The organism is Paraburkholderia sp. MM5477-R1 (assembly GCF_050436385.1).
Lineage (GTDB): Bacteria > Pseudomonadota > Gammaproteobacteria > Burkholderiales > Burkholderiaceae > Paraburkholderia > Paraburkholderia tuberum.
In genome coordinates this window covers 1-115343 of the sequence record NZ_JBNDMC010000006.1, presented here as the reverse complement: position 1 = coordinate 115343, position 115343 = coordinate 1, and the positions used below count along the sequence as shown (strand labels likewise).

Sequence of the window (115343 nt, the reverse complement as noted above, 5' to 3'; positions counted from 1 at the left end):
CATCGCTGCGCGGCGCGAATCAGCTGATCAACACGTCGGCGGCGCTGGCCGGGCTCGAAGCTTTGCGCGACCGTCTGCCGGTGTCCGCGCAGGACATCCGGCTCGGCATCGCCAACGTGGATCTTCCGGGCCGTTTCCAGGTACTGCCGGGCAAGCCGTCCATCGTGCTCGACGTCGGCCACAATCCGCATGCCGCCGCGGTGCTCGGGCAGAACCTCGGCAACATGGGCTTTTTCCCGTACACGTACGCGGTGTTCGGCGCGATGCGCGACAAGGACATCGCCGGCGTGCTAAGTCATCTGAAAGGCGAGATCGATCACTGGTGCGTGACCGATCTGCCGACCCCGCGCGCCGCGTCCGCGCAAGAGCTGGAAACCGTGTTGCGCGAGCTGGGCGTGGAAGACGGCGCCGACAGCAGCGTCATGCGTTATGCGACGCCGGCGCAGGCTTTCCAGGACGCGCTAAAACGTGCGTCAGAGAATGATAGAATCGTCGTTTTCGGCAGTTTCTATACGGTAGCGGGTGTGATGGCCTACCGGAAATCGCAGCAACACTGAGCGGGCACCAGGCTCGAACCAAGCGATTCATGGGAATTTTCTCGTTCGGCAAGAAAGACGACGCGCCCAGCCGGCGCGGCGCAAACACCAGTTCCAATCGGGCCACCCGGGGTGAACGCGTCGAGCGGCGCACCCGCCGCACCGAGCGCACCGTCGATGCAGATGCAATGCTGCTCGACCCCACGCTGCCGGAAAAGCAGCGCGCGCGCCGCCGGCTCGTCGGCGCAATCGCACTGGTTGTCGCGGCGGTGATCATCCTGCCGATGGTGTTGGACTCGCACCCCAAGCCCGTCACCGACGACATCTCGATCGACATTCCGAACCGGCCCGCGCCGAAGCTCTCCAGATCCACCGCCAACGAAGACGTGCAGGCCGGCGTCGCGCCGGACAGTCCGCCGGCCGCCGACACGGGCGTGGCTGCGTCCGGCCTCGCGCCGGCAACGAGCGCGGCGACCACGGCGGCCGCCTCGGCCTCCGCCGCCAAATCGACGCAATCGACCGCAGCGAAACAAGGCGCGACCCCCTCCGCCGCAACTGGCGCTGTTACCGCCGCGACGCCGAAGCCCGCCGCGAAGCCGCAAACGCAATCGCTCGCAGCCAACACCGCGCCTGCTGTCCCCGCCAAACAGACGAAGGCACCCGCCACCACACCGTCGGCGTCGACCGACGACGAAGCGAACACGGCCACCGCCAGCGCCAGCGCCGACGCGAACTCCGGCACGCCGGCCTCGCCGCCGGGCAACCGTTTCGCGGTGCAGCTCGGCGCCTTCTCGAACGAAGCGAACGCGCGCAATTGGGCCGCGAAGTTGAAAGCAGCAGGCGTGCCCACATATACGGAACATAGGAAGCAAGCCGACGGCTCGACGCTGACATTGCTGCGTGCAGGCCCGTTCGCCGACCGCGCCGCGGCCACCGCCGCTGTCGCGAAGGTCCGCGAGGCGGGCCTCGTGTCGGGCTCGACCGGCGGCAGAGCACAGTAAGCGAGCGATGTTCACTGCCTTCGACTACGCTGTAATGGCGGTGATCGGTTTGTCGGCGCTGCGAGGCGCCTGGCGCGGTTTGCTGTCGGAAGTGTTTGGTTTGATCGGCTGGGTCGCGGCGTTTTTCATCGCTTGCGAGTTCGTGGGCTACGTGGTCCCGTATATCCCGTCTACCTGGCCGGGCGGCGCGTTGACGCAGTGGCTGCTGGCTTTTTCGCTCGTGGTGATCGGCGTAGTGCTGGTCACGAGCGTGGTGAGCGCGCTGCTCAGCCGCCTCGTGCAGGTCACGGGACTGGGTGGTGCGGACCGCTCGCTCGGTTTGATGTTCGGCCTCGTGCGTGGGGTCGTTCTGGTGCTGATTCTGGTCGCCCTCGCAGGCTTGACTAAACTGCCCAAAGAGGAATTCTGGCGCAACGCGCTGCTTCGTCCGTATGCGGTTGCGGGCGTACGCGCAATGAAACCGCTGCTCCCCGAGGCGCTCGCCGCTTACGTCCATGTGGACGATTCGGGCGCCCCGAGCAATGCGCAACAGGACTCCGGCGCATACCGGCTGCCTTGACGTCGTAGCGCGTGCCGTCGCATGAAAGCGCGGGCGCGGTCGCAGGCACCGGTCGCCATCACGAATTTCGTACCTTTGAAGGACATGCCATGTGCGGCATCGTAGGCGTAGTTTCCCATTCCCCGGTCAACCAGCTGATCTATGACAGCCTGCTGCTTCTGCAGCATCGCGGTCAGGACGCCGCCGGCATCGCAACGGCGAACGGCAGCAATTTCCACATGCACAAGGCCAACGGCATGGTGCGCGACGTGTTCCGCACGCGCAACATGCGCAGCCTGCCGGGCACGACGGGCATCGGCCAGGTCCGTTACCCGACCGCCGGTTCGGCGTCGAGCGAAGAAGAAGCGCAGCCGTTCTACGTGAACGCGCCGTTCGGCATCATCCTCGCGCATAACGGCAACCTCACCAACTGGCAGCAGCTGAAAGATGAGATGTTCCGCATCGATCGCCGCCACGTGAACACCAATTCCGATACCGAAGTGCTGCTCAACGTGCTCGCGCACGAGTTGCAACTGTCGAGCTCGGGTCTGCAGCTCGATCCGGCCGCACTGTTCAAGGCGGTGTCGGGTGTGCATCGGCGGGTGCGCGGCTCGTATGCGATCGTCGCGTTGATCGCTGGCTACGGCCTGCTTGGTCTCCGCGACCCGTTCGGCATCCGTCCGCTGTGCCTCGGCAAACGGGAAACGGCTGACGGCGTCGAGTGGATGCTGGCGTCGGAATCGGTGGCGATCGAAGGCGTCGGTTTCGAATTCGTGCGCGACGTGCAGCCGGGCGAGGCGATTTTCATCGACGCCGAAGGCCAGCTGCATTCGCAGCAATGCGCGACGACCACGAGCCTGAACCCCTGCATCTTCGAACTCGTGTATCTGGCGCGTCCGGATTCGGTGCTCGACGGCGTGCCGGTCTACAACGTGCGTTTGCGCATGGGCGACTACCTCGCCGAGAAGATCAGGCGCGAGCTGCCCGACGTCGCAATCGACGTGGTGATGCCGATTCCCGATTCGTCGCGCCCGGCCGCGATGCAGGTCGCGAAGAAGCTCGGCGTCGAGTATCGCGAGGGCTTCTTCAAGAACCGCTATGTAGGCCGTACCTTCATCATGCCGGGGCAGGCGGTGCGCAAGAAGTCGGTGCGCCAGAAGCTGAACGCGATGAACATCGAGTTCAAGGGCAAGAACGTGCTGATCGTCGACGACTCGATCGTGCGCGGCACGACGTCGCATGAAATCGTGCAGATGGCGCGCGATGCGGGCGCGAACAAGGTGATTTTCGCGTCGGCGGCGCCGCCGGTGAAATTCCCGAACGTCTACGGCATCGATATGCCGACGCGCGGCGAACTGGTCGCGCACGGCCGCTCGGACGAGGAAGTTGCGCGCATGATCGGCGCGGATCACCTCGTGTATCAGGACGTCGATGCGCTGAAGCAGGCGGTGCGCGATATCAATCCGGCGCTGAAGGAGTTCGAGGCTTCGTGCTTCGACGGCAACTACGTGACCGGCGACATCACGACCGAATACCTCGACCGCATCGAAAGCGCGCGTCTCGCGCCGTCGTCGCAATCGGATCGCGATGCCGCGAGCGAAGCGATCGACGGTGGCGGCCCGGCGCGTTCGCAGCTGCATCTGCAACTGTCGGTGGGTTGAGCGTACACACCGCGCCCCGAGCGCATTAACATGTTGGCTTGCGTCGATTTGATCTCAGCTTGCGGGCGCGGGGCGACCCGAAACAGCTAAAGCGAAGGGCGGAACGCCACGGTCGTCCGCCCTGGCTCCAGCCTCTCCCCGTACATGAAGCCCGCTTATGCCGACGCAAAAGCGGGCTTTTTCTTTTTTGTTGCTGCCTCATTTAGGCACGGAAGCAGCCACGGAAACCTGGAGACCAGAACCAACATGGACGACTTCCACGACTTTGACTTCGACACGCTGGCCGTTCGCTCGGGCACCGTGCGCAGCGATTTCAACGAGCACTCGGAAGCGATCTTCCTGACCTCGAGCTTCGTGTTCGCGAGCGCCGCGGACGCCGCCGAACGCTTCAGAAACTCCGAGGACTATTTCACGTACTCGCGCTTCTCGAACCCGACCGTGTCGATGTTCCAGGACCGTCTGGCCGCGCTCGAAGGCGGCGAGGCCTGCATCGCGACGGCTTCGGGCATGGCGGCGATCATGTCGGTCGTGATGTCGACGTTGCAGGCGGGCGATCACCTCGTCAGCTCGCGGGCGCTGTTCGGCTCGACGCTCGGCATGTTCTCGCAGATCTTCAGCAAGTTCGGCATTACGACTACATTCGTCGATCCGACTGATTTGAACGCGTGGAACGAAGCGGTGCGTCCCGAAACGAAGATGTTCTTCCTCGAAACGCCTTCCAACCCGCTGACGGAAGTGTCGGATATCGAAGCGATCGGCAAGATCGCGAAGGCCGCGAATGCGCTGTTCGTCGTCGATAACTGCTTCTGCAGCCCGGCGTTGCAGCAGCCGCTGAAGCTCGGCGCGGACGTCGTCATGCATTCGGCGACCAAGTTCCTCGACGGCCAGGGCCGTGTGCTCGGCGGCGCGCTGGTCGGTTCGAAGAAAATCATCATGGAAAAGGTGTTTCCGTTCGTACGCAGCGCCGGGCCGACGCTGTCCGCGTTCAACGCGTGGGTACTGTTGAAAGGCATGGAAACGTTGTCGCTACGCGTCGAGAAGCAGTCGGCGAATGCGCTCGCAATCGCGCGCTGGCTCGACTCGCATCCGGCCGTCAATCGCGTGTTCTATCCGGGGCTCGAATCGCATCCTCAGCACGCGCTCGCGATGCGTCAGCAGAAGTTGGGCGGCGCGATCGTGTCGTTCGAATTGAAGGGCGACACGCCCGAGCAGATGCGTACGAACGCATGGCGCGTGATCGACGGCACGAAAGTTTGCTCGATCACGGGCAACCTGGGCGACACGCGTACGACGATCACGCATCCGGCGACGACCACGCACGGCCGCATTACGCCCGAAGCGCGCGCGGCGGCGGGCATCAGCGAAGGTCTGATCCGGCTTGCGGTGGGGCTTGAAAACGCGGGTGATATCCGTGCGGATCTGCAATGTGGGCTCGAAAGCTGACAGTCAGGGCAAAACCTGTGCGCGGCATACAGGCTTCAAATGGCCTCAAGGGTCTCAAAGCCCTCCGCGCCACCTCCGCCACGCTCAGTGCCGCAACGCGCGCCACTGCCCGGGCGCCAGCCCGAAACGCCGCGTGAACGCGTGCGTGTAAGCGCTCTGATCGCCGAAGCCGATCTCGAGCGCGATATCGGTCAACGAAAGACGCGCTTCCGCAAGCAGCGTGATCGACGTGTCGAGCCGCAGCCGCTGCAAATAGCGATGCGGCGTCTCGCCGAACACATCGATAAACAGTTGATGAAAACGCCGCATGCCGAAGCCGCAGTGCGCGGCGAGGTCCGCGATCTTCAGCGGCTCGGACAGATGCGCGCGCAGCCAGCGGTCGATGCGCGCGAAATCGAGACGAACGCCTTCGCTCTGCACACCGGCAAGCGCCCCGGAATCGGCGACAAGCGCGGCGCCCAGGCGTGCCGCAGCATCCCAATGAAAGCGACGGTGACCGAAGGCATTATCTTGCGCTTCGCCCACGCCGTCCGCAGCATGCGCGGCAATCGCGTGCACGAGTTGTGCGAGCGATGGGTCGACGGCCACGGCGCGCGCGCGCTCGAACAACCGCTCGGGCACCGCCAGCGACGCCGCAGGCAAATCGAGCACGAGCTGCCGGTTCGTGCCGACACCCGCATAATCGTGCCGCGCGCCGGCCGGGATCAGCCATGCGGAGCCGGCGTCGATCTGCTCGGCGACGCCGTCAACCGCCATCACCATTGCGCCGTCGAGCCCCAGCACGACCTGGTGGAAGTCGTGCACGTCCGACGCTTCGATCGCGCCATAGCAGCGCAGCGAAACGTTGGGGGCGGTGACGGCGGCGTGGCTCACGACAATACTCAGACGTGACTCAGACTTCGAGCAGTTCGACTTCGAACACGAGCGTCGCGTTCGGCGGAATCACCCCGCCCGCGCCGCGCACGCCGTAGCCGAGTTGCGGCGGAATGGTCAGCTTGCGCTTGCCGCCGACCTTCATGCCTTGCACGCCTTCGTCCCAGCCCTTGATGACCATGCCGCCGTCCAGCACGAACGCGAACGGGTCATTGCGGTCCTTGCTCGAATCGAACTTCTGGCCGTCGGTCAGCCAGCCCGTGTAATGCACGGTCACGGTCTTGCCGGCCACGGCTTCGGCGCCGGTGCCTTCCACGAGATCTTCGTACTTCAGGCCGGATTCGGTCGTCACAGTCGACATGCGTTGCTCCTCAGATCAAAACGTAAAACCGACATTGTAGGCGCGTTGACGTCGATCGCCGAGTCTGGTCCGGTTCCGCGCATGGCATGCGGATTGCGTCCCGCGTCGCGATTCGGCCTTGACTGGTCGGTCCGAACGGGATGCCTATAATGAGGCTTCCCCCCATCATCCAGCATTGCCTGAGAGGACTCGATCGTGACTACGTCACCCAACGGGACTGCTGGCGCCCAGCCGGCGTCGGCCGGCTTTGTCATCACCGAACGCAGCGCGCTGCTGCGCGCGGAAACCGCGTTGTTCATGCGCGATCACGTGCTGTCGCTGGTGTCGCACGACCTGCGCGGTCCGTTGAATGCGATTCATAGCTGGGCGTACGTGCTCGAGCGCAAGCTCGACGCGAACGATCCCAATTCGCAGCGCGCGATCACCGGCATTCGCAGCGGCGTCGATCAGCAGGTGAAGCTGCTCGAGACGATCGTCGATGCGACGCGCGCCGAAACGAAATCGCTCGCGCTCACGTATGAACCCTTTCCGCTGCATCCGCTGCTCGACGAAACCGTCGAGGAAGTCCGCGCCGGCCTCGCCCGCGCGCGCGGCGTCGAAGTGCGGCTCGACTCGCAGATCGCCACCGAGCAACTGAACGGCGACCGCGCTCGGCTCGCCGCCGCGGCGTGGCTGATGCTGACGTTCGCCGTCGAAGCGAGCGCGCGGGGCACCGAGGTCGCACTGGCCGCGCGCGCGGACAACGGCACATGGCATGCGAGCGTCACGTACGAGCCGAACGAGGCCGCGTTGAACGACGCCGCGCTGCCGCATGTGCTCGAAGCGTTCGCGCGCAAGCAGGCGGGCGAACCGCGCGAGGCGAAGCGCATCGCGTGGGTGTTCGCGTTGTGCAAACGCGTCGCGGAGGCGCACGGCGGAAGCTTCGAGCAAAGCGATACGACGGAAGCGGACGGCGTCACCGCGACCCCCGCCACGCTCGTGCTGCGCGTGCCGTTCAGCGCGGCGGCGCCGAAATGAGCGTCGCGCGCGAATGCGTTGGCGCACAATCAAGAATTCATCGAGCTTTCAGCGCCTATACTGACAACTTTTGTTGCCGGAGCCCGTCGCTTTGATCCAGGTTGTCGCTCTTATCGGTGCAATGTTTCTGGTTGCACTCAACGGCTTTTTCGTCGCCGCCGAATTCGGTCTGGTCAAACTGCGGCAGACCCGCGTGCAAAGCCTTGCCACCCAGCATGGCATGCGCGGACGTCTGCTCGCGAAGGTGCACGGACAGCTCGACGCGTATCTGTCGGCGTGTCAGCTCGGCATCACGCTCGCGTCGCTCGGCCTCGGCTGGATCGGCGAACCAGCGTTCGCGCAACTGCTGATGCCGCTTTTCACCGTGATCGGCGTCGAGTCCGAGAAGCTGATGCATGGCATTTCACTGTTCTTCGCGTTTTCGTGTATTTCGTTCCTGCATATCGTGGTCGGCGAACTCGCGCCGAAGTCGCTCGCGATTCGCGAGGCGGAGAAAATTTCGCTGTGGACCGCGACGCCGCTGTACGGTTTCTACTGGGCCATGTACCCGGCCATCTGGCTGCTCAACACGAGCGCGAACGCGGTGCTGAAGGCCGCGGGGCTCGATACCGACCAGGGTCACGACTCGCATTACTCGACCGAGGAACTCAAGCTGATCCTGCGCGGCCGCCGCGCGAACGTCGCGAGCGAACTCGGTGCGTCGACCGGCGCGTACAGCCAGGACGAATGGAACACGATCGCGCACTCGCTCGACTTCTCGCGAATGACCGTATCGGACCTGATGCGGCCGTCGCATGAAATGGTGTGCCTGCGGCGCGATCTACCGTTGCGCGACAACATGCAGGTGGTCGCGCGGCACCGCTTCAGCCGCTATCCGCTGTTCGAGGATGCATCCGGCGAACGCGTGGCCGGCATGATCCATCTGAAGGACCTGCTGCTCGCGCGCCAGGCGGGCAGCACGCTCGACGACCTGTCGCGCTACGTCCGCCCCGTGCAGTACGTGAAGCCGGACATGCCGGCTCTCGATCTGTTCCGGCGCTTTCGCAAGGGCGCGCCGCACTTCGCGCTGGTCGGCCACAAGAACGCGAAACCGATCGGCTTCCTGACGCTCGACAACCTGCTCGGCGCGCTGGTCGGGCAGATCCACGATGAATTCCGCCAGGGCGACGCCGACTGGACCCGCATGGACGACGGCACGCTGATGGGCAAGGGCAGCTTGCCGGTGGTGTCGCTCGAACGTGCTCTGGGTATCGACATCGATGAAGGCAAGGCCGAATCGGTGGGCGGGCTCGTGATCCAGGCGCTCAACGATCTGCCGAGCGAAGGGCAGCGCGTCGAGTTCGAAGACTTCGACGTCGTGGTCAAGAAGATGAAGGGACCGCGCATCGTGCTCGTGCGCGTGTATCCGAAGCTGTTCGACGACGAAGGCGGTTGAGGCCCGAGCCAACCCGAAGCCTCAACCCTCTTTGACCGCCTCAGCTTCGAGGCACCCCATCCTCCACCAACACCGCGACCGGCATCGCGGCGAGCGCGTCGCGCAGATACAGCAGCCCGTGATCGTCGACTTTCGGCGCGGCGGGGCTCAGCCAATCGAACAGCGCACGCGCCGACAGATCGGGCGGCATTTCGATGGCCGTATCCGCCCATTGCGCCGGCTCGACGAGCGGCAGACCAGCATCATCGCCAAGCAGTCGCGCGGCCAACCGGCTGGCAATCACCACGGCCCACGCATTGCCATGCCGCCGCGCGAACGCGATCACACTCGACGCATGCGCGCCGCGCACCGTGAGCGGCAGATACGCGCCCTGACTCAGTAGCTCCGGCAGATGCGCGCGCAACGCCAGCACGCGCTGGATCACCGCGAGCTTTACGCGCCCGTCGCGCCAGTCCGCCAGAAATTCCGACGGCGGCGTTTGCGTCTGCGGCAGCCACGCCTCGCGTTTCGCGAAATCGACGGGCCGCCGATTGTCCGGATCGACGAGGCTGAAGTCCCACAGCTCGGTGCCTTGATAAAGATCAGGGATCCCAGGCGACGCCACGCGCAACACCGTCTGCTGCAGGCTGTTGAGCGCGCCCGCGCGACCAATGCGCTCGACGAACGCTGACAGCTCCTTCAGAAAGGCGTCGCGCCGCTGCGGCGCAAGGATGCCGAACAGGAATTCGCGGCAGCCGGCTTCGTAGGCTTCGTCGGGCGCAAGCCAGCTGGTTTGCAGCTTCGCCTCGCGCAGCGCCTTCAACTGCCATTGCGCGACCCGCTCGGCCAGCTCCTTGACGCCGGCTTCGTCGTCGGCGCGCAGCGGCGGCGGCCAGCAGCCCACCAGCGTTTGATACAGCATCGCCTCGGCGGCGGGGCCGGGAGCCCATGCGTCGCTCTTGTCCTGGCTCACGCTGTTGATCGGCGTGCCGTCGAGCGCTCGACGCTGCGGCGCGTTCAACGTCGACCATGCACGCAACGTCGCGCCCCATTCGTCGGCGATCTCGCTGAGCACCGCGAGCCGCGCGCGCACATCTTCACCGCGCTTGTGATCGTGCGTGGCGGTCGCAAGCATCGCATGAGGAAAACGTTGCGCGCGCTCGAGATTGCCCGCATGAAACTGCTCCACCGACAGCGCGAACTCGCCCGGGTCCGAGCCGACTTCGTTGCGCGACAGCAGACGGCCGTAGCGATAGCACGCGGTGTCCTCGATCGCCTTGGCGGCGAGCGGCGCGGTCAGCTGCGAAAACAGCGTTTGCGCGCTGCGCCGGGACGAGCCCGCATGCGGCGGCGCTCCGCCGCCTTGCGCCTGCTGCTGCGACTGCGCGCCGGGCCGCGCGGGCGGGGCCTCTTCGGCGCTGCCGCCGAGCCACGCATTCACGCGCTCGAGCGCCGCATGGTCCGAGCGCGGCAGCGAAGCGCGCGCGCCCGCGAGCGCCTCCTCGAAATAGACGTTGTCGGCGGCGCTGCGCAGTCCGCCCAGCGGATACATGCGGTACACGGGGAAATGCACGACCAGTTCGGTCAGCACGCGGCGCAGCGCCGGGTACGTGAAGTCGCGCGTGCTCAGCGAATCGCGTGCGATCCGATGCAGCGCGCGCGCCGCGCGGTCCAGTTCCGCGGAGAAGTTTTCCGCGAGAATCTTGCGCCGCGCCGCGTGCGCTTCATCGGCGAAGCGCGCGCTGCGGCCGGTGAGCTCGGCCCACGTACCGGCGAGCGGGTCCGCGCCGGCCGGATCGTGCAGCAGCGCGCCGACGTCGTTCATGAAGTCGTAGCCGGTCGTGCCGTCGACGGGCCAGTCGTCGCGCAACGGCTCGCCACGGCCGAGAATCTTCTCCACCACCACATACGGCGCGGTGTCGCGCAACTCGCTGAGCCGTTGGCGCAAACGCTGGCAGTATTCGCGCGGCTCGGCGAGCCCGTCGATGTGATCGATCCGCAAGCCGTGGACGAGCCCTTCGCGATAGAGGCGAAAGATCAGCGCGTGCACCGCCTCGAACACCTCGGGCCGCTCGACGCGCACGCCGGCGAGCGTCGAGATGTCGAAGAAGCGCCGCCAGTTCACTTCGTCGGAGGCGGTGCGCCACCACGCGAGCCGGAAATGCTGCCGCTCGATCAGCCGATGCAGCCGGTCGCGCGTGACCGGATCCTCAGGCGCGTAAGTCTCCAGCACGAACTCGATCGCCGACTCGCCTTCGCGCGCGACGAACTCGCGCAGCGCGTCACGCGCCTCGGCGGCGCGCGGCTGATCGGCGGGCTGCGTGGTGAGCCCCTGAAAGCGATTCGCGAGCGCGCTCAGATCGGCGCGGTCGGCGCCTTGCAGGATGGCCGCGTAATCGACCGGGCAGATCGGGAACACGTGCGGACCGTAGCCGATATGAAAGCGTCCGCTGTCGGCCGCGAAATGCAGCCCGATGCGGCCCGCCGCCAGTTCTTCGCCGTACGACGCGCCGAGCGTCGGCAGCAGCACCTTGCCGCGCAGCGCGGGATCGGGCGAATGCCAGTCGACGTCGAAATGACGCGCATACGCGCTGTGGCGGCCCCATTCGAGGATGTCGAGCCACCACGCGTTGCTCGATCCGCCGACGCCCATATGATTCGGCACCATGTCGACGATGAGCCCCATGTCGTGCGCGCGCAGCTTGTCGACGAGGTGCTTCAGGCCCGCCTCGCCGCCGTATTCGGCACTGACCTCGGTGTAATCGACGGTGTCGTAGCCGTGCATCGAGCCGGGCTCGGCCGTCGTGATCGGCGACGCGTACAGGTGGCTGATGCCGAGCGCGGCGAAGTAGTCGATGTGCCGCGCGGCGTCGTCGAACGTGAAGCCTCGATGGAACTGGAGGCGCAGTGTGGAGCGTGGAACGGTCATGGCGTGTCAGGCTCCGCGGAAGTGTTAGATGAACGCGCGGCGGCGCGGCGCGCGCCGTCGACGGCCAGCAGGCGGTCGGTGAACACGGGGTCGTCGAACATCGCGTCGACGGGCAGCGTCATGCGGCGCCGCCAGTTCGGATGTTCGTCGATCGAGCCCGGCAGGTTCGGCTGCTCGTCGAGCGCGAGCAGGTCTTCGAGCGGAAACGTGACGAGCGGCCCGGGTGTCGCGGCGACGAATGCGAGCGCTTCGTCGACCGGCGCGTTGTCGGCGTCCGGCGGCGCGACCTCGGGCGCGGCCACGCCCGCTTGCTGGAACGCGCGCCACAAGTCGGCGCGCTGCTGCGCGCGCTCTTCGAGCGCCGCTTCCTCGGGATCGCGCCCGTCGGCGCGCGCCATCGTCTGGCCGATGCGGTTGCGCCACATGATGTCGCTGCCGCGCCACCAGCCGGCGACGGTCGGCAGATCGTGCGTGGTCGTCGTGCCGACCGCGTAGCGGTCCCAATCGGCCGGCGCCTTGAAGCCGTTGCCGTCGGGGGCGCCTTCGAACCACAGCACGCGAATCCCCTCGATGCCGTGCTCGTCGAGCCGCTCCCGAAACCCGGACGGCACGGTGCCGAGGTCCTCGCCGATCACGATCGAGCGATGCCGCCACGATTCGAGCGCGATCAGCCGCAGCAGGTCTTCGAACGGATAGCGCAGATATGCGCCATTGCGCGCGCTTTCGCCTTCGGGCACGAGCCACAGACGCCGCAAGCCGAGGATGTGATCGATGCGGATGCCGCCGGCATGCGCGAACGCCGCGCGCAGCATGTCGATGAACGCGGCGAAGCCTTGTGTGCGCATCGCGCGCGGCGAAAAGGTCGTGAGTCCCCACGACTGGCCGGCCTGGTTGAAGAGATCGGGCGGCGCGCCGACCGACACGCCCTGCAGCATGTCGTCGGGATAGGACCACGCATGACTGCCGGCGCTGTCGCAACCCACCGCGAGATCGGCGATCAGGCCGACCGCCATGCCGGCTTCGCGCGCGGTGTGCTGAGCGTGCAACAGCCCGCGCGATGCCAGCCACTGCAGGAACAGATGAAAGTCGACCTCGTCGCGATGCGCGGCGGCGAACGCCTCGACTTCGGGGCTGCGTGGGTCGCGCAACGCATCGGGCCAGTTGCGCCAATGGCCGTCGCCGCCTTGCGCGAGCTGCGCGGCCTGCAGCGCTTCGAAGCGCGCATGATCTTCGAGCGCGCGCCCCGCGCGTTCGCAGAAGCCGTCAAATTCGAGCGCGCGCGGCGAGTGCTGCGGGCGCTCGTTGGCGCTGAACTGCTCGTACAGCGCGCGCAAAACCGTGAGCTTCAGCGGGGTCGCGTGCGGCCAATCGATCAGCGGCAGCTCTTCGTATTTGGACCACGCGTTGCCGGCCTGCGCCGATGCGCACGCGGACGCATCCGCGCCGAACACCGCGGCCGGATCGATATGCGTGACGTTGAGCCATAAACGGGACGACGGCGCGTACGGGCTGAAGCGCTCGGGCTGCGCGCTGAACATCGCGTGGGTCGGACTGACGGCGAGCGCGTGCGCGCCGCGCTGCGCGCCGTGCCGCGCAAGCTGCGCGAGCGCCGTGTAGTCGCCGATGCCGCCGTCGCCGGTGCGGCGCAAGCCATACAGTTGCGCGGCGATGCCCCACAGCGGCGGCGCGGGCGGCGCGGCTTCGCGTTCGCCTTCTCCGTCGCCGCCGCCGCCATGCAGCGTGCGCCATGCGTCGGCGACGGTGTAGCAGCGCGGCGGCGCGACCGCGAGCGTCATGCGCTGGTCGTTGATCACGAGCGTGTGATAGCCGGTTTCGTCGATCGGCGCGAGCAGCGCTTCCTCGCCTTTCGGCGCGGTAAAGCGGCCGTCGATGATCGAGCCGCTCTCCAGCTCGATCCGGTAATGGCTGCCCGACCTGACCGCGGCCGCGGGCAGCGCGATGCCACGCCCGATCACCGCGGTCATCAGCGGCGGCAGCCTACGGCCCGATAGTTCGGCCTCCAGAGCAGCGGCGCTGTGGCGGATATCCGTGGCGTTGCCGCACGGCAGACCCATGCGTTCGAGCAGCGTGCCAAGAGTCTTCTCCGGCACGTGCTGCGTATGATGGTGCGCGTCCTGCCACTCCACCTCGAAGCCTGCGCGGGTGGCGAGCGCGGCAAGCCTGTCGTTGGGGCGTCGGGTCGTCACGCGCGCTGCTCCTCGTGCGATGCGATGCGCGCATCGTGGCGGCTCGCGAATTCGTTGATGTCGCCGGTCAGCCACGCGATGCACGCATGCGCGGGCAACACCCGCGCGTCGGCCTGTTCGCGCGCGCGCGGCGGTGTTTCGAAAATGATCTTGCCGTCGGGGATGGCGTCGAACGCGACGTTCTGCTGCGACAGATTCAGCGCGATCGACAGCGTTTCGCCATCGCCGAGTTTCCAGCGCGCGATCAGCGCGTTCGCGTCGCCGCCGCCGGCATCGCGCAGCACGGTCGCGCCGCACGCCTTCGTATGTTTCAGGCGCGGCGTGATCAGCTTCGCGCGCACCGCGAGCGCGGACTTGTAGTAATGCATCCAGTCGAGCCGATCCGGCGTCGGCTGTACATCGGGCGCGGGTGGCGACGAGGCGGCGAAGGTCTGGGCATCGTTCGGATCGGGAATCTGCGCGCGGCGTTTCTCATCGCTGAACGCGGCAAAGCGGGCGAATTCACGGCGTCGCCCTTCGCGCACGGCGTCGGCGAGATCGCCGGTGTAATCGGTGAAAAACAGGAACGGTTGCGTCGAACCATGCTCCTCGTCCATGAACAGCAGCGGAATTTGCGGCGACAGCAACAGCAACGCGGTCGCGGCGCGCAGCGCGTCATCCGAGGTCAGCTTGCGCAGACGTTCGCCGAACGCACGGTTGCCGATCTGATCGTGGTTCTGCAAAAACATCACGAACGACGTCGGCGGCAGATGCGCGCTCGCTTCGCCACGCGGCGCACCATCGTGCAGCGGCGATGGCTCGCCCTGATACGCGAAGCCTTCGGCCAGCACTCGCGCGAGCCGGCGAATCGGTTCGTTGGCATACGCGTGGTAATAGCCTTCGGTTTCGCCGGTCAGCAGCACGTGCAGCGTGTTGTGCGCGTCGTCGTTCCATTGCGCGTCGAAATGCGCGCCGAGCAGGCTCGCGCTGTTGTGCTCGTTTTCGACCACCAGATGCACGTGACGGCCCTGCTGCACGCGCGCGCGGATATGGTCCGACAGCTCGCGCAGCCACCCGGGATTGTCGATCGCATGCACCGCATCGAAGCGCAGTCCGTCGAAGCGGTACTCGTTGATCCAGTAGACGGCGTTGTCGGTGAAGAAGTCGCTGACTTCGCTGCGCTCGAAGTCGATCGCGGGGCCCCACGGCGTGTTCACGCCTGCGCGGAAAAACGGCTCCGCGTAACTATGCAGATAGTTGCCGTCCGGTCCGAAGTGGTTGTAGACGACGTCGAGAAACACCATCAGGCCCACACCATGCGCGGCGTCGATCAGCGCCTTCAGTTCGTCGGGGCGGCCGTATGCGGAGTCGGGCGCGTACGGCAACACGCCGTCGTAACCCCAGTTGCGACGACCGGGAAAGTCGTTCAACGGCATCAGTTCGATGGCGGTGACGCCGAGCGCGGCGAGCTCGGGCAGGCGCTTTTGCACGCCCGCATACCCGCCCATCGCACCGACGTGCAATTCGTACAGCACCGTTTCTTCCCAGGGCCGGCCGTGCCATTCGGTGTGTTCCCAATGGTAGGCGCGCGGATCGATGACCTCGCTCGGGCCGTGCACGTCCCGCGGCTGGAACCGCGAGGCCGGATCGGGCACCGCCTGCCCGTCGTCGAGCTGGAACCGATACAGCGTGCCCGCGCCGCTCTCCACGGTGGTCTCGAACCAGCCGTTGCCGGTCGGAGCCATGTCGTGCGTGCCTTGCGCGGGGCCGTTTTCGACCACCACCTGCACGCTGCTGCACGACGGTGCCCAAAAACGGAACCGCGTGCGCGGTCGCGTGCCGCTCGCGCCGATCAACTGCGCGCTGAACGGCAGGCAGTGCGCGTAATGATGCGTGTGAGGATCAATCGGACTTTCAGACATGTCTTCACCATTCGAATCTGCTAACGAGCCTGGACGGCAATGCGACGCAACGCAAGCAGGCATTGCGTCGCAACATTCTTGCCACCCCGGCTGCGGCGCGATTTGTCCATGCTCGAACCAGGTCGCCGCAGTGCATCGTTCATTGCGAACCAACATCGTTTGCGGTCTGCGCGCCCGGATCGGGCGGCAGCGCGGTCAACAGCCGCGGCCCGTGCTGCGCGCCAGCCACCCAGCCGGCTTGCCAATCCGCTTCACCGGTCGGTTGCGCGGCGAGTATCACGAGGCCGTGCGCGGCGACCTCGAGTTCGGCCGTCGCGAGCCGCTGCGGCGCGCGTTCCGGATCGGCCGTGTCTAACAGCACATGCCATTCCAGGTGCGGCGCGGGAGGCGCGAACTGCAGCGGTTCCTCGTGAGCGTTGAGCATCAGTAACAATACTTCGGTTTCGCCATTCAGGCCCGGACCCGCGCGACGCAACGTGAACGCGCGTCCCTCCGGGTCCTGCCACGCTTCGATCGTCAGCGGATCGCCGTGTTCGTCGAACCAGCCGACGTCGAACAGGCCGGGCAGCACTTCGCGGTCGCCGAACAGAAAGCGCGTTTCACGCAGCAGCGGATGGCGCTTGCGCAATCCGATCACGCGCGCGACGAACTCGGTCATGCGCTGACCTTCCGGCGAATCCGCGAGGTCCCAGTCGATCCAGGATAGGTCGTTATCCTGACAGTACGCATTGTTGTTGCCGCGCTGCGTGCGCAGCGCTTCGTCGCCGGCCAGCAGCATCGGCGTGCCGAGCGTGATCATCAGTGTCGCGATCAGCGAGCGCGACACGCGACGGCGGGTCGCGAGGATCGCGGGGTCGTCGGTCGCGCCTTCGAGACCCCAATTGCGGCTGCAATTCTCGTTGTGGCCGTCGTTGTTGTCTTCCAGGTTGGCTTCGTTGTGCTTCTGCTCGTACGCGGTGACATCGGCCAAGGTGAAGCCGTCATGCGACGTGACGAAGTTGATCGACGCCCACGGCTTGCGATGCCGCCGGTTGAACAGATCGGCCGAACCGGTCAGGCGCGCGGCGAGGTCGGGCCGCAGGCCGGCATCGCCACGCCAGAAACGTCGCACCGTGTCACGGAAACGGTCGTTCCATTCGCTGAATCCCGGCGGATGATTGCCGAGCTGATAGCCGCCAGGGCCGAGATCCCATGGCTCGGAAATCAGCTTGCGTTGCGATAGCACCGGGTCCTGGCGCAACGCGTCGAACAGGCCCGAGCCCGGATCGAAGCCGTGGCTTTCGCGCCCGAGCGTCACGCCGAGATCGAAACGGAAGCCGTCGATATTGAACGCGGTCGACCAGTAGCGCAGTGAATCCATCACCATCTGCAGCACGCGCGGATGCGGCAGATTGACCGTGTTGCCGCAGCCCGTGTCGTTGATATGGTGACGCTCGTCGCCGGGAATCAGCCGGTAATAGCTGGCATTGTCGAGGCCGCGCCATGAAATGGTCGGGCCCATCTCATTGCTTTCGCAAGTGTGGTTGTAGACCACGTCGAGAATCACCTCGATGCCGGCCGCGTGCAGCTGGCGCACGGCGATGCGCATTTCGTCGAGCCGGTGCGTGCTCAGATAGGTCGGCTCCGGCGCGAAGAACGCTGCCGTGTTGTAGCCCCAGTAATTGCGCAGGCCGCGCTCCACGAGGAAGCGGTCGTTCAGAAACGCGTGCACGGGCAGCAGCTCGACCGCGGTCACGCCGAGCTTCAGCAAATGCTCGATGAACTCCGGCGACGCGAGCGCCGCGAACGTGCCGCGTTCATGCTGGCGCAGATCGGAGCGCAGCATCGACGCGCCGCGCAAGTGCGTTTCGTAGATCACGGTTTCGCCCCACGGCACGTCGGGCCGCCTGTCGTGCGACGAGTCGAACGCCTCGTCGATCACGACGCACTTGGGCATCGCGGGCGCGGAATCGCGCCGGTCGATTGAAAGGTCCGCGCGATTCGAATGCACGCGATAGCCGAACAGCGCGTCGGACCAGCGAAACTGCCCGACGAGCTTGCGCGCATACGGGTCGAGCAGCAGCTTGTGCGGATTGAAACGATGCCCGAAATGCGGCTGATACGGCCCATGCGCGCGAAAGCCGTACGCGGTGCCCGGATGCGCGTTCGGCAGATAGCCGTGCCAGATCTCGTCGGTGCATTCGGGCATGGTGAAGCGGCGAATCTCCTTGCGACCGGTTGAGTCGAACAGGCATAGCTCGATTTTCTGCGCATTGGCCGAGAACACCGCGAAGTTGACACCCAGCCCATCCCAGTTCGCGCCGAGCGGATACGGCGAGCCGGGCAGCAACCGCTCGGGCAACGCATGCGACATGATTTCCCTTTCCTGTTCTGATTGTCGAGCTGGAGCTCGGGTCTGACTGGGTCTTCATGCAACGGGCGCGCGGCGGCTGCCTGTGCGCCGCGCGCCCGCGTTACGGCACGTTTTCTCAGTCCGCGCGCAATACGATCGTCGCGAGCGGGGGCAAGATCAGCGCGGCGGAATGTGGCCTGCCGTGGCTCGATACATGGTCGGAATGAATCAGCCCGCCGTTGCCCATGTTCGAGCCGCCATACACGCCTGCATCGGTATTCAGCACTTCCACCCAGCGTCCGCCGCGCGGCATGCCGAGCCGATAGCCGAGCCGCGGCACCGGCGTCATGTTGCACACCACGACGAACTCCTGGCCCGCGCCGTCGGTGCGCCGATAGGCGAACACGCTGTTGCCGCTGTCGTCGCCGATCAACCATTCGAAGCCGCCCGGTTCGCTGTCGAGCAGATGCAGCGCGGGCTCGTTGCGATACAGATGGTTCAGGTCGCGCACCAGTAATTGCACGCCGTGGTGGTTCGAATCGTCGAGAAGATGCCAATGCGGCGAGCCGTCATGGTCGAACTCCGCCATCTGGCCGAATTCGCCGCCCATGAACAGCAGCTTCTTGCCTGGGTGCGTCCACATGAAACCGAAGTACGCGCGCAGATTAGCGAAACGCTGCCAGCGGTCGCCGGGCATCTTGCCGAGCAGCGAGCCCTTGCCGTGCACCACCTCGTCGTGCGAAAGCGGCAGCACGAAGTGCTCGGAATATGCGTACACCATGCCGAACGTCATGTTGTGGTGGTGATACTGGCGATACATCGGGTCTTCGTGCATGTAGTGCAGGGTGTCGTGCATCCAGCCCATGTTCCACTTGAAGTCGAAGCCGAGGCCGCCGTCCGCGAGGCGCGCGGTCACGCCCGGCCATGCGGTCGATTCTTCGGCGACCGTCATCGCGCCGGGCGCGCCCGGCACATAGCGGACCTCGTGATTCAACCGCTTCAGGAACGCGATCGATTCGAGATTCTCGCGGCCGCCATAGATGTTCGGCACCCACTCGCCGGCCGCACGGGAGTAGTCGCGATACAGCATCGACGCGACCGCATCGACGCGCAGGCCGTCGACGTGATAGCGCTTCAACCACGCGAGCCCCGACGCGATCAGGAACGCGCTGACCTCGTTGCGGCCGAGGTTGTAGATCATCGTGTTCCAGTCCTGGTGATAGCCTTCGCGCGGATCGGCATGCTCGTAGAGCGGCGTGCCGTCGAAATCGATCAGGCCATGCGCGTCGTTCGGGAAATGCGCGGGCACCCAGTCGAGAATCACGCCGAGCCCTGCTTCGTGCGCGCGATCGACGAAACGCGCGAACTGCTCGGGCTTGCCGAAGCGCGCGGACGGCGCGAACTGCCCGAGCGGCTGATAGCCCCACGAACCGCCGAACGGATGCTCGGCGATCGGCAGAAATTCGATGTGCGTGAAGCCCATGCTCTTCGCATACGGGATCAGCCGCTCGGCGAGCTCTTCCCAGACGAGACCACGCTGGCCTTCCTCGGCGACGCGCAGCCACGACTCCGCGTGCACTTCGTAGATCGTGATCGGCGTGCGCGCGGTCTGCTTTTCGGCGCGCGACTGGATCCACTCGTGATCGCTCCATGGAAACTGCTCGATCTCGTCGACGTGTGCGACGATCGATGCGGTGCCCGGCGGCTTTTCCGTCTGCATCGCGCACGGGTCGGCCTTCAGCGGCAGCGGATGGCCGTCGCGCGACAGCAGCTCGTACTTGTAGCGCGTGCCGGCGCCGACGCGCGGCACGAACAGCTCCCACACGCCCGCCTGGTGACGCAGCCGCATCGGATGGCGGCGGCCGTCCCACGCATTGAAGTCGCCGACCACCGACACGCGCCGCGCATTCGGCGCCCACACCGCAAAGCGCACGCCCGGCACACCGTCGACGTCGACCGGCCGCGCGCCCAGACATTCGAGCACCGCGTACGGATCGCCGCGCGCGAGACGTTCGAGCGGCTCGTCGCCGAGCACCGGAGCAAACGAATAGGTATCCTCCACTTCCTGCACCACACCATGCCAGTCGATGCGCAAGCGATACGGCATCGCCGACGTGATGCGGCCCGCGAACAGGCCAGGGCGCAGTTGTTCGAGTTCGCCGAGCGTCGCGCCATCAGCGCGCGAAATCACGGTGACGTGCGCGGCGTTCGGCAGCAGCGCGCGCACGATCGGCCCCGCGTCCGTCTGATGCAGCCCGAGCTGCGAAAACGGATCGGGGTGACGCGCTTCGACGAGCGCGTCGATATCGACGGGTTGAAGGCCTGCGGCCGGATCATGCTCACTCATAGTCGCCCTCGGCCGGGTTAGGCGGCGTGGCCGCGCCAGGCGCCTGGGTTGACGGAACGCTGTGCGGCGGCGCACCGGTGTCGCCGAGCAGCCGGCTCACGAGCGCCGCGAGGCCGCGCACCGGCAAGCCGAGCCACGCCGGTCGGTTGGCCGCTTCGTAGCGGATTTCGTAGGCGGCCTTCTCGATCAGGAACAGATCGAGCAGCGCTTCCTCGGATTCGGGCGCGACGAGCGGTGTCGGCGACTGCGCGGCGGCCGCGCGGTATTCGGCGAGGAACGCGCTGGTCGCGTGCGCGCGGAAGCGTTCGAACAGCGCGCGCTTGCGATCGGCGGTCTGTTGCGGCGCGCCTTCGGTGGTCGATTGCGCGGCTGCGCTCGCATACGAGAACGAGCGCATCAGACCGGCCACGTCACGCAACGGGCTCGATTTCTGGCGACGCTCGTCGAGCGAACGCGCGGGCTCGCCCTCGAAGTCGATCAGGTACGCGTCGCCGTGCGCGACCAGTACCTGGCCGAGATGGAAGTCGCCATGGATGCGGATGCGCAACGCGCCCGCGTCGCCCGGCACCAGCTTGTCGACGGCCTCGACGAGCGCGGCGCGGCGATCGATCAGACTTTGCGCAAGCCCCTTCGTGTCCGCGTCGCTCATGTCCGCGATGCGCGGCGCGAGCAGATCGAGCGCGGCCGCGAGCATCGTCTTCGCCGCCTCGACCCATGCCTTCACCTGTTTGGCGTTGGCCGGTTCCGGCGCGAACGCGGGGTCGTCGCTCGGCGTGGCGAGCGCGACGTGCAACTCGCCGAGCCGGCGGCCGATGATGCCCGCGAGTTCGCCGTAACCGTCCAGCAGAATCGACTCGTTCGTGCGATCGGGTACTGTCTGCGTTTCGGTGTCGATCGCGATCGCGAGTTCGTCGACCGAGCGGCGCAGATAGTCGAGCGACCAGTTCCACGCATCGCCCTGATTGTCGATAAAGCCCTGCAGGATCGCCAGCGTATGCGGCACGCCCTCGGGATCGACGCGCACCACTTCGCCATACAGCGGCGCGGTGTTCGCATAGCCGAGCTGCGTCAGATAGCGGCTGATTTCCGCTTCCGGATGGATGCCGCTGACGAGCCGCCGCACCAGCTTCAGCACCGCGGCATCGGCGACGATCAGCGAGCTGTTGCTCTGTTCGGCCGCGAGCCAGCGAATCTCGGGCCGCTCCCCGAGAGCGTCGAGTTCGGCGAAGCGCTCGGTCGGCAGGAACTTGATCTCGCTCTTCTGCACGGTCGGCACGACCGCGCGCTCGCGCAGCTTGCGCAGCACGTTGTGCGCGAAGATCGGCAGCGAGAACGCGTCGGTCAGATGGCCGACGGTGCGGCCGCGCCGCACGCGCGCAAGCGCCAATTGCAGGAACAGCGGCGTGGTGGTTTCGCCGCCCCATGTGAGCGCGATCGGTACCACGTAGCGTTCGGTGTGGTTGCCGACGTCCACTTCGATTTCGGTGAACGCGAAGCCGCCGTTCGGGATCGTGGTCAGCGCGGCGAGCCGCACCGCGTGCATCTTCTGATCTTTCGACGCGAACCAGCGGCGCCGGCTCAGCCACGACGGCAGCACCTCGGATTCCAGCAGCCGCACGTTTTCGGGAGTCGGCCCGGATTGCCCTTCGCGGATCACGATCGTGACGAACTCGGGCAGCGGCACGGAATGCGCCTGCGCCCATGTCGGCCGCCCGCCGCCTTCGCACAGCATGAACCACAGGAAGCCGTAGGGCGGGAACGTCAGCAGATAGGTCAGCTGACCGATCGCGGGGAACACCGAATCGGCGGTCATCTCGATCGGCACGAAGCCGTTGAATTCTGACAGTTCGAGCTCGACCGCCTGCGGCGCGCGCGACAGATTCGCGACGCACAGGATCGGCGCCGCGCCGGGCATCTCGCGCAGATACGCGAGAATCTTGCGGTTTTCAGGCTTCAAAAAGCGGATCGTGCCGCGTCCGAAGGTCTGCTTCGCGCGCCGCGTCGCAAGCATGCGGCGGGTCCAGTTCAGCAGCGAATGCGGGTCGCGGCTCTGCGCTTCGACGTTGACCGCGTCGAAGCCGTATAGCGTACCCATCACGGGCGGCAGCACCAGTTGCTCAGGGTCGGCGCGCGAGAAGCCGCCGTTGCGATCCGACGACCACTGCATCGGCGTGCGCACGCCGTCGCGGTCGCCGAGGTGGATGTTGTCGCCCATGCCGAGTTCGTCTCCGTAGTAGATGACCGGCGTGCCGGGCATCGACAGCAGCAGCGAGTTGATCAGCTCGATGCGGCGGCGGTCGCGCTCCATCAGCGGCGCGAGACGGCGGCGAATGCCGAGATTCAAACGTGCGCGGCGATCGCTCGCATAGGTGTTCCACAAATAGTCACGCTCGGAATCGGTGACCATTTCGAGCGTCAGCTCGTCGTGATTGCGCAGGAAGATCGCCCACTGGTTCGATTCGGGGAGTTCCGGTGTCTGCTTCATGATGTCGGTGATCGGGAAGCGGTCTTCGCTCGCGATCGACATGTAGATGCGCGGCATCAGCGGGAAGTGGAACGCCATATGGCATTCGTCTTCGTTGCCGAAATACTCCTTCACGTCCTCGGGCCACTGGTTCGCCTCGGCGAGCAGCATCCGGTTCGGGTACTCGGCGTCGATGGTCGCGCGAATCCGCTTCAGGACCTCGTGCGTCTCAGGCAGGTTCTCGTTGTTGGTGCCTTCACGTTCGACGAGGTATGGCACCGCATCGAGCCGCAGCCCGTCGATGCCCATGTCGAGCCAGAAACGCATCACCTGCAGCACCTCTTTCAACACCGCCGGATTGTCGAAGTTCAGATCGGGCTGGTGCGAGTAGAAGCGGTGCCAGTAGTACGCGCCCGCAACCGGATCGTGCGTCCAGTTCGACGGCTCCGAGTCGATGAAGATGATGCGAGTCTCCGCGTACTTCTGATCGGTATCGGACCACACATAGTAGTTGCGATAGTTCGAGCCGGGCTTCGCGCGCCGCGCGCGCTGGAACCACGGGTGCTGATCCGACGTGTGGTTGATGACGAGCTCGGTGATCACGCGGATGCCGCGCGCGTGCGCTTCCTGGATGAAGCGCCGCACGTCCGCGAGCTGACCGTAGTCGGGATGCACGTTGCGGTAGTCGGCGATGTCGTAGCCGTCGTCGCGGCGTGGCGACGGATAGAACGGCAGCAGCCAGATCGCGTTGACGCCGAGCTCGGCGATGTAGTCGAGCTTGGCCATCAGACCGGGGAAATCGCCGACGCCGTCGTTGTTCCCATCGAAGAACGACTTGATGTGCACCTGATAGATGATCGCGTCCTTGTACCACAGCGGATCGTCGCTGAGGGCCGCGGGTTTGCCGCGGCGGCGCGTGCGTACCTTCGCCGCGGTGCCGACGGCCACGGCCGTTTGCGCCTCGTGCGCGGTTTGGGCTGGATCGTCGCGCTTCATGTTCCACCTTCCATCCAGGTTGGGTTGACAGCGTCTGCGTGAGGAGCGCTGTCGGGATCGTGGTCGCTGTCCTCGGGGCGATCGGCGGGCAGGCCGCCTAGCGGCGCGATTCGCCAGATCGAGAAGGGTTGGCCCGAGCCGAGCCGCACGTGTTGCCAGCGTCCGTGCCATTCGAAGCGTGCGCCGGTCATCTGGTCGATCACTTCGAGCGTGGCGTGATCGTGTAGATGCCAGCGCTGGAACGTGTCCCACGACAACTCGATGTCCGCGCCCTGTTCGTTGAACGGATCGAGATTGATCGCGACGACGATCACGTTGTCGCGCGATTCGGTCGCTTTCTCGAAGCACAGGATGTGGTCGTTGTGCGCGGCGAGGAACGTGAGACCGAGATGCGTTTGCAGCGCCGGATTCGCGCGACGGATGCGGTTCAGTGCGGTGATCTCGCCGACGATATTGCCGGGCCGGTGCCAGTCCCACGCCCGCAACTGATACTTTTCGGAGTCCAGATACTCTTCGCTGTTCGGCAGCGCGGTGGCCTCGCACAGTTCGAAGCCGCTATACACGCCCCACAGGCCGGCCAGTGTCGCGGCCAGCGCCGCGCGGATCAGAAAGCCCGTGCGTCCCTGCGATTGCAGATGGCGCGGGTTGATGTCCGGCGTATTGACGAAGAAGTTCGGCCGATAGAAATCGCGCGCGCCGGTCTGCGTGAGTTCGCCCATGTACTCGGTGAAATCGCGCTTCGACTCTCGCCACGTGAAGTACGTGTACGACTGCGAGAAGCCGATCTTGCCGAGCCGGTTCATCATGCGCGGCCGCGTGAAGGCTTCGGCGAGAAAGATCGTGTCGGGGTGGCGCGCGCGCACGTCGGCGATCATCCATTCCCAGAACGGCAGCGGCTTGGTGTGCGGATTGTCGACGCGGAAGATGCGCACGCCTGCGTCGACCCAGAACAGGATCACGTCGCGCAATGCGAGCCACAGGCCGGGCTTGGCGTCGTGCGCGTAGAAGTCCGGGTTGACGATGTCCTGATACTTCTTCGGCGGATTCTCGGCGTAGCGCAGCGTGCCGTCGGGGCGCCACGCGAACCACGTCGGATGCTCCTTCAGCCACGGGTGATCGGGCGAGCACTGGATCGCGAAGTCGAGCGCGATCTCGAGGCCATGCGCATGCGCGGCGGCGAGCATCGCCTTGAAATCGTCGAGCGTGCCGAGTTGCGGATGCACGGCGGTGTGACCGCCCTCGGCGGCGCCGATCGCATAGGGACTGCCCACATCGCCCGGCTGCGTGGTCAGCGTGTTGTTGCGGCCCTTGCGGTTCGCGAGGCCGATCGGGTGGATCGGCGGGAAGTACAGCACGTCGAAGCCCATGTCGCGGATGCGCGGCAGCTTCGCGCTCACGTCCGCGAACGTGCCGTGGCGCGACTCGTCGTCGCTCATCGAGCGCGGGAAGATCTCGTACCAGCTCGCGAAATAGGCGGCCGTGCGTTCCGCGTCGATCTTGTAGATCACGGGGTCGCGGCTCAGAAACGGGCGATGGCGCGCGGCGGTCATTGCCTTCGCTGTGGCGGGCGCGAGAATCACTGCGAGCTTCTGTTCGGCGTCGGCCTTCTGGAAGTCGCGCACGATGTGTTCGAGCGGCTCCTTGTCGGCGCCTTCGGTCGTCTCGACTTCGGCGAGCACGAGCGCGAACAGATGCGCGGCTTCGTCGAGTTCTATCTCGACGGTCTGGTTCGCCTTCAGCTTCTTCTGGATGTGCTCGACGAGCGACGCGAAGTCGTCGCGCCACGCGATCACGGTGAACTCGTAGCGGCCGATCCGCTCGAGTGGAATGCGCGCGCTCCACAAGTCGAGCCCGGCCGGCGGCGCGGGCGACATCAGTTCTTCGTGCCACGCGGTTTCGTCGGCCGCGCGCCACAGCACGGCAGCCGCGATCTTGTCGTGACCTTCGGCGAAGATCGCCGCGCGAATTTCCGCGCGCTCGCCGACGCTGCGCTTGGCCGCGAAGCGACCGTTCTCCACCGACGGCGACACGCTCTCGATCGCGACGCGCGGCGCTTCGATCGCGTCGAGCACTGTCTTGCGGCCGCTGCGCTTGCTGTTCGCCTTGTCGATCGGCGGCGCGAGGCAGATCGGCTGCTCCGCGAACGCGCGCAGCAGCCGCACCGCACCGGGCGCGAGCGCAAACGGCACGAGTGCCGCGGGTTCGGTTCGGCCGCGCGCATCGAGCGGCGCGAAGCGCGTAAAGCTGCCCGGCACGCCCGCGAGGAAGCGCGCGGGATCGACACGCACTGGCGCGCCGAGTTCGGGATTCACGACGATCAGAACGGCTTCGCTGGCGTCGCGCAGATCGGCTGCGTCGCCGCGCAGCAGAACCGCGGCCGATGCGCCGGGGCCGCTCAATGGGCGCAATTCACCGTTCGCGTGCAGTGTTGGCGTGTTGCGCGCGAAGTCGTTGGCCTGGGTGACGGCGGCGCTCAGATCGAAGCGGCGCGACTGCGCGGCGCGGGCGAACTGCGCGGCGTCGCCGCGCGTTTGCGACATCGGTTCGGCGATGCCGTATTCGAAGCCCATCGGCATCATCCAGCCGCTGCCCAATGCAACCGACGTGAACAGCGCGCGTCGATACGCCCGCTCGACGATCGCCGCATCATGCACGTCGCTCAGCTCGGCGGCGAGGCGCGTACCGTACGGCGCTTCGGGAAAGGCGATCGGCGCACCAACGCGCGCGAGCGCCGCATGCTCCTCGGCCATCCAGCTCGAACGGAAATCCCACCAGCGCACCGACGAAAACGCGCTGTCGAAGCCGGCTGCTTCGAGACCGGGCAGATCGCCGCGCGACAGGCCCGGCGTTGCCGCGAGAAAGCGCACGCGCGGATGCTTCGCTCGCACTTCATCGCCGAGGTGCCGCCATACGGCAGCCGGCACGCGATGCGGCGAATCGAAACGGAAGCCGCCGACACCCGCCTCGGCGAGCGCGAGCAGTTGCTGGGTCCACCAGACGCTCAGCGAGGCACTCGTCGCGGGGTCGTCGAAATTCGCGTAGGCAACGTTGTCTTCGCGATGCACGTGGCGCGGATCGAGCCGTGCGAGCTCGGACTCACGCGCGTGAAACCAGTCCGAATGCTCGCTGTACAGCACGCCGTCGGCGGCCATGCGGTCGATCACGAGATCGACCAGCAGCGTCAGGTTGTTGCGGCGCGCGGCGTCGGCGAGCATGCGCACGGCGTCGTGCACCGAATGCTGCGCCTCGAACACCGGATGCAGCCGAGCGTGATTGCCGACCACCTGGCCATGGCCGGCCTGGCCGGGCTCGAACAGCCCGCCCATCAACGCATGATCGAAGCCGAGCCCGGCCGCATGAGCGAACTGCGCGGGCCAGGCATCGAGGGGCCCGACGAGAAGAGAATGAAAAAAGTAAATCCGCGGCGCGTACCCGTTTGGAGATTCCATCGGTCGTTTCCAGAGTTGTCCTGCTGCGGTGTGGATGCACTTGGCATGCGATCACAGCGCTCATTGGGCTTCCCGAGCCGGATACCGCGCGATGCGTCAGCGGGGGCACGTACTGGTCAATGTAGTGCAAAGATCGTCGCGCCGCTGGCCAGTCGCGGGTGCTTTGACGCCAGACGCCGGTCTCGCGGGACTGGTCGTCACTCGTCGCGAAAAGGAGCAAACCGTGTGCCAATGCGCGGGCAGCCGGCACCGCGCTCGCGCGGAAACGGGGAGTTTACGGTGAGATGGCGGGTGCCGAAGGTGCGCGCGCGCACGGAGCGCGCGCAATAATGCGGGCATTGTTACGCACGCCGCGGGTGGCCGGCATGTAAAACGGGGTCGTGTGGGGCCGGTTTTACACGGGCGGCCCCGCGTTGCACGGAATGCGGTTCAAGCGGACGCGTGAAGCCTGGGTGCCGCTCGCGTGGCAGCCATGTGGCACGCGCGTGGCATTCGCATGAAATTCATCCGAACGCCGCGCAGCGGCCGTGTCACGAACCCAGCAGCCCCGCCGCGATGTTCACGCACAGGCCGAGCACCGCGACGTTGAAGTAGAACGACAGGACCGATTGGGCGAGCGTCGCGCGGCGAATTTCGCGTGAGCGCAACACGACATCGGAAGTCTGCGACGCGACCGCGATCGTGAACGAGTAGTACAGGAAGTCCCAGTAGTTCGGCAGCAAATGGTGATCGGGAAACTTCAACGCGGTCTCTTGCGCGTCCGTGTCGAAGTAGAGGCGCGCGTAGTGCAGCGTGAAGATCGTCGGAATCAGAAACCATGCGCCGATCAGCGTCAGACCGGTCAGCAGGTAGTGCCAGACGGTCGTTGCGCCGCCCGCGCCCTTGGCCGACGCGAGTTCGAGCACGATCGCGGCGACGCTCGCGATCGTCGCGACGCAGATGACGACCAGCACGACGCCCGCGTTTTCGTCGTCGCGCATCGCGTATTCGCGCACGCGGTGCTCGTCGGCAAAAGCCATATGCGCCCAGATCATCAGCAGGTAGCTCCAGATGGCCGCGTCCCAGCCGATCAGTGTGCGGGCGATCGGACTCGTATGACCGGGCACGAGGAACGCGACGACGATCCCGATCACGAGGCCGATCACCGTGCGGGGCCGATTGCGAAGAAGCTGGGGATAGTAGTTGATGGACATGGACTCGATGAACGACGAAGTGTAGGGCAGTCGGTGTCGCGGATTCTACGCGTGCAACGCGGACCGATTGTCGAATGGTGGGTCACAGGCTATAGTCTTTCGCGGCGGCCTTGCGCGCCGCTTTCAGTTGAAAGGCGATTGGTAGATAACGGCAGCAATCGTTGCGATCATGCATGCAACTCCACACATGCGGCGCGCGTGAATCACGCGCACGGATACGAGACCGCTGAAGCGGCGTAAGACCAGGTTTGGGGAAGAGCAAACGAAGCGGCAGGCGAACGGCATCATGCCCTCGCCGCGCTGCTCGTCGAGAACGACTCATCATCTGGAGCCCCCATGACAGATGTTCCTGAGGATAACGATGCGCATCCCCACCTGACGCATCGGCAAGGAGCGAAGTCTTATCGCAATGCCACACGTTTCACCGGCTTGCCGCCGTCGTTTTCCGCTTCGCGCAGGGCCTGGGTGCTCGGCTCGTGCGCGACGGCCGCGGCGCTCGCGTTCGCCGGCGCGAGCCGTTCGCTGTCGTGGATCGCGCCCGCCTTCGCCGATACGCGGCCAGCCGGGGGCGGACTCGATGCCTTCCTCGCGCTTTCGCAACACCTCACCGGTCGCAGCAGTTTCGATACCGTGCTTGGCCAACGTGTCTACGATGCGCTGTCGCGTGCCGATAACCAGTTCGCGCAGAACGTCGCGGCGCTCAACACGTGGCTGCAAGGCCACGGCGGCGTGCCGTCCGATACGGTCACGCAGGCGCTGCAGACCGACCAGCCCGCGCTCGCGAAAACGGTCGGCGCGATCATGCGCGCGTGGTACCTGGGCCTCGTCGGCGACATGCCGCACGTCCAGGTGATCGCGTATGAAAAGGCGCTGATGTTCGAGCCCGTGCAAGACGTGCTCACGATTCCCTCCTATTGCCGCGACGTGCCGTTCTACTGGACGCAGAAGCCGACGTCCGCGTGAGCCGCGCGAGCCCGCGAGCGGGCCACGCCAGCAGCGCAACCAGCACGCCGGACCCGCAAGCGTCGCACGAACAAAGCCCGCAACAGGCAGGGCATCGAAGAGAGAAATGATGGCAAACACACAATCCGCCGATATCGTCGTGGTCGGCTCCGGCGTCGCCGGCAGTCTGGTTGCGCATCAGCTGGCGCTGGCGGGCGCGTCGGTGATCCTGCTCGAAGCGGGGCCGCGCATTCCGCGCTGGCAGATCGTCGAGAACTTCCGCAACTCGCCGGCCAAGTCCGACTTCGCGACGCCGTATCCGTCGACGCCTTACGCGCCGCATCCCGAGTACGCGCCCGCGAACAACTACCTGATCCAGAAGGGCGATTATCCGTACAACTCACAATACGTGCGGCTGGTCGGCGGCACGACCTGGCACTGGGCGGCCGCCGCGTGGCGGCTGCTGCCGTCGGACTTCCAGTTGCGCAAGCTGTATGGCGTCGGGCGCGACTGGCCGTATCCGTACGAAACGCTCGAGCCGTGGTACGTGGCCGCCGAAGTGCAGCTCGGCGTGTCCGGTCCCGATAGTTCGATCGATCTCGGTTCGCCGCGCTCGAAGCCCTATCCGATGCAGCAGCTGCCACTGTCGTACATGGATCAGCGGTTCAGCGACGTGCTCAACGCGCAGGGCTTCAAGGTCGTGCCCGAACCGGTCGCGCGCAACAGCCGGCCGTTCGATGCGCGGCCCACCTGCTGCGGCAACAACAACTGCATGCCGATCTGCCCGATCGCCGCGATGTACAACGGCGTGATTCACGCGGAGAAGGCCGAGCAGGCCGGCGCGAAACTGATTCCCGAAGCGGTCGTGTATCGCATCGAAGCGGACGACAAAGGGCTTATCACCGCGGTCCACTACAAGGACCCGAACGGCAATAGCACACGCGTCACCGGCAAGCTGTTCGTGCTCGCGGCGAACGGCATCGAAACGCCGAAGCTGATGTTGATGTCGACCTCCGACAAATTCCCGCACGGCGTCGGCAACAGCTCCGATCAGGTGGGCCGCAACCTGATGGACCATCCCGGCACCGGCGTCACGTTTCTCGCCAACGAACCGCTGTGGCCCGGCCGTGGCCCGATGGAGATGACCTCGATCGTCAACTTCCGCGACGGCGCGTTCCGCTCCGATTACTCGTCGAAGAAGCTGCATTTGTCGAACGGCGTGCCGACGATGGGGGTCACCGCCGACCTGCTGAAAAAAGGCCTGACCGGCGCCGAGCTCGACCGGCAGATTCGCGACCGCGCGGCGCGCACGCTGAACATCAACAGCTTTCACGAACATCTGCCGGAGCCGCAGAACCGCATCGTGCCGTCGGCAGATCACAAGGACGCGCTCGGGATTCCTCAGCCCGAGATCTACTACTCGATCAACGACTACGTGAAGAAGAGCGCCGCCAATATGCACGAACTGTATGCGCAGATCGCGACGCTATTCGGCGGCACCGAGGTCTCGTTCGACGACAGCTTCGCGCCCAACAATCACATCATGGGCACGACGATCATGGGCAGCGATGCGGCGAGTTCGGTCGTCGACGCGGACTGCCGCACGCACGATCATTCGAACCTGTTCATCGCGAGTAGCGGCGTGATGCCCACCGCCGCGTCGGTGAACTGCACGCTGACGATCGCTGCACTGTCGCTGAAACTGGGCGACAAGCTGAAGCGCGAAATCTGAGCGCCGACCGGAGAGCCACAATGACGAAGAAAACCTGTCGCGCGCAGCCGAACCCTGTGCTGATGCACGTCAACCAGCGCCGCCGCTTCGGCGGCGCGGCGCTCGCGGCCGCGTTTTCGCTGCTTGCGCTGTCGATAGCGTGGCACGAGTCGCACGGCCCGGACGCAGACTCGACCGACGAAATGCCGATCACCCAGGCGCGCGCCGACGACGCGGCGCAGGCTGCGGTCGGCGGCCCGGCCATGCTCGCCGGCAAGGCCGCCAATGGCGAACTCGTGAAGCGCGGCCAATACCTGACCCGTGCTGCCGATTGCGCGGCCTGCCATACGGCGGACAAGTCGCGCCCATTCGCGGGCGGCCTGCCGATCAGCACACCGTTCGGCACGATCGTGACGCCGAACATCACGCCCGATCCCGACACCGGCATCGGCCAATGGAGCGACGCCGATTTCATGCGCGCGATGCACGAAGGCATCGGCAAAGGCGGCGAGCGGCTCTATCCGGCGTTCCCGTACACCGCCTACACACGCGTGACCGAACAGGACGTGCTCGCGATTCGCGCGTATCTGAACACGCTCGCGCCGATTCACTACACGCCGCCCTCGAACAGCCTCAAGTTCCCGTTCAATCAGCGCTGGCTAATGGTGTTCTGGAACCTGTTCAACTTCACCGAGGGGCGCTTCGTGCCGGACCCGAAACAGAGCCCCGAATGGAACCGAGGCGCGTATCTGGTCGAAGGGCTCGCGCATTGCGAGGAATGCCATACACCGCGCAATTTCATGCAGGGGCTGAAGTCGAGCGCGCGTTTCTCCGGTGCGGTGCAGGCCGGCTGGCATGCGTTCAATATCACGCCGGACAAGCTGAGCGGCGTTGGCGACTGGCGCGACGACGAACTCACGGCGTATCTGTCGACCGGCGCGGCGCCGAGCCGCGCAAACGCGGCCGGCCCGATGGGCGAAGTGGTCGCGAACAGCACGCAGTACCTGACGCCGGTGGATCTGCGCTCGATCGTCGTGTTCTTGCGCTCGGTGCCGGCCGTGAGCGGCGGCGACGCGCGTCCCCGTCATCAATGGGGCAAGCCGGCCAGCGACGTCACCGCCATGCGCGGCACCGCGATCACCGGCGTGAACGGCGCGCAGCTGTTCGTCGCCAATTGCGCGACCTGTCATGGCTGGACCGGGCAGGGCGTGGGCGCGAGCGCGCCGGGCGCGTATCCGTCGCTGATCCACAACTCGACGGTCGGCGCGAACGACGCCAACAATCTCGCGTTGGTCATTCTGCACGGCGTGAATCGCACGACCGCGCACGCGGACGTGCTGATGCCCGGGTTCGGCGGCCATCTCGACGACGAGCAGATCGCGGCGATCACCAACTACGTGACGAAACAGTTCGGCAATCCGCAGGCGACGATCGCGGCCGACCAGGTGGCGAAGCTGCGCACGCTGCAATAGCGCGCGGGACGACTCGGGCGCGCGCCAGGAGTGACTCGCGCAAACGTGCATTTCCGGTAACGCATACCGCAAATGTGGCGTTTCAGCGTCATTTTTGCGTCGTTCGATGTCTTTCTTGCTCGATGAAGCGCGCGGATACGATAGGCACCCCGCATACGCGTGCGCGTCGGCCGCATTATCATGGTGGGATGAATTCCACCCCCGCCAACTTCGTTCAGCATCACGACGCCAACGACGCCGGCCGCGATTTCGTGGTCGGCGATCTGCACGGCTGCGTCGACGCTTTGCGCTACCTGCTGCGTCAGATCACGTTCGATCCGACGTGCGACCGGCTGTTTTCGGTCGGCGATCTGGTCGATCGGGGCGAGCACTCGGAGCAGGCGCTCGCGCTGCTCGAGAAGCCGTGGTTCCATGCGGTGCTCGGCAATCACGAGGACGCGCTGTGCGCGGTCGCCGACGGCCGCCTGCGGCGGCAGTGGTGGTACGGCATCGGCGGCGCGTGGGCGGCCGACGTGCCCGACGAGCGCCTGCGCTATTACGCCGAGCATCTGCGCACGCTGCCGCTCGTGCGCGTGATCGGCAGCGGCAAGGCGCGCTTCAACGTTCTGCACGCCGAATTTTTCGGCTCCGACGCCGAGCTCGACGCGGGCAATTATTCGGCCGAAACGCGCCAGCAGTTGCTGTGGGGTCGCGAGCTCGCGCTGGGCAACGGCGATCCGCTGCGGCAGCGCGGGCTGTCGCTGACTTATTGCGGCCATACGCCGGTGCGCGACATCACGCAGATCGGCTCGCAAGTGTTCATCGATACGGGCGCGTTCGGGCCGGACGGCACGTTGACGATCGTGCAGCCGCAGGCGTTGCGTCGTTGGTCGATCTCGGTCGAGGCCGCGCGCGCGGAAGGGGCGGCGGAATTGGCCTTGCCTTGAACGGCTGAAGTCCCCGCGCTGCTTCGCCGCTCTTCTGTCACCCGACCTGATTCAACTCGAACACCATATCGACGCTCCTGCCGTTCCAGTTGTATTCGAGGTATGCCGCGTGATGGCAGTCGCGCAGCAGCATCGTGCGGAATGCCGCGAGGCATTCGCCAGCGCTGTCGCGCACCGACGGATACACGATGCCCGGCGCGCCCGCCGCGCGTACCGCGCGCCCGAGTGCCTGTCCGGGAAGGTAGTCGTCGGGCGACAGCACGGCGGGATCGAACTCGGGGTCGCGACGCAAGTCGACCACGCTGCCTTGTGCGACTACCGTGTAGAGACGCATCTGTTGACGCATCGGCGGCTCGGCGCTCGCCTGGAGAAACTGACCTGTGTGATAGCGTGTTTCGGCGATCGCCGTCGCGCGTGAACGCGCGCAATAGAACACGCCGTAGGTGCCGTCGGAAAAGCGGCTGCCGAGCGGATTCAGATGCGTGAGCGCGGCCATGATCGGCCCGTAGCCGGGCCCGAAACGGCGCTCCTCGCGCGGCACCAGATCGAGTTCGCCGATTTCGGTGCGCAGACGGTCGTTGGTCATCGCTTCGAGCGCGTACAGCGCGTCGAAATCCTCCGGCGATGCGACCCGATCGAACAGGTTGATGGCCGGAAAGCGCGTCGGAATCACGCGATACGCGGGCGACCAATCGAGCGCTGCGCTGGTCCAGCGGTCCTGCCATTGCGGTTGTGTCACGCCCAGCCGCCTCGCATTGCGTCGAGATACTGGCGCACGGCCACGAGATCGCTGATGTTGCCCGCCAGCATGCGGTCCAGCGCGCGTTTGCCGCCGAACGGCGGCGCGCTGTTGGGGCGTTTGACCCAGGTGTCGGCGGCGCTCGGCTGCGGCAGCAAAATCTGCAGCGCCTTGTAGATGCCGAGCAGCAGCGACAGTCGCTCCAGCGTGTCGTGGCTGAGGCGCGCGGTCTCGGGCGTCGCCCTCCACTTGAAGAACGTCGAGCGGCCCGGCTTGCCGAGCAGCACGATCTGCTCGTCGGCGCTCAGGTCCCAGTCGCGCGCGATGTTGAAGAACGCACGCAGACCGGCCGCGGACATCTGCGTCAGCGTGGGTTCCGAAAGCGATTGTCGCGGCGATGCCTCGGGCGAGGAAATTCGGGCAGCGTGAGTCATTGCGGGTAGGTCCCTATGTGTACTTTTTAATGATATTAGTCCAAAAGTGGATTTTTGCAAGAGAATATAATCCCGGCTCGTTTTGACAGTCGTCGATCAGGAGAAGCAGCAGATGCGGGTTCGAGCAGTAGCAGCGGCGCTGGCCGTGTGGTGTGTGTCGGAGGTGGCGTTGGCTGCCGGTTATGCGGAAGTGTGGAATCCACCGGAGGCGAGCGGGCATATCGCGAGCGGACACGTTACCCGGCAGGCGCACGCGCGGAAAAAACCCGAGGCGGTGAAAGTGAAGGCGGGCGCCAAGGGCGGAATCAAGACCAAAACTGGTGCGCATGCGCGGCAGACGGCGAGCGCCCGGCACGCGGCAACCCATGTCGCGTCGGCCGGCGCGGCCCACGGCGGCAAACTCGCGGCGCATGGGAACGGCGAGAAACATCTCGTGGCGGGCGGGAACGTGAAAGGCGGTACGAAAGTCGCGGCGTCGGGGCCGAACCGGTCGCACCCGACCGTGACCGCGCAGACCACGAAGCACGCGCAGCCACATGTGCAACTGGCGCACGCGAAGCCGGCTCGGGGCAAGGTCGTGCACGCCGATTTCGCGGCGGCTCACACCGCGCGTCCGCATGTGGACAAGGTCGCGGCGAAGCCCGCGATTTCCCGTGCGAATCTGATCAAACCGCCCGTGCGGACTTCGTCGGACGCGTCCGCAAACGTTAGCGACATCGCGCCGATGGGCTCCGTGCCCAATCCGGCGACCGCCAGCAGCGGTTCGCTGCCGCCGATCATCCACTAAGGCTGCTTCGAGCGGCGCGGCGCGGTGTGGCATCGGTCGTGGCGTCACGCCGTGGCGAGGCCGTTCGCAAGCAGCCGCAGCGTTTCCGCCGAGCGGGCCTCGCGCACGCGCGAATGCAGCGTCACACGCGATTCCGGCAGCGCCGGCAGGCTGAGCCGCGCGCCGACGTCGATCAGACCGCGCGGCGCAACCCGACGCGCGAGCGGCGACACGGCGAGCCCAGCGGCCACAGCCGCGCCCACTGCCGCGACGCCACCACCCACAAACACCTCCTGCCAGGCGATCCCCGCCGCCGTCAGCGTGCGCAACGCGACCTCACGCACGTTGCACGGCGGGCTCAATAGCGCGAGCGCTAGCGGCTCACCGACTCGCGGCAGCCATGTCGGCGTCGCGAGCCAACCGAGCGGTTCGCTGAACAGCGTCTGCGCGTCTTCGCGCGGCGGTTCGTCGGCGCCGTAGCGGACGATCGCCGCATCGAGCCGGCGTTCGTCGAACTGCGCGAGCAACGCCGCCGATGTGCCCATATGCAACTCGACCACGAGGCCCGGATCGTGTGCGTTGAGCCGGCCGAGCAGGTGCGGCAGATCGGAGCCCGCAACGTGCTCGCTGAGCCCGAGCACGAGTCGTCGCCGCTCCACCGACAGCGCGCCGAGCGCGCGCTCGTGCGCGTTCAGCAACTCGCGCGCGGCGCCGAGAAACGCGTGGCCGTCGGCGGACAGACGCACGATGCGCGGCGTGCGCTCCAGCAACTGCTTGCCCAGGTGCGCCTCCAGTCGCTTCAGCTTCAGGCTGACGGCCGATTGCGTGGTGTCGAGCGCGTCCGCGGCGCGCGTGAAGCTGCGCAGATCGGCGACCAGCACGAAGGCGCGCACCGCATCGAGATCGAGGACTTTCATTTCGGATGGAAATGGATGAAATAGACAAAGATATCTGTTTATTATGATTGAGCGCGCCTAAGCTGTGTTCAACCCAACACCGCAAACAAGGAGCTCATCATGCCGCTCACCCGGATCTCACTGCGCGCCGGCAAGCCGGCCGATTACCGCCAGGCGCTGAGCGCCGGCATCCAGCGCTCGCTGGTGGACACGTTCAACGTGCCGAAGGACGACATGTTCATGCTGATCACCGAGCACACGCCCGATAACATGATCTATGACCGGCAGTACCAGAATATCGAGCGCGGCGACGATCTCGTCGTGATCCAGCTGACCGTTAGCAACACGCGCTCGGTCGAGCAGAAGAAGGCGCTGTATCGGCGCATCGTCGATGAACTCGGGAAGTCGCCGGGCGTGCGGCCCGAGGATGTGTTCATCAATCTCGTCGAGGTCGAGAAGGAGAACTGGTCGTTTGGGAATGGGATTGCGCAGTACGCAAGCCGTCCCGACTAGCGCCATGCGTCATCAAAGAGCGAACCACCGACCAAAGTGCGACATTTCAACAAATATTGAAATATAACGGTGAAGTGGATATAGTGTCTTTATGGACACGATCAATGCCGTACGCGCGCTCGGCGCGCTCGCTCACGAATCCCGTCTCGCGATCTTTCGCCAGCTCGTCGTTGCCGGCCCCGAAGGCATGGCGGCTGGCGAAATAGCGCAGCAGTTAGGCATTTCGCCTTCCGGCCTTTCATTCCACCTGAAAGACCTGACACACGCCGGACTGGTGAGTCCGCGACAGGAAGGGCGCTTCGTCATCTACACCGCAAACTTCGACGCGATGACGTCGCTGATCGGCTTCCTCACCGAGAACTGCTGCTCCGGCGCATCGTGCGCCGCGAGCGACCTTTCCAACTGCTGCCGAGACGAAACATGAAACGCATGCACATTCACGTGGCTGTGGACAATCTTGCCGACAGCATCCGCTTCTACAGCGCGATGTTTGGCAACGTCGAGCCGACGGTCATCAAGAGCGATTACTGCAAGTGGGAGTTGAGCGACCCCGTCGTGAACTTCGCGATCTCGCAACGCGGGGCGAAACCTGGCGTCGATCACATTGGCATCCAGGTCGAAACCGATGAAGAACTGGCAGAGATGAACGCGCGCTTCGCCGCCGCTGAAGTTCCCGTGCAGCATCAGAGCGGCACGACATGCTGTTACGCGAAGTCGGACAAGGCGTGGACCGTCGATCCGCAAGGCGTGGCCTGGGAAACCTTTCTGACCCTCGAATCGGCTCCCATCTATGGGCAATCTCATACCCAGGAGGCATTGGCAGCAAACGAATCCGCGGCAGCCTGCTGCGCTCCGTCCCAGACAAGCATTTCATTTCGGAGCCGCACGTGAGCGGCAAACCGTATTCCGTACTGATTCTCTGCACCGGCAACAGCGCACGCAGCATCATGGCCGAAGCGCTGTTCAACGTGCTCGGCAAAGGACAGTTTCGCGCGTACAGCGCGGGCAGCCATCCATCCGGCGCAGTCAATGCGTTCGCGATCGAGAAATGCGCGGCACTGGGCTACGACACCGCCAGGATGCGCAGTAAGAGCTGGGACGAGTTCGCAACGCCCGACGCGCCGCAGATGGACTTCGTCATTACCGTATGCGATCAGGCCGCGGGCGAGGTCTGCCCGATCTGGCCCGGCAAGCCGATCAGCGCGCACTGGGGCTTTGAAGATCCCGCAGCCTGCCAGGGAACCGACGACGAGAAGCGCGAAGTTTTCGACAACGTCTATCGACAGATCATGAATCGCGTGAGCCAGTTCGTGAACCTGCCGCTGCACGCGCTCAACCACGACGCAATCCGGCGCGAAATGCGTGCCATTGGCGAGCGTCCGGCAGAGCAAACCAATGAGTCGCGCTGAGGCTCGTGCAGCTGCGCGCCCGGCTATCGGCTTCTTCGAGCGCTATCTGACGGTGTGGGTCGCGCTGTGCATCGTGGCAGGCGTGATACTCGGCCAGTTGTTGCCGGGCGCATTTCAGGCGCTCGGGCGCATGGAAGTCGCGCACGTCAACCTGCCCGTCGGCGTGCTGATCTGGGTGATGATCATCCCGATGCTCATCAAGATCGACTTCTCGGCGATGAAGCAGGTCGGCAGCCAATGGCGCGGCATCAGCGTGACGCTCGCGGTCAACTGGCTCGTCAAACCGTTCTCGATGGCCGTGTTGGGCTGGGTGTTCATTCGTCACGTGTTCAGGCCGTGGCTGCCCGTCGAGCAACTCGACAGCTACCTCGCAGGTCTCATCCTGCTCGCCGCCGCGCCGTGCACGGCAATGGTCTTCGTGTGGTCGCAGCTGTGCAAGGGCGACCCGTATTTCACCCTGTCGCAGGTCGCGCTGAACGACTCGATCATGGTCGTGGCGTTCGCGCCACTCGTCGCGTTGCTGCTCGGGCTGTCCGCGATTACAGTGCCTTGGGACACACTGATCGCTTCGGTTGGCCTTTACATAGTGATCCCGGTCATCCTCGCGCAACTGCTGCGCCAACGCTTTCTTCGAAAGGGCGAAGAGCATTTCCGTAGCGTCGTTGCCCGTCTCGGTCCCTGGTCCATCTGCGCCTTGCTCGTGACGCTGGTCCTGCTGTTTGCGTTTCAGGGTCAGCAGATCGTTGAGCAGCCGCTGGTGATCGCGATGCTCGCCGTGCCAATCCTCATTCAGGTGTTTCTGAACTCGGGACTGGCCTACCTGCTCAACCGCCAGTTAGGCGTCGCACATTGCGTCGCTGGCCCGTCGAGTCTGATTGGTGCAAGCAACTTCTTCGAACTCGCCGTGGCCACCGCAATCAGCCTGTTCGGCTTTCATTCGGGTGCCGCACTGGCGACGGTGGTTGGGGTTCTGATCGAGGTCCCCGTGATGCTGCTCGTCGTGGGGGTCGTGAACCGTTCGCAAGCATGGTACGAATCAGGGCAGCGGAACGCCGCGACCAACTTGGGGAGAAACGGATCGTGATGAGTGATCTGCCGAACGTCAGCCCTATTCACCTCGATATACCGGACGTGGACAAGCTGGCACCCGTGACCACTTCAACGCATCCGCCACGCATCCTGCTGCTTTACGGGTCGCTGCGAGCAACGTCGTATAGCCGGCTGCTGACGCTCGAAGCCGATCGCATCCTCCGTCATTTCGGAGCGCAAACGCGGGTATTCGACCCGCACGGCCTGCCGCTCGCCGATAGCGTCCCGGTAGATCATCCGAAGGTCGTCGAACTGCGCAAGCTGTCCGAGTGGTCGGAGGGGCAGGTTTGGTGCAGCCCGGAACGCCACGGCAATCTCACGGCCGTATTCAAGAATCAGATCGACTGGCTGCCGCTCGAAAGCGCGGGAATACGGCCGACCCAAGGGCGCACGCTGGCTGTGATGCAGGTGTGCGGAGGCTCGCAATCGTTCAATGCGGTAAACGCGCTGCGCGTGCTTGGCCGCTGGATGCGGATGGTGACCATCCCCAATCAGTCGTCGGTCGCGAAGGCATACCTGGAATTCGATTCCGATGGCCGTATGAAGCCCTCGTCCTACTATGATCGCGTGGTCGACGTGATGGAAGAACTGATCAAGTTCACGCTGCTCGTGCGGGACCGTTCGGCCTATCTGACCGATCGATACAGCGAGCGCAAGGAGGCCGCGCCCCTGCAAGCGAGCGTACTTGCAGGCTCGGCGATGCGACACGAAATCAACTCCAATGCCGACACCGACGACAGCGAAACCGAATGAACCCGACCACCTGCATGCCCGGCTAGAGACGTGGGTGCTGGCGTGGCTGAGCGGACTTGCTAGTCCTTACCCCACCGCCAGCGCGGCGGCTCGCCCTTCATCCAGCACACGACCACGAGAGCCACGGTTAATAGGGCGACCAGCAAGGCGAACGTGAGCGGATGACCCGCGGGTTGAAACCGGAAAACGACCACCCCGAGCGACACGAAATACGCGAGCAGCGTCACCCATCCTTGCCAGCGCACGGGAAGGCCCCAACCCCAGCCATAGGGTTTGGCTGGGAACCAGTATTCACGAGAGGGTGACATCGCGCGGTCTCCTGGTTCGGGCGCTTGCTCATTGTCGACGATTCACGGTCGGTAAGTGCAAGCATTGCATCTTCCGCGCCGTATCACGCGGGACTATATTTCCTGGACCGGCTTCAACCCGAGTCCATCGACAGGAAACGTTCCATGCAACCCGCAAACCAGCAAAAAACCGTGCTTCTGATCGGCGCCTCGCGCGGCCTCGGCTTCGCGATGGTCGAGGAGTATCTGAAGCGCGGCTGGCGAGTCATCGCGACCGGCAGGCAAAATTCCACGACCAGGCTCCTTCAGCTTGCGACGGCGTCACATGACGCACTCGAAGTCGAAACGGTCGACATCACGATGCCCGAACAGGTCGCCGCGTTGCGGGGCCGCCTCGAAGGACGTCCGATCGACCTGCTGTTCGTCAACGCCGGCGTCAAGAACGACGATAGTGAAACGATCGCGGATGTATCGACCGACGAATTCGTGCACGTAATGGTGACGAACGCGTTGAGTCCGATGCGGGTCGTCGAGGCCTTGCAGGATCTCGTTCGGCCGACTGGCACGATCGGCGTGATGTCGTCGGGGCAGGGCAGCGTCGCCAACAACGAGAATGGTAACTACGAGGTCTATCGCGGCAGCAAGGCCGCGCTCAACATGTTCATGCGCAGCTTTGCCGCACGTCACCGAAGCGATACCAGAACCCTGCTGCTGATGGCGCCCGGCTGGGTGCGAACCGACATGGGCGGGCCGGACGCGCGTCTGAGCATCGACGAAAGCATCCCGAACCTGGTCAGCACGATCGACGCTTACGAGGGCCGTGCCGGTTTGCATTACCTCGACTACCTCGGCAGAGTCGTGCCTTGGTGAACGGCAAGCGTAGGGGCCAGCGGTAGAAGAGCGCGTCGCTATAATGATTCGCCGCCCTACACGTACCCTTAATCACTCTCTGCCATGACCATCGACCGCCCTGATCCTCCCCGCGATGCCCTCGAACTCGGCGGCTCCGTCTGGTTTCAGGCGGGCACGCAGACGCTCGGCGGCGCGGCACGCATCGCGCTGCTTGCGGCGATTGGCGAGACCGGCTCGATCACGAGCGCGGCGAAGGCGGTCGGCATCAGCTACAAAGGCGCGTGGGATGCCATCGACACGATGAACAACCTCGCCGGCGAGCCGCTCGTCGTGCGTCTGACCGGCGGCAAGGGCGGCGGCGGCACGACGCTGACGCCGCGCGCGATGAAGCTGATCGAGACGTTTCGCGCGGTCGAGCGCGAGCATCGGCGCTTTCTCGAACGCGCGGGCGCGGCGATTGGCGAGGGCTTCGCGACGGACTGGGACCTGATCGGCCGCATCGGCGTGAAGACGAGCGCGCGCAACCAGTTCTACGGCACGGTGTCGGCGATCGAGCGCGGCACCGTCAACGACGAAGTGTCGCTCGCGCTGCCCGGCGGCCACACGATCGTCGCCGTGCTCACGCACGAGAGCACCGAAGCCCTCGGGCTCGCGGTCGGCGTGGCGGCGTTTGCGCTGATCAAGGCGTCGTGGGTCGTTTTGCTCGTACCGGGTGATGGCGATCGCGATGCGCCGTTGAACCTGTCGGCCCGCAATCAGTTGTCTGGCACCGTGCACAGCGTGAAGCGCGGCGCGGTGAACGCGGAAGTGTCGCTCGGGCTCGAAGGCGGCGCGGTGGTCACGGCGGTCGTCACCAATGGCAGCGTCGACATGCTCGGTTTGCAGGAAGGCGCGAGCGCGGTCGCGGTGTTCAAGGCGTCGAGCGTGATACTTGGCGTGAAGGATTGAGGTTGCCGGGGCGTAACGGAAGCGCAATGCCACCCGCTCAACGAGGCGACGCCTCGCTGCGCGCATATCCTGCGAACGGATGATCCTCGCGCACGCGGCCGTCGCTGACCTGCACGACCTGATCGCCGAATGCGGCGACGTCGTCCGGATCGTGCGTGATCAGCACCATCGGAATATCGAGCCGCGTTTGCAGGTCCGATAGCTCGCGTCGCATGCGCTGGCGCAACTCACTATCCAGTGCGGAAAACGGCTCGTCGAGCAACAGCAGGCGCGGCTGCGAAACCAGCGCGCGCGCGAGCGCCACACGCTGCTTCTGCCCGCCCGACAGCTGCGCCGGGTGATTGCCCGCCAAGCCCCTCAATTCGAGCGCATCGAGCCAGTAATCGACCTGCGCATGCGCGCCGCGCGCACGCGGATTGAGCCAGCCCCGCTGCAGCCCGAAGCCGATGTTCTGCCGCACATTCAGATGCGGAAACAGCGCGTAGTCCTGAAACAGATACGCGATCTTGCGCGCCTGCGGCTTCTGATCGATGCCGACCGCGCTATCGAACAAGGTGGTGCCGTGCAGCGTGATGGTCCCTTCATCGGGACGCAGCAAGCCGGCGATCGCCTGCAAGGTCAGGCTCTTGCCCGCGCCCGACGGCCCGAACAGCACGAGCCGCTGCGTGCTCGCGCTGAACGCGACGTCGAGCGTGAAGCGCCGCTCGGCGGTCTCGAAGGTCTTGCGGATGGCGACGTTGAGCGGCATGTCAGCGGGCTCTCAGAAGCGTGTGCTGCGGCACGAGACGCCCCGCGAGCAGCAGGATCGTCACGCACGCGACCGATGTCACGAGCACGAGGAAGTTGGCGGTGCTGTCGTCGCCGGCCTGCACCGCCGAATAGACCGCGACCGACAGTGTCTGCGTGCGGCCTGGCAGATTGCCCGCGATCATCAGCGTCGCGCCGAATTCGCCGAGCGCGCGCGCGAACGCGAGCAGGCCGCCCGCGAGGATGCCGCGCGCGGCGAGCGGCAGCGTCACGCGGAAAAACACCGCGGCTTCGCTGACGCCGAGCGTGCGCGCCGCGCGCTCCAACTGCGGATCGACGCCTTCAAAGGCGGCGCGCGCGGACTTCAGCACGAGCGGAAACGCGACCACCGTCGACGCGATCACCGCGCCCTGCCACGTGAAGACGAGCTGGATGTCGAAGCGGTCGAGCCACGCGCCGATCACGCCGCGTCGGCCGAGCAGCACGAGCAGGTAATAGCCGAGCACGGTGGGCGGCAGCACGAGCGGCAGCATCAGCAGCGAATCGATCACGTCGCGCGCGCCGGAGCGCCAGCGCGACAGGCCGAACGCGGCCGCGACGCCGAGCACGAGAGTGAGCGCGGTGGCCCAGCCTGCGACCTTCAGCGATAGCAGCAGCGGAACCCAGGCCTGTTGCATGAGCGTGTGCTCTCCCCGTGAATCAATGCGCCGGCCTGAAGCCGTACTTCGCGAGCACCGCCTGGCCGGCCGGCGACAGCACGAAGTCGATGAAGGCTTGCGCGTCGGCCGCGTGATGGCTGCCTTCGACCTGCGCGATCGGATAGCTGATCGGCGTTTGCGTCGGCAGGTGCAGCGCGACCTTGACCTTGTCGGGCATGATCGCGGCATCGGTGCCGAACACGAAGCCGGCGTCGACTTCGCCGCGCGCGACGTAATCAAGGCTCTGACGCACGTTCGACGCGAGCACCGCCTTCGCGCTGACCGCGTCCCACACGCCGGCGGCCTGAAGCGCGCCTTGCGTGTAGCGGCCAACCGGCACCGAGGCCGGATCGCCGAACGCGACGCGCTTGACGTTCGCGGTCGTCAGCGCGTTGAGGTTGGCGGGCGCGAAATGACTGTCGGCTGGCACGATCAGCACCAGCGAGTTGGCGGCGAAGTCGCGCCGCGTCGACGGCACGATCACCTTTTCGGCGGCGGCCTTGTCCATTGCCTTCTGATCCGCGGACGCGAATACGTCGGCGGGCGCGCCTTTGACGATCTGTTGCATCAGCACGTCGGACGCGCCGAAGTTCAACAGAACCTTGGTGCCCGGATGCTGTTGCTCGAACGCGTCGCCGACCGCCTTGAACGCATTGGTCAGGCTGGCGGCGGCCGAGACCACCAGTTCATCGGCGTGGGCATTCACGCTGACCACGACGGCGACGGCGGCTGTGACGCACAGCGCGTACTGCTTCAGATGGCAAGAGAGTGTCATGAAGGACCCGGAGTCTGACGTGAACGGCAAGCAGTGGCTTAAAAACGCTATCGTAATATATGCGCGGTTATAGCGGTGGGCGAAACGGTCGATTCGGCGCAGCGCTTCACGTATGGCGTGAAGCGAGGGAAGTGCTACGAAACTGTAAAAGGAAGCTTGAAAACGCGGCGGGAGGGCCGGCGCAGCGTGCTCAGATGTCCGACGCGCGCATCGGCTCGAGCGTATTGCGCGTTTGCGACAGCGGCGCGGCCGACGGTCGAATGTCGCGTGGGGCCAGCCATTTCGCGCGAATGAACGGCCGGTCGTGGCCGGACACCTTCAATGCGATATGCGTGACCCAGCGCTGCGTGGGCACGTGCACGCCGTGCATCAGGATTGCCAGCACCATCAGGCTGACGGTGACCGGGAGCGCCGACAGCCGGCCCGGCTCCGCATTCCACGCGATGCGCACGAACACGAGCGCGGCGAGCGCGCCGACGAGGCAGCCAGTCACGGCTTCGGACGGCGAATGCGCGCTCAGCACCACGCGCGACAAGCCCACCGCCAGGCCGGCGGCAAGCCCCCCGAGCACGCCGAGCAGCCGGACGGCGCGGCGCGCGGGCAATAGCATCAAAAACAGCGCGACCGGATAGACGGCCGTGGACAGCATGGAGTGACCGCTGACGCCGGTGAAATCGAGCTCGCGCACGCCGACGCCCCAGCCGAGGAAGGCGAGCTTGGTCACGGTCACGACGCCGATCGCCGTACCGAGCAGCGCGAGCCAGCAGGCCGCGAGCCGCCACGAGTAGCCGACCGCCAACCACAGCGCGATGGCGAGCGCGAGCGGCAGCGTCAAGCCGGCGCCGCCGAGGCTGGTGATCGAATACCACAGGTGGATCGGTAAATCGGGCATGGCGGGAGCGCGACGCGGGTCGCATGAAATCGGGTTGGTGGAAATCGGCGCGCGGCCGGCACGAAACGCCGATGCGGCCCGGATCGACAGGTCGGGAGATCAACCACCAGTATAGTCGGGTGTCGCGCGACGGTCTTGCGGCGCACAGCGCTTTTGCACGCCGAATGTGGGCTGCCGAACGGCTATCGACGTGGTTTGACGACAGGGCCCCGGCAAGGTTCGCGACGATCGAAATGGGGCACGAAGAGCGGCGCTGTGTTCAGCATCGCAGGAAAAATGATGTTATTGTGCATTGCACAACTTCATCTGATCCGCAGTTTTGGGGTCCGCATTTGTCTCTTTTGCGAGGTTATCGCCGATGGCAAAAAGCCTATCGAAAATCTGGCTGCGTGGTTTCAAGCGCCTGCTCGCGATCCAAACCGAACACGCGCAAAAAACCGCCAAGCGAGCGCAGGCGCGACCGGTTCGCGCCGCCACCACCAAACCGTCGAGCAAGGCTCATCCACTGAAGCCGGCTGCCGCGCTACGCACGCCGATGAAACGCGAAGCGCCGCGCGAGTCGCGCGTGCGTCCACGCGCGGCAGCGTGGGCGAGCGGCGCGTGGACGCGCTCGTTCCATTCCGCGCCGGCCGCGCCGGGCCGGCTGGTCAATCACCTGCAGTACGGGCTCTATATCCCGTCCGGGCACGCGCATGAGGCGATGCCGCTGGTCGTGATGCTGCATGGCTGCACGCAGTCGATCGACGAATTCGCCGAGGGTACGCGCATGAACCTGCTCGCCGACCGCCACGGCTTCGCGGTCGTGTATCCGGAGCAATCGAAGCACGCGCACTCGCACCGCTGCTGGCATTGGTACGATGCCGGCGATAACGCGGGCGGCGCGGAAGCGCGCGCGGTCGTGTCGCTGGTGGATTCGCTGGTCGAGCAGCACGGCTTTGACCGCGCGCGTGTCTACGTGGCGGGGATTTCGGCGGGCGCGGGGCTGACCGCGCTATTGGCCGTCAAGTACCCCGAGCATTTCGCCGCGGTCGCGCTGCATTCCGGCCCCGCTTTCGGCGAGGCGCGCTCCGGCATTACCGCGATGGACGTGATGCGGCGCGGCTCGCGTCGCGAGCCGGCGGAACTCGTCGACGAAACCACGAATGTCGCGCAATACCCGGGCATGCCGGCATTGATCGTCCACGGCGATGCCGACCATGTGGTGGCGCCGGTCAACGCGGACCAGTTGGCGACACAGTTCCTGCGTCTGAACCGCCTCATTGACGCAAACGGCGCGCGCAAAGCCGGCGAGACGCGCGAGGACCGCAAAAATGGCGTCGTGATGCGCGATTATCTGCGCGGCGGGCGGCGCGTGGTACGGCTTTGTCGTGTGCAGGGGCTGGGTCACGCATGGGCCGGCGGCGACGATGCGCTGCCCTTCCATTCATCCAAGGGCCCGGACGCGAGCGCCATGCTGTGGGAGTTTTTCCGGCATCAGCGTCGCACGGACGCGGGCCGCATCGCGGAAGGGTTGGCGGCATCGTCGGTCGGGCGGTGACGTCCGAGCAACACCTCGAAAATGAGCAGTGGCATGTAATCAGGGTTTTCCCTATAATACGGGTTATCCCTTAGGCGTAACCGCCTAGCTATCATTGCCGAGGTGAACCATGTATCTGATCAGCCGCCTGTTCCTGTTTCTGACCAAATCGCCGGACCAGCTCGCGAAGGAGCGCGCTGACGCCTATCTCGCTGAAGCGACCGATCTCTACGATCTCGAATTCCGCATGCGCAAGCTCGATCAAGAGACGAACGCGCGTCCGTCGTGGATGAGCCAGCACTACGGCTAAGCCGACTGCCTGTAATCGGCATCAGGCCGTCAGCAATCGGAACATCGGCGCGTGGTGAGGCGCTGATGTTTGGGGTTGGCCATCAAGGCTAGTACTCGTAACGCGCATTCCCCTTTACTCATCGCGCGGCCTTCGTGCCCGCTTGGCAGACCCCACTCAAGCAGCCGGATTCAACTGCCACAACGCGTAGTTCAAAAGCGCGGCGTACGCGACCCACACGACATACGGCACGAGCAGAATGCCCGCGAGGCGATCGCGCCGCCAGAACACATACGTCAGCATCACGATCAGTAGCAGCAGAATCAGGATGTCGATCAGCGCCGTCTCCGGCCGATGCAGGCCGAAAAACAGCCACATCCACGCGGCGTTGAACACCAGCTGCACGACCCACAGTACGATCGCCGCGGTCAGGCCGTCGCGCTTCCACACGCGCCACGCGGAAAACGCCATCAGCACGTAAAGTACGGTCCAGACCGGTGGGAAAACCCAGTTCGGCGGATTGAACACAGGCTTTTGCAGGCCCGTGTACCACGCGTCCGGCAGAGACAGACTCGCGGCCCAGCCGGCCGCCAGCGTCAGGATCAAAAACACGAGCAGCGACGGTAGACGGCGCATCTTCGCCCCCTTCAGACCTTCTTATTCAGTAATGTGAGCAGGCACTCACTTTCCGTATCAGGCCAGTGTGCGCTCGCGGGCCTGTGCCTGGTCGACGATCCGTTCGGCATAATTCCCGCCCCGTACCATGCACCGAATTCCGCGAGCCGCTCCGCGCCGGCCAGCCACCGCGCGTGAATCCATTTTGCCGGCAAGTTCGCGAGCTGCGGTAGATATCGTTTGATAAAGCGCCCGTCGGGATCGAATTTTTCGGATCGCGTGAGCGGATTGAAAATACGGGAGTAAGGTTGCGCGCCGTAGCCGGTCGAGGCGGCCCACTGCCAGCCGCCGTTGTTCGCCGAGAAATCGAAGTCGTTCAGCAAATCGGCGAAGTATCGCTCGCCGAGCCGGCAGTCGATGCCGAGATCCTTCGCGAGGAAGCTTGCCGTGGCCATCCGCAGACGGTTGTGCATATAGCCGGTCTGGTTCAACTGCAGCATCGCGGCATCGACGAGCGGATAGCCGGTGCGGCCGTCGCACCAGGCGGCGAACGCTGCAGGCGGCGGGCGCGTGTCATCGGGAGAGGCAGTCGGGCTGAAGGTGGTCGAGGACCGGCTACGCAGGATGCGTGCCGTGCGCGCGAAAACAATCAGCGCCCGGCCCTATTGTGCAGGGTGCGGGCGCTGCTCGCGACGGCGCAGGGTAATGCGCCGTGAGCGGTTCTTCTTGAGCATTGCTGATCGGCGCAACGGCCGACCTGACCTCAAGCGACGTGCAGACGAACCGCGACGTTGTTACGCGTAGCGTTCGAGTACGGGCAGACCTGGTGCGCTGCATCCACCAGTTCCCTGGCAGCGTCCGCAGCCAGACCCGGCAGAGTGATACGCAGGTCGATGTCGAGCGCGAAGCCGCCCTTGTCGTTCGGACCGATGCCGACGTCGGCGGAAACCTGCGCGTCGGCCGGCAGGGCCTGTTTGCGCTGGCCGGCGACAAACTTCATGGCGCTCAGGAAACAGGCCGAGTAGCCGGCTGCAAACAGCTGTTCGGGATTCGTGCCTGCTGCGCCATTTCCGCCGAGTTCACGCGGTGCCGCCAGCTTCACGTCCAATGCATCGTCCGACGATACGGCGCGGCCGTCGCGGCCGCCGGTGCTCGTTGCGCTTGCCTTGTAGAGGATGTTCATGGTGCGGTTCCTAGTCTGGGGTGTCAGGGTTGGCTTGTTTGCCGCTGGCTGCCGGTTCGCCGGTCTGGCGAAGCGCTAGCGAAGCGGCAGGTGACCAAGATAGTACACAAATCATTTGTGTGCAAATGAATTTTTCGATGGAACCGGAACTAGTCCTTTTCAGTTATCGCCCTACTGGTCCATGAAGTCGTTGAGCGTCGTGCGCAGGCGTGTGAGGTCGTCGCGCAGACGCAGCAGGAAGTCCGCCGTCTGCTGCGTCGCGCAGAAGATTTCGCCGGGCACGTCGCGCGCCTGACGCTTGAGCGCCTTGCCCGCGCCCATCAGGCGAATGTAGACGAGGCGCTCATCGTCGGTGCCGCGCGCGCGCTCGATGAGTCCCTGCGCTTCGAGGCGCTTGAGCAGCGGCGTGACCGTCGCCGGATCGAGATTCAGGCGCGCGGCCATGTCCTTGACGGTGACGTCGTCGGTTTCCCACAGCACGAGCATCGCCAGATACTGTGGATACGTGAGTCCGAGCTTTTCGAGCAGCGGCTTGTACGCTTTCGTCATCGCGAGCGAGGTCGAGTAGAGCGCAAAGCACAGTTGCTCGTCGAGCGTGAAGGGGAGAGCGGGGCGCTGGGTCATGATTCATCTCGGCAAAAAGAGCGTGCAAATGGATTGCACGCAAACCATTGTGCCGCAAGTCGATTCAGGATGCCGAGCGTCGGGATCAGGTGTGTCGACAGAGACGTCGGGAAGGTGTGCGCGGAACACGCGGCGCGCGCGGGCGCCAGAACGGCTCCCGCGCGGGAACGACGGATCAGGCCGCCGGCGTGGTCGGCAGATCCGGCGTTTGCGGCGTCTGCACGCCGAAGCAGCCGCGATAGGTCGCGTAGAACGAGCAGTACAGCATGGTCGTGACGATCATCGTCGCGGGCATCAGGATCGCGAACGCGAAGTCGGCCGCGCCGAGCGCCTGCATCAGCACCGACAGCCCGATCGACACGACTGTTGCGACTGCGAACCACAGCGCCGCGAATACGACGAAAGCGCCGCGATTGCGCCAGCAACTGACGACGCTGAAGAACATGGCCTTGACGGGCGGCACGTCGTGCCAGGCGGCGAGGATGGGCGAGAACCAGAACAGCATCGCGACTGGTATGTAGAACGCGAGCGCGGTGATCACCGCGAGCGGGATATTGCTGTTGGCGATCGTGTTCTCGTCCATCGACGCGTTGCCGAGCATCACCTTCAGCAGCATGCCGCCGTCGGCGAGCGCCGAGCCGGCCAGCACGAGCGCCATGGCGATGACATACAGCACGCCGAGCACGAGCAGCCGCCGCGCGACCACCGGGCCGTACGAATGAAAGCCGTCGACAAGGATGGTCGGAAACACCGGTTTGCCCGCGATCGTGTTGCGGCATGCGGCCATGAAGCCGACCGCGACACCGGGAATGAACAATAGCGGCAACACGCCGCCGACCACCGGAATCTGCGACACGAGCGTCATCACCAGCAAATAGGTGAAGAACAGCGTCAGAAAGGCGAGCGGATTCTTGCGGAACAGCCAGATACCCTGGCGGAACCACACATAGCCGGTTTTCGCGGGGACTTCGATCAGTTGCATGAGGTATGGATGCCTGGATTCGCGACGCCGTGCAGGCGCTCGCGCAGAATGCGTTCGAAATGACCGGGGTCGTGCGGCTTCAGCAGTTCGGCCGCGCGCGGCAAATGAAAATCATACAGGCGCGAGACCCAGAAACGGTATGCGCCCGCACGCAGCATGTCGCCCCAGTGATGGTTTTCCTCGACGGTGAACGGCCGCACCGTCTGATACGCGCGCAACAGCGCCTCGGTGCGCTCGGCGTCGAGCTTGCCGGTCGCGAGGTCGACGCACCAGTCGTTGACCGTCACCGCGACGTCGAACAGCCACTTGTCGCAGCCGGCGAAATAGAAATCGAAGAAACCACCGAGCCGCACTTCGTGGCCGGTGTCGGGCGCCGCGTGAGCGAACATCGCGTTGTCGCGGAACAGGTCGGCGTGGCACGGGCCCGCGGGCATTGCCGCGTAATCGGCGGAGGCGAAGAACGCTTCCTGATGCGCAAGCTCGGACGCCAGCAGATCGCGCTGCTCGCCTTCCAGATACGGCAGGATCGTCGGCACGGTTTCGCGCCACCAAGGCAGGCTGCGCAGGTTCGGCTGATAGCGCGGATAGTCGCGGCCCGCGAGGTGCAGGCGCGCGAGCATCTGGCCGACCTCGACGCAATGCTCGACGCCCGGCGAGAGTTCGGGCGCGCCTTCGAGCTTCGTCACGATGGTCGCGGGTTTGCCGAGCAGCATGCCGAACAGCGCGCCGTCGAGACGCGGCATCGGATCCGGTACCGGCACGCGATGCGCGGCAAGATGCCGCATCAGGTTCAGATAGAACGGCAGTTGTTCAGCTGTCAGCTTTTCGAAAATCGTCAGCACGTATTCGCCGCGCGTCGTCGTCAGAAAGAAGTTGCTGTTTTCAATGCCGGACGAAATGCCGCGAAACTCGACGACATCGCCGAGATCGTAGTGACTCATCCATTCTGCGAGTTGGGATTCGTTGACAGCGGTGAAGACGGCCATGCGGAAACGTCGGATCAGGTTGTTCGGGCTGGCGCGGTGCGGCCAGTGCGAGGTGAGACAAACGAATGTGGGCGGAGCGGGCGACGAATGCGGAACGGCGAAGTGCAAGCGTCACCGCATTCAGCGCGGGTTCATCGCGCAGCGGCCGCGATCGGGTTGAGCGGCGGCGCGGTCGCGCCGCGGCCGCCGTTGCCGGCGTGCCGCTTTCGTAACGATCAATAGTGGAGATTCACCGATGGCAAGCGCGTACTGGGCTTGCCGCTGTCGTGGACGGTGGGCGACGTGTCGGGCGACGCGCTCATCTGGTAGCGGGTGCCGAAATTCGAATGCACGTCGATTTCGACCGGCTTGCCCTTGTCGCGGAATTCGGTGATTTCGGTGCCGTTCGGGCTGACTTCGTGAAAGCTCGGCGTGCGCGGAACGTTGATGTCGACCTTCGAGCTGACCTCTGCGGCCGGACGATTGATCTTGTCCAGGTCCGGCAGACCGGCCCGTTCATTGCCGGACTGGGGCACGCCGGCGGCCGGCGGTTCGTCGACGGGCTGGGCAGCCATCGCGGCGTTGCCGAAGGCCAGAGCCAGCGCAACAGCGATGGGAAGGAGCAGCTTCATGGTGATTCTCCGATTGGGTGCCCGGATTCTAGCAAATCCGGCCTGACGCACGGGCGCCAAGCCTTATTTTGCGCCGCTTTCGCGCAACCTGCGCGCGTTCTCGCGGGCGCTGTTGCAAGCGTCGCCGCCGACATTTGGCAACAGCGGGTTCCGTGGTAATGTCGTCTCATCAAAAAGGGTGAACGATGATGATCAACAACGATATCAATCAGCGCACGGTGCAGACTCCCGCCAACAGCTTCCCAACCGAAGGCTTCGACGACGCGGCCGAGGCCGTCACCCGCCTCGCCGCGATCTACGAGGCGAACACGTCGTTCCTGCGCGATGCGTTCGCGCGCTATCGCCGCAACGAGCAGTTCGACCATCGCGTGCGCGCCTGTTATCCGTTCGTGCGCGTGCGTACCGAGGTCAACACGCACGTCGATTCACGCCGCTCGTACGGTTTCGTCGCGGGGCCGGGCGTGTTCGAGACGACCGTCACGCGGCCAGACCTGTTCGGCAACTACTATCGCGAGCAACTGCGGCTGCTGGCGAAGAATCATCACGTGCAGATCGAGGTCGGTGTGTCGGACCAGCCGATTCCGATTCATTTCGCGTTTGCCGAGGGCATCCACCTCGAAGGCGATCTGGACCGCGAGCGCCTGTTCCTGATGCGCGACATCTTCGATATACCGGACCTCGCGCTGCTCGACGACCGCATCGTCAACGGCACGTACGAGCCGCTGCCGGGCGAGCCGCATCCGCTCGCGTTGTTCACGGCGGCGCGCGTCGATTTTTCACTGCATCGGCTGAAGCACTACACGGCGACCTCGCCGACGCATGTGCAGAACTACGTGCTGTACACCAACTACCAGTTCTATATCGACGAATTCGTCAAGCTCGGCCGGGGCATGATGGCCCGTACCGACGACGAGGAATTGCGCGCCTATCGCAGCGAATACACGTCGTTCGTCGAGCCCGGCGACGTCATCACCTACAACGAGAATCTCGGCGAGCAGGCGCAGGAGGGCACGCTGCCGCCACGTCTGCCGCAGATGCCGGCCTATCACCTGAAACGCGCGGACGGCAGCGGCATCACGATGATCAACATTGGGGTCGGGCCGTCGAATGCGAAGACCATCACCGATCACATCGCGGTGCTGCGTCCGCATGCGTGGATCATGCTCGGCCACTGCGCGGGACTGCGCAACACGCAGCGTCTCGGCGACTACGTGCTCGCGCACGGCTATGTGCGCGAAGATCATGTGCTCGATGCCGATCTGCCGCTGTGGGTGCCGATTCCGGCGCTCGCCGAAGTGCAGGTCGCGCTCGAGCGCGCGGTCGCGCAGGTCACGCAGCTTGACGGCGTCGAGCTGAAGCGCGTGATGCGCACGGGCACGGTGGCGAGCGTCGACAATCGCAACTGGGAGCTGCGCGATCATCGCGAGCCGGTGCAGCGGCTGTCGCAAAGTCGTGCAATCGCGCTCGATATGGAAAGCGCGACGATCGCCGCGAACGGCTTCCGCTTCCGCGTGCCTTACGGCACGTTGCTGTGCGTGTCGGACAAGCCGCTGCACGGCGAGCTGAAGCTGCCGGGCATGGCCGATCAGTTCTATCGCGCGCAGGTCGATCAGCATCTGCAGATCGGCGTGAAGGCGATGGAACTGCTGCGGATGAATGGGCTGCATCGCTTGCATAGCCGCAAGCTGCGCAGTTTCGCGGAAGTCGCGTTTCAGTAACTCAGGCCGAGGCACTGATAAACAGCCCGCTTACGCTGGATGTGCCGCTTTGAAGATGGCTCGCGAGCGACGTCGGCCCGAACTTCGCAATCGACGTGACGAGCATGCCGGCCCAGCGGGCCACATGCCAGCCGATCAGCGTGACGATCATCTGGTTCGGGCCGGGCGCGGCTTGAGCGAGCGCGAACAGCGCGCTGAACTCGCTGGCCGGCATCCAATGATGCACGTCGACCACCTGCCGCTGCATCTCCGGAGGGATCGTATTGCCGCCGCCGAACGCGAGCAGCGACAGCTGACTAAAAATCGCCGCAAGGGAAACGAGCATGTCGTTCATCGCGCGCTCCTTGCAGCAAGATAAATGCTGAGCGGCGTGAGCACGAGCATCGTCGGCAGCAGCGGCAGTCGCAGCATCGACGAGTGCACGGCGCGCGAGCGGCAACGCGCCGCCGAATGAGATGAGACCGGGGCCGAGAAAACCGCTGAAGATCTCACGCAACGTCGGCGCGAGCGCGGCTTCGGGTGAGGTGAGTTCGTTCAGATTGCGAGCTTCGAGTACCAGCTGAGCACGTTAGCGCCGGACGGCAAGCGTGCAAACGATTTGTTCGCCAATCCGGTTGACAGTCAGCGCGCCGCAAACTGGCCTGCAAAACGAAAGCGGGCAGCCCGAAGGCTGCCCGCCATGTGCGCGACGATAGGCATCGTGCTACGCGCAATGCGAGGCGCGCAGCCTCTTGCCATCACAGGTAGAACATCCGGTCTTCTTCCGACTTGACCGGATGAACTTCGCCTTCCTCGCGGTCTTCGTAGAACTTGAGCACCGCTTCGAGCACCTGGTCCGGATTGTCGATCACCTGCATCAGATCGATGTCGGTCGGATTGATCAAACCCATCGGAATCAGAGCGCTCTTGAACCACGCGAGCAGACCTTCCCAGAACTCGGCGCCGACCAGAATGATCGGCACATGGCGCGACTTCTTGGTCTGGATCAGCGTGAGCACTTCGGCCAGTTCGTCGAGCGTGCCGAAGCCGCCGGGCATCACGATCACCGCGTCCGAGTTCTTCACGAACGTGACCTTGCGCGTGAAGAAATGGCGAAAGCGCAGCGAGATGTCCTGCCACTGGTTGCCCGACTGCTCGTGCGGCAACTCGATGTTCAGACCGACCGAAGGCGCCTTGCCCGCATGCGCGCCCTTGTTGGCCGCTTCCATGATGCCGGGGCCGCCGCCGGAGATCACCGCGAAGCCAGCATCCGACAATTTGCGCGCGATCTGCGTGGCGAGTTTGTAGTACGGCGAGTTCGGTTTCAGGCGCGCCGAACCGTAGATGCTGACCGCCGGGCGAATCTCCGACAGGTACTCGGTCGCCTCGATAAACTCTGCCATAATCGTGAACATCTGCCACGATGCGCGGGCTTTCTTGGCCGTTGCGCGCTCTTGATCTGCGAGCGATCGCAGACTCGGAATCACTTTTCTCTTAGTCATAATGCCTGAAGAACGAAGCCTTGAAGGTAAGACCCTGCTGTTGGTCGACGGTTCGAGTTATCTGTACCGGGCCTACCATGCGATGCCTGATCTGCGCGGTCCCGAGGGTGGCCCGACGGGTGCGCTCTACGGGATGATCAACATGCTGCGGCGCATGCGCAAGGAAGTCACAGCAGAGTATAGCGCGTGCGTGTTCGACGCCAAGGGCAAAACGTTTCGCGACGACTGGTATCCGGAATACAAGGCGAACCGTCCGTCGATGCCGGAAGATCTTGCCCGTCAGATCGAGCCGATTCACGTCGCGGTGCGTGCGCTCGGCTGGCCGCTGCTGATGATCGATCGCGTCGAAGCGGATGACGTGATCGGCACGCTGTGCACCGAAGCGGAAAAGCTCGGCATGAACGTGGTCGTGTCGACCGGCGACAAGGACCTCGCGCAGCTCGTGTCGAACCGCGTGACGCTCGTCAATACGATGACCAACGAAACCCTCGACCGCGACGGCGTGGTCGCGAAGTTCGGTGTGCCGCCGGAGCGCATCATCGATTATCTGTCGCTGATCGGCGATACCGTCGACAACGTGCCGGGCGTCGAGAAGTGCGGTCCGAAAACCGCGGTCAAATGGCTGACGCAATATGAGTCGCTAGATGGCATCGTCGGGCATGCGAGCGAGATCAAGGGCGCGGTCGGCGAGAATCTGCGCCGCGCGCTGGACTTTTTGCCGATGGCGCGCAAGCTCGTCACAGTCGAGCGTCATTGCGATCTGACCGGGCACATCGTGTCGATCGAGGAGAGTCTGCCGAGCCTTCCCGAATCGCGCGAAGAGTTGCGCGAGGTGTTCACGCGCCACGGCTTCAAGACGTGGCTGCGCGAAGTCGAAATCGCCGATGCGGTCGAAGGTCCGGAAACCGACGTGCCCCCCGCGTTGTCCGTCGATCACGAGCGCCACTACGAGACCGTGCAAACATGGGAGCAGCTCGACGCGTGGCTCGACAGGATCAATGCGGCCGAGCTGACCTCGTTCGATACCGAGACCACGTCGCTCGATCCGATGATCGCGCAGATCGTCGGCTTGTCGCTGTCGGTCGAAGCGGGCCGCGCCGCGTATGTGCCGCTCGCGCATCGCGGCCCCGACGCGCCGGTGCAGCTGCCGCGCGACGAAGTGCTCGCGAAGCTCAAGCCGTGGCTCGAAAGCGCAGGCCACAAGAAGGTCGGCCAGCATCTGAAGTACGACGAACAGGTGCTCGCGAATTACGGCATCGAAATGCGCGGCGTCGAGCATGACACGCTGCTCGAGTCGTACGTGCTCGAATCGCATCGCACGCACGACATGGACAGCCTCGCGCTGCGTCATCTCGGCGTGAAGACGATCAAGTACGAAGAGGTCGCGGGCAAGGGCGCGCAGCAGATCGGCTTCGACGAAGTCGCGCTCGACAAAGCCGCCGAATATGCGGCCGAAGACGCAGACATCACGCTGCGTCTGCATCAGGCCTTGTATCCGCAGATCGCCGCGGAGAAGTCGCTCGACCACGTGTATCGCGAGATCGAAGTGCCGACTTCGCGCGTACTGCGCAAGATGGAGCGGACCGGCGTGCTGATCGACGCGGAGAAGCTGCGTCAGCAGAGCAGTGAGATCGCCACGCGTCTGATCGAACTCGAAGGCAAGGCGTACGAACTGGCCGGCGGCGAATTCAACCTCGGCTCGCCAAAGCAGATTGGTCAGATTTTCTTCGAGAAGCTCGAACTGCCGGTCATCAAGAAGACGCCGAGCGGTGCGCCTTCCACCGACGAAGAGGTGTTGCAGAAGCTCGCCGAAGACTATCCGCTGCCGAAGATTCTGCTCGAACATCGCGGCCTGTCGAAACTGAAGTCGACCTATACCGACAAGCTGCCGCGCATGGTCAATCAGCACACCGGCCGCGTGCATACGAACTACGCGCAGGCCGTCGCGGTGACGGGGCGGCTCGCATCGAACGATCCAAACCTGCAGAACATTCCGGTGCGTACCGGCGAAGGTCGGCGCATCCGCGAGGCGTTCATCGCGCCGCCCGGGCACAAGCTCGTCTCCGCCGATTATTCGCAGATCGAATTGCGCATCATGGCCCACATCTCGGGCGACGAATCGTTGTTGCGCGCGTTTTCGCAGGGCGAGGACATTCACCGCGCCACCGCGTCGGAAATCTTCAGCGTGACGCCGCTCGAAGTGTCGAGCGATCAGCGGCGCGTCGCGAAGGTCATCAACTTTGGGCTCATCTACGGCATGAGCGCGTTCGGACTCGCGTCGAACCTCGGCATCACGCGCGATGCGGCGAAGATTTATATCGACCGCTACTTCGCGCGCTATCCCGGCGTCGCGCGCTATATGGACGAGACGCGTTTGAGCGCGAAGGCGAAGGGCTACGTCGAAACGGTGTTCGGCCGTCGTCTGTGGCTGCCCGAGATCAACGGCGGCAACGGTCCGCGCCGCCAGGCCGCCGAGCGTGCCGCGATCAACGCGCCGATGCAGGGCACCGCGGCTGACCTGATCAAGCTTTCGATGATCGCCGTGCAGAACTGGATCGAAGACTCGAAGATCGGCACGCGGATGATCATGCAGGTGCATGACGAACTGATTCTCGAAGTGCCCGACGCTGAGTTGTCCGAAGTCCGCAAGCGCCTGCCAGAACTGATGTGCGGCGTCGCCGCGCTGAAGGTGCCGCTCGTCGCCGAGGTCGGTGCGGGCCTGAACTGGGAGGAAGCGCATTGACATGCCCGTGACATGCGCACGATAACGTCGTGCGCATGTCACACATGGGTTTTGGCGACTTGTGACTTCCCAGGCGGGTCGAGGACAATCGGTTCAGGACGGCGCATTCATGCGCAGCGTCGCGACAGATAATTCATCGGCTACACGGAGAAGTGCAATGCATCGATTTATCGTCGTTGGCGGAGGTGCGGGAGGATTGGAACTGGCGACGCGTCTTGGCGATCGCTATGGGGCCGACAAGAAGGGGCGCAGCGCGCAGGCCCAGGTCACGCTGGTCGACCGCTATCCGACGCATATCTGGAAGCCGCTGCTGCACGAGGTGGCGGCGGGCAGCATGGACCCGTTCACGCAGGAGCTCCCGTACGCGGCGCAGGCGCGCTGGCATGGCTTCGCATTCCAGCAAGGCGACCTGACCGCACTCGACCGCACGAACCGACGCATTACGCTCGGCACCGTGCTGGACGACGACGGCGCTGAACTGCTGCCCGAACGCGAGCTCGAGTACGACACGCTGATCATCGCGATTGGCAGTACCACGGCCTTCTTCGGCGTCAAGGGAGCGGCCGAATTCTCCTTCGCACTGGATACGGTTAGTGAGGCAGAGCGTTTCCGCAAGCGCCTGATCGCCGCATGCGTGCGCGCCGAGCATCAGGCGCACGAACCCGTCGAGTCGAGACCGGGACCCGGCACGTGGACGTCCAGCGAGCCGCGCATTCAGGTGGCGATCGTCGGCGGCGGCGCGACGGGGGTCGAGTTGTCGGCGGAGTTGCGCAATACCGCGCAGGTGTTGTCCGCGTATGGCTTGCACAAGCTCGATCCGCGGCATGACGTCGGCATCGTGCTGATCGAGGCGGGGCCGCGCATTCTGCCCGCGTTGCAGGAGCGCGTTTCCACGGCCACCGCCGAATTGCTGACCAAGCTCGGCGTGAAGCTGATGATTGGCGAGACGGTGGCCGAGGTCGCGCCGGGCTACATCCGCACCGCGAGCGGTCACACCGTGCGGGCCGATCTGACCGTGTGGGCGGCGGGCATCAAGGCGCCGGCGGTGCTCGGTCAGCTCGACGGCTTGCCGGTCAACCGGCTCGGCCAACTGGTCGTGCGCCGTACGCTGCAAACCGGGATCGACGACAACATCTTCGCGCTCGGCGACTGCGCGGCGTGCGAGTGGCCGGGCAACGAGCGCAACGTGCCGCCGCGCGCGCAGGCCGCGCATCAGCAGGCGAGCTTTCTGATGAAAGGACTGGCGGCGCGCCTCGACAACAGGCCACAACCGGAATTCACTTATCGCGACTTCGGCTCGCTGGTCTCGCTCGGCCACTTCAGCGCGGTCGGCAATCTGATGGGCGGGGTGATTGGCGGCAATATGCTGATCGAAGGGCTGTTCGCGCGCTTCATGTACATGTCGCTGTACCGGCTGCATATCGCGGCGCTGCACGGCTATCCGCGCATGGTGCTCGACACCTTCGCGCATTGGTTGCGCCGTACCACGCTGCCGCGCGTCAAGCTGCACTGACGCGCGCGGACGATCTCCTCAGTTGAATGTGCAACGGGATGCGCGCAAGGCGTATCCTGTTGCCTCTAACAATTCTTCGAGGAGCGCCACATGCTGAAGCCTGAGGTCGACTGCCTGGTCCCGCACGTTCCCTTCGATCGGCGCACCTTCATCAAGGCGGCGCTGGGCACCGGTTTCGCGGCGGCGGTGCTGCCAGTCTCGGCGCAAACCATTCATACCGACAGCGACGGCCTCGAAGCAGGGGAGGTGGCGTTTCATTCGCTCGGTACGCTGATACCGGCCTACCGCGCGCAGCCGAAGGGCAAGACGCATCTGCCGGTGATCCTCGTCGTGCATGAGGCTTTCGGCGTGCACGAGCATATCGCGGACGTCTGCCGGCGCTTCGCGAAGCTGGGCTATCTGGCAATCGCGCCGAACCTGTTCGAGCGCGAGGGCGATCCGACCGTCTACACGAGCATCCAGCAACTGAGCGAGCAACTGCTCAGCAAGGTACCCGACGAGCAGGTGCTGGCCGACCTCGACGCAGCCGTCGCGTGGGCCGGCGAAAACGGCGGCGACCTGAACCGGCTCGGCGTGAACGGCTTCTGCTGGGGTGGGCGCATCTCGTGGCTCTATGCCGAACACAATCCGCGCGTGAAGGCGGGGGTCGCCTGGTACGGTCGCGTGACCGGCGCGAAGAATGCGATGACGCCGGCCAATCCGATCGATCTCGTCGCTGACCTTCATGCGCCGGTGCTCGGCCTGTATGGGCGCCAGGATCAAAGCAATCCGCAGGACACGCTCGAGCAGATGAAGCAGGCGATCGCGCAAGGGCCGCAAGCAGGACGCGGCTCACAGTTCGTCGTTTATGACGACGCGGGTCACGCGTTTTTCGCCGATTACCGTCCGAGCTACAGGAAGGCCGATGCCGAGGATGGCTGGCGTCGTACGCTCGTGTGGTTCAAGCAGCACGGCGTGGCTTGAAGCGCTGCTCGAATTCCTCGCGTCTGGTTACGACTTGCGGCGGCTCGCGCTCAAGGTTTCGCCCCCGTCGCCACCGGCCGTTTCGGATCGGAACTCCATTCGCTCCAGGAGCCCGCGTACAACGCTGAACCATGCAGGCCGGCAACCTCCATCGCAAGCGAATTGATGCAGGCGGTCACGCCCGAGCCGCATTGCAGCACCACGTGTTCGGGCGGCGTGTCGCCGAGCAGCGCGTGGAATTCCTCACGCAGTGTGTGCGCCGGCTTGAAGCGGCCGTCGGGGGTCAGGTTGTCCTTGAAGAAGCGGTTCAGCGCGCCCGGGATATGGCCACCGACGCGGTCGAGCGTCTCGTTTTCGCCGCGATAGCGATCGGCCGCGCGCGCATCGACGACGATTCGCTCCTTCGAACCAAGGTTGCGCTCGACCGCCTGGGTATCGATAGTCACGGCGAGCGGCGCGGCCGCCTTGAAGTCGCCGGTGTTCTGCGCGGGCACGTCCTGCGTCAGCGGTTGGCCAGCCGCTTCCCATGCCTGCAGCCCGCCGTCGAGCAGCGCGACCGCGTCGTGACCGAGCCAGCGCAACAGCCACCAGACGCGCGCCGCGTACATGCCGCCTTGTGCGTCATATGCGACGACCTGTTGACCTTGCTTCAGTCCCCGCGACTCCAGCGTTTCGACGAGCCGCGCGCGATCGGGCAGCGGATGCCGGCCGTTCGAGCCGTTCTTCGGCCCGGACAGATCGCGATCGAGATGCAGATAGTGCGCGCCCGGCAGATGGCCGGCCAGCCAGGCTTTCTCGCCCGCGTCGGTGTCGGCGAGGTCGAACCGGCAGTCGATCACGAACACGCTGCCCGGCGCGGCCGTGAGCCGCGCGGCAAGATTGGTCGCGGAGATCAGGGTGGTGTAATGAGTGTGGGGCATGAGCGTCTCCTCGATACGGGCGATGGCGGCTGCGGGCCGCGTCGTTCACGCGGCTGGCGCATGGCCGGTCTATATCGGTAGTCTAAACAAAAAAAGACGGGTCGAAGCCCGTCTTTCCTTGAGTCGATCGATGCGCCACGCGGCGCGGATCAGATCGTGCCGAGTTCGCGCCGCAGAAACTCGTGGAAGTGCTGCATACCGTCTTCCATCGGGCTCTGATACGGTCCGACCTGTGATTCGCCGCGCTCCATCAACGCGAGGCGGCCGGCGTCCATGCGCTCGGCGATCTCGTCGTCTTCGCGGGCTGTCTCCATATAGGCGGCGCGCTCGGCTTCGACGAAGTCGCGCTCGAACAGCGCGATTTCCTCGGGGTAATAGAACTCCACCACGTTGGTGGTCTTCTGCGGACCGCGCGGAATCAGCCACGACACGACCAGCACGTGCGGATACCACTCGATCATGATGCCCGGGTAGTACACCATCCAGATCGCGCCGAACTCGGGCGGATTGCCGTCGCGAAAGCGCAGCACTTCGTCGTGCCACTTGCGATACGTCGGGCTGCCCGGTTGCTCGAGCGCCTTGTGCACGCCGACCGTCTGCACGCTGTACCAGTCGCCGAACTCCCACGTCAGATCGTCGCAATTGACGAAGCTGCCGAGGCCCGGATGGAACGGTGCGACGTGATAGTCCTCCAGATAGACCTCGATGAAGGTCTTCCAGTTGTAGTTGCACTCATGGACTTCGACGTGATCGAACATGAAGCCCGAGAAATCGAAATGGCGCTTGGTGCCGAGGCGTGCGAGATCTTTCGCGACGTCCCGACCTTGGGCCTCGAACAGGAGACCCTGCCAGTTCCGCAGTGGCGTGGCGCCGAGATTCAGGCACGGGTTGTCGGCGAAATGGGGCGCGCCGAGCAGCTCGCCCTTCAGGTCGTACGTCCAGCGATGCAGCGGACAGACGATGTTCTGCGTCTGGCCGCGGCCGTTGAGCATGATGGCTTGCCGGTGGCGGCACACGTTCGACAGCAACTCGACTTGCGACTGCTGGTTACGGACGAGTACCCGCCCCTCGCGTTCGCTGGGCAAGGCAAAATAATCCCCCGCTTCGGGCACCATGAGATCGTGGCCGATGTAGCGAGGACCTTTCTTGAAAAGGGTGTCGATTTCGCGCGTAAGAAGCGCTTCGTCAAAGTAAGCCGTGACTGGCAGCTGGCTATGAACAGACCGCAACTGCAATGCATTGCTCAGATTGGACATTCCCACTCCCGATGAAGACGTGAAAGCAGTGAACAACCCAACCATCGAAGATTCGATTTAGGGAGCCCGCAATTATACCCGTTTCCCTGTGACAGGGGCACTTAAGTCCCTGATTTGGGTTAAAAATGTCAAGAAAGTTCGGCATTTTCGCCGCAGACCTCGAGCTTTTTTTCTGCGAGACTTCAGGGTCGAAGCGGGGCAAGGGTGGGCATCGGACAGGCTCGAAGCGAGACAGCACGGCGGGGCGCAGGCCGGCGGGCGGATCGAAAATGTCGCTTTTGCCGTAGAATGTCCGACTTGTTTTAATTTTGCGACTATTCATGGCGAAGACCGCATCGAACGATTCCGCCGCCGCACCAGCCGAAAGCGGCGATAGCGCGCCGCTGCCGGAGAACTACGAGGCCGCGCAGACCGAACTGGAAGAGCTCGTCGCGCGCATGGAAGGCGGCAGTCTGAGCCTCGAGGAATCGCTGGCCGCTTACCGTCGCGGGGCGGCACTTGTCGCATTCTGTCAACAGCAGCTCGAAAAGGTCGAGCAGCAGGTGCGGGTCCTCGATGGCGAGACCCTCAAGCCGCTGCCCATGAATACCGCAGGAACAGCCGCGACTGAGAGCGGGGACGACCTATGACATTCGAACAATGGACGCGCTCGGTGCTCGAACGCGTCGAAACGGCTCTGGAACACTATCTGCCGGCCGAGACGACCGAACCCGCCAGGTTGCACGAGGCGATGCGCTATGCGGTGCTCGGCGGCGGCAAGCGGGTGCGGCCGCTCCTGTGCCACGCGGCCGGCGAGCTGACCGGCGCGCGTGCCGAATGCCTCGATGCGGCGGCGGCGGCGCTGGAAATGATTCACGTGTACTCGCTCGTGCACGACGACATGCCCTGCATGGACGACGACGAACTTCGCCGCGGCAAGCCGACGGTCCACGTCAAGTATGACGAAGCGACCGCGCTGCTGGTCGGCGACGCGCTGCAGTCGCAGGCATTCATCGTGCTCACGTCCGACGTACTCGGCCGGCCGCAGCAGGCCTCACTCGTACGCGAACTCGCGCTCGCAAGCGGCTCGATCGGCATGTGCGGCGGCCAGGCCATCGATCTGGCGAGCGTCGGCCACACGCTGACCCGCCCGCAGCTGGAGACCATGCATCGCATGAAGACCGGCGCGCTGCTGCGCGCGGCCGTGCGCATGGGCGCATTGGCCGGCGAGACGCCGGACGCGCAGGGTCTGGCGTCGCTCGACGCCTACGCCGCCGCGGTCGGTCTTGCGTTTCAGGTCGTCGACGACATTCTCGACGTCACGACCGACTCCGCAACGCTCGGCAAGACCGCCGGCAAGGACGCGAAGGACGGCAAGCCGACCTACGTGTCGATTATTGGGCTCGACGCGTCGCGCGCGCTCGCGGCGCAACTGCGCAGCGACGCGCACGCCGCGCTCGCGCCGTTCGGCGCGCGCGCGCAGCGTCTTGCCGAACTGGCCGACCTGGTGGTGAACCGGGTCAGCTGAACGCGAAAGCCCGCCGCCGCGCACCCTCCATCCCCGGGGTGCATGTATGAAGTGCGGGCGCGTAAGTTTTCCTACAATGGAACGACGATGTACGACTTGCTGAAAACCATCGACGACCCGGCAGCCCTGCGCCGCCTCGATCGCCGCCAATTGCACCCGCTTGCCGACGAGTTGCGTGCCTTCGTGCTCGACAGCGTATCGCAGACGGGCGGCCATCTCTCGTCCAACCTCGGCACGGTCGAGTTGACCATCGCGCTGCACTACGTCTTCGATACGCCGCACGACCGGATCGTCTGGGACGTCGGCCATCAGACCTATCCGCACAAGATCCTGACCGGTCGTCGCGACCAGATGCACACGCTGCGTCAGTTGGGCGGCATCTCGGGCTTCCCGAAGCGCGACGAATCGGAATACGACACCTTCGGCACCGCGCACTCGAGCACGTCGATTTCGGCCGCGCTCGGCATGGCGATCGCGAGCAAGCTGCAAGGCGACAACCGCATGGGCATCGCCGTGATCGGCGACGGCGCGATGACGGCCGGCATGGCCTTCGAGGCAATGAACAACGCGGGCGTCGAAGACGACGTGCCGCTGCTCGTGATCCTCAACGACAACGACATGTCGATCTCGCCGCCGGTCGGCGCGCTGAATCGCCATCTCGCGCGTCTGATGTCCGGGCGCTTCTATGCGGCTGCGCGCGCGGGCGTCGAGCGCGTGCTGCGCGTCGCGCCGCCGGTGCTCGATCTCGCGCGCAAGCTCGAGGAGCACGCGAAGGGCATGATCGTGCCGGCGACGCTATTCGAAGAGTTCGGCTTCAACTACATCGGACCAATCGACGGTCACGATCTCGATTCGCTGATTCCGACGCTGCAAAACATCAAGGAACTGCGCGGGCCGCAATTCCTGCACGTGGTCACGAAGAAAGGCCAAGGCTACAAGCTGGCCGAGGCTGATCCGGTGCTGTACCACGGCCCGGGCAAGTTCAATCCGGCCGAGGGTATCAAACCGGCGGCGACGCCGTCGAAAAAGACCTACACGCAGGTGTTCGGCGAGTGGCTGTGCGACGCGGCCGAGCTCGACTCGCGCGTGATCGGCATTACGCCGGCAATGCGTGAAGGCTCGGGCATGGTCGAGTTCGAAAAGCGCTTCCCGGGTCGTTACTTCGACGTCGGCATCGCCGAGCAGCACGCGGTGACGTTCGCGGGCGGCCTTGCCGCGGACGGCATGAAGCCGGTCGTCGCGATCTATTCGACCTTTCTGCAACGCGCATATGACCAGCTGATTCACGACGTCGCGCTGCAAAACCTGCCGGTGGTGTTCGCAATCGATCGTGCGGGTCTCGTTGGTGCGGACGGCGCGACGCATGCGGGCGCGTACGACCTCGCGTTCATGCGTTGTATTCCGAACATGACCGTGATGGCGCCGTCTGACGAAAACGAGTGCCGCCAGATGCTGTACACCGCGTTGCAGCAGTCGCATCCGACCGCTGTGCGCTACCCGCGCGGCGCGGGTACCGGGGTCGCAACGGTCAAGCAGATGGCCGCGTTGCCGCTCGGCAAGGGCGAAGTGCGTCGCGAGACGTCGGCGCCGGCCGGCAAGCGCATCGCGATTCTCGCGTTTGGCACGATGGTCGCGCCGTCGCTCGCGGCCGCCGAGCAACTCGACGCCACCGTCGCGAACATGCGCTTCGTGAAGCCGCTCGACACCGAACTCGTGCGCAAGCTGGCCGAGACGCACGACGCGATCGTCACCGTCGAGGAAGGCTCCATCATGGGTGGCGCGGGTTCGGCGTGCGTCGAAGCCCTGCTCGCAAGTGGGGTTATGCGTCCCGTACTACAATTGGGGCTCCCCGATCGGTTCATCGATCACGGGGACCCGGCCAAGCTGCTCGCCGCGTGCGGTCTCGACGCCGCGGGTATCGCCCGGTCGATCCGCGAACGCTTCCTTGCGAGCGGCGCGGTCGGCGGTCAGTCGTCCGTGAAGCGCGTCGCGTAAAGCGCTGTCGGCTGTCGTGCCGTCGTAGGTTCGACTCATGCCGCCGTCATGCGACGGCGGCTTCGGCAATCTCTAGTTTGAACCGACGGGTGTTGTGGGCCGTCACCCAACGCCGGCGCGAGCCGGCGTTCGCCGTTGCGCGCACTGATCCGCATGGCCGTTGGGTGCCTCGCACTCGCTGCGCGATAGTCGCCGATGCAGCGAAACCTTGGTGCAGCCCGGCGCTTTCCAGAAAGGACAAAAGAATGAATCAGATGAATCCCGCTTTCGTGATGCCCGACGTGCAAAGCACCCCCGACATGCGCCAGATTCCGATCCAGCGGGTCGGCGTGAGGGGCGTGCGTCATCCATTGACGATTCGCACGCAAGGTGGCGAAGTGCAGCCGTCGGTCGGCACGTGGAATCTCGACGTGCATCTGCCGGCCGAGCAGAAGGGCACCCACATGTCGCGCTTCGTCGCGTTGCTCGAAGAGAACAAGGCGCCGCTCGAACCGGCCACCTTCCGCACGATGCTCGCGGCTATGCTCGAAAAACTCGAGGCCGAGGCGGGCCGCATCGAAGTGTCGTTCCCGTACTTCGTGAACAAGACCGCGCCGGTGTCGGGCGTGCAGAGCTTGCTCGATTATGAAGTCACGCTGACCGGTGAGACCCGCCATGGCGCGACGCGGGTGTTCCTGAAGGTGCTGGTGCCGGTCACGAGCCTGTGCCCGTGCTCGAAGAAGATCTCGCAGTACGGCGCGCACAATCAGCGTTCGCACGTGACGATCGATGCCGAGTTGAACGGCGACGTCGCTGTCGAAGAGTTGATCCGTATCGCCGAGGAAGAAGCGTCGTGTGAACTGTGGGGCCTGCTCAAGCGCCCGGACGAGAAGTTCGTCACCGAGCGCGCGTATGAAAATCCGAAGTTCGTCGAAGACCTCGTGCGCGACGTTGCCCAGCGTCTGAATGCCGACGAGCGCATCGTCGCGTATGTGCTCGAAGCGGAGAACTTCGAGTCGATTCACAATCACAGCGCGTATGCGGTGATCGAGCGGGACAAGCGCCTCGCCTGATACGTTCCTGATCGCTCCACGCCGTTTCGTTTCGAAGGCATTGAAGCAAAAAAGCCGCTTGTAAAGCGGCTTTTTGTCCTCTTGGGGCGGCGGTTCAGTGCGCGAGCGACGTCAGATCCCAACGCGGCTTCACGGTGAACGCGTAGTCGTGGCCGGCCTGTTCGGGCCAGCGTTGCAAACGCAGCGCGCCGGCCAGCGCGATCATCGCCCCGTTGTCCGTGCATAGCGACAGGTCCGGGTAGTGGACGTAGAAATTGCGCTTCTGCGCGGCGGCCGACAGCGCTTCGCGCAATTGCCGGTTCGCGCCGACGCCGCCCGCCACCACCAGCCGGTTCAGCTTCGTGCGCTTGAGCGCCGCTAGAGATTTCGCGGCCAGCACGTCGACGGCGGCATCGACGAAACCGCGCGCGAGGTCGGCCTTGGCCTGCTCGCAGATGTTCGCGCCGCCCAGCCGGTTCGCGTGCGTGTGCACGGCGGTCTTCAGGCCGCTGAAGCTGAAATCGAGGTCGCCGGAATGCAGCATCGGGCGCGGCAGCACGACTGCGCCGGGTGTACCGAACTCGGCCATGCGCGAGACTTCGGGGCCGCCCGGATAGCCGAGGCCCAGCAGCTTGGCGGTTTTGTCGAAGGCTTCGCCGGCGGCGTCGTCGAGCGTCTCGCCGAGCGTCTCGTAGAAGCCGACGTCCGTCACACGCATCAACTGCGTGTGGCCGCCCGAGACCAGCAGCGCGACGAACGGGAACGGCGGCGGCTCGTCGACGAGCAGCGGCGACAGCAGATGCCCTTCGAGATGGTGAATGCCCACGGTCGGCTTGTTCCACGCCATCGCCAGCGAATTCGCGACGCTCGCGCCGACCAGCAGCGCGCCCGCGAGCCCAGGCCCTTGCGTGTAAGCGATCGCGTCGATGTCGCCGCGCGCGACGCCGGCGCGCTCCATCACCTCTTCGAGCAGCGGCAGCGCGCGGCGGATATGGTCGCGCGATGCAAGCTCCGGCACGACGCCGCCGTACTCCCGATGCATCGCAATCTGCGAATGCAGCGCGTGCGCGAGCAGGCCGCGCTCCGTGTCGTAGAGCGCGAGACCGGTTTCGTCGCAGGAGCTTTCGATGCCGAGAACGAGCATGATGAATCGCTTGAGACGGGCGCGCGCGACGCGCGTCCGGAAGTGAAAGGTAAGCCTGAAAGTATACCAGCGCGGACAGGCGGCCGCAGGCGGCCCGCTGAGCACGGGCATGGACGCGTGGGCCCGGCAGGTACAATGCGGCCCCATGGAATCCTTCGATATCGCAGTGATCGGCGCGGGCGCGGCCGGCATGATGTGCGCGGCCGTGGCCGGTCAACTCGGCCGGCGTGTGGCGCTGATCGACCACTCGCAGCGTCTCGCGGAAAAAATCCGCATTTCCGGCGGTGGCCGGTGCAACTTCACGAATCTGTATGCGGGGCCGGCCAATTATCTGTCGGCGAATCCGCATTTTTGCCGCTCGGCGCTCGCGCGCTATACGCCGCGCGATTTCATGGCGCTGCTGAAGCAGCATCGCGTGACATGGCACGAGAAGCACAAGGGCCAGCTGTTCTGCGATCAGTCGAGCGACGCGGTCATCGACATGCTGAAGAACGAATGCGACGCCGGTGGGGTTGCATGGCGCACGCCGCTGTCGGTCGAAGAGGTGCGCCAGGACGCCGAAGGACAGTTCCTGCTCGGCACGACGGCGGGCACGATCGCCGCCCGTGCGCTCGTGATCGCGACGGGCGGTCTGTCGATCCCGAAGATCGGCGCGACCGATTTCGCGTACCGGATCGCCAGGCAGTTCGGCCACAAGTTGATCGACACGCGTCCCGCGCTGGTTCCGCTGACCTTCGCTCCGGCCGACTGGGAGCCGTTCGCGGCGCTATCGGGCGTGTCGCTTGAAGTAGAGCTGTCGACTGGCAATACGAAGACCGGCGCCGAATTCACCGAAGATCTGCTGCTCACGCACCGCGGCCTGTCGGGCCCAGGCGTGCTGCAGATCTCGAGCTACTGGCAGCCCGGCGAGCCGATTCACATCAATCTGCTGCCGGAGCGCGACGCCGCGACTGCGCTCATCGACGCGAAAAGCGGCACGAAGCGGCAGATCGCCAATCTGCTATCGGAATGGGTGCCGCAGCGGCTCGCGCATGTGTGGCTCGACACTCACCGGATGGCCGCCGAGGCCCGCGTCGCCGATCTGCCGGACAAGGCGCTGCGCGGCATCGGTGAGGCGCTGTCGCGCTGGACCCTCACGCCGAACGGCACCGAGGGTTATCGCAAGGCCGAAGTGACGCGCGGCGGGGTCGATACACGCGGTTTGTCATCGACCACGATGATGAGCGCGCGGGTGCCGGGCCTCTACTTCATCGGCGAGGCGGTCGACGTGACCGGTTGGCTCGGCGGCTACAACTTCCAGTGGGCGTGGGCGTCGGGTGTCGCGGCGGGCGAGGCGGCGGCCGAATATGCCCGGGGGGCTTGACGGCGCAATGGCTTTGTGAGAAAGCTCTGCTATACTCCTGAACCTTTACAAAGTTCCGTTATTGAAAAATGACGACCGTCCGCGTAAAAGACAATGAGCCGTTCGAAGTCGCCATGCGCCGTTTCAAGCGCACCATGGAGAAAAACGGCTTACTGACGGAACTTCGCGCTCGCGAGTTTTACGAGAAACCCACAGCCGAACGCAAGCGCAAGAAAGCGGCGGCAGTGAAGCGTCATTTCAAGCGTCTGCGTGGCCAGATGCTGCCAAGGAAGCTCTACTGATTCTGGCGTTGCCCCGCTGTACACGGCGCGGCAGCATCCAAGCCGATGGCGGCACGACAGGTGTCATCATGGCAAACCCGGCCCATCGGGCCATCCGGCAGGGTCGCATCCACTACGCAAAATTGCGCCAACCCGCTTGAGGAAGACGTCCCAAGCGGGTTTTTGTGCTGATGCGGCAGTATCGCCGCCGTCGACCGGCCGGTTTTTCAACTTTTCAACGCAATTCAGGTGAGTGATGAGTCTCAAGGACCGGATCAACGACGATATGAAAGCTGCCATGCGGGCGCGCGAGACCGAACGTCTCGGGACGATCCGCCTGCTGCTCGCCGCGATCAAGCAGCGTGAAGTCGATGAGCGGGTCACGCTCGACGATGCCGCCATAACCGCCGTCGTCGACAAGATGATCAAGCAGCGCAAGGATTCGATCAGCCAGTTCGAGGCCGCAGGACGTACGGATCTTGCGGACAAGGAAAAGGCCGAGTTGGCTATTCTTTCCGCGTACATGCCTGAGCAGATGTCCGAAGCGGAAATCGTTGCCGAGGTGCAGGCGGCGGTCGCGCAAACCGGCGCTGCCGGCCCGCAGGACATGGGCAAGGTGATGGGCGTGCTGAAGCCGAAGCTGGCCGGCCGCGCCGACATGACCGCCGTCTCCGCACAGGTCAAGGCCGCGCTCGCTAAGTAACTCTGTCGATTTGTCCGGGTCGCGCGCCTCCAGAAGGCGAGGCGCGGGACCCGGGCGCGGTGTCGAGCCCGGGCTCCGGGCTTGGATTTTGAAGCTTTCCAGGCAGCGTCATTTACTGTGATCCCACCGTCATTCCTGCAGGACCTGCTCAACCGCGTCGATATCGTCGACGTGGTCGGCCGGTATGTGCAGCTGAAAAAGGGCGGCGCGAACTTCATGGGGCTGTGTCCGTTTCACAACGAGAAGAGCCCCTCGTTTACGGTTAGTCCGACTAAACAGTTTTATCACTGCTTCGGCTGCGGTGCGCATGGTACGGCCATCGGTTTCCTGATGGAACACGTGGGCGCGTCGTTTCCCGAAGCGGTCAACGAGCTCGCGCAATCGGTGGGTCTCACCGTACCGCACGAGGCTTCTCCCGGATATGGCGGCGGCGGTGGAGGCGGAGCTGGCGGCGGCTACGCGCCGGCGGCATCGAAGGCCGTGACAACCGCGCTGTCCGATCTCATGCAGACCGCCTGCGACTACTACCGTAAGCAACTGCGCGGTGCGCCGGGCGCGATCCAATATTTGAAGAAGCGCGGCCTGACCGGCGAAGTCGCCGCGCGCTTCGGTCTCGGCTATGCGCCGGACGGGTGGCAAAACCTCGAGGCGGCGTTCCCGAACTATCGCGACGACGCCCTGGTCGAAGCGGGTCTCGTGATCGTCAGCGAAAAGTCGGACGCGCAGGGTCAGAACCGCCGCTACGACCGCTTTCGCGAGCGGATCATGTTCCCGATCCGCAATGTCAAAGGACAGGTGATCGGCTTCGGCGGCCGCGTGCTCGACGGCGGCGAGCCAAAGTATTTGAATTCACCGGAAACGCCGCTATTTAACAAGGGCAGCGAGCTGTACGGGCTGTTCGAGGCGCGTCTTGCGATTCGAGAGCAACATTACGTGCTGGTCGTCGAAGGTTATATGGACGTGGTCGCGCTGGCCCAATTGGGCTTCCAGAACGCCGTCGCGACCCTCGGCACCGCTTGCACGCCGATTCATGTGCAGAAACTGATGCGCCAGACCGATACGGTCATCTTCAGTTTCGACGGCGACGCGGCCGGCCGGCGCGCCGCGCGTCGCGCGCTCGATGCGTGCCTGCCGCACGCCGCCGACAACCGGACGATCCGTTTCCTGTTCCTGCCCAGCGAGCATGATCCCGACAGCTACGTGCGCGAGTTCGGCACCGAGGCTTTCGCCGAACAGGTCGAACGGGCGATGCCGTTGTCGCAGTTCATGCTCAACGAGGTGTTGACCGGCAAGGAGCTCGATCAGCCCGAAGGCAAGGCCCGCGCGCTGTTCGACGCGAAACCGCTGCTGCAGGCGTTGCCGGCCAATGCGCTGCGCGCGCAGATCATGCATATGTTCGCAGACCGGCTCGATGTGCCATTCAGCGAAGTCGCGGCGCTTTGCGAGGTCGACGCGCGGATCGCGGCCGCGTCGCGCAAGGCGCCGGCCCGCAAGGACCGGCGCAGCGTGACCGGCATCGAGGAAAAGACGCTGCGCAATCTGGTGATGTATCCGCGCACGGTCGCGATGCTCGACGAAGCGGCCGAAGAGGCGCTGCTCACCGTGACCCGGCACGGCGAACTGTTCGCGGAAGTGACGACGCACGCGCGAGCCCTCGGCGATTCGGCAGCGTTCCAGTTGTTGTCCGATCTCTTGCGAAATGGCGCGAACGCCCCAACTTTCGAGGAAATCTTTCGCAAAATTCTAGACTATGATGAAAACGTCCGGGATTTGCTGCTGAAAGACCCGCAGGACGCGGCCGTCATCGAGGAACGGCGCGAGCAGGAACGAATTGTCGGCGAGGAGCTGAAAGCCGCGATTTTGAAGATGCGATACGACGCTTATTGCGATCGTCTCGAACAGCTTTCGCGACAGTCGCGGCATACGCCGGAAGAGTTTGCCGAGTTTTCGGAGCTCAACCGGAAGCGGGCCGACATGAAGCGTCAACTCGGGCTGTAGCGGCGAGGCCGAAACCTCGGATGGTATAATCAAAAGTTTCTAGCGGTTTGTTTTTTCAAGGGTTTTCCTAGCAAAGGCGAAAGGCGATGCGATGGCAAAGACGACAGGCGGAAATCATGCAACGGGCTCAGGCGCTAAAGAGCGCACCGGAAAAGTTACCGAAGCCAGGCTGACTGCATCCGCCAGAAGAACGTCTGCTGTCAGCGTTGCACCGGCTGCCGGGAAGAAGTCGTCGACCACTGCGGCCGCGCAGGCCGCACCGGTTCGGGCGGCGAAAGCTGTAGCACCGCCGGCTGCCAAGCGGGCGGGTGTCAGAAGCGCAAGGGAAGCGGCTGCCGTTCAGGACGATGCGGTAGCGCGCGTGACTTCAGTATCCACGGTTCAACCGGCTGTTGTCCAACAGCCGGGGATCGAGACTACAGCCGGTACGGCGAACTCCATGACGAAAAAGCTGAATGAAGTACCCGTCGATGACGATGCAACCCAGACCGAAGAAACCGCTGCCGCCGCACCGGGCAAGCCGGAGAAGGTCAAGGCTCGCGACCGTCGTGCAAAGGAAAAAGCGCTGCTGAAGGATGCGTTCGCGTCGTCGCAGCCTGGCACGGTGGAGGAACTCGAGGAGCGTCGCTCCAAGCTGCGCGCCCTGATCAAGCTCGGCAAGGAGCGCGGCTTCCTCACGTACGCTGAAATCAACGATCACCTGCCGGACAACTTCACCGAGACCGAGGCGATCGAAGGCATCATCAGCACGTTCAACGACATGGGCGTCGCGGTCTACGAACAGGCCCCGGACGCTGAAACGCTGCTGCTCAACGACAACGCGCCCGCGGCTTCGTCAGACGACGAAGTCGAAGAGGAAGCTGAAGTCGCGCTGTCCACCGTCGACTCCGAATTTGGCCGCACCACCGATCCCGTGCGTATGTACATGCGCGAAATGGGCACGGTCGAGCTGCTTACGCGTGAAGGCGAAATCGAAATCGCGAAGCGCATCGAAGACGGCCTGAAGCACATGGTGATGGCCATCTCCGCGTGCCCGACCACGATCGCCGACATTCTCGCGATGGCCGAGCGCGTCGCCAACGACGAAGCGCGCATCGACGAACTCGTCGACGGTCTGATCGACGCCGACGCGGCAGACGCCGACGGCTTCTCCGCGCAGGCGGCGGAAGCGATCGAGAATGAAGACGAGGAAGCCGAGGAAGAGGACGAAGAGGACGAGGAAGAAGACGATGGCGCGGCGCAAGCCACCGCCAACGCCGCGCAGCTCGAAGCGCTGCGGCGCGCGTCGCTCGAAAAATTCGCGTCGATCAGCGAATGGTTCGACAAGATGCGTCGCGCGTTCGAGAAGGAAGGCTACAAGTCCAAGTCGTATCTGAAGGCGCAGGAAACCATCCAGAACGAGCTGATGACAATCCGCTTCACCGCGCGTACCGTCGAGCGGTTGTGCGACACGCTGCGCGCGCAGGTGGATGAAGTGCGTCAGGTCGAGCGTCAGATCCTGCATACGGTCGTCGACAAGTGCGGGATGCCGCGTGCGGAATTCATCGCGCGTTTCCCAGGCAGCGAGACGGACCTCGAATGGGCCGACAAGATCGTCGCCGAAGGTCACGGGTATAGCGCGATCCTCACGCGCAACATTCCGGCGATCCGCGAACAGCAGCAACGTCTGCTCGATCTGCAGGCGCGCGTGGTGCTGCCGCTGAAGGACCTGAAGGAAACCAACCGTCAGATGGCGGCCGGCGAGCTTAAGGCGCGCCAGGCGAAGCGCGAAATGACCGAGGCCAACCTGCGTCTCGTGATCTCGATCGCGAAGAAGTACACGAACCGCGGTCTGCAGTTCCTCGACCTGATTCAGGAAGGCAACATCGGCCTGATGAAGGCGGTGGACAAGTTCGAATACCGTCGTGGCTACAAGTTCTCCACGTATGCGACGTGGTGGATCCGCCAGGCCATTACGCGTTCGATCGCCGACCAGGCGCGCACGATCCGGATTCCGGTTCACATGATCGAAACGATCAACAAGATGAACCGCATCTCGCGTCAGATCCTGCAGGAAACCGGTCTCGAGCCGGATCCGGCGACGCTGGCCGAGAAGATGGAAATGCCGGAAGACAAGATCCGCAAGATCATGAAGATCGCGAAGGAGCCGATCTCGATGGAAACGCCGATCGGTGACGACGACGATTCTCATCTGGGCGACTTCATCGAAGATACGAACACGGTCGCCCCGGCGGATGCGGCGTTGCACGCGAGTATGCGCGACGTCGTGAAGGACGTGCTCGATTCGCTGACGCCGCGCGAAGCGAAGGTGTTGCGCATGCGTTTCGGTATCGAGATGAGCACGGATCACACGCTCGAAGAAGTCGGTAAGCAGTTCGACGTGACGCGTGAGCGAATTCGTCAGATCGAGGCGAAGGCGCTGCGCAAGCTGCGTCATCCGAGCCGTTCGGACAAGCTGAAGTCATTCCTCGAAGGGAATTGACGGCGACGGCCGCGGTTGGCCGCAAATGATGCGATCAAAGGGGCCTCCCGGTCGTTTCGCCGAAGCGAAGCGGTTGCGGAGGCTCCTTTTTCGTGTAGTATGTCGGCCAATCGACGAAACGGGCCCGGCCTTCACGACCGGGTCTTTTTTCTTGGGGCTGGACGCCGTGTTGGTTGCAGGCAGTGGACTCATAATCCACCTCCGAAAGGACATCGTGGGTTCGAACCCCACCCGGCCCACCAAAGTATCGAAAAAAGGGTTCCGAATTCCGGAACCCTTTTTTGTTTTTTGGGCGGCCTTCGGCTGCCTCAGCTGGGCGACCCAGTGCCGGCCTCAACCCCGGCGAGCGGCGTCCGTTGCCCCACACACCGCCCGACACCGACCCGCTCGCGCCAGGCTCCTCGCCCGCGGACGAGGAGGCGCTTAAGCGCGCTCCGCGCCAGCCATAAGCGGTGATCACGCGTAATCAGGGAAACTCCGTGTAAAAGCGGGCGCAACCCCGCCGTTAGTTGAATGCGGAAGGCTTGTTGATGCATGCCGTCCGCTTTCAGCGCGGGTCTTGTCACGCGGCGGCCGGCGTCGCAATTCACCTCCGGGCAACGTCCGTGCTGAAGGCTTTTTCGAATCGCACGCGCATCTTATAGAGACGTGACAGAGGGTGCTCGCTAAGGCGATAAATCAGAAGACCGCCGCAATGGCGGTGTCTCAATAGTGAATACTGATTCGACGCGGTGGGCTCGGACCGTTGCGCCGCCCGGGGGCGGCAGCGATTGCCTGCCTCGGTCAATAAAGATTAGGTGAATAAGCCGTCTTGGTGATTCGACGAGTTAATCGCCCCGCCGGAAACCATTAATTGGCGGTTACGCGAGGAAGACTGCATTTAACTCTATTAAGTTCCGGCGCTCCAAAAATAAATCTCAAACGACGCGGAAAACCGTCACTTCAACCATTTGATTACAAAAAATATCGGCCGGTCTTTTCGTCAATTTGCTCCGACCCGATTACGTCACGCGTATTAAAGCACTGTTGCAAACGCGCAACTTAGAATATTGACGCGTTGCAAATTCGTTTTGGGTGGAGCTGGCGATCCGGCACCTTGATCTTGCAATAAACGGTGGAAAAACAAGAAGTTATCCCCATCGGCTGCAACATTGTTGCGAATTTCGAAAAATCCTGTTGCGTGAATTGCCTGCGTCGGTACCAGGGTGTCCCCCTACACTCACGCTTCGCTTCAAGGGTGCCCGGTCGATCCCCACGGTTCGGCCAAGCGGGCGGCGGCAAATGCGATGCATCGGCTGCTGAAGCAGGTCCTGCTCCCCGTATAAATTTTTCGAATTGGAGTTCCCATGAAAAAGAGTCTCATCGTCGTTGCGGCTGCCGCATCGTTCGCTTCGGTCGCTCACGCACAAAGCAGCGTGACCCTGTACGGTCTGCTCGACGCAGGTCTGACGTACACCAGCAACGTTGCCCACAACTCCAAGTGGGCAGCAGGTAGCGGCGGCATCAACCAGAGCATGTTCGGCCTGCGTGGTTCGGAAGATCTGGGCGGCGGTCTGAAGGCAATCTTCACGTTGGAAAGCGGCTTCAACATCAACAACGGCAAGTACGCTAACAACAACGGCATGTTCAACCGTCAGGCCTTCGTCGGTCTGTCGAGCTCGCAATTCGGTACGGTCACGCTGGGTCGCCAGTACGACGCAGCGCAGGACTACCTCGCACCGCTGACCGCAACGGGCAGCTGGGGCGGCACGTACTTCGCGCACCCGTTCAACAACGACAACCTGAACACCAACGGTGGTCTGTCGGTCAACAACTCGGTCAAGTACTCGAGCGCTAACTACGCTGGCTTCACGTTCGGCGGCACGTACGGCTTCTCGAACCAGGCTGGTGGCTTCGCAAACAACCGTCAGTACAGCTTGGGCGCCGCATACCAGTGGCAAGGCCTGCACCTCGGTGCTGCCTACGCTCAGCAAAACAACCCGGCTGCTAACGCAAGCGGCGCATCGGACGGCGTTCTGGCGAACACCGCGGGCGTGCTGCAAGGCGACTTCCGTCAGCGTCAGTTCGGCGCAGGCGCTTCGTACGGCTTCGGCCCGGCGCTGGTTGGCGTGGCATGGACGCAATCGCGCGTCGACAACCTGGTTGGTGCAGCTCCTGGTCAGCGTCAAGGCCACACCAACAACTACGAAATCAACGGCAAGTACAACGTGACCCCGGCTATGGCTCTCGGCGTCGCGTACACGTTCACCGACGCGCGCGGCTACGGCATCAACGCCGACGGTAACGACATGAAGACCCGTTACCACCAGATCGGCCTGCAGGCTGACTACTCGCTGTCGCGTCGCACCGACGTCTACGCTCAGGCTGTGTACCAGCACGCAATGGGTGACGGCGGCGTGGCTTCGATCTACAGCGGCGACAACACGGTTCCGACCTCGTCGTCGAAGAACCAGACGGCTGCTACGGTCGGTCTGCGTCACCGCTTCTAAGCTTCAGCAGAAGCTGCCTGTAGTACAGAAAGGTGCCGTTCGCGGCACCTTTTTTTATGCGCGCGGCAGACCGGTGAGCCGGTTTCCGTATGCGAGGCGAAAAAAACGGGCGTCCCTGGGGACGCCCGTTCTGCCATGACGACGTGAAACGATTCAGAAAATTGTCCGCAAACCGAGCGCAACGCCGGTCTGGTTGTCGCGGCCCGGCAGTTCGACCGACGCCGCGCCCGACACCTTGTCGAAATCGACGGTGCCGTACACCTCGGTGCGCTTCGACAGCGCGTACTCGGCCAGTGCGACGAACGTGTAGCGATAGCCACTGCCGAGCTGACCAGCGCCGATCGCCGCGTTCGACATGTCCGACAGCGGACCCGCCACGTACGACAGCGTGAAGCCGTACATGTTGCCCGCGCCGAGATGGCCTGGCACCTGGCCCGAGAAGCCGCCGTCGCCGGTCGATTCCGAGTTCGTGCCGAATGAGTACATCGCGGCCACCGTCAGGCCTTTGAACGTGCCCGTGTAGCTGATCGCGTTATCGGCGTAAAGCCCCGCGCCGAGCGCGCCAGGCAGCCACGAGTTCTCGTTGTAGTTGCCGACCGTGAGCGGGTCGTAGGTGTCGCCGAGCAGGTCGAACAGCGGCGTCTTCTGGCGACCGAGCGTCAGCGTGCCGTACGGACTGCTGACGCCGACATACGCGTTGCGGTTGAAAATGCGCCGGCTATCCGAGGCCGAGCCGTCCTGCAGGTTGATGCCGCTTTCCAGATCGAAGATCGCCTTGAGACCGCCGCCGAGGTCTTCCGAGCCGCGCAGACCCTAGCGGCTGTTGGTGATCGCGCTTTGTGCCGAAGCTTGTTCGGACGTCACGGCAACGGCGCCGCCGCCGGGCGCGCCGATGATAGATCACCGTCCGTGCCGCGCCGTCGCCGCTCTCGCGCGATGACCTATTGCCATGTTTGACAATTATGATGACGGCCCGCGCCGTGGTCGTCCGCCGATCGAAATTCGCCACGTGCTCAATAGCGTGATGTGGGTGCTGCACGCGCGCGCGCCGTGGAGCGCAATGCCCGAGCACTACGTCCCGTACCAGACCGCGCATCGCTACTATCTGCGCTGGAAAAAAACGGGCGTGTTGAGCGCGATCATGCTCGCGCTGTTCAAGACCGACGACGCTCTCGAAACGCGCGCGACGCGCAAGGGCGGCGTGCGCGCCGGGTAGCGAGCGCCAGTCGCGTCGCTAGATCTGTTCCCGCCCGTACGCGGCCAGCCGCTCGAGATCGAGCACCTCGATCCGGTTATACGACAGTCGCAAAATCCGCAGCTTCTCGAGGTTCTGCAGCGCCTGATTGATGCGCTGCCGCGACACTCCCGCGAGCAGACCGACTTCTTCCTGTGAAATCGCCAGTGTGCGACCCGTGTCCGGATACAGATCCGGATTGAACAGCTGCGCGAGCGATTGCGCGACGCGTGCGTCCACGTCGAGCAGCCGGGTGTTCTGGATCGACGCGATGAATTCCCCCATCCGGTTGTTCAATTGCCGGATCACGAAGCCCGTGAACGGCAGACTCGATTCGAGCAACGCATGGAAGGTCGCGGACGGCACGAACATTACGAGCGACGGCTGGATCGCGGCCACGTCGTATTTGCGCAATTCGCGCTTGATCACGCTGCCTTCGCCGAACCAGCCGCCCGGCGGCACGCCCGACAGCGTGCAGCTGCGGCCCGAGGCGTTGTAGATAGCGAGCTTGACGAGCCCCGAGTGCACGCCGATCCAATAGTCGGACGGTTGCTGGCGGCGGGCGATCCACGCACCGCCTTCAAAGTGCTCGGCGTGTGCGCTGGCGAGCACCATCGCCTGATGATCGGCGGCGAGCGCGCGAAACCACGCGCACGCGACGAACAGTCGCGCGAGGTCGGCGGGCGCGACACGTTGGGGCGGCCGGTTGTCGGCGCGGTCAGTTAGCGGAGCGTCGGTCATCGGCGATAAGCGGTTTGGGAGCGGTGCCGGCTGAGCCAGGTCAAGGCGGGGCGTCAGTCGCGCCACTCTGTCATTTGAATGACAGACAGTTCATGACGACAATTGCTAGGCTAGACCTTGGTTCATTCATAGAACACGGTCAACAATCGGCGGCGCGGCTCGCGCCTCAGGAGACGAAGCAATGACACAGCACATGTTCGACGAAGGCCTCGGGCGGCGCGAGGCCAATTATGTCCCGTTGACGCCGATCGATTTCCTCGTGCGCGCAGCGCAAGTGTATGGCGAGCGGCTCGCGATCGTCCATGGGGAGATCCGCCGCAACTGGCGCGAGACCTATGAGCGTGCGCGGCGGCTCGCGAGCGCGCTGCACGAGGCCGGCATCGGCCGCGGCGACACGGTCGCCGCGCTGCTGCCGAACATCCCGCCGATGGTCGAGGCGCACTTCGGCGTGCCGATGGCCGGCGCCGTGTTGAATACACTGAACACGCGGCTCGACGTCGCGACGCTGCTGTTCATGCTGCGCCACGGTGAGGCGAAGGCGCTGATCGTCGACACCGAATACGGCGAGTTCGCGCATCGCGCGGCGCTAGAATTCCCGGAGCTCCGCGTGATCAGCGTGGCCGACGCGCAGCCCGCCGACGCCGCGCAGTTCATTCGCGCGACAGACTACGAGCAGTTCCTGCAAACCGGCGACCCTTCCTTCGAGTGGACTCCGCCCGCCGACGAATGGGACGCGATCGCGCTGAACTACACATCGGGCACGACCGGTGACCCGAAGGGCGTCGTCTACCATCACCGTGGCGCATATCTGAACGCGCTGAGCAACATCCTCGAATGGGACATGCCGAAGCACGCGGTCTATCTGTGGACGCTGCCGCTGTTCCACTGCAACGGCTGGTGCTTTCCGTGGACGGTGGCCGCCCGCGCGGGCGTCAACGTCTGTCTGCGCAAGTTCGACGCGAAGATCGTGTTCGAGTTGATTCGCCGCGAACACATCACGCATTACTGCGGAGCGCCGATCGTACAGAGTTCGCTCGTGAATGCGCCGGCCGAATGGCGCGGGGGCATCACGCATCGCGTGTCGACGATGGTCGCGGGCGCCGCGCCACCGCCCGCGGTGATCGCGAAGATGAAGCAGATCGGCTTCGATCTGACGCACGTGTACGGGCTCACCGAAACCTACGGGCCGGCGGCCGTCTGCGCGAAGCAGGACGAATGGGACGCGCTCGACGATCAAATCCGCGCCGACCTGACCGCGCGCCAGGGCGTGCGTTATCACCTGCAGGCGGCGGTCGCGGTGCTCGATGCGGACACGCTCGCGCCGGTGCCGGACGACGGCGAAACGATCGGCGAGATCATGTTTCGCGGCAACATCTGCATGAAGGGCTATCTGAAGAACGAGCGCGCGACCGAAGCGGCTTTCGAAGGCGGCTGGTTCCATACCGGCGATCTCGGCGTGCGCACGGCCGACGGCTATATCCGCATCCGCGACCGCAGCAAGGACATCATCATTTCGGGCGGTGAGAACATTTCGAGCATCGAGGTCGAGGACACGCTGTACCGGCATCCCGCGGTGTCGGTGGCGGCGGTGGTCGCGATGGCCGATCCGAAGTGGGGCGAGGTGCCGTGCGCGTTCATCGAGTTGAAGGAAGGCGCGCAGGTGACCGAGGAGGAAATCATCGCGCACTGCCGGCTGTTTCTGGCCGGCTACAAGTTGCCGAAGGCGGTGCGCTTTGGCGAGTTGCCCAAGACGTCGACGGGGAAGATCCAGAAGTTCGAGTTGCGCGCGCGGATCAAGGCGGAGGGGAAAGGGTAACGCACCGCGATCACCGCTGATTCAGGGCGGCGCGAGTGGCGCGCATCGAGTCACGACGGTGCGCGCCGCTTCGGGTTGCCGTCAAATTCCCACCTTGTGCGCGTTAAAAATCAGCCGCAGGCCCAGCGCGGTCACCGCGCTCGCGGCGATGCGATCGATCCACGCCTTCCAGCGCAGATAGATTTCGCGCGGCCGTTGGCTCGAAAAGCACAGTGCGACGATCGTGTACCAGCCCGCCTCGATCGCGAAGATCGCCGGCGGCAGCGCGAAATAGCACCACACCGGCGGATGCTGCGGCAGCAGCGCAGCGAAGATACTGCCGTAATAGACAGCCGTTTTCGGATTGCTGAGCTGCGTGCTCAAGCCGATCCAGAACGACTTGCGCGGATTGCCGCCGCTGCCGGTTCGCGTTTCGCTGAACGCGAGCGGCTTCGCGGCGCCGCGCCAGATTTTCGACGCCAGATAGACCAGGTAGACGCCGCCGGCCACTTTCAGCCCGACGTAGAGCCATTCGACCGTCGCGAGCAGCGTGTAGAGCCCGAGCAGCGCGATGCCGCTAAAAAACACACCGCCGATACCCATGCCGAGCGCTGTCGCGAGACCGTCGCCGCGCGACAGACCGATCGCATTGCGTGCGACGATGACGAAGCTGGGCCCCGGACTCATCGCGCCCAATAGCAGCGCGGCGAGGATCGTGAGGATGGCGGTCGAGGCGGGCATGGTCGTGTCTCCTGATGTCGGGCCGACGCCAGATGTTCTGGCGAATACGGAGTCTCGCATTGTCCGCCAATCGCGCGGCGGAAGCCACGAATACCGAAAACTCGGAAGTCGCGCAATCAGTGCAATTAGAAAAAGTTCTTTGCTGCGGCCAAAATACATCGAATGCTAGAATGACTCTCCATACGCGGAAGCTCCCTCGTCACGACGAGGCGACGCACGACGCGAAACACGGGCGCAATTCGAGCCACGCCGATTTTTCGAGTAGCCGATTCGCCTGATCCCAGCGCTTCAACTCAGGCGCTTTACTTCAGGCGCTTTAATTCAGGATCTGACAGGCATCTCTTGCAAATGCGGGTTTTCACGCATTTGCATGGATCGCGTGAATTCGTCGAATTGCTTCCATTCAAATTGAATTACGCACGACGAGCCTCGCGTTGTTATGCGAGTTGCCCGTTTGTCTAATGCCAGCAAGAGCTGCGACACCAATACGTTATGAAACAACAACAACGACTGTTCGAACGCGACGAGAACCTGCGCGAGCGCATGATCGCGTGGATCCGCCGACGCATGGACGACCACGGCATCACATTCGAAGCGCTGGCCGAATCGCTCGAAGCCGATGCGAACGCCGTGGCCGCGGTGCTGTATCGCGACGCGTTCGGTAACACGTGGGACGGTCGCGGCGATAAACCGGCGTGGCTCGCGCGCGCGATTCACGCCGGACAAAGCATCGATCATTTCCGCTGCTGAGCGCGCGCAGGCGCACCGCGAAACGCCCGCGCGAAAAAAAGCCCGCGCAAGGCGGGCTTGATCTTTACTGCTCGGAGTCTCGCGACGAATCGCGCCTCACAGGTCGAAAAACACGGTTTCCTGATCGCCCTGCATGTGGATGTCGAAGCGATACAGGTTGGCCGTACCGGCAACGCGGCGCGCGATCAGCGTATTACGGCGCTCGGCCGGCACCGACGCCAGCACGGTGTCCTGCTCGTTCGCCTGCGCTTCGTCCTCGAAATAGATGCGCGTGAACGTGTGCAGCAGCATGCCGCGCATCGTCAGGATTACGTTGATGTGCGGCGCTTCGTCGGGATTCGCGCGGCCCGGCTTCACCGTCTCGACGATGAAGCGCTTGTGCGGATCCGTGCCCGTACCGACGCGCGCAAAGCCGTGAAAGCCGGTCTTCAAAATTTCTTCGCGCGATTCCGGATAGTGGCCGTTCGAGTCGACTTGCGACATCTCGATCATCGCGTCGCCGATCACCTTGCCGTCGCCGTCGAACACCTGACCGACGATCGTGATGTGCTCGCCGGCCGCTTCCATGTCGGCCAGAACGTTCGTGAACAGGCTCTTGAAGTCGAAATCGTATTGCTGCGGGCAAAGACCGTAGGCGAAGTACGGACCAACGGTTTGCGAAGGCGTTTGCTTGAGAGTCGTCATGGCTTAGCGCTCCATCGGGGTTTCGTTCGGGCCGCGCAGCACGATGTCGAAATCGTAGCCGAGCGCGTAGGCCTCTTGCGTGGTGTCGAGCGAGAACTTCGAGACCATGCGCTCACGGGCGTGCTCGGGCGTGCCCTGGTAGATCGGGTCGAATGCGAGCAGCGGATCGCCGGGAAAGTACATCTGCGTGACGAGACGCGAGCCGAAGTGGTCGCCGAACAGCGAGAAATGGATGTGCTGCGGACGCCAGGCGTTCGGATGGTTGCCCCACGGATACGCGCCCGGCTTGATGGTCATGAAGCGGTAACGGCCTTCGTTGTCGGTGATGCAGCGGCCCGCGCCGAGGAAGTTCGGGTCGAGCGGCGCGTCGTGCTGGTCGGCCTTGTGCACATAGCGGCCGGCGGCGTTCGCTTGCCAGACTTCCACCAGCGTGTTGCGCACCGGGCGGCCGCCTTCGTCGAGCACACGGCCCGTCACGATGATGCGCTCGCCGAGCGGTTCGCCATTGCGCACCGCGTTGCGGGTCAGGTCGCTGTCGAGCGGGTCGAGGTCGTCGGTGCCGTAGACCGGTACGCGCTGGTCGCGCAGCCGTTCCTTCAGCGGAATCAGCGGACGCGACGGACCGCGTTTGACCGACGAACCGTACGGCGGATAGATGTACTCGGGATGGGACGCGAAATCTCGCGGCGAGAGAATTGAATCTTCCATGAGGTGTCTCCGTTGGAGGAATCGGGGATGCGACGTTATGACTCGCACTTTATACAAAACGTGCGGTTATGAAAAATGACGTTTTTGCCCGTTTCGTATAACCTTCCGTTATGCAACGCAGTCTCGCGGATAGCCGCGTCAAATTCCGTCATCTCCAGTGCTTTCTGGCCGTCGCGCAGTTCGGCAGCGTCCAGCGGGCGGCGGACAGTTTGTCCATCACGCAGCCGGCGGTATCGAAGACGGTCGCCGAGCTGGAGACCATTCTCGGCGTGAAGCTGTTCGAGCGCGGCCGTCACGGCGCAGTGCCGACGCGCGAGGGGCAGCTTTTCATGCCGCACGCGAGCGCCTGCGTGAGCGCGCTGCGCCAGGGCGTCGATCTGCTTGCGCGGGCCGAGGGCGCGGCCGCCGCGACGCTCGAAGTCGGTGTGCTGCCCACTGTCGCCGCGGTGCTGGTACCGCCCGTGCTGAGACAGTTCGCGACGCAGTGGCCGCGCGTGATCGTGCGCCTCGCGACCGGCGCAAATCCGGAATTGCTCGAACGCCTGAAAGCGGGGTCGATCGAATTCGCGATCGGCCGCCTCGCGGACCCGGAGCGGATGGTCGGCCTGAGTTTCGAGCAACTGTTTACCGAGCCGCTGATCGCGGTCGTGCGCGCCGGGCATCCGCTGGCGCAAGGGAAGGCCTTGCCCGCCACGTCGCTGGAGGAATTTCCGATCGTGCTGCCGCCGTTCGGCACGCTGATCCGCCAATCGGCCGAGAGCCTGCTCGGCGCGTGGGGCGTGCCGCCGTTGTCGGCGTTCGTCGAGGTGTTGTCGGTATCCACGGGGCGCGCGCTGACGCTCGAAAACGGCGCGGTGTGGTTCGTGCCGCAAAGCGCGGTCGAATACGAACTCGCGCACGGCATGCTGGTGCGCTTGCCGCTGCCGTTTGCGGGCACCGGCGAGCCGGTGGGGCTGATTCGTCGCTCGGATACGCAGCCGTCGACGGTGGGACGCGCGTTCATCGAGGCGGTGCGCGAGGTCGCGCGGGGCAGACGGTTGCGAACGCCCCGCGACCCGGTGTAAAAACACGGTGCGAAAGCCGCCGCAGCCCGTTGTTCCTGCGGCACGCCGCGTGCGCGCCACGAGCGAGCACGCACCACGCAGCCCCTCGCGAACGACCGGAACACTTCGCGCCGAACCCGGAAAGACCGGCCCCCGCGTCGAAAGACCGTACAAGGAGATTGCCATGCCCAGCGACTTGCCCACTCCAGAGGCCGCGCAGCGCGCCGTATTCGCGCCGCAGCACAATCCGCTCGGCACGGCCGGCCTCGAGTTCGTCGAGTTCGCCGCGCGCGATCCGCAGGCGCTCGGCGAGACTTTCACGCGGCTCGGCTTCAAGGCGATCGCGCGTCATATCAGCAAGGATGTGACGCTGTATCGCCAGGGCGAGATGAATTTCCTGATCAACGCGGAGCCCGATTCGTTCGCAGCGCGCTACGCGGAAGAATACGGGGTCGGCATCTGCGCGATCGGGATTCGCGTCGCCGACGCACAGCGCGCGTTCGAACGCGCGGTGGAACTCGGCGCGTGGGCGTTCGAAGGCGAACGCCTCGGTGCCGGCGAACTGCTGATTCCGGCCATTCAAGGCATCGGCGATTCGCACATCTATTTCGTCGATCGTTGGCGCGGGCGAGGCGGTCAGCGCGGCGGCCTCGGCGATATCTCGATCTTCGACATCGACTTCCGGCCCATCGAAATCGACACGGCCGCAGCCGATCTGAATCACGCGGGCAGCGGCCTGATCGCGGTCGACCATCTGACGCAAACCGTTGGCGAAGGCCGCATGCAGGAGTGGATCGACTTCTATCGCGACCTGCTGAATTTCCGCGAGATCCACGAGCTGCACGCCAACTGGCATGTGTCGGCGGAATCGCGCGTGATGGTGTCGCCGTGCGGCGCGATCCGCGTGCCGCTGTACGAGGAAGGCACGGGCCGGACCAACCTGATGCACGAGTATCTGCCCGATCATCCGGGCGAAGGCGTGCAGCACATCGCGCTCGCCACCGACGACATCTTCGCGTGCGTCGAGCGTCTGCTCGCGAACGGCGTCGAATTCGTCGAGCCGCCGCCGCGCTACTACGAGCAGCTCGATGCACGTTTGCCGGGCCACGGGCTCGATGTCGAGCGACTGCGGCGCACGCATGTGCTCGTTGATGGCGAGATCGGCGCGGACGGCGTGCCGCTGCTGTTTTTCCAGACCTTCGTGCGGCGTCGCGCCGGCGAGATTTTCTTCGAGATCGTGCAACGCCAGGGACATCATGGCTTCGGCGAAGGCAATCTCGCCGCATTGGCCCAGGCGCGCACCGGCAGCTGAACACTGCGCGTAGTCGCATGCGTGATTGGATCGCTCACGCATGCGGCTTTCGTCACCTCACACCCCCTCGGGCCGCTCCACCAACTCCGGATAAATCGCGCCGTATGCGGCGGCCTCGCGCAGCAGCCACTCGCGGAAACTCGCGAGCGGCTTGCCGTGACTCAACTCGGTCGGATAGACAAGGTAGTACGCGGCCTCGGCGAGCGCGGGTGTGTCGAACGGAATCACGAGACCGAACTGCTGCAACTGCGTGTCGACGAAAAAGCGCGGCACCAGCGCGATGCCGAGTCCGGCTGCGGCAGCGCTGATCAGCATCGTGTGCAGTTCGTAGCGCACGCCCTGCATCGTGCGGTTGTCGTCGATGCCGAGATTCGCGAACCAGCTCGCCCAGCCGTCGGGTCGCGTCGTCGAATGCAGCAGCGGATAGTTCAGTAGTTCGGCGACGTTGCGGACCGGCCGCTTCAGCAGACTCGCCGCGCAGATCGGCACCACTTCCTCGCAGAACAGAAAATCGGCCGACGTACCCGGCCAAGTCGGCTTGCCGTAGTGAATCGCCGCTTCGAAATGCGTGTCGGCGAACGGGAACGTCGCGGTACGCACGCCCATGTTCACGCGCACGTCCGGGTATTGTTCATTGAATGTGGCCATGCGCGGAATCAGCCATTGCGATGCGAACGTCGGCAAGACCGCGAGTTCCAGATAGCCGCCGCCGCTGCCGTGCGCGATGATCGACAGCGTGTCGCGATCGAGGTGTTCGAGCGAGCGTCGCACCTGCGCGCTGTAGACCTTGCCCGCGCGCGTCAGCACCACGCGTTGCTTGACGCGCACGAACAGCCGCACGCCGAGATTGCTTTCGAGCGTATTGATCTGTCGCGACACCGCGCTTTCGGTGAGGAACAGTTCGCGCGCCGCATGCGTGAAGCTCTGGTGGCGCGCGGCGGCTTCGAACGCTAGCAGCGCGCCCATGTTGGGAATCTTGAACTTTCGCACGTTAATTCCAAAAACGCATCAAGTGGCGAGTTTATCTCGCTTTACGGGGGCGCAGCGCATTTTGAATAATCTCGCCCGTTATGAGGCGCTCGTGCAGCGCTCAACGTATAGCGTGGAGAAGCCGGATGCGAAATCTGAAGAATGCGAACGTCGAACAACTGCTGGTGAAGCTGCTGGGCGCGCAGAAAGCCGCGCGCCTGTTTGCGACGCTGAATCATCCGCGTGTGTTGAACGAGTGGGAAAGTGGCAGCGTCACCCGCGCCGAACTCGCACAGGCGATGAACATGGCGCTGTTCGACGATCTGCTCGCGCGCTCGGAAAACGGCCGCCGCTATACGGAGGAAACCGTCGCCGCCGGCGGCAGTGTGTACTTCGATCATGGCGCGCTGCGCACCGTGCGCTGGCCGCACAGCGGCGCGCTGCCGCCCGGCGAGGCCGCGTTCGCGCGCATCCTGCGGCCGCTCGGCTTTCGGATCAACGGCCGTTACCCGCTCGATCGTCTCGGCATGACCGGCCGCGCGTGGGCGCATGACGACGCCGCCGACGAGATCGCGCAGTTCTTCGTCAGCGAACTGCACCCGGAGCGTTTTTCCGCGGCGTTCCAGCAGGCGGTGACGAACGTGATCGGTGCCTCGCGCGATCCGTTGACGCCGCGCGCCCATGGCCTCTTGTGGGAACTCGAACGCGATGGCGTGCTGCCGCTCGATGCGGCGCAGGAGTTGCTACCGGTGATCGTCGGTGCGTTCGCGCGTCAGCACGAGATGCCACGCGAAGCCGATTACGAAGTATTGTTGAAGGAATCGGCGGAGATGGCGTGGATCGCGACCGAAGGTAACGCGTTCAATCACGCGACCGATCGCGTCGCGGACGTCTTCAAGCTGTCGGACGAACAGAAGGCGAAGGGTCGGCCGATGAAGCCCGAAGTCGAGCATTCGCGTTCCGGGCGCGTGTTCCAGACCGCGTATCGTGCGGATGTCGTGCAGCGTGAATTTCGCGCGGCCGACGGCAGCGTCGTCACGCGCGACGTGCCGGGCTCGTTCTACGAATTCATTACGCGCAAGCGCAGTTTCGATCAGGACGCGCGCCGCTGGGAAACGGACCTGCGTTTCGACGCGGGCAACGCACAGGGCATCTTCCGGATGACCGCGAGCCAGGCGGCCTGAGCGCTGACGGCGGCGCGAGCGCCGGCATCGCAGACGAGGTGCGCAGTGGGGACGTCATTGTCATTGGATGAAGAGCGGCGGGTTGGCGCGCAGCGGGGCCCTTTGCATGAACCGCGTGTCGCCACGCCTTTCTCGGCCAGCGCGGAGCTATTGCAGGCGCTCGAAAGCGACCTGCGCCAGCACGTGCGCGGCGAGGTGCGATTCGATCCGGGTTCCAAAGCATTGTACGCAGCGGATGCGTCGAACTATCGGCAAGTCCCGCTCGGTGTCGTGGTGCCGGCCGATATCGACGATCTGCTCGCAACGCTCGCCGCATGCCGTCGCAACGACGTGCCGTTTCTCGCGCGCGGTGGCGGCACGTCGCAGAACGGCCAATGCGTGAACGTCGCGGTCGTGGCCGATGCGAGCAAGTATCTGAACCGCGTCGTCTCGATCGATCCGCTTGCGGGCGTCGCGGTCGTCGAGCCGGGCGTCGTGTGCGACTCCTTGCGCGATGCCGCCGAACAGCACGGCCTCACGTTCGCGCCCGATCCCGCCACGCATAGCCGCTGCACGCTCGGCGGCATGATCGCGAACAACTCGTGCGGCGCGCATTCGGTGATGGCCGGTAAGACCGTCGAGAACATCGAAGCGCTCGAAATCGCGACCTTCGACGGCGCGCGTTTCTGGGTCGGCCCGACCTCCGGGGAAGAACTCGAACGCATCATCGCGGCGGGTGGCCGACAAGGCGAAATCTACGCGGCGCTCAAGCAACTGCGCGACACGTACGCCGAACGGATTCGCGCGAAATTCCCGCAGATCAAGCGGCGCGTGTCGGGCTTCAATCTAGATCAACTGCTGCCGGAAAACGGCTTCAACGTCGCGCGTGCGCTCGTCGGCAGCGAAGGCACGTGCGCGGTCACGTTGCAGGCGAAAGTGAGGCTCGTGAAGAGTCCGGCCAGGCGCGTGATCGTCGTGGTCGGCTTTACCGACATCTATACGGCGGCGGACGCGGTGCCGCATTTCATGCGCTGCGGGCCGATCGCAGTCGAGGGACTCGACCGCGCGATCATTCGCGGCTTGCAGGCGCGCGGCCTGAAGAAGGACGAGATCGCACTGCTGCCCGAAGGCGATGCGTGGGTCGTGCTCGAATTCGGCGCGGATACGCAGGACGAGGTGCTGCAACAGGCACGCGACGCCGCCGCGTATTTCCAATCGGGCGCGGCCGGGCCGCAAGTCTCGACGATGCTCGTCGAAGATCGCGCCTTGCAGGCGAAGGTGTGGTCGATTCGCGAGACGGGGGCGTCGGCGGTCGCGTTGTCAGTGGATCGCGACAAGCCCGATCCGGTGGTCGGCTGGGAAGACGCGGCGGTCGATCCGCTGCGGCTCGGCGATTATCTGCGCGCGTTTCAGGCGCTCGTCGATCGCCATGGCTACGAGACGAGCCTGTACGGCCATTTCGGCGACGGCTGCGTGCACGCGCGCATCACCTTCGATCTGCGCAGCGCGGAAGGTATCGCGAGGTGGCGCGGGTTCTTGCGCGAAGCGGCGGAACTGGTGGTCGAATTCGGCGGCTCGCTGTCGGGCGAACACGGCGATGGCCAGGCGAAGGCCGAGTTTCTGCCGATCATGTACGGCCCCGCGCTGATGCAGGCGATGGAGCAGTTCAAGGCGATCTGGGACCCGGCGAATCGTCTGAATCCGGGCAAGGTCGTGCATGCATACCGCGCCGACGAAAACCTGCGCATGGGCCCTGCGTACAAGCCGGTGACGCTGCATACGAAGCTCGCGTTCGCGAGCCAGGAAGGCGACGGCTTTCAGCGTGCGATCGAACGCTGCATCGGCATGGGCAAATGCCGCTCGCTCGAAGGCGGCACGATGTGTCCGAGCTATCGCGGCACGCGCGAGGAAAAGTACTCGACGCGCGGGCGTGCGCATCTGTTCTGGGAAATGCTGCAAGGCGACGTGATCGCCGACGGCTGGAACAGCCGCGAAGTGAAAGAAGCGCTCGATACCTGCCTCGCATGCAAGGGCTGCAAGTTCGATTGCCCAACGCATACGGACATGGCGTCGTACAAGGCGGAGTTCCTTTCTCACTACTACGAGAACAATCGTCGGCCGCGTCAGGCGCTGTTCATGGGACGAATCGGCGAATGGGCACCGTGGGCCGCGCGTTTTCCGCGCGTGACGAACTTTCTGACGACGGCGCCCGGTTTGTCCGCGCTCGGCAAATGGATCGCGGGTGTGGCGCAGACGCGTGCGTTGCCGCGGTTCGCCGCTGCAACTTATCGACGGAGTGCGTCGTCGCAAGCATCCGCGATTCATGCGCTCGGCGGCGGCGCAAAGAAGGTGATCCTGTGGGTCGATACATTCAACGAGCACTTCACGCCCGAGATCGCGCAGGCCGCCGCTGAGGTGCTCACGCAACTCGGCTGGCACGTCGTGTTGCCGAAGAAACGTTTGTGTTGCGGGCGTCCGCTGTACGACTTCGGCCTGCTCGAACGCGCGCGCGAGCTGCTCACGCATATCGTCGACGACCTCGCGGATGACATCGCCGCCGGCGTGCCGCTGGTCGGTCTGGAGCCTGGCTGTCTATCGGTGTTCAAGGACGAGTTGCTGAAGCAACTCCCCGATCATGCGTTGGCGAAGAAGCTGTCCGCGCAAACATATCTGTTTGCCGAATTCGTCGCGCGTCAGCCGTTCGAGTGGCCGACGCTCGCGGCCGATGTGATCGTGCATGGCCATTGTCATCAGAAGGCGCTATTCGGCATGCAGGGCGACACGGCGTTGCTGAACAAGCTCGGCGTCAGATGGAAGCTGCTCGATACCGGCTGCTGCGGGATGGCGGGATCGTTCGGCTTCAACACCGAGCATCACGCGTTGTCGGAAAAGATCGGCGAGGACATGTTTGAGGCCGTGCGCGACGCTATGGCGGCGAATGCGGAAACGATCGTGCTGACCAACGGCTTCAGTTGTCGCGAGCAGATCGAGCACGGCACAGGGCGACACGCACTGCATATCGCGCAACTCGCGCAACGGGCGCTGGCGGCGCGCTGAGTGCGCGCTGAGTGCAGGGCGCGCTATTTTATTTCTTCGCTGACTCGTTCGCGGCAGGCGGTGTATGCGGAAGGTCCGCATTGGTCGCCATCCACAACACTTCGGCGTCTTCCTCGCTGGTCGACACCGCCGCGTGACCCGTGCGGCTGTCGAAGTAGAGGCTGTCGCCCGTGTTCAGATGTGTCGGCGCGTACAGCTCCGAATAGAGGCACACGCTGCCGCTGATCACGTAGAGAAACTCCTCGCCTTCGTGGCGGCCCCAGTCGTCGAATGCATCGAGCGTGTGCGCCGAGATGCGGATGCGAAACGGCAGCATCGCCTTGTGGGCCAGGTCGGTGGCGAGCAACTCCATCTGATAGCCGCGATAAGCGTGGCGCTGGCCTTCGTTCTTGCGCGTCAGCGCGCGCCGGCCGCTCGCGCTGACTTTCGGCGTCGAGCCGAACAGTTCGCCAATTTCGATCTTCAGGCCCAGCACGATTTTTTGCAGCACGTCGAACGTGGGGGACATCAGGCCGTTTTCGACCTTCGACAGCGTCGAGCGCGAGACACCGCACAGGCGGCTCGCGGTTTCGAGCGTCAGATCCTGCGCTTGACGGGCGGCGCGCACGCGCCGGCCGAGATCGGTGGAGGACGTGTCGGCGGATTTGGTGAGGTGGGTGTCCATGAGGCTTGCTGCTGGTCGGGTATGCGCTTGATCGGGCGAATAATGTTTCCGATCATAACATTTGGCGTGGCCGGGGCCTTTGTGCACCGATTCAGGCGTTCGTGCGCTTTTTCTCATCGGAAACGTCATGGCTTTTCCGATGAGACGCAGCGTGGCGATCTCAAGTTGATGAGGCGTCCTTTGCGCGGCGTTTTTTACGCGCTGCGATTGAAAAGCTCATTGAGCTGGGTGCCCGCCGTCGCGCCGGTGAAGTCGAAGCGGCCATCGGCCAGCGCCTGAGCGGCGTGCATGAAGCCACCCCACGCCGCGCGCGCGAGCCCGCCGCCGACGCTGATCCGCCGCACGCCGAGCGCGGCCACGTCCTGCAACGTCAGGGTCGATGTCGAGCCGATCAGCAGATTGACGGGCTTCGGCGCGACGGCCGCGACCACCGCTTCGATCTGCTCGCGCGTCTGGATGCCGGGCGCATACAGGCAGTCGGCGCCCGCCGCCGCATAGGCCTTCAGACGCGCAATGGCATCGTCGAGATCGGGCTTGCCGGCGAAGAAATTCTCCGCGCGGCCGACGAGCAGCGTGTCGCCGCCGTTCTGATCGATCGCATGTCGCGCCGCGCTGAGCCGCTGCACGGCGACGTCGACCGGAAACAGCGGCGCGGCGGGGTTGCCGGTCGAGTCCTCGATCGACAGACCCGCGACGCCCGTTTCCACCGCGAGCGTCACGCTCTCGGCGACTTCTTCCGGGTCGCGGCCGAAGCCGTTTTCGAAGTCGGCGTTGACCGGCAGATCGGTCGCGTCGACGATTGCGCGCAGGTGCGCGAGGATCGTTTCGCGCGGCAATGTGTTGTCCGCATGTCCGGTCGACCACGCAAAACCGGAACTCGTCGTCGCGAGCGCCTTGAAGCCGAGTGTATGAAGATAACGGGCGCTGCCCGCGTCCCACGGATTGGGCAGCACGAAACAGCCAGACGAGTGCAGCGCGCGGAAAGCGGCGCGTTTTTCAGCGGCGGTGCGGGGCATCGCATGTCTCCTTGGTGTGAGGGAGCGGCTCCCTCGTTGAGGGGAAAACGCCGCGCCAACTGTTGCGCAGGCGAATCGGCATTCACCAAGGGAAAGTCTATGTCCATATCGAAACCGTGGTTGATGAAATGGGTGGCGACTTTCACAGACGTTTCCAATAATTCAAAATGACGACAGGCGAAGAAGCCGGTTCAGAGATGCGAAGGGCCGCGTGGGAAGACGGCATTCGCGACGAGGTCATTTCCCCAAAGGAGGCACAACATGAACATCACGACCCGGATGCGGTCGATCCCTGCCGTGTTGGTGCTCACGCTCGTCGGCTGCGCCGCGGGCGGCGGGAATGGCGGCGCGCAAACGCATCTGAGTGCAACGCAATGCCGCGATCTGACCGACCTCAGGAACAAGGCACCGGCCACGCACCAGCGGAGCATGAGCGAACTGACAGCGCTGCAGCAGGCGGGCTACCATTCTGAACGACGCTTTGATCCTGACTATCCGGCGAGTCTCGAGCGCGCGCAGAGGCAGGTGGACATCTGGTATCAGGCGGAATGCCCGCAGGCACGGGCTGGGTGAATCTGCCGCGGCGTCAGAATTGGCGGTACGTTGTTAGTGCCGCATAAACGTAAAGAGCGGGCGCATGCCTTGAAAACATGCGCCCGCTTCATATCGGTTCGAAACGGCGAAAACCGCAAAGAGGGGAAAGGGCCGTTAACTCGAGAATCTTTCCTCGCTACGGACATTCGCTATACGTTCGGGACTCGTCACTGACCGTCCGGATTGACCCACATCGGATGATGGCCCGCTTGCGATGATCCGCCCATCGACGACCCATAGCCAGACGTGTCGCCTTGGCCCTTCGCGTTCATCGCGGAGACGCGTGCCTCGGCCGCCTGGATGTCCGCGGGATACTGGGCATCGAGCACGATGGCCGGGTTATAGCCAATCTGTTCGAGTTGCTGCACCTGTGCCTTGACCTCGGCCCGCGTGATCGGCTGTTCCGATTGCGCGAACGACGCGACCGGCGCAGCGATCAGGGCCGTAAGCGCAACTGCCTGGATAAGCGATTTCATGATGTTTCCCTCCGTAGTTGTCTATCCGGCACCGCAGCGATACCGGTGCCATAAGCGCAGTCTAGAGGGGGGTGAACTTGGGGAAAACCACTAGCCGACTAATTCAGTATTGCAAAGAACGGGTAGTCGGCGAGCTGTAATCTCGCCGTCGCGGGTTCTCGTAAAACAGCGCAAAAGCGGCCGTAAATCTGGTCACACACCTTTGCGCACATCGACGCGATAACTCGTGATTTGCCGATAAGTATCTCCGGGTCGCACGATCACTTCGTTGTGCCCGGTCATATTGACCTCGTTCGGGAAACCGCCCGCCTCGAGGCACAAGCCGGCGTGCCGTTGATAGCGGACACCGCCGCGTCCCGGGTTGCCGTTCAACGCGTTGCCCGTGTAAAACTGCAAGCCCCGCTGATCGGTCGCGACGGTCAGTTCGCGTCCGCTGCCCGGATCGTATGCCCAGGCGACTTCGCGCAGCGGCGGCGCGTGGCCGTCGTTGCTCTGCATCGCGTTTGCCGGCGCCTCGCGCAGCACGTAGCAATGATCGAAGCCGCCGGCGCGCGCGAGTTGCGCGTGCGGCCAGTCGAGCCGGCCGCCGATCGGCGCGCTCTGCCGGAAGTCGAATGCGTTGCCCGCGACGTCGGCGAGCTTGCACGGAATCATCGTCGCGTCGACTTCGAAAAAGCGCTCGGCGTCGATCGACAGCACGTGGCCGCGAATGTCGGTGCCCGCGCGCCCGGTCAGGTTGAAGTAGGGATGGCTCGTCAGATTGAGCGGCGTCGGCGCGTCGGTGATCGCTTCGTAGCCGATCGTCAGCGTGCCGTCGTCGTCGAGCGAATAGCGTACTTGCACCGTCACGTTGCCCGGAAAACCGGCATCGCCTTCGGGCGACTCGAGCCGCATCAGCAACGCGCCGTCGTCCTCGGCGACCTCCCACAACGCCCGATGAAAACCGACCGTGCCGCCGTGCAGCAGATTCGGACCTTCGTTGCGATCGAGCGTGTACTCGATGCCGTCGAGCGAAAAGCGCGCGCCCGCAATGCGATTCGCCCAGCGGCCGATCAGTCCGCCCATGTAGGTCGAGGCCGCCACGTATTCGGCGGGCGTGTCGTGACCGAGCAGAATATCGCCGAGACGTCCGGCGCGATCCGGTGCGTGCCACGAAACCAGCGTCGCGCCGAGGTCGCTGATGGCGACTTTCATGCCGTGCGCGTTGCGCAACGTGTAAAGCCGTACGCGATCGCCGCCCTGCAGCGTGCCCCACGGCTCGGAAGAGAGTTGTGCGATGCTGATCATGTGGTCAGTGCGAAGAAAAAATAGAAAGCATGCTCAGCCAGCGGTTTTGGTCTTCGGGCCCACGCGCTCCTGGTATTCGCGCGGCGTGCAGCCGAGTTCGCGGCGAAATACCGCGTACATGTATTGCAGCGACGTGAAGCCGCAACGGATTGCGACTTCCGCGCTCGACGCATCGCGTTTCGCGAGCAGCGACTTCGCGACGTCGAGCTTGTGGCGCAGGATCTCCTGATGCACGGTGCACTGACGCTCGCGCCGGAAATACTCTTCGAGCGACGAACGCGACACGCCCACATAGTCGGCCACCTGCTCGGTGCGGATGCCCTGGCACGCGTACTGGCGAATGAAATGGCGGGCGCGCATCACGTAAGGACTCGCGAGCGGCTGATGCCGCGTCGATTCGAGCACGTTGATGCCGACCGGCGGCACCAGAATGCGGCGCCCCGGAAAGCGCGCGCCGTGCAGCATCTGATGCAGGATGTGCGCGGCGGTACGGCCCATTTCCTCGGTGCCCTGGATCACCGACGACAGCGGAATGCGCGTCAGCGTACGCGTGAGCGGATCGTTGTCGATGCCGATGATCGCGACTTCCTCGGGCACCGGAATGCCCGCGATCAGACATGCCTGCAGCAAATGCCGCGCACGCGCGTCGGTCACCGCGATGATGCCGACCGGCTTCGGCAGTTGCCGCAGCCAGGTGGTCAGCTGTTCGATGGCCTGGTTCCAGGACGGCGCGCTCGTCGACAGACCGCGATAGATCTCGCTATCGATCTGCGCCGCGCTGCGTCCGTCGGCGCTGCGCAGATGCGCGAAGGCGAGTTCGCGCTGTTGCGCCCAACGGTTTTCCTGCGCCTGCGGCAGGCTGTACAGCGCGAAGTTTTCGAGGCCCGCGCCGATCAGGTGCGTGTACGCGAGCGACACGAGCTTGCTGTTGTCGGTCGCGATATAGGGTAAATCCGGGGGGTACTGCGTCGGATCCTCGTACGACGAACCGACCGCGACCACCGGCAGTGGACAGTCGCGCAGGGCTTCGTCGACGGCGGGATCGTCGAAGTCCGCGATGATGCCGTCGCCGTCGAAGCGCTGGATACCCGCGAGCCGGCAGCGGAAGTCTTCTTCGAGGAAGAGATCCCATGCGACGCGCGTCGACAGCAGGTAGTTGCCGATGCCGGTGATGATCTCGCGATCGTAGACCTTGTTCGCGTTGAACAGCAGCGCGATGCGATGGGTTGTCTGAGGTGCTTGTGGACGGGTCATGGCGGTGAGCGGCGGGTGGCTCGATGGACCACGCGCCTTTGTCTCCATTGTGTCGGGTGCCTGGGAGCAACCCCGTTTTTAAGCGTCTGGTTATTCTAGGCGCCGAATCGCGCGACGGCAGTAAACAAACGCGCGGGCGGTAAGAAACATCAAGCGCGCTGCGCAATTTCGCAATTGCCGGCACATCGTGCAAGCGGCAGCATGGCGTCACTTTGTCGGCCTGCGCGGCTTCTCGCGTGGGTTGCAACGCAGCATACATTGGAGACGCCGATGTCCTACTTCGAACACATTCCAGAGATCCGTTACGAAGGCCCGCAATCGGACAACCCGCTCGCGTACCGTCACTACGACAAAACGAGGAAGGTACTCGGCAAGACGCTCGAGGAACATCTGCGTATCGCCGTCTGCTACTGGCATACCTTCGTATGGCCCGGCGTCGATATCTTCGGTCAGGGAGCGTTCCGGCGGCCGTGGCAGCAACCCGGCGACGCAATGGAGCGGGCGCAGCAAAAGGCCGACGCCGCGTTCGAATTCTTCTCGAAGCTCGGCACGCCGTACTACACGTTCCACGATACCGACGTCGCGCCCGAAGGCGCGAGCGTGAAGGAATACAGCGAGAACTTCCTGCGCGTGTCCGACTACCTCGCGCGCAAGCAGCAGGATACCGGTGTCAAATTGCTGTGGGGCACCGCGAATCTGTTTTCGCATCCGCGTTACGCGGCCGGCGCCGCGACCAATCCGAATCCGGAGGTTTTCGCCTTTGCGGCGACCCAGGTGCGTCACGCGCTCGACGCGACGCTGCGCCTCGGCGGTGAAAACTACGTATTGTGGGGTGGCCGCGAAGGCTACGACACGCTGCTGAACACCGACCTCGTGCGCGAGCGCGAGCAGTTCGCGCGCTTCCTGCACATGGTCGTCGAACACAAGCACCGGATCGGTTTCAAGGGCGCGCTGCTGATCGAGCCGAAGCCGCAGGAGCCGACCAAGCATCAATACGACTACGACGTCGCGACCGTGCACGGCTTCCTGCTGCAGCACGGCCTCGACAAGGAGATTCGCGTCAACATCGAGGCGAATCACGCGACGCTCGCGGGGCATTCGTTCCATCACGAGATTGCGACCGCATTTGCGCTCGGCATCTTCGGTAGCGTCGATGCGAATCGCGGCGATCCGCAAAATGGCTGGGACACCGACCAATTTCCCAACAGCGTCGAGGAACTCACGCTGGCCTTATACGAAATCCTGCGCCACGGCGGTTTCACGAGCGGCGGCATGAACTTCGATGCGAAAGTGCGGCGCCAGAGTGTCGATGCGGAAGACCTGTTTTATGGCCACGTCGGCGCGATCGACAACCTCGCGCTCGGCCTCGAACGCGCCGCGGTGCTGGTCGAAAACGAGCGCCTCGAGCAGTTCAAGCGGCAACGCTACGCGGGCTGGGATGGCGAGTTCGGCCGCAAGATCCTGTCCGGCGACTACTCGCTGTCGACGCTTGCGGCGGACACGCTGGCGCGCGATCTGAATCCGCGGCATGTGAGCGGGCAACAGGAACACATGGAAAACATCGTAAATCAGGCGATTTATAGCGGACGTTGAATAAAGATCGCGCGGCCACGTCGACCGCGCGCACCAGCAAGCTGTGGGTTGTCGCTTGTCCGAGTCTGCGGCTCGCAGCGCAGACCGATATGTCCGGTATTCCGGCTATCACTACACAAAAAGGAGACATCAATGAAATTCGCAATGCGTCGGAACGTCCTGAGTTCGCTGTTGTGCGGCGCGGTACTCGCCAGCCTGTCGCTCGCCGCGCCGCTCGCGCACGCCAGCAAGGCTCATCCGGAAATCGGCTTCTGTATCGACGATCTGCGCGTCGAGCGCTGGTCGCGCGATCGCGACTATTTCGTCGCCGCGGCGGAAAAGCTCGGCGCGAAGGTGTCGGTGCAATCGGCCGATGCGAGCGAAGAGCGCCAGATCTCGCAGATCGAAAACCTGATCTCGCGCGGCGTCGACGTGATTGTGATCGTGCCGTTCAACTCGAAAACGCTCGGCAACGTCGTGGCCGAAGCACGCAAAGCGGGCATCAAGGTCGTGTCGTATGACCGCCTGATTCTCGACGCCGATATCGACGCCTATATCTCGTTCGACAACGAGAAGGTCGGCGAGATGCAGGCGCAGGGCGTCTATGACGTGCGGCCGAAGGGCAACTACTTCCTGCTCGGCGGCGCGCCGACCGACAACAACGCGAAGATGCTGCGCAAGGGCCAGTTGAAGGTGCTGCAACCGGCGATCGACAAGGGTGACATCAAGGTGGTCGGCCAGCAGTGGGTGCCGGAGTGGAGCGCATCGACCGCGCTGCGCATCATGGAAGACGCGCTGACCGCGAACAACAACAAGATCGACGCAGTCGTCGCGTCGAATGACGGCACCGCTGGCGGCGCGATCCAGGCGCTCGCCGCGCAGGGCCTCGCCGGCAAGGTACCGATCTCGGGTCAGGATGCCGACCTCGCAGCCGTGAAGCGCGTGGCGGCCGGCACGCAGACGATGACGGTCTACAAGCCGCTGAAGCTGATCGCGAGCGAAGCGGCGAAGCTGTCGGTCGCGCTTGCCAAGGGTGACAAGCCGGCGTTCAACGCGCAATACGACAACGGCAAGAAGAAGGTCGATACGGTGCTGCTGCAGCCGACCAAGCTGACCAAGGCGAACCTCGACACCGTCGTGAAGGACGGCTTCTACACGCAAGAGCAACTCGCGAGCAAATAACACAGAGACGGGCTATGTGAACGCCACGCTCCCGGGTCATCGCGCCCGGGAGCGTGATCGAACATCGGCCCAACTTGCAGCGAGGCATAGCGAATGACGCAACCTGTTCTGACGATGCGCGGCATCGTCAAAGCTTTTTCCGGCGTGAAGGCGCTCGACGGCATCGATCTGACCGTATCGCCGGGCGAATGCGTGGGCCTGTGCGGTGAAAACGGCGCGGGCAAATCGACGCTGATGAAGGTGCTGTCCGGCGTGTATCCGCACGGTACGTGGGATGGCGAAATAACCTGGGAAGGCCAGCCGCTGAAGGCCGCGAGCGTACGCGACACCGAACGCGCGGGCATCATCATCATCCACCAGGAACTGATGCTCGTGCCGGAGTTGTCGGTCGCGGAAAACATCTTTCTCGGCAACGAAATCACGCTGCCCGGCGGCCGCATGAACTACGCGGCGATGTATCAGCGTGCCGACGAACTGTTGCGCGAACTCGGCATCAGCGGCATCAACGCCGCGCAGCCCGTGATGAACTACGGGGGCGGCCATCAGCAGCTGATCGAAATCGCGAAGGCGCTGAACAAGCGCGCAAAGCTGCTGATCCTCGACGAACCGTCGTCGTCGCTGACCGCCTCCGAAATCGCGATTCTGCTCGATATCGTGCGCGATCTGAAACGGCGCGGCATTGCCTGCGTGTACATTTCGCACAAGCTCGACGAAGTCGCGGCCGTCTGCGACACGATCAGCGTGATTCGCGACGGCCGCCATGTCGCGACCGAGCCGATGCACGCCCTGACGACCGAGCGGATCATCTCGCTGATGGTCGGCCGGGAGATCAAGAACCTGTTTCCGCGCGAGCCGCATCCGATCGGCGACGTGATCTTCGAAGCGCGCAACGTGACCTGTTTCGACGTGACGAATCCGCGCCGCAAGCGCGTGGACGACGTGTCGTTCTCGTTGCGGCGCGGCGAAATTCTCGGTGTCGCCGGGCTCGTCGGCGCGGGCCGCACCGAACTGATGCAGGCGATTTTCGGCGCGTATGCAGGCATCAGCGAGGCGCACGTCATGCTCGACGGCAAGCCGCTGAAAATTCGTGCGCCCATCGACGCGATTCGCGCCGGCATCGCGATGGTGCCCGAGGATCGCAAACGCCACGGCATCGTGCCCGGCATGAGCGTCGGCCATAACATCACGCTTGCGGTGTTGCAGCGTTTCGCGTCGGGCGGACGTATCGATTCCGCGGCCGAACTCGACACGATTCAGACGGAAATGAAACGGCTTTCCGTGCGCGCCGCGAATCCGATGTTATCGATTGCAAGTCTGTCGGGCGGCAATCAGCAGAAGGCCGTGCTCACGCGCATGCTGCTGACCAACCCGACCGTGCTGATTCTCGACGAACCGACACGCGGCGTCGACGTCGGCGCCAAATACGAGATCTACAAGCTGATCTTCCAGCTGGCGCAGCGCGGCATGTCGATCGTGATGGTGTCGTCCGAATTGCCGGAAGTGCTCGGCATCAGCGACCGAGTGCTCGTGATCGGCGAAGGCGAGTTGCGCGGCGATTTCATCAACGACGGTCTCACGCAGGAAGACATTCTCGGCGCCGCGATCCGCCCCGTGCACCTATCTTCGAACCCAACCGCAGCGAGTGCCGCATGACTCCCGAAGTAACTTCCCAACGCACCGACAACGCCGCGCCGCGAGGCGCATTCGGCGGCACGCAACGGATCCAGCAACTGTTCGCGCGCTACAAGATTCTCGCGCTGCTGATCGCCGTCGCCGTGATCTGGATTTTCTTTTCGACGCTCACGCACGGCGCGTTCGTCACGCCGCGCAACCTGTCGAATCTGCTGCGGCAGATGTCGATTACCGGCATGCTCGCATGCGGCATGGTGTTCGTGATCATCGCCGGTGAAATCGATCTGTCGGTCGGTTCGCTGCTCGGTTTGCTCGGCGGCGTTGCGGCGATTCTCGACGTGAACCGGCACTGGCCGATCGGCGTGACGATTCCGGTCGTGTTGCTGCTCGGCATCGGGGTCGGCATGTTCAACGGCTGGTGGTCGACGTATCGGCGCGTGCCGTCGTTTATCGTCGGGCTCGGCGGCATGCTCGCGTATCGCGGCATTCTGCTCGGCATTACCGGAGGGTCGACGATCGCGCCGGTGTCGGACAGCTTCGTGTTCGTCGGCCAGGGCTATCTGCCGCGGCTCGCCGGCGACACGCTCGCCGTCGTGCTGTTCCTGCTGCTGGCATTCCTGACGATCCGCCAGCGCGCGAATCGGCAGCGTTATCAGTTGCGCGTCGTGCCGTTCTGGCAGGACGTCGCGAAGGTGATCGGCGCAGGCGCGATTCTCGCCGGCTTCATCGCGATGCTCGACACTTACGGCGGCATTCCGGTGCCGGTGTTGCTGCTGCTCGCGCTGCTCGGCGTCTTCACGTGGATCTCGACGCAGACCGTGTTCGGACGCCGCATCTACGCGGTCGGCTCGAACCTCGAAGCGACGCGGCTGTCGGGTGTCAACACCGACCGCGTGAAGCTCGCGATCTTCGCGCTGATGGGGCTGATGTGCGCGTTTGCCGGCATCGTCAACACGGCGCGGCTCGCGGCCGGTTCGCCGTCGGCGGGCTCGATGGGCGAACTCGACGCGATCGCCGCGTGCTTTATCGGCGGCACCTCGATGCGCGGCGGCTCCGGCACCGTGTATGGCGCGCTGATCGGCGCGCTCGTCATGGCGAGCCTCGACAACGGCATGTCCATGCTCGACGTCGACGCGTTCTGGCAGATGATCGTGAAGGGCGGCATCCTCGTGCTGGCCGTGTGGATCGACGTGGTGTCGGGTTCGAACCGCCGTTGATCCGGTCGCATGATCGCCTGATTGACTCAAGCGCAAGGTTCGCGGTGTACCGGCGGTGACTTACGCCGGCACACCGCCGCCTCTGCGCGGCCGCAGTTAATGAAACACCCCACGACTTTCCCCCGCCGCTTTCAGTCCCCGCCTTCCCACGCCGCACGGCCGCTCGAGGTTCACGCGCGCATTTAAGTCTCACGCTCGCCGATTCGTCTTATTACTATTCGCAGACAAAGACGGGTGCATCGGCGCTGTCGCCGCTTTCCTACCATCGAGCCAGCCGGGCGAGCCATGCCATGTTGACGCGCAGAACCTTTCTGCTTGGCGGCGCCAGTGCGTTGGGCGGGCTGCTGGTCGGCTGGGCCGTGGTGCCGCCGCGCCAGCGCCTGATGACGTCGACGCCGCTGCCGACGCAAGGCACTCAGGTTGGGCTAAACGGCTGGGTCAAGATCGACGCCGACAACCGCGTGACGATCATGGTGCCGAAGGCCGAAATGGGGCAGGGCATCCATACGGGGCTTGCGATGCTGCTCGCCGAGGAGCTCGACGCCGACTGGCCGCAGGTGAAAGTCGAAGAGGCGCCGATCGACCGGATCTACAACGCGGTGCAGAGCATCGTCGACGATCTGCCGTTTCGCCCCGACGACGACAGCTACATCCGGCGCGGCACCGTGTGGATCACGAGCAAGGCAGTGCGTGAGATCGGCACGATGATGACGGGCGGCTCCTCGAGCATGAACGATCTCTGGACGCCGATGCGCGAAGCCGGCGCGTCGGCGCGTGTGATGCTGATCGCGGCGGCGGCCGAGCGCTGGGACGTGCCGGTCCGCGAATGCCGCGCGGAAAAGGGCTACGTGCTGCACCCGTGGGGGCACAAGGCGACGTTCGGCGAGTTGTCGTCGATGGCCGCGCGCCAGCCGCTGCCGCGCAGCGTCGTCCTGAAGCAGCCGGCCGACTTCAGGCTGATCGGCCAGCCCGTGCGGCGCATCGAAGCCGCGTCGAAAATCGACGGTGCGGCGCGCTTCGGCATCGACGTGTTGCCCGACGGTTTGGTCTATGCAAGCGTCGTGATGTGTCCGACGCTCGGCGGCACGGTCGCGCATTTCGACGCGACGCCCGCGCAAAAGATACGGGGCTTCATCAAGGCGTTCGCCGTGCCGCCGTACGCGGGCGGCACCGGCGGCGTGGCAGTGATCGCGGACAACGCGTTTCGCGCGATGAGCGCGGTCGAGGCGATCAACGTGACCTGGCATGACGGCGCGGCCGCGAAGGTGTCGAGCGCGGCGGTGGACTGCCGCCTCGTCGAGGCGCTCGACCATACGGACGGTCACGTGTATTACCACGTCGGCAACGTCGACAACGCGATGAGTCGCGCGGCGCGCACGATCGAAGCGGTCTATCACGCACCGTATCTCGCGCATGGCGCGGTCGAGCCGCTGAACTGCACGGTGCAGGTCGCGGACGGCGCGGCGACCGTCTGGGTGTCGACGCAGATGCCGCGGCTCGCGCGGCATCATGCGGCGAAAGTGCTCGGCCTCGACGTCGATCTCGTCGATGTACAGACGCAGTTGTTGGGCGGCGCGTTCGGCCGGCGCCTCGAACTCGATTTCGTCGCGCAGGCCGCGGCGATCGCGCGCGAGGCCGATGGCCGTCCGGTGCAAACCATCTGGTCGCGCGCGCAGGACTTCACGCACGACTTCTACCGGCCCGCATGCGCGGCATGGCTTCAGGCCGGCTTCGACGAGCACGGCACGCTGGTCGCCTGGCACGCGAAGTCGGCGGGTCAGGCGATCGTGCCGGATGCGCTCGCGCGTTACTACGGCGTGCCGCACATCCCGATCGACAAGACCACCTGCGAAGGCGCGTTCGATCAGCCCTACGAGTGGCCGGCCGCGCGCGTGTCGCACAAGATAGTCGAATTGCCGGTGCCGATCGGCTTCTGGCGCTCGGTCGGCCACTCGCATCAGGCCTTCTTCACCGAGAGCTTCACCGACGAAGCCGCCGCCGCGGCAGGCCAGGACCCGATCGCGTTTCGCGCGATGCTGCTCGTGCAGCATCCGCGTCATCTGGCGGTCCTGAAGCGTGTCGAGAAGTTGTCCGACTGGGGGCGTCCGCTAAAACCCGCCGCCGATGGCGCGCGTTGCGCTCATGGCGTCGCGTTGCACGAGGCGTTCGGCAGCGTGGTCGCGCAGGTCGCGGAGGTGTCGATCGGCGCGAACCGGCAGATTCGCGTGCATCGGGTGGTGTGCGTGATCGATTGCGGCTTGCCGGTGAATCCGAACCTGATCCGTCAGCAGATGGAAGGCGGCATCGTGTTCGGGTTGTCGAGCGCGTTGCAGAACGAGATCACGATCGTCAACGGCCAGGTGCAGCAGAAGAACTTCGTGGACTTTCCGGTCGTGCGGATGAACGGGTGCCCTGCGATCGAGGTCGACATCATGCCGAGCCAGCTGCACCCGCAAGGTGTCGGCGAGCCGGGCGTGCCGCCGATCGCGCCGGCGGTGGGCAATGCGGTGTTCGCACTGACGGGGCAGCGTTTGCGGACGCTGCCGTTGCGGCTTGCATGACGGACGGTGGATGAGCAAAAGCTTGCGGTGTAGCGCGGCGACTCAGGAGGCAAGCATGGCGGTACTGAATATCAACGGACGCAAGGTGAAGGTCGATGCCGATCCGGACATGCCGCTGCTATGGGTGCTGCGCTGCGATCTCGGCATGACCGGCACCAAGTTCGGCTGCGGCGTGGGCATCTGCGGCGCGTGCACGATCAATCTCGACGATGCCGCGTGCTTCGCGTGCCAGACGTTGATGTCGAGCCTGCATACGCAGAAGATCACGACGATCGAGGGTTTGCAGGGACGCGAGGCGCAGGCGCTGAAGGCCGCGTGGATCGAACTCGATGTGGTGCAGTGCGGTTATTGCCAGAGCGCGCAATTGATGGCGGCTTGCGCGTTGCTGAAGCACAAGTCCGATCCGACCGATGCCGACATCGACGAGGCGATGACGCCGGTGGTGTGCCGTTGCGGCACGTACCCGCGGGTGCGGGCGGCGATACATCAGGCGGCGGCGAAAGTGCGGAACAGCTAGCCACTCTTTCGGTCCACCGCCCGCCCAACTCAATTCGCCAACATTTCGACCACCGCGACCACCGCGGTGAAGATACCAATGCATCCGCCCAACGTGACTGCACCCTGCATGAATGGCGACATACGAGACCTCGTAGCGTGAAGTGGTGTCACGTATTTAACCGAAAGTGAAAGCAAAAAGAAAGATTGTCAAAAATAAATCGTAAGACGGCCGATCAAGGCGCTTTCGCAGTTGCGGCCGCCGACGCTCCCGACTTCGCGGACGGCTTGGCCGCGACAGGTGTTGCCTTCAGCTGCGGCCGCGTTTCACCCGGCGTGCTTTGCCCGCCAACTTCCCACCCGCCGCCCAGCGACAGGAACAGATTGACCTGATCGATCGCCACCTGGCCCTCCGCCGCCGCGAGCTGCGACTTCGCGGCCGTCAGCGTGCGCGTCGCGTCGAGATCGGAGATGAACGACTCGCGCCCGGCGCTATACAGCCGATGCGTTTCATCCGCCGATTGCGCCGCCGACTTCAGCGCCGCGCGCAGCGATTCGGCGCGCGCGTAATCGGACGCGTAGGTCGCGAGGTTGGTCTCGGTTTCGCGCAGCGCGGTCAGCACCACGCCGTCGAACTTCGCGAGCGCGACCTGGCTCGACGCCTCGGCTTCGTGGACCCGTTGGCGCGCGCCATTGGCCGGGAAGGTCCAGCTGATCAGCGGACCGAAGGCCCAACGCGCCGTCGGCGAGGTGGGAATGTCTTCCAGAATGCCGGTGAAGCCCGCCGACGCACCAATGCTGATGCTCGGATAAAGCGCCCCGGTCGCGACGCCGATGCGCGCCGTCGACGCCGCGAGCTGACGCTCGGCTTCGTGCACGTCCGGGCGTCGCCGCAGCAGCCCGGCGCCGTCGCCGATCGGAATCGGCTGGTGGATTTGCGGCAGCCGGTCGCAGGCGAGCACGGCCGGCGGCAATTGCGACGGCGCCTGGGCGAGCAGCATCGCGAGCCGGTATTGTGCGATCTTGCGGCGCGCGGTGTAGCGCGGAATGTCGGCCGTCAGAGTCTCGACCTGAGTCTGGCCGCTCGTGACCGCGGTCTGGTTTCCGCGTCCCGCGTCGCGCAGACGGCGCGACACGTCCACGCGCTCCTTCTGTAGCGCGAGCGATTGCTGCGCGATGCGCAGCTCCTCGGCCGCCGAGCATTGTTCGACGTACGAGCGCACCACGTCCGCGACGACAGTGATGCGCGCGAGGTCGCCCGCGGCTTCCACGGCCTCGGTGTCCGCCGCCGCCGCTTCGACGCCGCGGCGCAGCTTGCCGAACAGGTCGATTTCGTACGAGACGTTGATGCCCATGTCACCCAGGTTGGCGACCGGCAGTTTCTCGAAGAGCAGGTATTGCTCGGCCGATTCCTGCGCGCGCTGGATCGCCACCGACGCGTTGCCCGAAAAACCGCCCTGCGCTTGCGCTATGCCCAGCGCCTCGCGCGAGCGCGCGAGATTCGCGGTCGCGACGCGCAGGTCGGTATTCGATTTCAACGCCTGGTCGACCAGACCGTTCAGCACCGGATCGTCGTACAGCTTCCACCAGACGGTCGGCAGATTGAGGGTTGACGTCAGCATGGGATCGGCGCCCTCGATCGCTCCGTTCGCGAGCGGGGCATTGACGAGCGCCTGTTTCGGCAGCATGTAGTTCGGCCCGACGTTGATGCAGCCGTTCAGCGCGACGGTGAGCGGCAATAACGGCAATAACGGCAGCAGCGGCAGCAGCGGCAGCAGCGGCAAGCGCGGCGCCAGCGAGGACAAGGTACGCACGAACTTCATTGCGACGCGCCCGACGGTGCGGTGCCCGACCCAGCGGACCCGGACGCCACCGACGAACCCGGTGCCACCGGCGCAGCCGAAGCGGCGACCGTGCCAGATGCGCCACCCGTGCCCGACACGGCTCGTCTCCTGAGCGGCGACAGGTCACGCACCGACACCGTCGCGGTACGCCCCGCGATCAGGCGGAAATCAGCGGGCACTTCATCGAGCGCGACCCGCACCGGAATGCGCTGCGCGAGCCGCACCCAGCTGAACGCCGGGTTCACGTTCGGCAGCAGATTGGCGCTTTGCGTGCGGTCGCGGTCTTCGATACCGGCGACGATGCTCTGCACGTGCCCGCGCAGCGGCTTCGGCTCGCCCATCACGATGATGTCGACCGGCTGGCCGATGTCGATGCCGCGCAGCTTGGTTTCCTCGAAGTAGCCGTCGACGCGGAACGAATGCATGTCGACCACCGCGACCACCGCGCGACCGGCCGCGACGAATTCGCCGGCGCGCGGCGCGCGGTCGTTCAGATAGCCGTCTACCGGGCTTTTGATCGTCGAGCGCTCGAGGTTCAGCTTCGCGGTGTCGATCGCGACGTTCGCGTCGGCGAGCGCGGCTTCGCCCGCCTCGACGCGCGAGCGGCTTTCTTCGAGTACTTCGGCGGCGACGAGGTTGCCGAGCTGACGATTGCGCGCGTATTCGCGGCGGGCCTGATCGAGCGTCGCGCGGCGCTGCTGCGCCGTTGCCTCGGCCTGACGCAATGCGAGCGTGTAGCGCGCCTGATCGATCCTGAACAGCACCTGGCCCTGCTTGACCTGCTGGTTGTCCATGACCTCGACCGACGAAATCAGTCCCGACACGTCGGGCGCGACCTGGATCACGTCGGCGCGTACGCGCCCGTCGCGGGTCCACGGCGCGAACATGTAGTAGTTGACGAGTTTCCACAGCACCAATGCTGCGACCACTACGACGATCAGGGTCAGCAGGATCTGACCGACGGAGAAACCAGGTTTTTTTCACGTTATTAGTCTGTGCGAAACGACGACGACAAGGCCCAGCACCAGCACATAGACGCCGAGATCGAAGATGGAGCGATGCCAGACGAAGCGGTAAAAGCCGGTGTAATCGAGCGCGGTGCGAATGCCGAGGTTGATCAGATACGCGATCAACATCAGCACCAGCACGGACGGTACGAACACGCCGAAGATATCGATTTCACCGATCATCGCGGGAACTGGAAAAAGGGAGGGCGGGGTGCGCAAGCGGGCGCAAGCAGGGGCGCAAGAATGGGTGCATCACGCGGCGGCCTCCGGTTCGGTCGGCGTTGGTTTCGTGAGGGTCGCCGGAAACAGCGAAAGACGCAAGCCGACCAGCGCGTGCAGCGCATCGCGCAACTGACGCGCCGAGGTCTGCGAGGTCTCGGTCGGCGCCGCGGCATTGGCGAGCCCCTGCGCGGTGACGCGCGCGACGGCCACGTCGATCAACGACATCAGGCTGTCCGGCACCGGCTCGCGGTGACGTCGATCGATGCAGCTCTCGTAGTATGTACGCACTCCATCGAGAACATGGTCGATCGCGCCGGCCGCTTCGCCGCCGAGCTTGCGTGTGAGGCGGCGCAGGTCCAGCGCGTTGAACCCGATGCGCAGATCGCGGAAGCTCTCGATCGACGGGTGGCGGTGGTCGTCGGTGGCCGCGAGGCGCGGGATCAATTGCATCAGCCGGTCGAGCATGCGCGCGGCGAGATTGCGCGGATCTTCGATCGGCCGCGTCGACGCGCTCAGCGCGACGTCGGCCCAGCTCGAGCGCAACAGGCGCGCCGCGGCCAGCTCGGCGCCGAATGGGCGCGTTGCACGGGTCCACAGGTATGCATAGAGCAGGCCGGAGAGGCCCGCGAGGTTGGCGTTCAGGAACGTCAGGAAGTTCGCGTCGTACGCGTCCTGAATGCTGATGAAGGTGGCCGTGTTCACCGCGACCAGCACCGTCACCATGTTGAACTGCGGGCGCGGAATCAGCGTGCCGACCAGAATGAACGGCGCGGCGAACAGGATCACCAGCATCGGGAAGTCGTGCACCTGCGGCAGCACGACGAACAGATAGAGACCCGCGGCCACGACGGCGACGCCAGTCGCGAGGAAGAAGCGGAACACGAACGGCGCGGGTTCGTCGAGCGCGGCGAAGAAGCAGCAGGCGACCGCCGCGAGCGTGACCGCGCTCGCGCCGTCGTTCCAGCCCGAGCCGATCCACAGCGCGCACGCGAGCACCACAGCCGCGGCCGCCGACACGGTCGCGAACAGCATCATGCCGCGATCGTAGAAGCGCTCGGTGCCGCCGAGCCGCCAGTGACGGAAATGCGGCCGCCACGAACCTTCCTCGCGCGTGATGATGATGCGCAGCGAGCGGCAGTCTTGCCACACGTCGATCACTTGCGCGAGGCGCCATAGTGCATTCGACAGCAGCGCGCCGTCCCAATGCGTGAGCGCGGCGGCGGGCGGGTGCATCGCGGCGATGCGCGCGCGCAGCGCGTTGGCGGTCTCGTCCGCGTGATAACCCTCGCTCGGCGCGGGCAGCGGTTGGTTGAACCACTTGATGACGTCGTCGATCAGCGTCTGAAGTCCTTCGGGCCAGTGTTGCGGGCCGTTGTTGTAGAGCGCGAGCAGCGGATCGGCGAGCGACGACATGATCGGCAGCAGCAGTTGCATGCGGCCACGTAGTTCATGCGCGCGCGCGAGGACGTCGGGCCGCGTGTGATCGTAGGCGAGCTGGCTCAGCAGCAGTTCGAGACCGTTGATCGTGCTCGCGAGGCGTTGCCGAGCACCGGAAATCGCCGAGCTTGCGATACGGCCCGACAGCGTTTCGGTCGCGTAGAACGCGGCGTCGCGAAACCATGCGTCGGTGCGCTCGATGATCGTCGGCGCGAGCCGGCTCGGAAACACCGCGCTACCGACGATGCTCGCGCAGACGATGCCGAGAATGATCTCCTCGGTCCGGCTCACGGCGAGATCGAAGACGCCGGTCGGATTCGTCACCGACGGCAGCGCGATGATCGGCATCGTATAGGCCGCCAGCATGAACACGTAGCTGCGCGCGGTGCGGTCGGACACCGCGAGGTAGAGCATCGTGCCGGTCCACGCCGCGACGATCACGCTGAATAGATACGGCGATTCGACGAACGGCGGCACCAGCAGCACCGCGCCCGACGCGCCGAGCGCAGTGCCCAGCGCACGATAGATCGCCTTCGAGCGGGTCGCGCCGACGAACGGGTTCGACACGATGTAGACGGTCGCCATCGCCCAGTACGGCCGCGGCAGTTGGAACGCGAGGCCGATGTAAAGCGCGAGCATGGCCGCGGCGAACGTTTTGACGGAAAACAGCCAGTCGCGGAGAGTGGGATAGACCATAAACCGTTACGCGGAATCGGCGTTGTGCGGCACGGTGGCTCGCGCGCGGCTCTTGGTGGACTTGCGCGCCTTGGCGGTGCCGCGCGATTTGCCGGCCGTTTTGGCAGCGCTTTTGCCGCTCGTCCGTTTGACCTTGCTGGCAAGCGCCTCGCCTTTGGCGGGCTCGCGCTTCGCCGACGAGGTGCGCTTCGTCGCCTCGTGCCTGACCGATTCCGGGCGCACCGGCTGCGCGCGTTCGTGACGCGTGTCGCGCTCGACGCTTCCTGGTTCGGCGCGTCCGGCGGCATCGGCCGTGAATGCGCCGAGCACGCGCAGGGCGGCTTCGAGATCGTCGCGCGATACGCCTTTGAGCGCCTGCGCGCGCAACGTGACCAGCTCCTCTTCCATCTTCGCGGTGACGGCGCGGCCTTCGTCGGTCAGTACGACGGTCTTCGCGCGGCGGTCTTCGGGATCTTCGTCGCGGCGCATCAGGCCGGCCGCGCACAACTGATCGAGCAGCCGCACGAGGGACGGCCCCTCGATGCCGATGTGATCGGCGAGCGTGACCTGACGCACCGCCGAGCCGAGCCGGCTCGCGGTCAGCAGCGGCGTCGCGCACGCTTCGGATACGTTGAAGGCCGCGAGCACACCATGACTCGTGCGCCGCCACTTTCTGGCGGCGACGACCAGCGTGCTGCTGACGGTGCGGCGCAGGGCATCGAGATTCGACATGGCCGGTATTGTATTTCCAAAATATTCGTTAGCAAACTATTGAATTGGAAATCGTGGCCGAACCGGAGGAGTCTGCGGCGCGAATGCGACAGCGGCATTAAATCGGTGGCCGGGAGCTGGGCTTACAGAATCGTTGGGTGTGCGGTGCGCCGCGATTCAATGGGCGGACAGGCTGTCCAGGACGACGCGCGCCGGCTTCAGTTCATCGACGTGCTCGATCACGTTGCGCACGCTTTCGCCGAGTTCGACTTCGGCCGGGTGCAGCACGGTCTGTTCGTATTGCGGTTCGAGCCCAACTTCGGGCAGTTGCTCCAGTATCGTGAAACGGCTCAGATCCCAGCCATGGCTCGCGCCGATCGCGAGCAGTTCAGCACGGGTTTCGGACAGCGCGATATAAAGGCCGGTCTGCCCTTCGTGCAGGCCCTTGAGTAAGAATTGCAACGCGAGGGTGGTCTTACCCGTGCCTGGCACGCCCTCCACGAGGTACATGCGGTTCGGCGTAAGACCACCGCCGAGAATGTCGTCGATGCCTTCGATGCCCGACGATATGCGGGCGGGGGTAGGGGCGGCGGTAGTGGTCGACATGATGGTTGAAATGACGTCGGCAGTGGCTTTGATCGAAACGGGCGCGATGTCGCGGCCGGTATGGCGCTATGCAATTTGTGTGCCGTCGTGCATTGCCTGCGTGCTCGGGCCTCACGCGCATGGGCATGAAGCGTGCTGTTAAAGGTGGCTCGCTGCGAGTTTTTCTTCAGCAGCACTTTGGAAGCTTCACGCACACCATGAAAACCTATCGACTTTCCGCTATCGCGCTTACCGCGGCATCGCTCGTTGCGCTGCTGCCGGTCAGTGCATCCGCCGACGATAGCCCCAGTCCTTGCGGTGCGCTCAAACGGATCGTGGCCGCGGCGCCGGACGGCTTCGCCTCGCTGACACCCGACGACGGCAAAGGCGTAGCGCAACCTTATGGCGATGACGCGCAATGTTCGGCCGCGCATCGAAGTTTCCAGTGCACGTGGACGCCGCATCAGGCGGCGGGCTCGAACGCGGATGCATTGGAAGCGGTCGCGGCCGACGTCGCGTCGTGCCTGCCCGATGCAACGCACGATCAGAATTCGCCGGGACGTCAGCACTTTTATCTCGGCGCGAAGGATCGACGCACCGAAATCACCCTGACGCCCGAGGGGTCCAACCGGTTGCGGCTCGTGGTGTCGGGCAGGTAAGCGGCGGTGCCGTTCAGGCGCTGGCGGCCGGCCACCACGACCAGCCGCGTCGCGAGTGGCGTAATTCGACGACCGACAGCGGCGCGATCTCGATGCGACAGAACACGGTTGGCGATGCGCCGAGGGCGTGCACGATTGCCGCTCGCAGCAGAGTCGCGTGGGTGATTGCGATGATGGTTCGACCTTGCGCAGAGGCCGCGAAGCTTGCTTCGTTGACGGCATTGCATGAACGCACGTCTGCCTGCTGCGCGTCGAGCCACTCTCCAACCCGCTGCACGAGTTGACCGAACGATTCGCCACCGGGCGGCGCGGCGTCGGGCTCGCGTGTCCAGGCGGCGAGTTCGCGGGGCGTTTCGTCGGCAATGGCCGCGAGGCGCTGGCCGCGCCATTTGCCATAGCCGATATCCACCAATGCGTCGGCAGGCGTGGCGCTCAGACCGAGCGCGGCGGCCGTTTCGCGCGCGCTGGCGGCGGGGCTGGTGAACACCGCGCCGTCGGCGGGAAGCGAGAGACGCGCGCGCGCCGCTTCGGCTTCGGCGCGACCGCGCGCGTCGAGCGGATCGTCGGCAGGGAAGCGGCCCGCGCGCTGCGCGGCCGTTGCCGCGTGGCTCACCAGTAATAGTCGCGTATCCATTCTTTGCCTTGGCGCCTCATTCGTACTTGCCTGCGTGGTTTCATCGGCGCGCGTTGCGAGGTAGCCCTCGCCGTCACGGAAGCCGCAGTTTAGCGCGTAGAATAGCGGCACTGCGAAGCACGGAAGCCGGTGAGAGCCCGGCGCGGTCGCGCCACTGTAATCGGCATTGCAATCCACAAGAGCCGAAAGCCAGACCTGAGCTTCGCACCATTCCTCTGCAATCGACTTTCGGGGCGCGTCACCCCAGGAGATGTCCATCATGACCGAAGCTGTTCTCGATCGCGCCGCGCAACCGGCGGCCCAGCCCACTCCCATTCCTTTGCGCGAACTGCTGCCATGGGTCGTGTTCGGCGGCTTGCTGCTGTTGCTCGCGCTTTACTTCGTTGGTGCGGAACAGGGCGCGACGTCGCTCGTGCCCGGCATGTACGTGCATGAGTTCGTGCACGACGGCCGCCATCTGCTCGGCTTTCCCTGCCACTAACGGAGTTCGACATGGTAGGTAAATTGTTGGTGCGCGGGATGCTCGCGGGCATCGTCGCGGGCTTGCTCACGTTCGCGTTCGCGCGAATCGTCGGCGAACCACAGGTCGATCAGGCCATTTCATTCGAAGAAAAAGCGGCCGCCGCGCGCGGCGAGGCGCCCGAGCCCGAAATCGTGAGCCGTCGGACGCAGGCTGGCCTCGGCCTGCTGACTGGCGTGGTCACGTATGGCGCGGCATTTGGCGGCCTGTTCTCGCTGGTGTTTGCGTATGCGTATGGACGCGCGGGTACGTTGAGCGTGCGCGCGCTGTCCGCGTGGCTCGCGCTTGGCGCGTTCATCACGCTCGTGATCGTGCCGAATATCAAGTATCCGGCCAATCCGCCGTCGGTCGGTGATCCGGAGACGATCGGCACGCGCGCGGGCCTGTTCTTTCTGATGATCGCGATTTCGCTCGCGACGATGGTGTTTTCGCTGAAGGTGCGGCGTCGCGCGGCGGCGAAGCTGGGTGCGTGGAACGGTTCGATCGTCGCGGGGCTCTTGTTCGTCGTGGTCATCGCGGCCGTGCAACTGTCGATGCCGGTCATCAATGAAGTGCCGGCCGCGTTCCCGGCTGTGCTGCTGTGGAAGTTCCGCGTCGCGGCGATCGGCATGCAGGTGGTCATGTGGACGACGATCGGGCTGCTGTTTGGCGCGATGGTCGAGCGCAGCGCTTTTATGCGTACGAATGCGCGGGTGACGATGAAGTCCGCCTGATTGTGACGGTGACACGCGGCCGCGCAAGCGGCCATTCTCGCGCGCAACGCGCGAGAATGGTTTTGGATCAAGTACTTGGCGCGGTTGTGGAGTGGTTATCCACAGCCTTGCGAACATTTTCTGTGGAAAAGCCTGCTTAACGGCTTTTCGCAACTGCACTCATCTCTCCCTTTCGCCGCGGCGCTCCGGAGAATTCAATTGGAAGCCTAACTAATTCAGGTTGCACGCGGCGCTGCTCAATTTTTAAGCTCTTCAGCTTTTTAAAATAAATTGTGAGAAGGGTATTGACGTGTTGTCGACCGCTCT

The 115343-nt window shown here is 64.6% G+C and carries 96 protein-coding genes, 1 tRNA gene and 6 pseudogenes (1 of these 103 running past the window's edge); 54 read left to right on the top strand and 49 right to left on the bottom strand.

All coding sequences use genetic code 11. The annotated features are described in order from the left end of the window. The 5 genes from folC to OKW35_RS18815 form a co-directional block, all read left to right on the top strand. On the top strand, positions 1-557 hold the 3' portion of the coding sequence (gene folC / locus OKW35_RS18835; RefSeq protein ID WP_429552851.1) for a bifunctional tetrahydrofolate synthase/dihydrofolate synthase. It extends 754 nt beyond the left edge of the window; only the last 557 of its 1311 coding nucleotides appear in the window; its start codon lies off the left edge, out of view; it ends in the stop codon at positions 555-557. Positions 558-586: 29 nt separating this feature from the next. Next, positions 587-1537 (top strand): SPOR domain-containing protein, encoded by a 951-nt coding sequence (locus tag OKW35_RS18830; protein WP_184057543.1) that lies wholly within the window; start codon positions 587-589, stop codon positions 1535-1537. A gap of 7 nt (positions 1538-1544) precedes the next feature. Then, positions 1545-2096, top strand: coding sequence for a CvpA family protein (locus OKW35_RS18825; RefSeq protein WP_184057541.1), 552 nt, complete (start codon positions 1545-1547; stop codon positions 2094-2096). A gap of 89 nt (positions 2097-2185) precedes the next feature. Continuing rightward, entirely contained in the window at positions 2186-3736 is a 1551-nt protein-coding gene (gene purF, locus OKW35_RS18820; protein ID WP_090810350.1) for an amidophosphoribosyltransferase, read from the top strand. Between the two features lie 246 nt (positions 3737-3982). Next, positions 3983-5179: an O-succinylhomoserine sulfhydrylase gene (locus tag OKW35_RS18815; protein WP_429552850.1), complete on the top strand. Its 1197-nt coding sequence runs from the start codon at positions 3983-3985 to the stop codon at positions 5177-5179. An 84-nt stretch (positions 5180-5263) separates the two neighbouring features. Here the strand turns inward: OKW35_RS18815 and OKW35_RS18810 are convergent, their stop codons facing one another. After that, a complete protein-coding gene (locus tag OKW35_RS18810; protein WP_429552849.1) occupies positions 5264-6052 on the bottom strand; it encodes a helix-turn-helix domain-containing protein in 789 nt (262 codons plus the stop codon). Positions 6053-6071: 19 nt separating this feature from the next. Further along, positions 6072-6413 (bottom strand): FKBP-type peptidyl-prolyl cis-trans isomerase, encoded by a 342-nt coding sequence (locus OKW35_RS18805; protein WP_090808322.1) that lies wholly within the window; start codon positions 6411-6413, stop codon positions 6072-6074. Between the two features lie 195 nt (positions 6414-6608). Between OKW35_RS18805 and OKW35_RS18800 the strand changes: the two genes are divergently transcribed. Together OKW35_RS18800 and OKW35_RS18795 are read left to right on the top strand one after the other, a co-directional pair. After that, positions 6609-7430: a sensor histidine kinase gene (locus OKW35_RS18800; protein WP_184057535.1), complete on the top strand. Its 822-nt coding sequence runs from the start codon at positions 6609-6611 to the stop codon at positions 7428-7430. Between the two features lie 91 nt (positions 7431-7521). Then, positions 7522-8865: a hemolysin family protein gene (locus tag OKW35_RS18795; RefSeq protein ID WP_184057533.1), complete on the top strand. Its 1344-nt coding sequence runs from the start codon at positions 7522-7524 to the stop codon at positions 8863-8865. Positions 8866-8905: 40 nt separating this feature from the next. On the opposite strand, the gene treY is transcribed toward OKW35_RS18795, so the two are convergent. The 8 genes from treY to OKW35_RS18755 all read right to left on the bottom strand — a co-directional run bounded on the left by treY (position 8906) and on the right by OKW35_RS18755 (position 28662). Beyond that, on the bottom strand, positions 8906-11773 hold the full coding sequence (gene treY, locus OKW35_RS18790; protein ID WP_429552848.1) for a malto-oligosyltrehalose synthase: 2868 nt from the start codon (positions 11771-11773) through the stop codon (positions 8906-8908). Next, positions 11770-13980 carry a 4-alpha-glucanotransferase gene (gene malQ, locus OKW35_RS18785; RefSeq protein ID WP_429552847.1) on the bottom strand — a complete coding sequence of 737 codons (2211 nt, stop codon included), beginning with the start codon at positions 13978-13980 and terminating at the stop codon, positions 11770-11772. The genes treY and malQ overlap by 4 nt, the downstream gene beginning before the upstream one ends. Continuing rightward, entirely contained in the window at positions 13977-15881 is a 1905-nt protein-coding gene (treZ, locus tag OKW35_RS18780) for a malto-oligosyltrehalose trehalohydrolase (RefSeq protein WP_429552846.1), read from the bottom strand. The genes malQ and treZ overlap by 4 nt, the downstream gene beginning before the upstream one ends. A gap of 139 nt (positions 15882-16020) precedes the next feature. Continuing rightward, entirely contained in the window at positions 16021-18234 is a 2214-nt protein-coding gene (gene glgX / locus OKW35_RS18775; RefSeq protein WP_184057525.1) for a glycogen debranching protein GlgX, read from the bottom strand. A gap of 115 nt (positions 18235-18349) precedes the next feature. Beyond that, positions 18350-20560, bottom strand: a complete 2211-nt coding sequence (glgB, locus tag OKW35_RS18770; RefSeq protein ID WP_429552845.1) for a 1,4-alpha-glucan branching protein GlgB — start codon at positions 20558-20560, stop codon at positions 18350-18352. Beyond that, complete coding sequence (treS, locus tag OKW35_RS18765; protein ID WP_184057521.1) at positions 20553-24020, bottom strand: maltose alpha-D-glucosyltransferase; 3468 nt, start codon at positions 24018-24020, stop codon at positions 20553-20555. The genes glgB and treS overlap by 8 nt, the downstream gene beginning before the upstream one ends. Next, positions 24017-27469 (bottom strand): maltotransferase domain-containing protein, encoded by a 3453-nt coding sequence (locus OKW35_RS18760; protein ID WP_429552844.1) that lies wholly within the window; start codon positions 27467-27469, stop codon positions 24017-24019. The genes treS and OKW35_RS18760 overlap by 4 nt, the downstream gene beginning before the upstream one ends. A 530-nt stretch (positions 27470-27999) precedes the next feature. After that, the gene (locus OKW35_RS18755; protein ID WP_429552843.1) at positions 28000-28662 is read right to left on the bottom strand and encodes a DUF1345 domain-containing protein; all 663 of its coding nucleotides are present in this window, start codon (positions 28660-28662) and stop codon (positions 28000-28002) included. A 336-nt stretch (positions 28663-28998) separates the two neighbouring features. Between OKW35_RS18755 and OKW35_RS18750 the strand changes: the two genes are divergently transcribed. The 4 genes from OKW35_RS18750 (at position 28999) to OKW35_RS18735 (ending at position 33713) form a co-directional block, all read left to right on the top strand. Then, positions 28999-29625: a sugar dehydrogenase complex small subunit gene (locus tag OKW35_RS18750; protein ID WP_429552842.1), complete on the top strand. Its 627-nt coding sequence runs from the start codon at positions 28999-29001 to the stop codon at positions 29623-29625. Between the two features lie 109 nt (positions 29626-29734). Further along, the gene (locus tag OKW35_RS18745) at positions 29735-31336 is read left to right on the top strand and encodes a GMC family oxidoreductase (protein ID WP_429553806.1); all 1602 of its coding nucleotides are present in this window, start codon (positions 29735-29737) and stop codon (positions 31334-31336) included. Between the two features lie 20 nt (positions 31337-31356). Then, complete coding sequence (locus tag OKW35_RS18740) at positions 31357-32787, top strand: cytochrome c (RefSeq protein ID WP_429552841.1); 1431 nt, start codon at positions 31357-31359, stop codon at positions 32785-32787. A gap of 188 nt (positions 32788-32975) precedes the next feature. After that, complete coding sequence (locus OKW35_RS18735) at positions 32976-33713, top strand: metallophosphoesterase (RefSeq protein ID WP_429552840.1); 738 nt, start codon at positions 32976-32978, stop codon at positions 33711-33713. A 37-nt stretch (positions 33714-33750) separates the two neighbouring features. On the opposite strand, the gene OKW35_RS18730 is transcribed toward OKW35_RS18735, so the two are convergent. Both OKW35_RS18730 and OKW35_RS18725 read right to left on the bottom strand, forming a co-directional pair. Then, entirely contained in the window at positions 33751-34452 is a 702-nt protein-coding gene (locus OKW35_RS18730) for an RES family NAD+ phosphorylase (RefSeq protein ID WP_184057507.1), read from the bottom strand. Continuing rightward, positions 34449-34811, bottom strand: a complete 363-nt coding sequence (locus OKW35_RS18725; protein ID WP_018424156.1) for an MbcA/ParS/Xre antitoxin family protein — start codon at positions 34809-34811, stop codon at positions 34449-34451. Before OKW35_RS18725 ends, OKW35_RS18730 begins: the two co-directional genes overlap by 4 nt. 187 nt (positions 34812-34998) lie before the next feature. On the opposite strand from OKW35_RS18725, the gene OKW35_RS18720 reads away from it, so the two are divergent. Then, entirely contained in the window at positions 34999-35673 is a 675-nt protein-coding gene (locus tag OKW35_RS18720) for a hypothetical protein (protein WP_184057505.1), read from the top strand. Between the two features lie 44 nt (positions 35674-35717). Here OKW35_RS18720 and OKW35_RS18715 read toward each other — a convergent pair whose 3' ends face one another. Beyond that, positions 35718-36569, bottom strand: coding sequence for a LysR family transcriptional regulator (locus tag OKW35_RS18715; RefSeq protein WP_429552839.1), 852 nt, complete (start codon positions 36567-36569; stop codon positions 35718-35720). Between the two features lie 99 nt (positions 36570-36668). On the opposite strand from OKW35_RS18715, the gene OKW35_RS18710 reads away from it, so the two are divergent. The 6 genes from OKW35_RS18710 (at position 36669) to arsH (ending at position 40312) form a co-directional block, all read left to right on the top strand. Next, complete coding sequence (locus OKW35_RS18710) at positions 36669-37061, top strand: tautomerase family protein (protein ID WP_184057500.1); 393 nt, start codon at positions 36669-36671, stop codon at positions 37059-37061. A gap of 91 nt (positions 37062-37152) precedes the next feature. Further along, a complete protein-coding gene (locus tag OKW35_RS18705) occupies positions 37153-37485 on the top strand; it encodes an ArsR/SmtB family transcription factor (protein ID WP_018424160.1) in 333 nt (110 codons plus the stop codon). Beyond that, positions 37482-37952: an ArsI/CadI family heavy metal resistance metalloenzyme gene (locus tag OKW35_RS18700; RefSeq protein WP_184057496.1), complete on the top strand. Its 471-nt coding sequence runs from the start codon at positions 37482-37484 to the stop codon at positions 37950-37952. Before OKW35_RS18705 ends, OKW35_RS18700 begins: the two co-directional genes overlap by 4 nt. After that, a complete protein-coding gene (locus tag OKW35_RS18695) occupies positions 37949-38470 on the top strand; it encodes an arsenate reductase ArsC (protein ID WP_429552838.1) in 522 nt (173 codons plus the stop codon). The genes OKW35_RS18700 and OKW35_RS18695 overlap by 4 nt, the downstream gene beginning before the upstream one ends. Continuing rightward, positions 38457-39554 (top strand): ACR3 family arsenite efflux transporter, encoded by a 1098-nt coding sequence (arsB, locus tag OKW35_RS18690; protein WP_429552837.1) that lies wholly within the window; start codon positions 38457-38459, stop codon positions 39552-39554. Before OKW35_RS18695 ends, arsB begins: the two co-directional genes overlap by 14 nt. Beyond that, positions 39551-40312, top strand: coding sequence for an arsenical resistance protein ArsH (gene arsH / locus OKW35_RS18685; protein WP_429552836.1), 762 nt, complete (start codon positions 39551-39553; stop codon positions 40310-40312). Before arsB ends, arsH begins: the two co-directional genes overlap by 4 nt. 59 nt (positions 40313-40371) lie before the next feature. Here the strand turns inward: arsH and OKW35_RS18680 are convergent, their stop codons facing one another. Further along, entirely contained in the window at positions 40372-40620 is a 249-nt protein-coding gene (locus tag OKW35_RS18680) for a hypothetical protein (RefSeq protein ID WP_429552835.1), read from the bottom strand. 144 nt (positions 40621-40764) lie between these two features. Between OKW35_RS18680 and OKW35_RS18675 the strand changes: the two genes are divergently transcribed. Then, entirely contained in the window at positions 40765-41469 is a 705-nt protein-coding gene (locus OKW35_RS18675; RefSeq protein ID WP_429552834.1) for an SDR family NAD(P)-dependent oxidoreductase, read from the top strand. Between the two features lie 84 nt (positions 41470-41553). After that, a complete protein-coding gene (locus OKW35_RS18670; RefSeq protein ID WP_429552833.1) occupies positions 41554-42399 on the top strand; it encodes a TOBE domain-containing protein in 846 nt (281 codons plus the stop codon). A gap of 37 nt (positions 42400-42436) precedes the next feature. Here OKW35_RS18670 and OKW35_RS18665 read toward each other — a convergent pair whose 3' ends face one another. The 4 genes from OKW35_RS18665 to OKW35_RS18650 form a co-directional block, all read right to left on the bottom strand. Further along, entirely contained in the window at positions 42437-43147 is a 711-nt protein-coding gene (locus OKW35_RS18665) for a sulfate/molybdate ABC transporter ATP-binding protein (protein WP_184057485.1), read from the bottom strand. Between the two features lies 1 nt (position 43148). Beyond that, positions 43149-43823 (bottom strand): molybdate ABC transporter permease subunit, encoded by a 675-nt coding sequence (gene modB, locus OKW35_RS18660; protein WP_184036157.1) that lies wholly within the window; start codon positions 43821-43823, stop codon positions 43149-43151. Between the two features lie 22 nt (positions 43824-43845). Next, on the bottom strand, positions 43846-44619 hold the full coding sequence (gene modA, locus OKW35_RS18655; RefSeq protein ID WP_429403818.1) for a molybdate ABC transporter substrate-binding protein: 774 nt from the start codon (positions 44617-44619) through the stop codon (positions 43846-43848). A gap of 190 nt (positions 44620-44809) precedes the next feature. Further along, positions 44810-45511 carry a phosphatase PAP2 family protein gene (locus OKW35_RS18650; RefSeq protein WP_429552832.1) on the bottom strand — a complete coding sequence of 234 codons (702 nt, stop codon included), beginning with the start codon at positions 45509-45511 and terminating at the stop codon, positions 44810-44812. A 358-nt stretch (positions 45512-45869) separates the two neighbouring features. Here OKW35_RS18650 and OKW35_RS18645 point away from each other — a divergent pair, with 358 nt between their 5' ends. Together OKW35_RS18645 and OKW35_RS18640 are read left to right on the top strand one after the other, a co-directional pair. Continuing rightward, a complete protein-coding gene (locus OKW35_RS18645) occupies positions 45870-47048 on the top strand; it encodes an extracellular catalytic domain type 1 short-chain-length polyhydroxyalkanoate depolymerase (protein ID WP_429552831.1) in 1179 nt (392 codons plus the stop codon). A gap of 109 nt (positions 47049-47157) precedes the next feature. Further along, entirely contained in the window at positions 47158-47337 is a 180-nt protein-coding gene (locus OKW35_RS18640) for a DUF3563 family protein (RefSeq protein ID WP_090808381.1), read from the top strand. Between the two features lie 156 nt (positions 47338-47493). On the opposite strand, the gene OKW35_RS18635 is transcribed toward OKW35_RS18640, so the two are convergent. From OKW35_RS18635 to OKW35_RS18605, 7 genes and pseudogenes are all read right to left on the bottom strand, one after another. Then, complete coding sequence (locus OKW35_RS18635; RefSeq protein WP_090808383.1) at positions 47494-47952, bottom strand: TspO/MBR family protein; 459 nt, start codon at positions 47950-47952, stop codon at positions 47494-47496. Between the two features lie 57 nt (positions 47953-48009). Then, a pseudogene (locus OKW35_RS18630) lies at positions 48010-48485 on the bottom strand (FAD-binding domain-containing protein); the annotation flags it as partial. Between the two features lie 209 nt (positions 48486-48694). Beyond that, positions 48695-49114 carry an organic hydroperoxide resistance protein gene (locus tag OKW35_RS18625; protein ID WP_184057477.1) on the bottom strand — a complete coding sequence of 140 codons (420 nt, stop codon included), beginning with the start codon at positions 49112-49114 and terminating at the stop codon, positions 48695-48697. Between the two features lie 171 nt (positions 49115-49285). Continuing rightward, entirely contained in the window at positions 49286-49738 is a 453-nt protein-coding gene (locus tag OKW35_RS18620) for a MarR family winged helix-turn-helix transcriptional regulator (RefSeq protein WP_184057475.1), read from the bottom strand. A gap of 175 nt (positions 49739-49913) precedes the next feature. Further along, on the bottom strand, positions 49914-50720 hold the full coding sequence (locus OKW35_RS18615) for a BPSS1780 family membrane protein (RefSeq protein ID WP_090808390.1): 807 nt from the start codon (positions 50718-50720) through the stop codon (positions 49914-49916). After that, positions 50711-51706 carry a homoserine kinase gene (locus OKW35_RS18610; RefSeq protein ID WP_090808392.1) on the bottom strand — a complete coding sequence of 332 codons (996 nt, stop codon included), beginning with the start codon at positions 51704-51706 and terminating at the stop codon, positions 50711-50713. The genes OKW35_RS18615 and OKW35_RS18610 overlap by 10 nt, the downstream gene beginning before the upstream one ends. Before the next feature lie 215 nt (positions 51707-51921). Further along, entirely contained in the window at positions 51922-52317 is a 396-nt protein-coding gene (locus tag OKW35_RS18605; RefSeq protein ID WP_090808396.1) for a hypothetical protein, read from the bottom strand. Positions 52318-52508: 191 nt separating this feature from the next. Between OKW35_RS18605 and OKW35_RS18600 the strand changes: the two genes are divergently transcribed. Further along, positions 52509-54035, top strand: coding sequence for an AMP nucleosidase (locus OKW35_RS18600; protein ID WP_409259241.1), 1527 nt, complete (start codon positions 52509-52511; stop codon positions 54033-54035). A 52-nt stretch (positions 54036-54087) separates the two neighbouring features. On the opposite strand, the pseudogene OKW35_RS18595 reads toward OKW35_RS18600, so the two are convergent. From OKW35_RS18595 to OKW35_RS18585, 3 genes and pseudogenes are all read right to left on the bottom strand, one after another. Further along, positions 54088-54369 (bottom strand): annotated as a pseudogene (locus tag OKW35_RS18595) (chromate transporter); the annotation flags it as partial. Between the two features lie 48 nt (positions 54370-54417). Then, positions 54418-54573 (bottom strand): annotated as a pseudogene (locus OKW35_RS18590) (chromate transporter); the annotation flags it as partial. 199 nt (positions 54574-54772) lie between these two features. Further along, a complete protein-coding gene (locus OKW35_RS18585) occupies positions 54773-55516 on the bottom strand; it encodes a TIGR00730 family Rossman fold protein (RefSeq protein ID WP_035471771.1) in 744 nt (247 codons plus the stop codon). 1 nt (position 55517) lies between these two features. Between OKW35_RS18585 and polA the strand changes: the two genes are divergently transcribed. From polA to OKW35_RS18570, 3 genes are all read left to right on the top strand, one after another. Beyond that, positions 55518-58259 carry a DNA polymerase I gene (gene polA, locus OKW35_RS18580; RefSeq protein ID WP_429552830.1) on the top strand — a complete coding sequence of 914 codons (2742 nt, stop codon included), beginning with the start codon at positions 55518-55520 and terminating at the stop codon, positions 58257-58259. Between the two features lie 157 nt (positions 58260-58416). Beyond that, positions 58417-59772 (top strand): NAD(P)/FAD-dependent oxidoreductase, encoded by a 1356-nt coding sequence (locus OKW35_RS18575; protein ID WP_429552829.1) that lies wholly within the window; start codon positions 58417-58419, stop codon positions 59770-59772. Between the two features lie 90 nt (positions 59773-59862). After that, on the top strand, positions 59863-60735 hold the full coding sequence (locus tag OKW35_RS18570; protein WP_184057465.1) for a dienelactone hydrolase family protein: 873 nt from the start codon (positions 59863-59865) through the stop codon (positions 60733-60735). 50 nt (positions 60736-60785) lie between these two features. On the opposite strand, the gene OKW35_RS18565 is transcribed toward OKW35_RS18570, so the two are convergent. Both OKW35_RS18565 and OKW35_RS18560 read right to left on the bottom strand, forming a co-directional pair. After that, on the bottom strand, positions 60786-61655 hold the full coding sequence (locus tag OKW35_RS18565; RefSeq protein ID WP_429552828.1) for a sulfurtransferase: 870 nt from the start codon (positions 61653-61655) through the stop codon (positions 60786-60788). Between the two features lie 149 nt (positions 61656-61804). Then, complete coding sequence (locus tag OKW35_RS18560) at positions 61805-62911, bottom strand: aromatic ring-hydroxylating oxygenase subunit alpha (protein ID WP_429352636.1); 1107 nt, start codon at positions 62909-62911, stop codon at positions 61805-61807. A gap of 320 nt (positions 62912-63231) precedes the next feature. Between OKW35_RS18560 and OKW35_RS18555 the strand changes: the two genes are divergently transcribed. The 4 genes from OKW35_RS18555 to folE2 all read left to right on the top strand — a co-directional run bounded on the left by OKW35_RS18555 (position 63232) and on the right by folE2 (position 67465). After that, the gene (locus tag OKW35_RS18555; protein WP_090808406.1) at positions 63232-63540 is read left to right on the top strand and encodes an exodeoxyribonuclease VII small subunit; all 309 of its coding nucleotides are present in this window, start codon (positions 63232-63234) and stop codon (positions 63538-63540) included. Continuing rightward, a complete protein-coding gene (locus OKW35_RS18550) occupies positions 63537-64418 on the top strand; it encodes a polyprenyl synthetase family protein (RefSeq protein WP_184057461.1) in 882 nt (293 codons plus the stop codon). Before OKW35_RS18555 ends, OKW35_RS18550 begins: the two co-directional genes overlap by 4 nt. An 87-nt stretch (positions 64419-64505) precedes the next feature. After that, positions 64506-66413 carry a 1-deoxy-D-xylulose-5-phosphate synthase gene (gene dxs / locus OKW35_RS18545; protein ID WP_429552827.1) on the top strand — a complete coding sequence of 636 codons (1908 nt, stop codon included), beginning with the start codon at positions 64506-64508 and terminating at the stop codon, positions 66411-66413. A gap of 245 nt (positions 66414-66658) precedes the next feature. Further along, complete coding sequence (gene folE2, locus OKW35_RS18540; protein ID WP_090808410.1) at positions 66659-67465, top strand: GTP cyclohydrolase FolE2; 807 nt, start codon at positions 66659-66661, stop codon at positions 67463-67465. A gap of 94 nt (positions 67466-67559) precedes the next feature. Here folE2 and tsaD read toward each other — a convergent pair whose 3' ends face one another. Continuing rightward, entirely contained in the window at positions 67560-68588 is a 1029-nt protein-coding gene (gene tsaD, locus OKW35_RS18535) for a tRNA (adenosine(37)-N6)-threonylcarbamoyltransferase complex transferase subunit TsaD (RefSeq protein ID WP_429552826.1), read from the bottom strand. Positions 68589-68733: 145 nt separating this feature from the next. Between tsaD and OKW35_RS18530 the strand changes: the two genes are divergently transcribed. The 7 genes from OKW35_RS18530 to OKW35_RS18500 all read left to right on the top strand — a co-directional run bounded on the left by OKW35_RS18530 (position 68734) and on the right by OKW35_RS18500 (position 77883). After that, a complete protein-coding gene (locus OKW35_RS18530) occupies positions 68734-69951 on the top strand; it encodes an NAD(P)/FAD-dependent oxidoreductase (RefSeq protein WP_184057457.1) in 1218 nt (405 codons plus the stop codon). Positions 69952-70019: 68 nt separating this feature from the next. Further along, positions 70020-70232, top strand: a complete 213-nt coding sequence (gene rpsU, locus OKW35_RS18525; protein ID WP_090808416.1) for a 30S ribosomal protein S21 — start codon at positions 70020-70022, stop codon at positions 70230-70232. Between the two features lie 235 nt (positions 70233-70467). Beyond that, the gene (locus OKW35_RS18520; protein WP_042328916.1) at positions 70468-70914 is read left to right on the top strand and encodes a GatB/YqeY domain-containing protein; all 447 of its coding nucleotides are present in this window, start codon (positions 70468-70470) and stop codon (positions 70912-70914) included. A 117-nt stretch (positions 70915-71031) separates the two neighbouring features. Further along, complete coding sequence (gene dnaG, locus OKW35_RS18515) at positions 71032-72912, top strand: DNA primase (protein WP_184057453.1); 1881 nt, start codon at positions 71032-71034, stop codon at positions 72910-72912. Between the two features lie 91 nt (positions 72913-73003). Then, entirely contained in the window at positions 73004-75394 is a 2391-nt protein-coding gene (rpoD, locus tag OKW35_RS18510; protein ID WP_429552825.1) for an RNA polymerase sigma factor RpoD, read from the top strand. A gap of 154 nt (positions 75395-75548) precedes the next feature. After that, positions 75549-75636: transfer RNA gene (locus OKW35_RS18505), tRNA-Ile, on the top strand. A 1104-nt stretch (positions 75637-76740) separates the two neighbouring features. Next, complete coding sequence (locus OKW35_RS18500) at positions 76741-77883, top strand: porin (RefSeq protein WP_184057449.1); 1143 nt, start codon at positions 76741-76743, stop codon at positions 77881-77883. Positions 77884-78036: 153 nt separating this feature from the next. Here the strand turns inward: OKW35_RS18500 and OKW35_RS18495 are convergent. Then, positions 78037-78777: pseudogene (locus OKW35_RS18495) on the bottom strand (porin). A gap of 55 nt (positions 78778-78832) precedes the next feature. Here OKW35_RS18495 and OKW35_RS18490 point away from each other — a divergent pair. Next, on the top strand, positions 78833-79099 hold the full coding sequence (locus tag OKW35_RS18490) for a transposase (RefSeq protein ID WP_429352632.1): 267 nt from the start codon (positions 78833-78835) through the stop codon (positions 79097-79099). 18 nt (positions 79100-79117) lie between these two features. Here OKW35_RS18490 and OKW35_RS18485 read toward each other — a convergent pair whose 3' ends face one another. Beyond that, positions 79118-79858, bottom strand: coding sequence for a Crp/Fnr family transcriptional regulator (locus OKW35_RS18485; RefSeq protein WP_429552824.1), 741 nt, complete (start codon positions 79856-79858; stop codon positions 79118-79120). A 181-nt stretch (positions 79859-80039) separates the two neighbouring features. On the opposite strand from OKW35_RS18485, the gene OKW35_RS18480 reads away from it, so the two are divergent. Further along, entirely contained in the window at positions 80040-81674 is a 1635-nt protein-coding gene (locus OKW35_RS18480) for an acyl-CoA synthetase (protein ID WP_429552823.1), read from the top strand. An 81-nt stretch (positions 81675-81755) separates the two neighbouring features. Here the strand turns inward: OKW35_RS18480 and OKW35_RS18475 are convergent, their stop codons facing one another. Further along, positions 81756-82394: a LysE family translocator gene (locus OKW35_RS18475; RefSeq protein WP_184054817.1), complete on the bottom strand. Its 639-nt coding sequence runs from the start codon at positions 82392-82394 to the stop codon at positions 81756-81758. A 492-nt stretch (positions 82395-82886) separates the two neighbouring features. Here OKW35_RS18475 and OKW35_RS18470 point away from each other — a divergent pair, with 492 nt between their 5' ends. After that, positions 82887-83144 carry an H-NS family nucleoid-associated regulatory protein gene (locus OKW35_RS18470; RefSeq protein ID WP_184036253.1) on the top strand — a complete coding sequence of 86 codons (258 nt, stop codon included), beginning with the start codon at positions 82887-82889 and terminating at the stop codon, positions 83142-83144. Positions 83145-83240: 96 nt separating this feature from the next. Here the strand turns inward: OKW35_RS18470 and pcaG are convergent, their stop codons facing one another. Together pcaG and pcaH are read right to left on the bottom strand one after the other, a co-directional pair. Further along, positions 83241-83828, bottom strand: coding sequence for a protocatechuate 3,4-dioxygenase subunit alpha (gene pcaG, locus OKW35_RS18465; RefSeq protein ID WP_429552822.1), 588 nt, complete (start codon positions 83826-83828; stop codon positions 83241-83243). Positions 83829-83831: 3 nt separating this feature from the next. Continuing rightward, positions 83832-84536, bottom strand: a complete 705-nt coding sequence (pcaH, locus tag OKW35_RS18460) for a protocatechuate 3,4-dioxygenase subunit beta (protein WP_090808441.1) — start codon at positions 84534-84536, stop codon at positions 83832-83834. A gap of 110 nt (positions 84537-84646) precedes the next feature. Between pcaH and pcaQ the strand changes: the two genes are divergently transcribed. Together pcaQ and OKW35_RS18450 are read left to right on the top strand one after the other, a co-directional pair. Beyond that, complete coding sequence (gene pcaQ, locus OKW35_RS18455) at positions 84647-85600, top strand: pca operon transcription factor PcaQ (RefSeq protein WP_090808443.1); 954 nt, start codon at positions 84647-84649, stop codon at positions 85598-85600. 163 nt (positions 85601-85763) lie between these two features. Further along, a complete protein-coding gene (locus OKW35_RS18450; protein WP_429552821.1) occupies positions 85764-86891 on the top strand; it encodes a 4-hydroxyphenylpyruvate dioxygenase family protein in 1128 nt (375 codons plus the stop codon). Between the two features lie 57 nt (positions 86892-86948). Here the strand turns inward: OKW35_RS18450 and OKW35_RS18445 are convergent, their stop codons facing one another. Further along, positions 86949-87881: a LysR substrate-binding domain-containing protein gene (locus tag OKW35_RS18445; RefSeq protein ID WP_429552820.1), complete on the bottom strand. Its 933-nt coding sequence runs from the start codon at positions 87879-87881 to the stop codon at positions 86949-86951. A gap of 125 nt (positions 87882-88006) precedes the next feature. On the opposite strand from OKW35_RS18445, the gene OKW35_RS18440 reads away from it, so the two are divergent. Continuing rightward, positions 88007-89044, top strand: coding sequence for a DUF1338 domain-containing protein (locus OKW35_RS18440; RefSeq protein WP_429552819.1), 1038 nt, complete (start codon positions 88007-88009; stop codon positions 89042-89044). Between the two features lie 63 nt (positions 89045-89107). Continuing rightward, positions 89108-92080 carry an FAD-binding and (Fe-S)-binding domain-containing protein gene (locus OKW35_RS18435; RefSeq protein WP_429553805.1) on the top strand — a complete coding sequence of 991 codons (2973 nt, stop codon included), beginning with the start codon at positions 89108-89110 and terminating at the stop codon, positions 92078-92080. Between the two features lie 28 nt (positions 92081-92108). On the opposite strand, the gene OKW35_RS18430 is transcribed toward OKW35_RS18435, so the two are convergent. After that, a complete protein-coding gene (locus OKW35_RS18430; RefSeq protein WP_090808454.1) occupies positions 92109-92744 on the bottom strand; it encodes a helix-turn-helix domain-containing protein in 636 nt (211 codons plus the stop codon). 194 nt (positions 92745-92938) lie between these two features. Further along, entirely contained in the window at positions 92939-93760 is an 822-nt protein-coding gene (locus tag OKW35_RS18425) for an isocitrate lyase/PEP mutase family protein (RefSeq protein ID WP_429552818.1), read from the bottom strand. A gap of 261 nt (positions 93761-94021) precedes the next feature. Here OKW35_RS18425 and OKW35_RS18420 point away from each other — a divergent pair, with 261 nt between their 5' ends. Beyond that, positions 94022-94333: a hypothetical protein gene (locus tag OKW35_RS18420; protein WP_429552817.1), complete on the top strand. Its 312-nt coding sequence runs from the start codon at positions 94022-94024 to the stop codon at positions 94331-94333. A gap of 188 nt (positions 94334-94521) precedes the next feature. Here OKW35_RS18420 and OKW35_RS18415 read toward each other — a convergent pair whose 3' ends face one another. From OKW35_RS18415 to OKW35_RS18405, 3 genes are all read right to left on the bottom strand, one after another. Then, on the bottom strand, positions 94522-94830 hold the full coding sequence (locus OKW35_RS18415; protein ID WP_018424216.1) for a DUF4148 domain-containing protein: 309 nt from the start codon (positions 94828-94830) through the stop codon (positions 94522-94524). A 192-nt stretch (positions 94831-95022) separates the two neighbouring features. Continuing rightward, the gene (locus tag OKW35_RS18410) at positions 95023-96117 is read right to left on the bottom strand and encodes an aldose epimerase family protein (RefSeq protein WP_429552816.1); all 1095 of its coding nucleotides are present in this window, start codon (positions 96115-96117) and stop codon (positions 95023-95025) included. Positions 96118-96150: 33 nt separating this feature from the next. Beyond that, positions 96151-97371 carry a XylR family transcriptional regulator gene (locus tag OKW35_RS18405; protein WP_090808461.1) on the bottom strand — a complete coding sequence of 407 codons (1221 nt, stop codon included), beginning with the start codon at positions 97369-97371 and terminating at the stop codon, positions 96151-96153. A gap of 270 nt (positions 97372-97641) precedes the next feature. Between OKW35_RS18405 and xylA the strand changes: the two genes are divergently transcribed. From xylA to OKW35_RS18375, 6 genes are all read left to right on the top strand, one after another. After that, positions 97642-98964: a xylose isomerase gene (gene xylA, locus OKW35_RS18400; protein ID WP_429493280.1), complete on the top strand. Its 1323-nt coding sequence runs from the start codon at positions 97642-97644 to the stop codon at positions 98962-98964. 132 nt (positions 98965-99096) lie between these two features. Next, positions 99097-100125 carry a D-xylose ABC transporter substrate-binding protein gene (xylF, locus tag OKW35_RS18395; RefSeq protein ID WP_184036310.1) on the top strand — a complete coding sequence of 343 codons (1029 nt, stop codon included), beginning with the start codon at positions 99097-99099 and terminating at the stop codon, positions 100123-100125. 93 nt (positions 100126-100218) lie between these two features. After that, positions 100219-101778, top strand: a complete 1560-nt coding sequence (gene xylG, locus OKW35_RS18390) for a D-xylose ABC transporter ATP-binding protein (protein WP_429552815.1) — start codon at positions 100219-100221, stop codon at positions 101776-101778. Then, a complete protein-coding gene (locus OKW35_RS18385; RefSeq protein ID WP_429552814.1) occupies positions 101775-102974 on the top strand; it encodes a sugar ABC transporter permease in 1200 nt (399 codons plus the stop codon). The genes xylG and OKW35_RS18385 overlap by 4 nt, the downstream gene beginning before the upstream one ends. Before the next feature lie 290 nt (positions 102975-103264). Continuing rightward, on the top strand, positions 103265-105535 hold the full coding sequence (locus OKW35_RS18380) for a molybdopterin cofactor-binding domain-containing protein (protein ID WP_429552813.1): 2271 nt from the start codon (positions 103265-103267) through the stop codon (positions 105533-105535). A gap of 55 nt (positions 105536-105590) precedes the next feature. Then, complete coding sequence (locus tag OKW35_RS18375) at positions 105591-106052, top strand: (2Fe-2S)-binding protein (RefSeq protein WP_429352620.1); 462 nt, start codon at positions 105591-105593, stop codon at positions 106050-106052. Positions 106053-106266: 214 nt separating this feature from the next. Here OKW35_RS18375 and OKW35_RS18370 read toward each other — a convergent pair whose 3' ends face one another. The 6 genes and pseudogenes from OKW35_RS18370 to OKW35_RS18345 form a co-directional block, all read right to left on the bottom strand. Further along, positions 106267-107853 (bottom strand): efflux transporter outer membrane subunit, encoded by a 1587-nt coding sequence (locus OKW35_RS18370; protein ID WP_429552812.1) that lies wholly within the window; start codon positions 107851-107853, stop codon positions 106267-106269. Beyond that, positions 107850-108858, bottom strand: a pseudogene (locus OKW35_RS18365) (efflux RND transporter periplasmic adaptor subunit). The gene OKW35_RS18370 and the pseudogene OKW35_RS18365 overlap by 4 nt, the downstream one beginning before the upstream one ends. Next, complete coding sequence (locus OKW35_RS18360; RefSeq protein WP_090808477.1) at positions 108855-109064, bottom strand: DUF1656 domain-containing protein; 210 nt, start codon at positions 109062-109064, stop codon at positions 108855-108857. Before OKW35_RS18360 ends, OKW35_RS18365 begins: the two are co-directional and overlap by 4 nt. A 69-nt stretch (positions 109065-109133) precedes the next feature. Further along, positions 109134-111236, bottom strand: coding sequence for an FUSC family protein (locus tag OKW35_RS18355; RefSeq protein WP_429552811.1), 2103 nt, complete (start codon positions 111234-111236; stop codon positions 109134-109136). Positions 111237-111242: 6 nt separating this feature from the next. Then, positions 111243-111947 (bottom strand): MarR family winged helix-turn-helix transcriptional regulator, encoded by a 705-nt coding sequence (locus tag OKW35_RS18350; RefSeq protein ID WP_429352617.1) that lies wholly within the window; start codon positions 111945-111947, stop codon positions 111243-111245. A gap of 165 nt (positions 111948-112112) precedes the next feature. After that, a pseudogene (locus tag OKW35_RS18345) lies at positions 112113-112532 on the bottom strand (ATPase domain-containing protein); the annotation flags it as partial. Positions 112533-112729: 197 nt separating this feature from the next. Between OKW35_RS18345 and OKW35_RS18340 the strand changes: the two are divergent. After that, positions 112730-113170 (top strand): hypothetical protein, encoded by a 441-nt coding sequence (locus OKW35_RS18340; RefSeq protein ID WP_184057412.1) that lies wholly within the window; start codon positions 112730-112732, stop codon positions 113168-113170. Positions 113171-113183: 13 nt separating this feature from the next. Here the strand turns inward: OKW35_RS18340 and OKW35_RS18335 are convergent, their stop codons facing one another. Beyond that, on the bottom strand, positions 113184-113804 hold the full coding sequence (locus OKW35_RS18335) for a histidine phosphatase family protein (protein WP_429552810.1): 621 nt from the start codon (positions 113802-113804) through the stop codon (positions 113184-113186). A 259-nt stretch (positions 113805-114063) separates the two neighbouring features. Here OKW35_RS18335 and OKW35_RS18330 point away from each other — a divergent pair, with 259 nt between their 5' ends. Together OKW35_RS18330 and OKW35_RS18325 are read left to right on the top strand one after the other, a co-directional pair. Continuing rightward, positions 114064-114285, top strand: coding sequence for a CbtB domain-containing protein (locus OKW35_RS18330; RefSeq protein WP_184011521.1), 222 nt, complete (start codon positions 114064-114066; stop codon positions 114283-114285). Positions 114286-114296: 11 nt separating this feature from the next. Further along, entirely contained in the window at positions 114297-115037 is a 741-nt protein-coding gene (locus OKW35_RS18325; RefSeq protein WP_429552809.1) for a CbtA family protein, read from the top strand. Positions 115038-115343: the final 306 nt, after the last annotated feature.

Coding starts and splice junctions, on each gene's coding strand:
- OKW35_RS18470 (WP_184036253.1), top strand. CDS start 82,887: ATGAAACAACAACAACGACTGTTCGAACGCGACGAGAACCTGCGCGAG.
- OKW35_RS18555 (WP_090808406.1), top strand. CDS start 63,232: ATGGCGAAGACCGCATCGAACGATTCCGCCGCCGCACCAGCCGAAAGC.
- OKW35_RS18565 (WP_429552828.1), bottom strand. CDS start 61,655: ATGCCCCACACTCATTACACCACCCTGATCTCCGCGACCAATCTTGCC.
- dxs (WP_429552827.1), top strand. CDS start 64,506: ATGTACGACTTGCTGAAAACCATCGACGACCCGGCAGCCCTGCGCCGC.
- OKW35_RS18725 (WP_018424156.1), bottom strand. CDS start 34,811: ATGTCCGCGGCCGGTCTGCGTGCGTTCTTCAACATCGCGCGCGACTGG.
- OKW35_RS18490 (WP_429352632.1), top strand. CDS start 78,833: ATGTTTGACAATTATGATGACGGCCCGCGCCGTGGTCGTCCGCCGATC.
- modA (WP_429403818.1), bottom strand. CDS start 44,619: ATGACACTCTCTTGCCATCTGAAGCAGTACGCGCTGTGCGTCACAGCC.
- OKW35_RS18500 (WP_184057449.1), top strand. CDS start 76,741: ATGAAAAAGAGTCTCATCGTCGTTGCGGCTGCCGCATCGTTCGCTTCG.
- OKW35_RS18550 (WP_184057461.1), top strand. CDS start 63,537: ATGACATTCGAACAATGGACGCGCTCGGTGCTCGAACGCGTCGAAACG.
- OKW35_RS18575 (WP_429552829.1), top strand. CDS start 58,417: ATGCATCGATTTATCGTCGTTGGCGGAGGTGCGGGAGGATTGGAACTG.
- OKW35_RS18415 (WP_018424216.1), bottom strand. CDS start 94,830: ATGAAATCGCTTATCCAGGCAGTTGCGCTTACGGCCCTGATCGCTGCG.
- OKW35_RS18570 (WP_184057465.1), top strand. CDS start 59,863: ATGCTGAAGCCTGAGGTCGACTGCCTGGTCCCGCACGTTCCCTTCGAT.
- OKW35_RS18450 (WP_429552821.1), top strand. CDS start 85,764: ATGCCCAGCGACTTGCCCACTCCAGAGGCCGCGCAGCGCGCCGTATTC.
- glgB (WP_429552845.1), bottom strand. CDS start 20,560: ATGAGTGAGCATGATCCGGCCGCAGGCCTTCAACCCGTCGATATCGAC.
- OKW35_RS18805 (WP_090808322.1), bottom strand. CDS start 6,413: ATGTCGACTGTGACGACCGAATCCGGCCTGAAGTACGAAGATCTCGTG.
- OKW35_RS18370 (WP_429552812.1), bottom strand. CDS start 107,853: ATGAAGTTCGTGCGTACCTTGTCCTCGCTGGCGCCGCGCTTGCCGCTG.
- OKW35_RS18740 (WP_429552841.1), top strand. CDS start 31,357: ATGACGAAGAAAACCTGTCGCGCGCAGCCGAACCCTGTGCTGATGCAC.
- OKW35_RS18380 (WP_429552813.1), top strand. CDS start 103,265: ATGTTGACGCGCAGAACCTTTCTGCTTGGCGGCGCCAGTGCGTTGGGC.
- treS (WP_184057521.1), bottom strand. CDS start 24,020: ATGAAGCGCGACGATCCAGCCCAAACCGCGCACGAGGCGCAAACGGCC.
- OKW35_RS18350 (WP_429352617.1), bottom strand. CDS start 111,947: ATGTCGAATCTCGATGCCCTGCGCCGCACCGTCAGCAGCACGCTGGTC.
- OKW35_RS18475 (WP_184054817.1), bottom strand. CDS start 82,394: ATGCCCGCCTCGACCGCCATCCTCACGATCCTCGCCGCGCTGCTATTG.
- xylG (WP_429552815.1), top strand. CDS start 100,219: ATGACGCAACCTGTTCTGACGATGCGCGGCATCGTCAAAGCTTTTTCC.
- OKW35_RS18715 (WP_429552839.1), bottom strand. CDS start 36,569: ATGAAAGTCCTCGATCTCGATGCGGTGCGCGCCTTCGTGCTGGTCGCC.
- OKW35_RS18330 (WP_184011521.1), top strand. CDS start 114,064: ATGACCGAAGCTGTTCTCGATCGCGCCGCGCAACCGGCGGCCCAGCCC.
- pcaG (WP_429552822.1), bottom strand. CDS start 83,828: ATGACGACTCTCAAGCAAACGCCTTCGCAAACCGTTGGTCCGTACTTC.
- OKW35_RS18360 (WP_090808477.1), bottom strand. CDS start 109,064: ATGATCGGTGAAATCGATATCTTCGGCGTGTTCGTACCGTCCGTGCTG.
- glgX (WP_184057525.1), bottom strand. CDS start 18,234: ATGTCGCATGCGTTGCCCGAGCGGTTGCTGCCCGGCTCGCCGTATCCG.
- treZ (WP_429552846.1), bottom strand. CDS start 15,881: ATGTCTGAAAGTCCGATTGATCCTCACACGCATCATTACGCGCACTGC.
- OKW35_RS18650 (WP_429552832.1), bottom strand. CDS start 45,511: ATGCCCGATTTACCGATCCACCTGTGGTATTCGATCACCAGCCTCGGC.
- OKW35_RS18520 (WP_042328916.1), top strand. CDS start 70,468: ATGAGTCTCAAGGACCGGATCAACGACGATATGAAAGCTGCCATGCGG.
- OKW35_RS18335 (WP_429552810.1), bottom strand. CDS start 113,804: ATGGATACGCGACTATTACTGGTGAGCCACGCGGCAACGGCCGCGCAG.
- modB (WP_184036157.1), bottom strand. CDS start 43,823: ATGCAACAGGCCTGGGTTCCGCTGCTGCTATCGCTGAAGGTCGCAGGC.
- OKW35_RS18675 (WP_429552834.1), top strand. CDS start 40,765: ATGCAACCCGCAAACCAGCAAAAAACCGTGCTTCTGATCGGCGCCTCG.
- pcaQ (WP_090808443.1), top strand. CDS start 84,647: ATGCAACGCAGTCTCGCGGATAGCCGCGTCAAATTCCGTCATCTCCAG.
- OKW35_RS18425 (WP_429552818.1), bottom strand. CDS start 93,760: ATGCCCCGCACCGCCGCTGAAAAACGCGCCGCTTTCCGCGCGCTGCAC.
- OKW35_RS18585 (WP_035471771.1), bottom strand. CDS start 55,516: ATGACTAAGAGAAAAGTGATTCCGAGTCTGCGATCGCTCGCAGATCAA.
- folE2 (WP_090808410.1), top strand. CDS start 66,659: ATGAATCAGATGAATCCCGCTTTCGTGATGCCCGACGTGCAAAGCACC.
- OKW35_RS18625 (WP_184057477.1), bottom strand. CDS start 49,114: ATGAACATCCTCTACAAGGCAAGCGCAACGAGCACCGGCGGCCGCGAC.
- OKW35_RS18635 (WP_090808383.1), bottom strand. CDS start 47,952: ATGCGCCGTCTACCGTCGCTGCTCGTGTTTTTGATCCTGACGCTGGCG.
- OKW35_RS18760 (WP_429552844.1), bottom strand. CDS start 27,469: ATGGAATCTCCAAACGGGTACGCGCCGCGGATTTACTTTTTTCATTCT.
- OKW35_RS18710 (WP_184057500.1), top strand. CDS start 36,669: ATGCCGCTCACCCGGATCTCACTGCGCGCCGGCAAGCCGGCCGATTAC.
- OKW35_RS18610 (WP_090808392.1), bottom strand. CDS start 51,706: ATGGCCGTCTTCACCGCTGTCAACGAATCCCAACTCGCAGAATGGATG.
- arsB (WP_429552837.1), top strand. CDS start 38,457: ATGAGTCGCGCTGAGGCTCGTGCAGCTGCGCGCCCGGCTATCGGCTTC.
- OKW35_RS18615 (WP_090808390.1), bottom strand. CDS start 50,720: ATGCAACTGATCGAAGTCCCCGCGAAAACCGGCTATGTGTGGTTCCGC.
- OKW35_RS18440 (WP_429552819.1), top strand. CDS start 88,007: ATGCGAAATCTGAAGAATGCGAACGTCGAACAACTGCTGGTGAAGCTG.
- OKW35_RS18825 (WP_184057541.1), top strand. CDS start 1,545: ATGTTCACTGCCTTCGACTACGCTGTAATGGCGGTGATCGGTTTGTCG.
- OKW35_RS18605 (WP_090808396.1), bottom strand. CDS start 52,317: ATGAAGCTGCTCCTTCCCATCGCTGTTGCGCTGGCTCTGGCCTTCGGC.
- xylF (WP_184036310.1), top strand. CDS start 99,097: ATGAAATTCGCAATGCGTCGGAACGTCCTGAGTTCGCTGTTGTGCGGC.
- OKW35_RS18560 (WP_429352636.1), bottom strand. CDS start 62,911: ATGTCCAATCTGAGCAATGCATTGCAGTTGCGGTCTGTTCATAGCCAG.
- OKW35_RS18640 (WP_090808381.1), top strand. CDS start 47,158: ATGTATCTGATCAGCCGCCTGTTCCTGTTTCTGACCAAATCGCCGGAC.
- OKW35_RS18385 (WP_429552814.1), top strand. CDS start 101,775: ATGACTCCCGAAGTAACTTCCCAACGCACCGACAACGCCGCGCCGCGA.
- OKW35_RS18325 (WP_429552809.1), top strand. CDS start 114,297: ATGGTAGGTAAATTGTTGGTGCGCGGGATGCTCGCGGGCATCGTCGCG.
- OKW35_RS18755 (WP_429552843.1), bottom strand. CDS start 28,662: ATGTCCATCAACTACTATCCCCAGCTTCTTCGCAATCGGCCCCGCACG.
- OKW35_RS18750 (WP_429552842.1), top strand. CDS start 28,999: ATGACAGATGTTCCTGAGGATAACGATGCGCATCCCCACCTGACGCAT.
- OKW35_RS18645 (WP_429552831.1), top strand. CDS start 45,870: ATGGCAAAAAGCCTATCGAAAATCTGGCTGCGTGGTTTCAAGCGCCTG.
- OKW35_RS18745 (WP_429553806.1), top strand. CDS start 29,735: ATGGCAAACACACAATCCGCCGATATCGTCGTGGTCGGCTCCGGCGTC.
- pcaH (WP_090808441.1), bottom strand. CDS start 84,536: ATGGAAGATTCAATTCTCTCGCCGCGAGATTTCGCGTCCCATCCCGAG.
- polA (WP_429552830.1), top strand. CDS start 55,518: ATGCCTGAAGAACGAAGCCTTGAAGGTAAGACCCTGCTGTTGGTCGAC.
- xylA (WP_429493280.1), top strand. CDS start 97,642: ATGTCCTACTTCGAACACATTCCAGAGATCCGTTACGAAGGCCCGCAA.
- tsaD (WP_429552826.1), bottom strand. CDS start 68,588: ATGCTCGTTCTCGGCATCGAAAGCTCCTGCGACGAAACCGGTCTCGCG.
- OKW35_RS18700 (WP_184057496.1), top strand. CDS start 37,482: ATGAAACGCATGCACATTCACGTGGCTGTGGACAATCTTGCCGACAGC.
- OKW35_RS18670 (WP_429552833.1), top strand. CDS start 41,554: ATGACCATCGACCGCCCTGATCCTCCCCGCGATGCCCTCGAACTCGGC.
- OKW35_RS18530 (WP_184057457.1), top strand. CDS start 68,734: ATGGAATCCTTCGATATCGCAGTGATCGGCGCGGGCGCGGCCGGCATG.
- OKW35_RS18340 (WP_184057412.1), top strand. CDS start 112,730: ATGAAAACCTATCGACTTTCCGCTATCGCGCTTACCGCGGCATCGCTC.
- OKW35_RS18720 (WP_184057505.1), top strand. CDS start 34,999: ATGCGGGTTCGAGCAGTAGCAGCGGCGCTGGCCGTGTGGTGTGTGTCG.
- purF (WP_090810350.1), top strand. CDS start 2,186: ATGTGCGGCATCGTAGGCGTAGTTTCCCATTCCCCGGTCAACCAGCTG.
- OKW35_RS18680 (WP_429552835.1), bottom strand. CDS start 40,620: ATGTCACCCTCTCGTGAATACTGGTTCCCAGCCAAACCCTATGGCTGG.
- OKW35_RS18375 (WP_429352620.1), top strand. CDS start 105,591: ATGGCGGTACTGAATATCAACGGACGCAAGGTGAAGGTCGATGCCGAT.
- OKW35_RS18405 (WP_090808461.1), bottom strand. CDS start 97,371: ATGACCCGTCCACAAGCACCTCAGACAACCCATCGCATCGCGCTGCTG.
- rpsU (WP_090808416.1), top strand. CDS start 70,020: ATGACGACCGTCCGCGTAAAAGACAATGAGCCGTTCGAAGTCGCCATG.
- OKW35_RS18480 (WP_429552823.1), top strand. CDS start 80,040: ATGACACAGCACATGTTCGACGAAGGCCTCGGGCGGCGCGAGGCCAAT.
- OKW35_RS18830 (WP_184057543.1), top strand. CDS start 587: ATGGGAATTTTCTCGTTCGGCAAGAAAGACGACGCGCCCAGCCGGCGC.
- OKW35_RS18430 (WP_090808454.1), bottom strand. CDS start 92,744: ATGGACACCCACCTCACCAAATCCGCCGACACGTCCTCCACCGATCTC.
- OKW35_RS18735 (WP_429552840.1), top strand. CDS start 32,976: ATGAATTCCACCCCCGCCAACTTCGTTCAGCATCACGACGCCAACGAC.
- OKW35_RS18620 (WP_184057475.1), bottom strand. CDS start 49,738: ATGACCCAGCGCCCCGCTCTCCCCTTCACGCTCGACGAGCAACTGTGC.
- OKW35_RS18355 (WP_429552811.1), bottom strand. CDS start 111,236: ATGGTCTATCCCACTCTCCGCGACTGGCTGTTTTCCGTCAAAACGTTC.
- OKW35_RS18420 (WP_429552817.1), top strand. CDS start 94,022: ATGAACATCACGACCCGGATGCGGTCGATCCCTGCCGTGTTGGTGCTC.
- OKW35_RS18485 (WP_429552824.1), bottom strand. CDS start 79,858: ATGACCGACGCTCCGCTAACTGACCGCGCCGACAACCGGCCGCCCCAA.
- OKW35_RS18410 (WP_429552816.1), bottom strand. CDS start 96,117: ATGATCAGCATCGCACAACTCTCTTCCGAGCCGTGGGGCACGCTGCAG.
- OKW35_RS18705 (WP_018424160.1), top strand. CDS start 37,153: ATGGACACGATCAATGCCGTACGCGCGCTCGGCGCGCTCGCTCACGAA.
- OKW35_RS18815 (WP_429552850.1), top strand. CDS start 3,983: ATGGACGACTTCCACGACTTTGACTTCGACACGCTGGCCGTTCGCTCG.
- treY (WP_429552848.1), bottom strand. CDS start 11,773: ATGACCGTTCCACGCTCCACACTGCGCCTCCAGTTCCATCGAGGCTTC.
- OKW35_RS18665 (WP_184057485.1), bottom strand. CDS start 43,147: ATGCCGCTCAACGTCGCCATCCGCAAGACCTTCGAGACCGCCGAGCGG.
- rpoD (WP_429552825.1), top strand. CDS start 73,004: ATGGCAAAGACGACAGGCGGAAATCATGCAACGGGCTCAGGCGCTAAA.